This is a genomic window from Colwellia sp. BRX9-1 (genome assembly GCF_014077195.1).
GTDB lineage: Bacteria > Pseudomonadota > Gammaproteobacteria > Enterobacterales > Alteromonadaceae > Colwellia_A.
In genome coordinates this window covers 1-115,343 of the sequence record NZ_JACGVM010000004.1, presented here as the reverse complement: position 1 = coordinate 115,343, position 115,343 = coordinate 1, and the positions used below count along the sequence as shown (strand labels likewise).

98 protein-coding genes, 4 tRNA genes and 1 pseudogene are annotated in these 115,343 nt (G+C 37.6%); 57 read left to right on the top strand and 46 right to left on the bottom strand.

Annotated features, from left to right (window positions below):
• Nucleotides 1–233: 233 nt before the first annotated feature.
• The gene (locus H4J76_RS06125; RefSeq protein ID WP_182216676.1) at nt 234–800 is read right to left on the bottom strand and encodes a bacteriohemerythrin; all 567 of its coding nucleotides are present in this window, start codon (nt 798–800) and stop codon (nt 234–236) included.
• A 427-nt stretch (nt 801–1,227) separates the two neighbouring features.
• Between H4J76_RS06125 and H4J76_RS06120 the strand changes: the two genes are divergently transcribed.
• From H4J76_RS06120 to H4J76_RS19865, 3 genes and pseudogenes are all read left to right on the top strand, one after another.
• The gene (locus tag H4J76_RS06120) at nt 1,228–2,856 is read left to right on the top strand and encodes a cytochrome D1 domain-containing protein (RefSeq protein WP_182216678.1); all 1,629 of its coding nucleotides are present in this window, start codon (nt 1,228–1,230) and stop codon (nt 2,854–2,856) included.
• Nucleotides 2,857–2,943: 87 nt separating this feature from the next.
• Nucleotides 2,944–3,495: pseudogene (locus H4J76_RS19870) on the top strand (NapC/NirT family cytochrome c); the annotation flags it as partial.
• A gap of 81 nt (nt 3,496–3,576) precedes the next feature.
• Nucleotides 3,577–4,740 (top strand): ethylbenzene dehydrogenase-related protein, encoded by a 1,164-nt coding sequence (locus H4J76_RS19865; RefSeq protein ID WP_259377122.1) that lies wholly within the window; start codon nt 3,577–3,579, stop codon nt 4,738–4,740.
• Between the two features lie 185 nt (nt 4,741–4,925).
• Here H4J76_RS19865 and H4J76_RS06110 read toward each other — a convergent pair whose 3' ends face one another.
• Complete coding sequence (locus H4J76_RS06110) at nt 4,926–5,150, bottom strand: hypothetical protein (RefSeq protein ID WP_182230263.1); 225 nt, start codon at nt 5,148–5,150, stop codon at nt 4,926–4,928.
• A 361-nt stretch (nt 5,151–5,511) separates the two neighbouring features.
• A complete protein-coding gene (locus H4J76_RS06105) occupies nt 5,512–6,186 on the bottom strand; it encodes an alpha/beta hydrolase (protein ID WP_182230262.1) in 675 nt (224 codons plus the stop codon).
• A gap of 450 nt (nt 6,187–6,636) precedes the next feature.
• Between H4J76_RS06105 and H4J76_RS06100 the strand changes: the two genes are divergently transcribed.
• The 8 genes from H4J76_RS06100 to H4J76_RS06065 all read left to right on the top strand — a co-directional run bounded on the left by H4J76_RS06100 (nt 6,637) and on the right by H4J76_RS06065 (nt 12,887).
• The gene (locus H4J76_RS06100) at nt 6,637–6,951 is read left to right on the top strand and encodes a plastocyanin/azurin family copper-binding protein (protein WP_259367744.1); all 315 of its coding nucleotides are present in this window, start codon (nt 6,637–6,639) and stop codon (nt 6,949–6,951) included.
• Nucleotides 6,952–7,384: 433 nt separating this feature from the next.
• Nucleotides 7,385–8,641, top strand: a complete 1,257-nt coding sequence (locus H4J76_RS06095) for a hypothetical protein (RefSeq protein ID WP_182230260.1) — start codon at nt 7,385–7,387, stop codon at nt 8,639–8,641.
• Between the two features lie 115 nt (nt 8,642–8,756).
• The gene (locus H4J76_RS06090; protein ID WP_182230259.1) at nt 8,757–9,572 is read left to right on the top strand and encodes a CbbQ/NirQ/NorQ/GpvN family protein; all 816 of its coding nucleotides are present in this window, start codon (nt 8,757–8,759) and stop codon (nt 9,570–9,572) included.
• On the top strand, nt 9,565–10,182 hold the full coding sequence (locus H4J76_RS06085; protein ID WP_259366341.1) for a cytochrome c oxidase subunit 3 family protein: 618 nt from the start codon (nt 9,565–9,567) through the stop codon (nt 10,180–10,182). Before H4J76_RS06090 ends, H4J76_RS06085 begins: the two co-directional genes overlap by 8 nt.
• An 18-nt stretch (nt 10,183–10,200) precedes the next feature.
• Nucleotides 10,201–10,455, top strand: a complete 255-nt coding sequence (locus H4J76_RS20275; protein WP_182216457.1) for a cytochrome C oxidase subunit IV family protein — start codon at nt 10,201–10,203, stop codon at nt 10,453–10,455.
• An 82-nt stretch (nt 10,456–10,537) separates the two neighbouring features.
• Nucleotides 10,538–10,918, top strand: a complete 381-nt coding sequence (locus H4J76_RS06075) for a hypothetical protein (RefSeq protein ID WP_182216459.1) — start codon at nt 10,538–10,540, stop codon at nt 10,916–10,918.
• A 135-nt stretch (nt 10,919–11,053) separates the two neighbouring features.
• Nucleotides 11,054–11,494: a cytochrome c gene (locus H4J76_RS06070; RefSeq protein ID WP_146796219.1), complete on the top strand. Its 441-nt coding sequence runs from the start codon at nt 11,054–11,056 to the stop codon at nt 11,492–11,494.
• Nucleotides 11,495–11,498: 4 nt separating this feature from the next.
• A complete protein-coding gene (locus tag H4J76_RS06065) occupies nt 11,499–12,887 on the top strand; it encodes a cbb3-type cytochrome c oxidase subunit I (RefSeq protein ID WP_182216461.1) in 1,389 nt (462 codons plus the stop codon).
• A 453-nt stretch (nt 12,888–13,340) separates the two neighbouring features.
• On the opposite strand, the gene H4J76_RS06060 is transcribed toward H4J76_RS06065, so the two are convergent.
• The 9 genes from H4J76_RS06060 to H4J76_RS06020 form a co-directional block, all read right to left on the bottom strand.
• The gene (locus tag H4J76_RS06060; protein WP_182216463.1) at nt 13,341–13,601 is read right to left on the bottom strand and encodes an LPP leucine zipper domain-containing protein; all 261 of its coding nucleotides are present in this window, start codon (nt 13,599–13,601) and stop codon (nt 13,341–13,343) included.
• Nucleotides 13,602–13,679: 78 nt separating this feature from the next.
• Entirely contained in the window at nt 13,680–14,156 is a 477-nt protein-coding gene (locus H4J76_RS06055) for a potassium channel family protein (RefSeq protein ID WP_182221850.1), read from the bottom strand.
• A 25-nt stretch (nt 14,157–14,181) separates the two neighbouring features.
• Nucleotides 14,182–14,511, bottom strand: a complete 330-nt coding sequence (locus H4J76_RS06050) for a hypothetical protein (RefSeq protein ID WP_182216467.1) — start codon at nt 14,509–14,511, stop codon at nt 14,182–14,184.
• A 3-nt stretch (nt 14,512–14,514) separates the two neighbouring features.
• Nucleotides 14,515–15,153: a hypothetical protein gene (locus H4J76_RS06045; RefSeq protein ID WP_182216468.1), complete on the bottom strand. Its 639-nt coding sequence runs from the start codon at nt 15,151–15,153 to the stop codon at nt 14,515–14,517.
• Nucleotides 15,154–15,249: 96 nt separating this feature from the next.
• Entirely contained in the window at nt 15,250–15,939 is a 690-nt protein-coding gene (locus tag H4J76_RS06040; protein WP_182216470.1) for a PspA/IM30 family protein, read from the bottom strand.
• A gap of 23 nt (nt 15,940–15,962) precedes the next feature.
• On the bottom strand, nt 15,963–16,376 hold the full coding sequence (locus tag H4J76_RS06035; protein ID WP_070375922.1) for a YjfI family protein: 414 nt from the start codon (nt 16,374–16,376) through the stop codon (nt 15,963–15,965).
• Nucleotides 16,377–16,511: 135 nt separating this feature from the next.
• Complete coding sequence (locus tag H4J76_RS06030; RefSeq protein WP_182230258.1) at nt 16,512–18,218, bottom strand: polyamine aminopropyltransferase; 1,707 nt, start codon at nt 18,216–18,218, stop codon at nt 16,512–16,514.
• 117 nt (nt 18,219–18,335) lie between these two features.
• Entirely contained in the window at nt 18,336–19,238 is a 903-nt protein-coding gene (locus H4J76_RS06025) for a DUF350 domain-containing protein (RefSeq protein WP_182216473.1), read from the bottom strand.
• A gap of 22 nt (nt 19,239–19,260) precedes the next feature.
• Nucleotides 19,261–20,226, bottom strand: coding sequence for a hypothetical protein (locus H4J76_RS06020; protein WP_070375925.1), 966 nt, complete (start codon nt 20,224–20,226; stop codon nt 19,261–19,263).
• 185 nt (nt 20,227–20,411) lie between these two features.
• On the opposite strand from H4J76_RS06020, the gene glnE reads away from it, so the two are divergent.
• Entirely contained in the window at nt 20,412–23,285 is a 2,874-nt protein-coding gene (gene glnE, locus H4J76_RS06015) for a bifunctional [glutamate--ammonia ligase]-adenylyl-L-tyrosine phosphorylase/[glutamate--ammonia-ligase] adenylyltransferase (protein ID WP_182230257.1), read from the top strand.
• 31 nt (nt 23,286–23,316) lie between these two features.
• Here glnE and H4J76_RS06010 read toward each other — a convergent pair whose 3' ends face one another.
• Together H4J76_RS06010 and lpxL are read right to left on the bottom strand one after the other, a co-directional pair.
• Complete coding sequence (locus H4J76_RS06010; RefSeq protein WP_182216477.1) at nt 23,317–23,997, bottom strand: TcpQ domain-containing protein; 681 nt, start codon at nt 23,995–23,997, stop codon at nt 23,317–23,319.
• Between the two features lie 116 nt (nt 23,998–24,113).
• A complete protein-coding gene (gene lpxL / locus H4J76_RS06005; protein ID WP_182216478.1) occupies nt 24,114–25,052 on the bottom strand; it encodes an LpxL/LpxP family Kdo(2)-lipid IV(A) lauroyl/palmitoleoyl acyltransferase in 939 nt (312 codons plus the stop codon).
• An 84-nt stretch (nt 25,053–25,136) separates the two neighbouring features.
• Here lpxL and hldE point away from each other — a divergent pair, with 84 nt between their 5' ends.
• Nucleotides 25,137–26,561 (top strand): bifunctional D-glycero-beta-D-manno-heptose-7-phosphate kinase/D-glycero-beta-D-manno-heptose 1-phosphate adenylyltransferase HldE, encoded by a 1,425-nt coding sequence (hldE, locus tag H4J76_RS06000; protein ID WP_182216480.1) that lies wholly within the window; start codon nt 25,137–25,139, stop codon nt 26,559–26,561.
• A gap of 118 nt (nt 26,562–26,679) precedes the next feature.
• On the opposite strand, the gene rdgC is transcribed toward hldE, so the two are convergent.
• Both rdgC and H4J76_RS05990 read right to left on the bottom strand, forming a co-directional pair.
• On the bottom strand, nt 26,680–27,600 hold the full coding sequence (gene rdgC, locus H4J76_RS05995) for a recombination-associated protein RdgC (RefSeq protein ID WP_070375929.1): 921 nt from the start codon (nt 27,598–27,600) through the stop codon (nt 26,680–26,682).
• 135 nt (nt 27,601–27,735) lie between these two features.
• Entirely contained in the window at nt 27,736–29,481 is a 1,746-nt protein-coding gene (locus tag H4J76_RS05990) for a HAMP domain-containing sensor histidine kinase (protein WP_182216481.1), read from the bottom strand.
• A 318-nt stretch (nt 29,482–29,799) separates the two neighbouring features.
• Here H4J76_RS05990 and H4J76_RS05985 point away from each other — a divergent pair, with 318 nt between their 5' ends.
• The 4 genes from H4J76_RS05985 to H4J76_RS05970 all read left to right on the top strand — a co-directional run bounded on the left by H4J76_RS05985 (nt 29,800) and on the right by H4J76_RS05970 (nt 34,399).
• Nucleotides 29,800–30,726, top strand: coding sequence for a porin (locus H4J76_RS05985; protein WP_182216483.1), 927 nt, complete (start codon nt 29,800–29,802; stop codon nt 30,724–30,726).
• A 197-nt stretch (nt 30,727–30,923) separates the two neighbouring features.
• Complete coding sequence (gene phoB, locus H4J76_RS05980; protein ID WP_146796261.1) at nt 30,924–31,625, top strand: phosphate regulon transcriptional regulator PhoB; 702 nt, start codon at nt 30,924–30,926, stop codon at nt 31,623–31,625.
• A 48-nt stretch (nt 31,626–31,673) separates the two neighbouring features.
• The gene (gene phoR / locus H4J76_RS05975) at nt 31,674–32,969 is read left to right on the top strand and encodes a phosphate regulon sensor histidine kinase PhoR (RefSeq protein ID WP_182230256.1); all 1,296 of its coding nucleotides are present in this window, start codon (nt 31,674–31,676) and stop codon (nt 32,967–32,969) included.
• A 464-nt stretch (nt 32,970–33,433) separates the two neighbouring features.
• A complete protein-coding gene (locus tag H4J76_RS05970; RefSeq protein ID WP_182216486.1) occupies nt 33,434–34,399 on the top strand; it encodes a PstS family phosphate ABC transporter substrate-binding protein in 966 nt (321 codons plus the stop codon).
• Nucleotides 34,400–34,740: 341 nt separating this feature from the next.
• On the opposite strand, the gene H4J76_RS05965 is transcribed toward H4J76_RS05970, so the two are convergent.
• The 4 genes from H4J76_RS05965 to H4J76_RS05950 form a co-directional block, all read right to left on the bottom strand.
• The gene (locus tag H4J76_RS05965) at nt 34,741–35,238 is read right to left on the bottom strand and encodes a glycine cleavage system protein R (RefSeq protein WP_182221844.1); all 498 of its coding nucleotides are present in this window, start codon (nt 35,236–35,238) and stop codon (nt 34,741–34,743) included.
• Nucleotides 35,239–35,274: 36 nt separating this feature from the next.
• The gene (locus H4J76_RS05960) at nt 35,275–35,655 is read right to left on the bottom strand and encodes a PilZ domain-containing protein (protein ID WP_070375936.1); all 381 of its coding nucleotides are present in this window, start codon (nt 35,653–35,655) and stop codon (nt 35,275–35,277) included.
• A gap of 157 nt (nt 35,656–35,812) precedes the next feature.
• Nucleotides 35,813–37,492, bottom strand: a complete 1,680-nt coding sequence (gene ettA, locus H4J76_RS05955) for an energy-dependent translational throttle protein EttA (protein ID WP_070375937.1) — start codon at nt 37,490–37,492, stop codon at nt 35,813–35,815.
• A 209-nt stretch (nt 37,493–37,701) separates the two neighbouring features.
• Nucleotides 37,702–39,018 carry a leucine-rich repeat-containing protein kinase family protein gene (locus tag H4J76_RS05950; RefSeq protein WP_182230255.1) on the bottom strand — a complete coding sequence of 439 codons (1,317 nt, stop codon included), beginning with the start codon at nt 39,016–39,018 and terminating at the stop codon, nt 37,702–37,704.
• A 272-nt stretch (nt 39,019–39,290) separates the two neighbouring features.
• On the opposite strand from H4J76_RS05950, the gene H4J76_RS05945 reads away from it, so the two are divergent.
• Nucleotides 39,291–39,746, top strand: coding sequence for a hypothetical protein (locus H4J76_RS05945; RefSeq protein WP_182230254.1), 456 nt, complete (start codon nt 39,291–39,293; stop codon nt 39,744–39,746).
• 154 nt (nt 39,747–39,900) lie between these two features.
• Nucleotides 39,901–41,502, top strand: a complete 1,602-nt coding sequence (locus H4J76_RS05940) for a YdiU family protein (protein ID WP_182230253.1) — start codon at nt 39,901–39,903, stop codon at nt 41,500–41,502.
• 128 nt (nt 41,503–41,630) lie between these two features.
• On the opposite strand, the gene H4J76_RS05935 is transcribed toward H4J76_RS05940, so the two are convergent.
• The 3 genes from H4J76_RS05935 to H4J76_RS05925 form a co-directional block, all read right to left on the bottom strand.
• Nucleotides 41,631–42,812: a chorismate mutase gene (locus H4J76_RS05935; RefSeq protein ID WP_146796287.1), complete on the bottom strand. Its 1,182-nt coding sequence runs from the start codon at nt 42,810–42,812 to the stop codon at nt 41,631–41,633.
• Between the two features lie 200 nt (nt 42,813–43,012).
• Nucleotides 43,013–43,405 carry an MAPEG family protein gene (locus H4J76_RS05930; protein ID WP_070375942.1) on the bottom strand — a complete coding sequence of 131 codons (393 nt, stop codon included), beginning with the start codon at nt 43,403–43,405 and terminating at the stop codon, nt 43,013–43,015.
• 52 nt (nt 43,406–43,457) lie between these two features.
• Complete coding sequence (locus H4J76_RS05925; protein ID WP_182230252.1) at nt 43,458–45,869, bottom strand: penicillin acylase family protein; 2,412 nt, start codon at nt 45,867–45,869, stop codon at nt 43,458–43,460.
• Nucleotides 45,870–46,051: 182 nt separating this feature from the next.
• Between H4J76_RS05925 and H4J76_RS05920 the strand changes: the two genes are divergently transcribed.
• The 4 genes from H4J76_RS05920 (at nt 46,052) to msrQ (ending at nt 48,884) form a co-directional block, all read left to right on the top strand.
• Complete coding sequence (locus H4J76_RS05920; protein ID WP_182216498.1) at nt 46,052–46,603, top strand: DUF2058 domain-containing protein; 552 nt, start codon at nt 46,052–46,054, stop codon at nt 46,601–46,603.
• A gap of 121 nt (nt 46,604–46,724) precedes the next feature.
• Nucleotides 46,725–47,087 (top strand): glutaredoxin, encoded by a 363-nt coding sequence (locus H4J76_RS05915; protein ID WP_182216499.1) that lies wholly within the window; start codon nt 46,725–46,727, stop codon nt 47,085–47,087.
• Nucleotides 47,088–47,189: 102 nt separating this feature from the next.
• Nucleotides 47,190–48,209: a protein-methionine-sulfoxide reductase catalytic subunit MsrP gene (msrP, locus tag H4J76_RS05910; protein ID WP_182230251.1), complete on the top strand. Its 1,020-nt coding sequence runs from the start codon at nt 47,190–47,192 to the stop codon at nt 48,207–48,209.
• Nucleotides 48,210–48,290: 81 nt separating this feature from the next.
• Nucleotides 48,291–48,884 carry a protein-methionine-sulfoxide reductase heme-binding subunit MsrQ gene (msrQ, locus tag H4J76_RS05905; protein WP_182221838.1) on the top strand — a complete coding sequence of 198 codons (594 nt, stop codon included), beginning with the start codon at nt 48,291–48,293 and terminating at the stop codon, nt 48,882–48,884.
• Between the two features lie 61 nt (nt 48,885–48,945).
• Here msrQ and H4J76_RS05900 read toward each other — a convergent pair whose 3' ends face one another.
• The 3 genes from H4J76_RS05900 to H4J76_RS05890 all read right to left on the bottom strand — a co-directional run bounded on the left by H4J76_RS05900 (nt 48,946) and on the right by H4J76_RS05890 (nt 52,196).
• On the bottom strand, nt 48,946–51,174 hold the full coding sequence (locus H4J76_RS05900) for a M4 family metallopeptidase (RefSeq protein WP_182230250.1): 2,229 nt from the start codon (nt 51,172–51,174) through the stop codon (nt 48,946–48,948).
• Between the two features lie 343 nt (nt 51,175–51,517).
• Nucleotides 51,518–51,877: a hypothetical protein gene (locus tag H4J76_RS05895; RefSeq protein WP_182230249.1), complete on the bottom strand. Its 360-nt coding sequence runs from the start codon at nt 51,875–51,877 to the stop codon at nt 51,518–51,520.
• A gap of 40 nt (nt 51,878–51,917) precedes the next feature.
• Nucleotides 51,918–52,196 carry a peptidylprolyl isomerase gene (locus H4J76_RS05890; protein ID WP_070375959.1) on the bottom strand — a complete coding sequence of 93 codons (279 nt, stop codon included), beginning with the start codon at nt 52,194–52,196 and terminating at the stop codon, nt 51,918–51,920.
• 247 nt (nt 52,197–52,443) lie between these two features.
• On the opposite strand from H4J76_RS05890, the gene H4J76_RS05885 reads away from it, so the two are divergent.
• Together H4J76_RS05885 and H4J76_RS05880 are read left to right on the top strand one after the other, a co-directional pair.
• Complete coding sequence (locus tag H4J76_RS05885; RefSeq protein ID WP_182230248.1) at nt 52,444–53,337, top strand: hydrogen peroxide-inducible genes activator; 894 nt, start codon at nt 52,444–52,446, stop codon at nt 53,335–53,337.
• 174 nt (nt 53,338–53,511) lie between these two features.
• The gene (locus H4J76_RS05880) at nt 53,512–53,880 is read left to right on the top strand and encodes a hypothetical protein (RefSeq protein ID WP_182230247.1); all 369 of its coding nucleotides are present in this window, start codon (nt 53,512–53,514) and stop codon (nt 53,878–53,880) included.
• 30 nt (nt 53,881–53,910) lie between these two features.
• Here H4J76_RS05880 and H4J76_RS05875 read toward each other — a convergent pair whose 3' ends face one another.
• Genes H4J76_RS05875 through H4J76_RS05860 form a run of 4 tightly spaced genes read right to left on the bottom strand, consistent with a single transcriptional unit; the run spans nt 53,911 to nt 56,261 of the window.
• Nucleotides 53,911–54,306, bottom strand: a complete 396-nt coding sequence (locus H4J76_RS05875) for a CBS domain-containing protein (RefSeq protein WP_182221833.1) — start codon at nt 54,304–54,306, stop codon at nt 53,911–53,913.
• Nucleotides 54,303–54,653: a P-II family nitrogen regulator gene (locus H4J76_RS05870; protein ID WP_070375962.1), complete on the bottom strand. Its 351-nt coding sequence runs from the start codon at nt 54,651–54,653 to the stop codon at nt 54,303–54,305. Before H4J76_RS05870 ends, H4J76_RS05875 begins: the two co-directional genes overlap by 4 nt.
• A 4-nt stretch (nt 54,654–54,657) precedes the next feature.
• A complete protein-coding gene (locus H4J76_RS05865) occupies nt 54,658–55,524 on the bottom strand; it encodes a DUF1538 domain-containing protein (protein ID WP_182216510.1) in 867 nt (288 codons plus the stop codon).
• A complete protein-coding gene (locus H4J76_RS05860; RefSeq protein WP_182216512.1) occupies nt 55,524–56,261 on the bottom strand; it encodes a DUF1538 domain-containing protein in 738 nt (245 codons plus the stop codon). Before H4J76_RS05860 ends, H4J76_RS05865 begins: the two co-directional genes overlap by 1 nt.
• A gap of 282 nt (nt 56,262–56,543) precedes the next feature.
• Between H4J76_RS05860 and H4J76_RS05855 the strand changes: the two genes are divergently transcribed.
• Together H4J76_RS05855 and H4J76_RS05850 are read left to right on the top strand one after the other, a co-directional pair.
• Entirely contained in the window at nt 56,544–56,921 is a 378-nt protein-coding gene (locus H4J76_RS05855) for a PA2779 family protein (protein WP_182230246.1), read from the top strand.
• A gap of 40 nt (nt 56,922–56,961) precedes the next feature.
• On the top strand, nt 56,962–57,906 hold the full coding sequence (locus tag H4J76_RS05850; RefSeq protein WP_220465996.1) for a PA2778 family cysteine peptidase: 945 nt from the start codon (nt 56,962–56,964) through the stop codon (nt 57,904–57,906).
• A 143-nt stretch (nt 57,907–58,049) separates the two neighbouring features.
• Here the strand turns inward: H4J76_RS05850 and H4J76_RS05845 are convergent, their stop codons facing one another.
• The 3 genes from H4J76_RS05845 to H4J76_RS05835 form a co-directional block, all read right to left on the bottom strand.
• A complete protein-coding gene (locus H4J76_RS05845) occupies nt 58,050–58,514 on the bottom strand; it encodes a hypothetical protein (RefSeq protein WP_182230244.1) in 465 nt (154 codons plus the stop codon).
• A gap of 2 nt (nt 58,515–58,516) precedes the next feature.
• Nucleotides 58,517–59,329 carry a PEP-CTERM sorting domain-containing protein gene (locus H4J76_RS05840; RefSeq protein WP_182230243.1) on the bottom strand — a complete coding sequence of 271 codons (813 nt, stop codon included), beginning with the start codon at nt 59,327–59,329 and terminating at the stop codon, nt 58,517–58,519.
• A gap of 317 nt (nt 59,330–59,646) precedes the next feature.
• A complete protein-coding gene (locus H4J76_RS05835; protein ID WP_182216521.1) occupies nt 59,647–59,784 on the bottom strand; it encodes a hypothetical protein in 138 nt (45 codons plus the stop codon).
• A 403-nt stretch (nt 59,785–60,187) separates the two neighbouring features.
• Here H4J76_RS05835 and H4J76_RS05830 point away from each other — a divergent pair, with 403 nt between their 5' ends.
• From H4J76_RS05830 to H4J76_RS05815, 4 genes are all read left to right on the top strand, one after another.
• Nucleotides 60,188–60,856 (top strand): GntR family transcriptional regulator, encoded by a 669-nt coding sequence (locus H4J76_RS05830; protein WP_070375969.1) that lies wholly within the window; start codon nt 60,188–60,190, stop codon nt 60,854–60,856.
• A 379-nt stretch (nt 60,857–61,235) separates the two neighbouring features.
• Entirely contained in the window at nt 61,236–62,246 is a 1,011-nt protein-coding gene (gene galE, locus H4J76_RS05825; protein ID WP_182230242.1) for a UDP-glucose 4-epimerase GalE, read from the top strand.
• Nucleotides 62,247–62,362: 116 nt separating this feature from the next.
• Nucleotides 62,363–63,124, top strand: a complete 762-nt coding sequence (locus H4J76_RS05820) for a tRNA-uridine aminocarboxypropyltransferase (RefSeq protein WP_182221828.1) — start codon at nt 62,363–62,365, stop codon at nt 63,122–63,124.
• Nucleotides 63,125–63,207: 83 nt separating this feature from the next.
• Nucleotides 63,208–63,645 (top strand): DUF3010 family protein, encoded by a 438-nt coding sequence (locus tag H4J76_RS05815; protein WP_070375975.1) that lies wholly within the window; start codon nt 63,208–63,210, stop codon nt 63,643–63,645.
• Nucleotides 63,646–63,793: 148 nt separating this feature from the next.
• Here the strand turns inward: H4J76_RS05815 and H4J76_RS05810 are convergent, their stop codons facing one another.
• From H4J76_RS05810 to H4J76_RS05800, 3 genes are all read right to left on the bottom strand, one after another.
• The gene (locus tag H4J76_RS05810; protein WP_182230241.1) at nt 63,794–67,849 is read right to left on the bottom strand and encodes a hybrid sensor histidine kinase/response regulator; all 4,056 of its coding nucleotides are present in this window, start codon (nt 67,847–67,849) and stop codon (nt 63,794–63,796) included.
• Nucleotides 67,850–68,205: 356 nt separating this feature from the next.
• Nucleotides 68,206–70,365, bottom strand: a complete 2,160-nt coding sequence (locus H4J76_RS05805) for a M3 family metallopeptidase (protein ID WP_182221826.1) — start codon at nt 70,363–70,365, stop codon at nt 68,206–68,208.
• 275 nt (nt 70,366–70,640) lie between these two features.
• Nucleotides 70,641–74,162, bottom strand: a complete 3,522-nt coding sequence (locus tag H4J76_RS05800; RefSeq protein ID WP_182230240.1) for a BACON domain-containing protein — start codon at nt 74,160–74,162, stop codon at nt 70,641–70,643.
• Nucleotides 74,163–74,353: 191 nt separating this feature from the next.
• Between H4J76_RS05800 and H4J76_RS05795 the strand changes: the two genes are divergently transcribed.
• The 7 genes from H4J76_RS05795 (at nt 74,354) to H4J76_RS05765 (ending at nt 79,119) form a co-directional block, all read left to right on the top strand.
• Entirely contained in the window at nt 74,354–74,800 is a 447-nt protein-coding gene (locus H4J76_RS05795) for a regulatory protein RecX (RefSeq protein WP_182221824.1), read from the top strand.
• A 44-nt stretch (nt 74,801–74,844) separates the two neighbouring features.
• Nucleotides 74,845–77,469 carry an alanine--tRNA ligase gene (gene alaS / locus H4J76_RS05790; RefSeq protein WP_182221823.1) on the top strand — a complete coding sequence of 875 codons (2,625 nt, stop codon included), beginning with the start codon at nt 74,845–74,847 and terminating at the stop codon, nt 77,467–77,469.
• Between the two features lie 412 nt (nt 77,470–77,881).
• Complete coding sequence (gene csrA / locus H4J76_RS05785) at nt 77,882–78,091, top strand: carbon storage regulator CsrA (protein ID WP_070375981.1); 210 nt, start codon at nt 77,882–77,884, stop codon at nt 78,089–78,091.
• 343 nt (nt 78,092–78,434) lie between these two features.
• Nucleotides 78,435–78,526, top strand: a tRNA-Ser gene (locus H4J76_RS05780).
• Between the two features lie 90 nt (nt 78,527–78,616).
• Nucleotides 78,617–78,693 (top strand) — tRNA-Arg (locus tag H4J76_RS05775).
• 94 nt (nt 78,694–78,787) lie between these two features.
• Nucleotides 78,788–78,864, top strand: a tRNA-Arg gene (locus tag H4J76_RS05770).
• Nucleotides 78,865–79,042: 178 nt separating this feature from the next.
• Nucleotides 79,043–79,119: transfer RNA gene (locus H4J76_RS05765), tRNA-Arg, on the top strand.
• Between the two features lie 469 nt (nt 79,120–79,588).
• Here H4J76_RS05765 and H4J76_RS05760 read toward each other — a convergent pair.
• Nucleotides 79,589–82,405 carry a diguanylate cyclase domain-containing protein gene (locus H4J76_RS05760; RefSeq protein ID WP_182230239.1) on the bottom strand — a complete coding sequence of 939 codons (2,817 nt, stop codon included), beginning with the start codon at nt 82,403–82,405 and terminating at the stop codon, nt 79,589–79,591.
• Between the two features lie 237 nt (nt 82,406–82,642).
• On the bottom strand, nt 82,643–83,311 hold the full coding sequence (gene mutH / locus H4J76_RS05755; protein ID WP_310733524.1) for a DNA mismatch repair endonuclease MutH: 669 nt from the start codon (nt 83,309–83,311) through the stop codon (nt 82,643–82,645).
• Nucleotides 83,312–83,473: 162 nt separating this feature from the next.
• Between mutH and rppH the strand changes: the two genes are divergently transcribed.
• The 4 genes from rppH (at nt 83,474) to H4J76_RS05735 (ending at nt 88,110) form a co-directional block, all read left to right on the top strand.
• Complete coding sequence (gene rppH / locus H4J76_RS05750) at nt 83,474–83,980, top strand: RNA pyrophosphohydrolase (protein WP_182216909.1); 507 nt, start codon at nt 83,474–83,476, stop codon at nt 83,978–83,980.
• Between the two features lie 113 nt (nt 83,981–84,093).
• On the top strand, nt 84,094–86,370 hold the full coding sequence (gene ptsP / locus H4J76_RS05745; protein ID WP_182216907.1) for a phosphoenolpyruvate--protein phosphotransferase: 2,277 nt from the start codon (nt 84,094–84,096) through the stop codon (nt 86,368–86,370).
• Between the two features lie 36 nt (nt 86,371–86,406).
• Nucleotides 86,407–87,228 carry a sulfite exporter TauE/SafE family protein gene (locus H4J76_RS05740; protein ID WP_070375985.1) on the top strand — a complete coding sequence of 274 codons (822 nt, stop codon included), beginning with the start codon at nt 86,407–86,409 and terminating at the stop codon, nt 87,226–87,228.
• Nucleotides 87,229–87,276: 48 nt separating this feature from the next.
• Nucleotides 87,277–88,110, top strand: coding sequence for a thymidylate synthase (locus H4J76_RS05735; protein ID WP_182216905.1), 834 nt, complete (start codon nt 87,277–87,279; stop codon nt 88,108–88,110).
• Nucleotides 88,111–88,168: 58 nt separating this feature from the next.
• On the opposite strand, the gene H4J76_RS05730 is transcribed toward H4J76_RS05735, so the two are convergent.
• A complete protein-coding gene (locus H4J76_RS05730; RefSeq protein ID WP_182216903.1) occupies nt 88,169–88,414 on the bottom strand; it encodes a YfhL family 4Fe-4S dicluster ferredoxin in 246 nt (81 codons plus the stop codon).
• Between the two features lie 7 nt (nt 88,415–88,421).
• The gene (yegQ, locus tag H4J76_RS05725) at nt 88,422–89,822 is read right to left on the bottom strand and encodes a tRNA 5-hydroxyuridine modification protein YegQ (RefSeq protein ID WP_182230238.1); all 1,401 of its coding nucleotides are present in this window, start codon (nt 89,820–89,822) and stop codon (nt 88,422–88,424) included.
• Between the two features lie 271 nt (nt 89,823–90,093).
• Between yegQ and H4J76_RS05720 the strand changes: the two genes are divergently transcribed.
• Nucleotides 90,094–90,936, top strand: coding sequence for an HDOD domain-containing protein (locus H4J76_RS05720; RefSeq protein ID WP_182230237.1), 843 nt, complete (start codon nt 90,094–90,096; stop codon nt 90,934–90,936).
• A gap of 105 nt (nt 90,937–91,041) precedes the next feature.
• Here the strand turns inward: H4J76_RS05720 and tolC are convergent, their stop codons facing one another.
• Nucleotides 91,042–92,403 (bottom strand): outer membrane channel protein TolC, encoded by a 1,362-nt coding sequence (gene tolC, locus H4J76_RS05715; RefSeq protein ID WP_182216898.1) that lies wholly within the window; start codon nt 92,401–92,403, stop codon nt 91,042–91,044.
• A gap of 195 nt (nt 92,404–92,598) precedes the next feature.
• Here tolC and H4J76_RS05710 point away from each other — a divergent pair, with 195 nt between their 5' ends.
• The 8 genes from H4J76_RS05710 to arsJ all read left to right on the top strand — a co-directional run bounded on the left by H4J76_RS05710 (nt 92,599) and on the right by arsJ (nt 100,036).
• Nucleotides 92,599–93,237 (top strand): NUDIX domain-containing protein, encoded by a 639-nt coding sequence (locus tag H4J76_RS05710; protein WP_182216896.1) that lies wholly within the window; start codon nt 92,599–92,601, stop codon nt 93,235–93,237.
• Nucleotides 93,238–93,732 (top strand): DUF1249 domain-containing protein, encoded by a 495-nt coding sequence (locus H4J76_RS05705; RefSeq protein WP_182221820.1) that lies wholly within the window; start codon nt 93,238–93,240, stop codon nt 93,730–93,732.
• 5 nt (nt 93,733–93,737) lie between these two features.
• On the top strand, nt 93,738–94,499 hold the full coding sequence (locus tag H4J76_RS05700; protein ID WP_220465937.1) for a metallophosphoesterase: 762 nt from the start codon (nt 93,738–93,740) through the stop codon (nt 94,497–94,499).
• Between the two features lies 1 nt (nt 94,500).
• A complete protein-coding gene (locus H4J76_RS05695) occupies nt 94,501–95,100 on the top strand; it encodes a YqiA/YcfP family alpha/beta fold hydrolase (protein WP_182216893.1) in 600 nt (199 codons plus the stop codon).
• Between the two features lie 57 nt (nt 95,101–95,157).
• Nucleotides 95,158–97,044, top strand: coding sequence for a DNA topoisomerase IV subunit B (gene parE, locus H4J76_RS05690; protein WP_182175801.1), 1,887 nt, complete (start codon nt 95,158–95,160; stop codon nt 97,042–97,044).
• A gap of 215 nt (nt 97,045–97,259) precedes the next feature.
• The gene (locus H4J76_RS05685) at nt 97,260–97,616 is read left to right on the top strand and encodes a metalloregulator ArsR/SmtB family transcription factor (RefSeq protein WP_182216891.1); all 357 of its coding nucleotides are present in this window, start codon (nt 97,260–97,262) and stop codon (nt 97,614–97,616) included.
• Nucleotides 97,617–97,638: 22 nt separating this feature from the next.
• The gene (locus tag H4J76_RS05680) at nt 97,639–98,664 is read left to right on the top strand and encodes an ArsJ-associated glyceraldehyde-3-phosphate dehydrogenase (protein WP_182216890.1); all 1,026 of its coding nucleotides are present in this window, start codon (nt 97,639–97,641) and stop codon (nt 98,662–98,664) included.
• Nucleotides 98,665–98,794: 130 nt separating this feature from the next.
• A complete protein-coding gene (arsJ, locus tag H4J76_RS05675) occupies nt 98,795–100,036 on the top strand; it encodes an organoarsenical effux MFS transporter ArsJ (RefSeq protein WP_182216888.1) in 1,242 nt (413 codons plus the stop codon).
• Nucleotides 100,037–100,106: 70 nt separating this feature from the next.
• Here arsJ and H4J76_RS05670 read toward each other — a convergent pair whose 3' ends face one another.
• Nucleotides 100,107–101,270: a flagella assembly protein FlgT gene (locus H4J76_RS05670; RefSeq protein WP_182216887.1), complete on the bottom strand. Its 1,164-nt coding sequence runs from the start codon at nt 101,268–101,270 to the stop codon at nt 100,107–100,109.
• A 195-nt stretch (nt 101,271–101,465) separates the two neighbouring features.
• Between H4J76_RS05670 and H4J76_RS05665 the strand changes: the two genes are divergently transcribed.
• A complete protein-coding gene (locus H4J76_RS05665) occupies nt 101,466–102,122 on the top strand; it encodes a FlgO family outer membrane protein (RefSeq protein ID WP_070375998.1) in 657 nt (218 codons plus the stop codon).
• Nucleotides 102,123–102,158: 36 nt separating this feature from the next.
• Complete coding sequence (locus H4J76_RS05660) at nt 102,159–102,629, top strand: LPP20 family lipoprotein (protein ID WP_259368898.1); 471 nt, start codon at nt 102,159–102,161, stop codon at nt 102,627–102,629.
• Between the two features lie 17 nt (nt 102,630–102,646).
• Here H4J76_RS05660 and H4J76_RS05655 read toward each other — a convergent pair whose 3' ends face one another.
• The 4 genes from H4J76_RS05655 to fldB all read right to left on the bottom strand — a co-directional run bounded on the left by H4J76_RS05655 (nt 102,647) and on the right by fldB (nt 108,769).
• On the bottom strand, nt 102,647–105,535 hold the full coding sequence (locus H4J76_RS05655; RefSeq protein ID WP_259364959.1) for a TonB-dependent receptor: 2,889 nt from the start codon (nt 105,533–105,535) through the stop codon (nt 102,647–102,649).
• Between the two features lie 107 nt (nt 105,536–105,642).
• On the bottom strand, nt 105,643–106,704 hold the full coding sequence (locus tag H4J76_RS05650; RefSeq protein ID WP_182216884.1) for a FecR family protein: 1,062 nt from the start codon (nt 106,702–106,704) through the stop codon (nt 105,643–105,645).
• 184 nt (nt 106,705–106,888) lie between these two features.
• Nucleotides 106,889–108,130, bottom strand: a complete 1,242-nt coding sequence (gene srmB / locus H4J76_RS05645) for an ATP-dependent RNA helicase SrmB (RefSeq protein ID WP_070376001.1) — start codon at nt 108,128–108,130, stop codon at nt 106,889–106,891.
• 90 nt (nt 108,131–108,220) lie between these two features.
• Nucleotides 108,221–108,769, bottom strand: a complete 549-nt coding sequence (gene fldB, locus H4J76_RS05640; RefSeq protein ID WP_182216882.1) for a flavodoxin FldB — start codon at nt 108,767–108,769, stop codon at nt 108,221–108,223.
• A gap of 296 nt (nt 108,770–109,065) precedes the next feature.
• Between fldB and dsbC the strand changes: the two genes are divergently transcribed.
• The 4 genes from dsbC (at nt 109,066) to lysS (ending at nt 114,585) form a co-directional block, all read left to right on the top strand.
• On the top strand, nt 109,066–109,875 hold the full coding sequence (gene dsbC / locus H4J76_RS05635; RefSeq protein WP_259364958.1) for a bifunctional protein-disulfide isomerase/oxidoreductase DsbC: 810 nt from the start codon (nt 109,066–109,068) through the stop codon (nt 109,873–109,875).
• Nucleotides 109,876–109,975: 100 nt separating this feature from the next.
• Nucleotides 109,976–111,721 (top strand): single-stranded-DNA-specific exonuclease RecJ, encoded by a 1,746-nt coding sequence (recJ, locus tag H4J76_RS05630; RefSeq protein WP_182216881.1) that lies wholly within the window; start codon nt 109,976–109,978, stop codon nt 111,719–111,721.
• A 151-nt stretch (nt 111,722–111,872) separates the two neighbouring features.
• Nucleotides 111,873–112,971 (top strand): peptide chain release factor 2 gene (prfB, locus tag H4J76_RS05625; RefSeq protein ID WP_182216879.1). Its coding sequence is split into 2 segments (ribosomal slippage): nt 111,873–111,947 and nt 111,949–112,971, totalling 1,098 coding nucleotides; the frame shifts between segments, so codons are not numbered across the junction.
• A gap of 63 nt (nt 112,972–113,034) precedes the next feature.
• Nucleotides 113,035–114,585: a lysine--tRNA ligase gene (gene lysS / locus H4J76_RS05620; protein ID WP_070377186.1), complete on the top strand. Its 1,551-nt coding sequence runs from the start codon at nt 113,035–113,037 to the stop codon at nt 114,583–114,585.
• The last annotated feature ends 758 nt before the right edge of the window (nt 114,586–115,343 follow it).

Here is a 115,343-nt window from a genome sequence, read left to right as displayed (position 1 = left end):
AAATAAGGCAATACTCAGGTTATGTGTGTTGAGTTTTATTCGTCAATACATTGAGTGAGAATAATCCTTACCCTGGTGTAAAATCAACAAGGCTTAAATTGAACCTTTATTGCTTTTACTCTGAAACACTATTCTTTAGGTGATAAACAAACAAACGTAATAAAGCGGCCGATCACTAGCAATAATTTCTACAATAATAGAGATTTCTTTTGAGTAATATTTTTGGATACTTCTTACTTTACGCCATGTGCTGTTAAGCACTGGGTATATTCTTTGTCGGTGCCATTGATATGATTAATTAACCATTCTTTTAAGAAACTACTGACTTCAGATAGTGCGTCATGACCTTTTTCATCATACAAGCTAACGAATGATTCAACTTGAGCTATCATCACCTTATGTTGTTTTTTATGGGCTTCAACATCAATAAAATTATGCTCAACAAGTAAATTTTCTTCTCGTTCAAAATGATATTTTGTGTAAGCAATTAAATTACTCAATGCTTGACGTTCAAAATCTTCACTCATCGCATAGTCATAGGCAGTAGTGAACTGATTAAGTAAGTTAATCAGTTTTTTATGATCATTATCTAAACTTTCAATGCCGACGCTATATTCTTCTTGCCACTCCAGCTGATTGCTTTGATTTGTTTTCTTATAAATCAAAGGTACCAGTGCTAGCACAACAATTAATACCCAAGAAACTGGATTGGCCATGCTTGATAAAAAGCCTAAAAAAATAGCAACAATAATCAAACCAATAGTGGCGGCATATAGTAAAGACTTAGTGCGGTTATTCATAAATAATACCCCTAAAATTAATGTGGTTAAGTAGTTGGTTTCTGTGGTGATTCTAATACGAAAATAGCTTAAGTCTTCTAAAAACGCCTGATTTATTGACCTTGATCAAGTTGCAAATTCATTGATGACTAAAACTTTTAAAACTTGATCTGAATCAGGTTATTTATTCCTGAAGTAATGAATAGTTACATTTGTTTACTGGACTAACACTTTTTCTTGTAATTGATTTTAAGTTGCTTTCAATAATAAAGCGCGTAGACCAGAACGTTAACAACGACGAATTTGTTTATTGGTGTTTCAGTTTCGACTTTTATTAAAGCGAAATAACCGAAATTCTAATAAAAATAAAAATAAAATTAGAGTAGAACACTGAAAAAATAAGAATTATCCAAAACATTAAGCTCGTAAAAATATCTGGAGAATGACGATGAAAATAATTAAATATGGCTTGTCAGCACTTGGTTTAGCAATAGGAATGGCCGTTACTGGTATTAGTCTGTCTGTATCAGCAACAGAGCCGACTTTGTCTGAGGCTGACTTTGATAAAGCGAAATTACAATACTTTCAACGCTGTGCTGGTTGTCATGGTACTTTGCGTAAAGGCGCAACAGGCAAAAATTTAGAGCCTGAAAATACTTTAAAAAAAGGCCAGCAACGTTTAGAGAAGATTATTTCTTTAGGTACTGAAGGTGGTATGAATAACTTTGACGATTTATTCAGTAAAGAAGAAATAGCTAATTTAGCGACCTTCATTCAGATGGAACCACCTATTCCTCCAGAAATGTCTTTAGCGCAAATGCGCTCTTACACCAAAGAATATGTAGCACCGAAAGATTATCCAACTAAACCAATGCATGGTTTAAATTGGAAAAACTTCTTTGTTGTTATCGAACGTGACGCAGGTACTGCCGCCATTATTGATGGTGATACTAAGAAAATTATTGCTCACCTCGATACGGGTTACGCAGTACATGTCATTAAAGGTACAGAACATCATAAAGTTGACCATGCAAAAGATATTGGACGTTTTTGGTACACCATTGGTCGTGACGGTAAAGTAAATAAAATTGATTTATGGCAAACGCCTGACAAAATGTTAGTTGCTGAAACTAAAATGGCTTATGACGCTCGTGATATCGCAGTTTCTGGCGATGGAAAATACGTAATTGCTGGAGGTTACTGGCCTGCGCATTTCGTTATTATGGATGCAGTAACATTAAACCCACTTAAAGTTGTATCTACTCGTGGTTACAATACTAAAGGTGAATTCATCAATGAAGCACGTGTAGCTGCTATTTACACTTCGCCTTTAACGTCTTCATTTATCGTGGCAGTTAAAGAAACTGGTCAAATGCTACAAGTTGATTATACCGACTTAGATAACTTAACCATTACTAGTATTGCTTCAGCAGAATTTTTGCATGATGGTTTCTTTGATCCCTCTGGTCGTTACTTCCAAATTGCGGCTAATGCTTCAAATAAAATGGTTGTGATTGATACTATTGAACGTAAGTTAGAAGCGATGATTGAAGTTGATGCATTACCGCATCCTGGTCCTGGCGCTAACTGGATTGATAAAGAATGTGGTCCTGTTGGTGGCACAACTCACTTAGGTGTTGGCCTAGTATCAGTATGGGGCAATGATCCTATGGGTCATCCTGATAAAGCTTGGAAACTTTGCTATGAAGTTGAAACAGATGGTGCTGGTGCATTTATCCGTACCCATGAAACTTCACAATATGTTTGGGCTGATCAGTTGAAACATCCTGAGCCAGAAGTTCAACAATCAGTACAAGTATTTGATAAAGATACTCACCAAATCGTTAAAACTATCCGTGTAACAACAGAGCCAGGTAAAGCGGCACTGCATATGGAGTTTAATGATGACGGTACTGAAGTTTGGGTATCTGTTTGGAATCGTAAAGATGCTAGAAACCCTACGGGTGAGATTGTAATTTACGATGCAAAAACGCTTAAAGAGTTACATCGTATCAAGGGTTTAACAACGCCTACTGGTAAGTTTAACGTTCATAATCGTATGAACCACAAAACTTAATTAGTCATTTGACTAATAATGCGAGTGCAACAGCCGTTGTACTCGCACTCTTTGTTTAATTTTTCGCTTTATTCCTACGAGTTAATTATGGTAAATAACACAATAACTAAACCTAGCTTTTGGTCTCGTCGACTCCTGCTGGGTACAACAGTAGCCGGAGCTGTGCTCTTTTTTGTTGTCGGTATTGTTTTTTGGGGTGGCTTTAACACCGCGATGGAAGCAACAAACACCACAGAGTTTTGTATCGGCTGTCACGAAATGGAAGACAATGTTTATCAGGAATATAAACCCACCATACATTTTTCAAATAGAACTGGCGTAAGAGCGGGTTGTCCTGATTGTCACGTACCTAGACCTTGGATCCACAAAGTGGTGCGTAAAATACAAGCCTCTAAAGAAGTATTCTCTTGGTTAACGGGTAAATTAGATACCAAAGAAAAATTTAATGAACATCGTTTTGAACTTGCTCAGAGTGTTTGGAAAGCGATGAAAAATACTGATTCACGAGAATGTCGGAATTGTCATAATTTTGAGTCTATGAATCCAGAATATCAAAAACCTCGGGCCCGCAAGCAGCATTTAAATGCATTTGAAACAGGGCAAACCTGTATTGATTGTCATAAAGGTATTGCTCACCATGGTGTGAGAGATCAATTGTCAGATGAAGCACTTGAAGCTCTTGAAGCACCAAACCCTGAATTTATTCGCGAAGTACCGCAAATGTACCTTGATGGTTTAGCGCGAGTAGAAGCAAAAGAATCCAAAGATGCTGCAGATATCAAGGAAGCAGAGCTTGCTGAGAAAGCGAAGATAGATGAAAAAATTGAACAAGCAGTTCAAGCAGCATTAACCAATGCAGGTACTAATTCAACCGCTAATAAAGCAATAACTGATAATGCTTTAGCGACGAGTTCTAGCAGCACGATTAATGTTGATTGGTCAAAAGCAAAATCCACAGATATTAGCGTTTTTTATCCGGGAACTGCATCGTTAGAATGGATATTAGGCCGGTCTCATGGTGGTAAACGTGCTTTTAGTAAAGGTGACCGTTGTATTGAATGTCATGGTAAAGAAATTGCTGATATTGGTGAAAATATTGTTTCAGGTAAAAGTGAGAAGGAACTTGAGCCAAACATAATACCGGGTAAGCGAGGAAGTTTCCCCGTAACAATTGATGCTAGCCATGATGATGAAAGCTTATATTTGAGGTTTAGTTGGGCTGACGGTGATCATGCGCCAGTTCCGTTTGTTGAAGGGGGTAAAATGGATCCTGATAACCCAATGAAGTTAGCCTTTATGTTAGCAACGGACGATGTTGAATATGCTGACCGTGCTGGGTGTTGGGCAACCTGCCATGCTGACGCTAACTCTATGCCTTATGCGCCGATAAAAGAGGAGCTCATCGGCTCAGATATCGCTACACGCTTAAATTTAAATTCAGGTGTTACTAAGTACTTGAAAGAGTCGCGTACTGAATTAGAAATAAAAGGCCGTGGTGATAAAGCATTGGGTGGTTGGGATAAATTGAAAGGTCAGAGTGATATTGATGCTGCGCAAGCTGAAAATAAATACATGGATATTGTTCGCTATAAATCTGGCAGCAAAGAAGTTGAAGATGGTCAAATATTAGCTGAACGTAATATGCATGGAGGTCAAGGCGCGGAAGTTGAAGCGTCATTGAAAAATGGTACTTGGTCTGTGGTCATTAAACGTAAGCTTAAATCTGACAAAGTGGGTGATGTCAGTATTGCCGCAGGTGCAGTATATAACTTTGGCTTCGCGATACATGATGATTATTCAAGCGCTCGTTACCATCATGTATCATTTGGCTATAAGTTAGCACTTGATAACGATAACGCAGAAATTAACGCCGTTAAACTTTAACACCGCTATAAACATTATTATCAATGGGTTATTTACTGAGCTCCAAAGTGCAACTTTGGAGCTTTTTTATATTCAGGATGGCTGTTCATTGACATTCTTGTTACACGGCATTAGGGCATCAGGGCGCTATGGCAATGAGCGATTTTATTATAGCTTTGAATGACAGAACACTGACTTTTTAGCTTTTAGCCGGTATAAAGAACCATTTTATGAAAGCGATTATGGGGGTAAGTTATTTGTTCAAAGGGAGTAACCCAATAATATCCAAAGTTGTTGGTTAAAGGTAAGTCGAGTGCAGGTAAAAACTCTACTTTATCAAGCTGATTTCGAATAAGAAACTTAGAGAGCAAAGCTATGCCTAACTCTGCAGTTGCGGCTTTAGCAATGATAGATACTAGTTCAAACAGCATGCCTTGTTTTGTTGGCGTTTAAGCATTAGGTTGTAAAAACCAATCTTGCCAAGCTTAAAGACGTGTTGCTAAATGTAATAGCAGTAGTCACTTTAAATCATCGATGTTATTTAAATTATGCTTTGTTAAAAATTTGGCTGAAATAACGCGCATAAATTATTCACCCATTAAAAAATCACTTTGAGTTTTGGCCAATCTGGATAGCCACTGTGAATGGTAAAGAGAGTTTTAGATATGAAAGTCAAGGGGTTAATGTCGGAGGTTGGTCGTTCATAACTAACGTGTTATTTCTTATCTGACCTAAATGAATAAAGCCGACAATATGCCGACTTTATTTTTATTGAGTTAATTTATAGCTTAATTACTTTAACAGGGTATTCACCAACCAAGCTGAAATATCGCTAAGTTGTTCCGGTAATACGCTGTGAGGCATACGATAAGATTGCCATTTTGTATTATATCCAGCATCAATCAATAGTTGATTGGCCATTTTTCCCGAGCTCATTGGTACTACGTCATCTTGCTCACCATGGTTTTGCAAAATAGGAGTTTGCTTATTGGCGATGTGACAGTTGTCGGGCAATTTATCTGCGGTTGGTAGGTAACATGACAAAGCCATAATGCCCGCTAAGGCTTTTGGGTACCTAAGACCGGTAAATAAGCTAATAACGCCACCTTGGCTAAAACCTGCTAGTACTATTTTATTGGCAGCAATACCAGAATCTATCTGCTGTTGAATAAGCGCGTGAATGGCTTGTTCAGACTCAAGTACGCCAGCCATATCAGCTCGATTATGCAAGTCCATACTTTTTATATCGTACCAAGAACGCATCACATAGCCTTGGTTAATTGTTACCGCTTGCTCAGGAGCATGCGGAAAAATAAAACGAATACCGTGAGCCTTGGGTAAATTTAATACCGGAACAATGGGAGCGAATCCATCACCCGAATCTCCAAGCCCATGTAGCCAAATAACACATGAAGTTGCTGGAGAACTAGGATCTATAGTGACGCGTGCTAAAGGTTTTATCGGCATGTAGTTTACTTATATTAAGGATATTTAATTGTCTGATATAATAACAGCCTCTGACCCTTTCCTGTAGTGGTTACTGGAATAAGGTTTTAATTATTTTTTTACTTTTTCTTTATTGCTATCTTTAAAATCTATGATTAAGCCGCTTACGACAATATTATTAATTTCATCGATTCTGTTAAAATAGCGCTATTGTCAGAATAAATAAAATTTTCCTGCGGCAATATTAATAATATATGTTGTGCTCATTACTGCGCCATCATCATAAGAAAGTTATAATATATTTAACCTCAGCGCTTCTTTATTACTCGTTATTAGTATGATTTTGTGAATAAAATTAATGAATAAATAAAGGTAATAAACTTGAGATAGAACAGGGTTAGGCATAAATATAAAATGTAATATCTGCACTGTTAAATGATTTTTTATAAATTTAAAAGTGAGGATATGCTAATGAAAAAGTTATTGGTGATTATGTTAATACTATTTATTCAATTTTCAGTTTATGCAAAAGAAGTGGTTGTAGAAATATATAAGAAAAACTTTATTCCCGCCCATATTACCATTAATGTCGGTGATACCGTGATTTGGAAGAATATTGAAAAACGTCAGTATCATAACGTATGGTTTAAACAGTTAACCCAAGAAGAGCCTGATTACATTTTTCCTGGTGAACGCTATCAGCGACGTTTTTCACTTGTGGGAGAGTTTCCTTATGAGTGTGGACCTCATCCGAAAATGCAAGGTGTAGTTACTGTTATTGAATAACGTATGGTTTAAACAGTTAGCCCAAGAAGAGCCTGATTACATTTTTCCTGGTGAACGCTATCAGCGATGTCCTGCCACGGGATAACTTAACTACCAAGAGCTCTGTACTTAAATTAACAGAATAATAACTTATAATAAAGTGTTGTTGAAAACTAATCATTACACGTCAATTTTAACGTTCCGTTTAACTACACGCTATGCTTTATCGATGCTAATTATAAGTTGGGTGGTGTAGATGCATAAAGATTAAAGTTGGCTAGCGTTTTTTTTCGCAGATTAAATCAACAAAACACTCCTCATTTGCTATAATCGATACACTTAATTGCAATACCTAATAAAAACGTGGATTTTTCACGCTTTTTTTATATTATTTCTAATCTATGCTTAACCGTATTATTAGTGATAATTCCTTATACGGAGTTTATATAGTTTCATGAGAAAGTTGTTATCTTCACCTGTTAATATGCCCTTGTCTGATGCTGAAAATCAGGTTTATCAAAATGCCCTTAAATATGTCACGCCATTGAGCCTAAATTTAATGGCGGTTAAAGTGACACATCGTCCAGATGATTTTCTGGGCTGGTGTGGCGAGTTGGCCCGACTATGTCGTGAAGAACTTAATAAGGATCTTTTAGAAGATGAGCAACTTTTACCGCTTAAGAAGCTACAAGATATTCTCGAAGCTGGCTTTACGCTTAGTCAGTTTAAAATGGCTAGAATTGCTCCTTGGCCTATATTTGCCAGTTTTATTGAACAACAAAGCACGATTCATGCTTTAGATGAACGTTTACGTTTATTGAATTATCTTGACGAAATTCGCCAACAACCTTTAGCAGACTTAATTGTTGAAGACCGTTTAGCTTTTTCTGGTAAGCACACAACTCAGCATGACTACAGCATTTATAATTTTGATGTTGAATGGTTTGCGGGCACTAAAGGTGCAAAAGTTTTTCATACCTTGCTTGAGCAGTCGCCAGAAAAGTTTGATGCAGCATTAGCGCACATTCCTTTAACTGGAGAAGTAAGTCATGCAAACTACCAAAGTTTTGTTAACGACTTCCAACAAATTTTTAAAGAATATACGCAAACAAAAGCCCAAGGCGAAAAAGCGCCTTTAGCGGTAGCTACACGTCTATTAGCGATGCGCAGACCGGATCAATTTATTGCATTAAATAACAATAAAATTGATATTCTTTGCCAAGGCTTATCGATTGCTAAACTAAAAAACACAGATTTTTCATCTTACTGGCATGACATGATTGGTACTATGCGTACTTTTGCATGGTGGCATCAAGCACAACCAGAGATAGTTGAAGTAAACAGTGATGTAAGTGAGGGCGAAGAAAGCGCTCAAGATGAAGCTACTAGCAACAAAGAAAATCGTGAACTTATCCTTTGGAAAAATCGTGCGGTATTAATTGATTTATTTTTATTTGCTGATGCTGATTTAGCACCAAATTCAAACTACATTAAATTACGTGAAAAAATGCTTAATAAAGCGAAATCGAAGTCAAAGGCGACGCCTAAAAAACGTAGTAAAGAGTCAGCTGAAATATTAGTGGACAAAGCGCTTACCTCAGAAGATCTTCCAGCGTACTTGCAGGGTAAACGTGACTCAATTATTATTCAGGTTAAAAATGGTAAAAGTGTTGAACAAGCTATCGGTTTAATGCGCGCAATTTTTGGCTAATTAATCGCTATTTTCATGCTCAATTGATCGGAATCAACTAAGGTCCATTCAAATTTGCAGCTAACTCATTTAGGGCGTATTTTAACGTTAAGTTAAATTACGCCTTTGAGTTTTTATGAACACCGTTAATCTTAAACCTTCGACCAAAACTGACGGTTCTTTATATTATAAAGAACAAAAGAATGAAGTCTCCTTATTTGAATATGCCTATCACCATCAATTACCCGTATTAATTAAAGGGCCAACAGGTTGTGGTAAAACGCGTTTCATTGCCCATATGGCAGAAAAACTCAATAAACCCCTTTATACTGTTTCTTGTCACGATGACTTAACCGCTGCTGATTTAGTAGGTCGCCATTTAATTGGTCCCAACGGCACCTATTGGCAAGATGGTCCGTTAACAAAGGCTGTTCGTGAAGGCGGCATTTGTTATTTAGATGAAGTCGTTGAAGCACGCAAAGATACAACCGTTGTATTGCATCCATTAGCTGATGACCGTCGCGTATTACCCCTTGAACGCACCGGTGAGTTAATAGAAGCCGCCCCCGGTTTTATGCTGGTTGTTTCTTATAATCCCGGATACCAAAATCTATTGAAAGGTATGAAGCCAAGTACACGTCAGCGTTTTGTGGCACTGCGCTTTGAATACCCTACTGCGGAATTAGAACAAGAAATTTTAATTAAAGAAGCAGGGGTTGATCCCCATTTAGCTTTTAAATTAGTTGAACTTGCCCAAGCTTTACGTCGTTTAGAAAAAAACGATCTCGATGAAGTTGCTTCAACACGTTTGTTAATCTATGCAGCGAAAATGATTTCAAGTGGTATGAATCCTATCGAAGTTTGTCGTTGTTGTTTAGCCGAACCATTATCAGATGATATTGATACGGTTAATGCTTTAATGGATGTTGCTAGAATCTACTTTGATGAGTAACAGCGTTATTACTTCAAAAACTTCAGAACTTCGCGAGGTTAAAGTAGCTGACAATATGGTTAATAAAAGACTGCCGGGTGATTTAGCCATGTGGTTTTTTATTCTTGCTGAACTTACTGTCTTTGCTATATTTTTTATTGGCTTTGCTATTACTGAGCAATTACATAGTGATATGTTCATTGCGAGTAAAGCTAAGCTTCACCCGATTGCGGGTTTAATTAATACGATTGCCTTAATCACCAGCAGCTTATTTGTTGCTTTATCTGTTCGAGCTATTCATCTTCATCAAGTTAAACAATCAATTAACTTACTCGTCATTTCACAAGTTATTGCCTGTATTTATTTAGCAGTAAAAATTTGGGAATATCAGTTTCTCTTCAATATAGGCATTGATATAGAGACAAATACTTTTTTTACTTTGTATTTTCTTATTACCTTCTTCCATTTTATGCATGTACTTTTAGGTATGGTTATTCTGCTTATTATTGGCGTAAATGCTAAGAAAGGTGCTTATCAAGAGGACGTCTCTGGCTTTGAATCGGGTGCAAGTTATTGGCATATGGTTGATATGTTATGGATTATTTTGTTTCCACTTATCTATGTTATTTAAAGAGGCGGTAATGACACTATGATCACTTTGAAACAAACAATTATAAGTTGGCTACTTTTAATTATATTGACCTTTAGTTCAGTTTATATCGGACAGGTTATAAAATCCCCAGAGTACTTAATTGCTTTTGTATTATTAATTGTTTTCCTTAAAGGGCAGCAAATTACCGATGTTTTCATGGAACTTCGCACAGCGCCTAAAATGTGGCGGATATTATTACTTGGCTATGTATTTATAATTCCTGCTGTTATTTGTGTAATTTATCTTTTGTAGTGATGTTTAAGGCGTTGGGCGGTCTATTCAGATTAATCATTGACCTAAACAATAGTGTTACTTTTAGTTAAGAGAGGTTTATATGAAAAATTCAGTTGAGCAGTCATCGAACCAACACCATTCAGCCAAAGATGGCCGAGATGCTATTATTTATCAATCGTTATTTTTGATGAATTTATTACTTATACCTGGCCTGTCTTTTTTAATTTTAATATGGTTATTTATTAAAAAAAAGCACCAGAAAGGCTGGCAATGTATTCATCTATACCGCTCCATTCAATTGTCTATTTTAGCCGGCTTTTTTATTATCGTAATTCCGCTTGTTGTCTTACTAACAACTGATGCTTTTGAAGTGTCTTTAATGGTGATGATCATTTACTTTGTTACTATGCATGCCGCTTTTGTTTTGCTGGGAATGCTAAATGTTTCTAGGGCAATGGCGAAAAAACTTCCACTTTTTTGATATAACGCATACTTACCTTTTTTTTAGTCACAAATTATTACACATTCTTTAAAACTTGATAGAAATCAAGTCTCCTTATTTAAGAGCGGTTTATTATCCTCAAGCTTTATTATCGTTTTTACTAAGGAAAACACCATGTCAGAGCGTTTTACTAAAGGCATGGCTCGGAATATTTATTATGGAGGAAGCGTATTCTTCTTCTTAATATTTCTAGCTTTGACCTACCACACCACCAAAGTGATGCCTGAAAGGGATCACCGTGAAAATATTACCGAAGCTGTTGCTCACGGTAAAGAACTTTGGGAAGAGAATAACTGTATCGGTTGCCATTCATTAATAGGTGAGGGGGCTTATTTTGCACCTGAACTCGGTAATGTTTATAAACGCCGTGGCGGTGAAGCGGGCTTTAAAGCCTTTTTAAATGGTTGGATGAAAGCTCAGCCGTTAAATATCCCTGGCCGTCGTCAAATGCCAAACTTTCATCTTAGCGATAAAGAAATTGATGACTTAGCAGAATTTTTGAAGTGGACGTCAGAGTTAGATACTAATGACTGGCCACCGAATATTGAAGGATAATGCGATGAACACTTTAAAATATCAATCTCAAGCGGTCGCAAAACCTTATTTCATTTTTGCATTAATACTCTTTGTTGGCCAAATTCTATTTGGCTTAGTTATGGGGTTACAATATGTTGTTGGTGACTTTCTTGCTGGCGCAATTCCTTTTAACGTAGCACGTATGGTGCATACCAATCTACTAATAGTCTGGCTATTATTTGGGTTTATGGGCGCTGCTTATTATATGGTTCCAGAAGAATCTGAAACTGAACTTTATAGTCCTAAATTAGCTATTATCTTGTTCTGGATATTTGCCGCCGCAGGTGTTGCAACTATCTTAGGATACCTATTAGTCCCTTATTCAACTTTAGCTCACTATACGTTAAATGAATTATGGCCAACGATGGGACGTGAGTTCCTTGAACAGCCTACTATCACAAAAATTGGTATTGTTATTGTTTGTTTAGGCTTTTTGTTTAACTTAGGTATGACTATTTTAAAAGGCCGTAAAACAGCTATTAACATGGTGTTGATGACAGGTTTAATTGGTTTAGCCGTATTCTTCTTATTCGCATTCTATAATCCAACTAACTTAGCACTTGATAAGTACTTTTGGTGGTTTGTTGTTCATTTATGGGTAGAAGGTGTATGGGAATTAATCATGGGCGCAATTTTAGCTTATGTGTTGATCAAAATAACAGGTGTTGACCGAGAAGTTATTGAAAAATGGTTGTATGTCATTATTGCAATGGCGTTAATCTCAGGTATTTTAGGTACAGGTCATCATTTCTACTGGTTAACTACTCCAGAATATTGGCAGTGGGTGGGCTCTGTATTCTCAGCAATAGAACCTTTACCATTCTTTGCGATGGTATTGTATGCCTTTAACATGGTTAATCGCCGTCGCCGTGAGCACCCTAATAAGGCTGCGACACTCTGGGCATTAGGCACGTCAGTAATGGCATTCTTAGGTGCAGGTGTTTGGGGCTTCTTACATACATTAGCACCAGTAAACTACTATACCCATGGTTCACAAATTACTGCTGCTCATGGTCACATGGCTTTTTATGGTGCTTATGCGATGATCGTAATGACAATTATTTCATATGCTATGCCTAAGTTACGTGGTATCGGTGAAGCTAATTGTAATCGTGCCCAAGTACGTGAAATGTGGGGATTTTGGTTGATGACTGTTGCTATGGTTTTCATCACATTATTCTTAACAGGTGCTGGTGTATTACAAGTGTGGTTACAGCGTATACCAGAAAGTGGTGAAGCGTTAAGTTTTATGGTAACTCAAGATAAACTTTCAATATTTTATTGGCTACGTGAAATTGCCGGCGTGTTTTTCTTAATTGGTTTAATTTCCTTTATCTCCAGTTTTTGGGTGAAAGAAAAAGTAGCTAGCTAAGTACTAGTATATGTTGGTATTAATCAACAGAAAATGAAAGCCGGTTACTGAAAAGTAACTGGCTTTTTATGTTCAGGATGGTCTTTCTCATACATCCTGTTTTTCTAGGCATTAGTGTATCTCTGTACGTCTACGTTATGTCGTGATGCTGTGACTGCATGGATGCAATAAGTAGAGTAACGCAGGAGCAGTAACCGAGATGGCAAGGAACGACGATGTTCACAACGGTATGGCCATTTCTAGGCATTCATATAGTCACATGGTCTTGATACTCCTTGATGTCGATGTAAGAGTCGATAATGGTATTTCTTAGACAGGCTGTCCTTCAAGGCGTTTGTCCATCATTGCACGCCAATAGTCATAGTTTGTTGATACGAAAATAGCAGGCATAAAAAAACACGAGGCTGATATAATCAATCTCGTGTTTTATTTAATAGACCTATGGTCTAACCGTTATTTTTTGTAGCTAGAAGCAATGTTATCCATGCGTTCATTAGCATTAGCAACAGATGTTTTAACACCTTCTATTGTTTCTGTATTCATTGTTTGCTGACTTTTTACATCGGCAACTTCATCCGTTAAGGCATTAACTTTATTAGTTAGTGTATCAACCTTTTGGTTTAGGCTACTTACACTTGCTTCTAAAGCGTCAGTGTTAGCACAGCCTGTTGCCGTCATGATAAGTGCTGCTAGAGCAATAGTTTTAATTAACATAGTGTTTTCCCTTTTATTATATTTAAAAGACAAGTATGGCATAATATAATAAATTTATTACACATTATTTATTAATATTTACTTGGTTGATTTGTGAATAACTTCTTCAATTTTATTGGCTAATAAATCAATTTTCACTTCGAGTTGCTTATTATGATCAAGTATTTCTTTATTTTGTCGGCGCAATTCTCTATTTTTAACGTCTGTGTTAGAAAATCCAAAAAAACGATTAATAAACTGCGCGCCAATAAAACTCATTAATCCAACACCAATATAGAACATACACATAACAACGACCCTGCCACCTGTAGTTACAGGATAGTAATCACCATAACCTATGGTACTAGAGCTCACTTGTAGCGCCCAGAAAGCATCATTATATGTTTTTATATTGGCCGTAGGTGCGGGTAATTCGAAATGCAGTAACAGTTTCGCTGCTCCAGCCATAATCAAATAGAGTGTCAATATTGTTAAGATTAATATATATCGAGATTTATAATTCTTAATACCAAATTCATCGATAGTGTAATGTTTAAGTCTATGGCGCATCATCATAATGTTTATAATTTCATTTTTGCAGTTAACTATTATTGTTTTGCGTAACATGTAGAATTAAATCATCCATTAATTTACGCTTTATTTCAAGTTGTTGTTCAGGAGAAAGGCCGTATTTTAAGGCTAATATTTGGTAATCATCTTGTCCTAAACTTACGGTTAAACGAGGTCGTTTAGGTCTTTTATTCGTTGGTAGGCCAAGAATATCACGAATTTGGTCTGATGGACTCAGACCGGCATGTAATGCTTGAGTACGAATTGCTAATTGAATTTTTTCATCCATATCAAAAGCAACTTGCACCGCCTTGACTGCTTGAATTGAAGATTGCCATTTTTCAGGTAATTTTCTGCTCACAAATTAGCTCCCCGGGAAAATATCGATAATATCAGAAGTTGGACGGTATAACGTAATAAATAAGTCGGTATCACCATCTTGCCATACTTCAATATCAATACCGCGCGATTGCTCTTCATCAAGTAAGCTATAAAGTTCAAATTGCTCGCCTGCTTCATTTCCTTCATAGGCGCTTAAACTTTCACTACGATTATCTCTGCGGTGAAAATAACCTACTTTTGCAAAAACTTGTTGCTGGTATTGTGGACTACTCCAGCCTGATGTTAATAAAGAATCTGACTTTCTCTCTAGAAAGGCTTCACCAGGTTCATCAAATACTGTGGCAAACTCATCTAAATCGAACAGTGATTCGATATCTTGGTGCTGAATTTTAAGAGCAAATTTAAGGTAAGTTTTATCATCACTTTCGATGGTTAAGTAAAGCTCAAGGTTGTTCGCACCTTGTAAAACCCATTCAGTTTGTGTGTTACTTTCAAATTCGTAGCAGTTAATGGCTGATACTTGAAACTGTTGTTTACGTAAGGACTCAGGTAAGGCGAAACTGTCGGTCAGCACAATAATATCTTTAATCTTTAACTCTTCAGCTGAGTTAACTTGGCGTTCGTCTTCTTTCTTTTTAAATAGTCGCTTTAGAAAACTCATATTCAGATCCCAAAAATCCGCCTAGTTGTTGGGAGGAAAACAGCTAGGCGGTTAAAACGGTATTCGTTAGTCAATAATGGCTAACGAGCATGTGTGTTACTTTTGTTTAGCTTTTAAACGGTCTAATACTGAATTCGCACTATTATCTGTGCCACCAATACCGGCTTGCTTAAGTTGAGCAGCTAATGAATTATCTGAGTTTTCAGATTCTAACACTTCTGCCGCTTTCATTTGATCATCAAATTTCTGCTGTTTAGCTTTAATGCGTTCTAAAGAATCTTTAGCATTTAACAGCTTAGAATTACTTGATGAAAAGTTATCTGTGATTGCCGATGTTGCTTTTTGAACACTTTCTGTCGTTTTAACCATAGAAAGTTGACGCTTATATTCACCTACTTGGCGCTCACTTTTCTTCACTAGTTCTTTTAAACGATTAGCACTACCTGAAAAACTATCAAGTGCTTGTTGTTGAGATGCTAGATCATTTTCCAAGTTAGAAATTTTTTCAGCAACAGCTAATGCTAACGTTTCATCACCTTTTTCAAGGGCTTGTACTGCATAGCCTTCGTGCTCAGTGACTTCGCGCTTTAAACGGTCAACTTCACGGCTTGATGACATTTGTTGAGCCATAACACCAGTAAGGTCACGTTTAGCTTTAGTTAAGTGATTTTCTGAATCACGAATCTCTTGTTCAAAAATACGGGTAGCGTTTGAATCAACAATTGATTCTCCAACTTCTGAAGCGCCACCTCGAATTGCGGTCATTATCTTTTTAAAAATACTCATAGTTTTTTCCTTAGGGTGGTTAATTAAATTAGGTACTCGCCCATATCATCTATAATTTCCATCGCGTTATTACTTAAAACGCCTAATTCGTGTTCAATATCATGAAAAGACGAATTAATAGATAGGGCACCAAAAATTACGTATTTATCACCAATTTTTGAAAATGATGATAAAGGCATCGGAATATTCATTTCTAACATGCTTACGTGCATGTCTTGAAGGTATTCAGGTTTTACTTCTTCTACGCCCCATAAGTAGGTGATACATAGTATTTGATCATCGGTTACAGAAACAAAAATTGGTAATTCTTCACGGTCGATAACAGTAATTTGTAAAACGTCCACTTCGCCTGAAATAGGCTGACAATCAAAAACCATCCCGGTTTCAGAATTGTCCGCTAAGCTATTTAAGTGATCAGCAATTTTATGAATGTTCATGTGATTCCTTAGTCTGTATTTTTCGTTAATAAATCTAAAAGTAAATATCTCTCAGACATATTATGTCGTTGAGGTAAATTTAGCACTTTGACATAATATGTCAAGAGCCGATTTGCATTATTTGTTATTTATTTGTCATTCTTGTAAATAAGCATTGTTCAAACCTTGTTGATCGCGCCATGCTTTTTGATGTAATTGATAAATATTATGGCTACCTAAATAGTTAATAGGAACATCTGCTTGGTTCTTATAAAAGCTTTTCGAAAACTCGAATGAATTAATCACCATAGGTAGTGTTAGCCAATGATGTTCAACTGGTAATTTTTCTAAAGACTGTAAACGGTTAAGGGGGCTAGCACCACGTTTTGACGCTATCGTCCAACCCCATTCGCCAAAGCTTGGCACATTATCGTGATATTGCTGAACATGAGCGAATTTAGCCGCTTTTACTGTTTTTCCAATCGCAATAAAAGCATCTTTGGCATGATATGGACTTGCCGATTGTATGCCAATTAAGCCGTCACCCGCGAGCAACTGATGTAAGCGCGCATAAAAATTAACAGAATAAAGTTTATTTAAATCAGGGTGGCTAGGATCAGGTAGGTCAACAATGATGCTATCAAAGGTTTGTTGTTGTTTTAACAAGTTATCAATCGCTAAAAAGGCATCTTCATTAATAATTTTTACCCTAGGGTCTTGTAAACTTTTCTGCGTTAACTGATTAAGCTGAGCCGCCAACGATGGTGATAACTTTTCGGTAGGATCCAAAAATATTTGCATTAATTCGGCGTCTAAATCAATTAAGGTGACTTTTTTGGGCGACCACTGCAAGACATCACGAAATGCTAATCCATCACCACCGCCAATGATTAATATATTGTCATGTCTAGCAGAACCAGCCATAACAGGACTGACTAAATAACTGTGATAAATAAACTCATCAGCAGACGAAAACTGTAAACGGCCATTAAGATAAAAATTAATCACACTTGGCTGCTCTGCTCCCATATGTCGTTGGGTAAAGTTGAGTTGTTGATAGCGGGTCTTATCGGTATAAACAACTTTATCTAAATAGAGCAAGTTACTCATTTGATTTAACCAGCTATTACCAGACTGATAAATAACGCCAATGGCGATCAATAATAAAATATGAAGTGAAACTAAGGTTTTACGCCAGGTGAGTTTATCCCAAAAATGAAAGATAAAAATACCACCGACAATTAAGTTTAAGGCAGCAGTTAACGCACTGGCTTTACTGATATCAATGGATAATAAAAAAATAACCCAAATTGCAGCACCAATACCCGCGCCAACATAATCGGCGCCATAAATAGTGCCTAGGTTATTTTTTAAATGTTTTTGGTGAATTGATTCTCTAATACGTGCGATAAGGGGAATTTCCATACCAATGAAAAAACCTAAGATGAAACCAAAAAAATAGGGACTATTAAAAGCGAGCTGCGATAGTTGTTTTAAAAATCCACCCTGGGGCATAGAGTCGGGTGGCAAATTAAAGGTGTCTGCTAATACCTGTGGAAACGTTTGAGTGAGTGCTATTAAGCCACCAATAATTAAAATTGAGCTGCAACCTAAAAACGCTATGGTAAGCTCTAACCAAACAAAACCTTTGAATGCACAGGTGATCTTGCGTGCGGCAAAAGCACCTAAACCCATGGCGACAATCATCAAGCCTATCATGGCATAAATAGTACTTTCCATCGCGCCTAAGACACGACCAGCATAATGGGATAAAAGGTATTCATAGATTAAACCACAACCAGCTAAAACGGCCATGGTTAAAATAAGCAGTGTATCGTTCCAAAATAATTGTTTTTTATTCATAGTTATAAAGTACCTAGCACCATCAAATAAGGTCAATGGCTAATACTGTTCTTCCTGAAGATAAAAAAGCTTTAAGTGCTTATGCCCTTAAAGCTTTTTTGGTAAAAGAGGGGAAGGTTATGACATCAATGCGGTTAAAATGAGGGCAATTGAAATACTCGTTGCCATTTCAACACAAGCAACGCCTATATTTTGTTGTTGATCAACTTCTTCAACTAAATTAATTCCCCACAGTACAATACGTTTGGCAATGGCTGTTAATATTGCGACTAATAGAGTCATCACGACCGCAAATACAAACCAAGAGATTAAATTGTAAAATAAAGTTTCAGGTGAGTACGTAAGAAAGTGACTCGCTGCGGTAACGGCTAAAGCGGTACTAATTAATTGGCCAGCATAACGTATAGCAATTGCGGTTTGTCCACGTGTAAATGCTTCTTGTAAGCAATCACCTTGATTATTTTTTGCGTATTGGCGCTCTTTTAAGCGGGTAACTAATAATAAAATAGCTTGAGAGATAATAAAGCCGGCAATGATGGCAATAAAGGTATCAACGTCTAAACCATGCACCCAAAGTAAAACCGCGCGAATGATGATAGCCGTCGCAATGGCACCTGCAGCATCAACAATACCTATGGTTAAATTTTCATTGAGAATTTCTTGTGTTTTATTGATGTGTTGCAGTGATAATTTATCATGGATAACACGTCCAATTTTTATCAGTATCAAGCCTAATGTGCCATAAGCGAACATGCCAACAAATTCCATCCAGTAGCTTGGCGCATTTTCACCACTGATTGCACCTGTAAGAACAATACCTAAGGCGGCAACACTCCCTGCGACACTGATGCCAAAAGCAAAGTTATCTTTTTGTGCTAACTCTTGCGTAGAGTTAACTTTAGCCGATAAACCTGAAATAAAACGCATTGCACCTAATAAAACAATCGCAATAGAAATATCAATAACTAAGTAAATTAATAAATCTTGATTTAGGGCAGTAATTTCAAAAAATGTATTCATGTTAATTCCTATATCCTACTCGTTATTTGCCGCGTCTAAAGCTGCGAGATGTGGTGCTTTTGCTGTTTCTAAAGCTGGAGCTTTTTGAGTAGCTAGACTTCTTTGCGTATGAACTATTGGTACTAAATCGCTTTGCACTGGTTTGTGCCGTACTACTTTGTTTAGAAAGGCTAGATGACCCCGTCCGACTTTTACTGTAAGTACTGTTATATTTTTGACCGCGGCTTTGAAATGATTTTTTTGTACGGGTATCTAAATCATTTTGTTTTTTTAATTGGCTTGGTGAACTATAGCGAGTTCGGCCGTAATCATTATAATAACTGTAGTTTCTTGAACGACCCCAATCATTATATGAAGTGCGGCGAGAACCAAATACATCACCCATCATTGAATACATGCCATACCATGCCCAAAAAGACATACCATTGCTTCCTTGCGTCCAACTACCATAACTTGGATTGCCAATTAACTGTTCTCCGGTACCAAAGTCCTGAGCATTATTGGCTTGTTTACTTTGTGCTTTTGATAACGAGTTAACGCGCGGCAAAACCCCATCAGACATGTCAGCAAGCACATTGAGTGGATCGCTTAATGCGTCAGAGTAAAGTACTGGGTCAGCGGCAAGATAAATGTTAACCAGTTCATTGAAGATATCTTCTTTACTGGCAAACATACTTGGTTGATTTTTAATGGTTGCTAAACGGTCAAGTAGCGACAAATACATTGGACCTTTTGTCGTCGCATCTTTGTTAAATTCGTTAATTAATTGCGTAAGATGAGGTTTTTGCTGTTGAAGTTTTTCAGCATATTGATGAATTAAACTGGCATTACGTACCTGACCATCCGTTAAGGCGTCAGCTAATTGTTGAATACGAAGCTCAGTGATTGGCGTTTGTTGTTTAATTTTTTCTTCGAAGGGATCAGAGCAACCGACTAAGAAAATAATCAAGCTTAAAAAAGCGTATTTGATGTGTTGCATTCCTGCCATAGTGTCCTCAAAAATGCTATTATTAACATATACTCAGGTTATTTGAGTACGAATTTGCTATCTATATGTGTAATATATATAACACGTTATTAATAGCATCATAGACATAATATGTCTATTAATTCGTGATTTCATTTGAAATTCTTCTTCCTTGTCTTTTGCATAGTTAACAAATGGGTCATTAAATGAATAAATCAACTCAGCTACCAAATATACTCTCCCTGCAACAGCAAAAAAGCACGCAATTGTTTAATCATCAATACCCCGAAGCAACCGCTAATTTGTCCAAGCAACAACTCGCTGATTTTCATCAAGCATTAATGGCAAGTGACTTTATATTAAACAGTGCATTGCAGTGCCCTGACATTGTGGTGTCTTTATTTTCAAGTGAACGTGTTTACCAAACTGACTGTCCCAATTATCAGCAAATGCTTACTGAGCTGATTGCCCCTTGTGAAAGTGAAGAGCAATTACATAAAATCTTACGGCAGTTTCGTTTACAAGAGATGGTTAATATTGCCGTTGCTGACTTGTTGTTTGATCTTGAATTAACCTTGTCGTTAGAGCGTTTATCCGAACTCGCTGACCAGCTTATTTTAGCCGCATTAAACTGGTTAACATTACTCTGCCAAGAAAAATGGGGCATACCCAACAGCAAAAATGGTGAGGTTCAACAACTGTTAGTTTATGGGATGGGCAAGCTAGGTGGACGTGAATTAAATTTTTCTTCTGATATCGATCTTATTTTTACCTACCCAGAAATGGGAGAAACACAAGGTGCTAGGCGTAGTCTTGATAATCAGCAATTTTTTATTCGTTTGGCACAAAAATTAATTACTGCCTTACATCAAAAAACGGCCGATGGTTTTGTTTATCGCGTTGATATGCGTTTACGTCCTTTTGGTGAAAGTGGTCCGCTTGTTTTAACCTTTAATGCCATGGAAGATTATTATCAAGAGCAAGGGCGTGACTGGGAGCGCTATGCGATGCTCAAAGCGCGTCTTATTGGTCAGGGCAAATATCATGACCAACTTTCAACCATACTCAGACCTTTTGTTTATCGTCGCTATATTGATTTTAGTGTTATCGATAGCTTACGCCGTATGAAAATGATGATCGCCCAAGAAGTGCGTCGTAAACAATTAAATAACAACATAAAACTGGGTGCAGGCGGTATTAGAGAAGTTGAATTTATAGTGCAAGTGTTTCAGCTTATTCGTGGCGGGCGGATAAAAGAATTGCAACACCGCCGCTTATTAACGGTGTTACCTATTTTGGTCGAGAAAGAAGTTATTACCGCTGAGAATGAAGCCGTGCTGACCGATGCTTATTGTTTTTTACGGCGAGTAGAAAATATTATTCAAGCGTTAAATGATCAACAGACTCAGACCTTGCCAGATAATACCTTGGATCAAATGCGTTTATTATGGGCACTTAATCATAAACAATGTCAAACATGGCCAGACTTTCTTGAGTTTTTAGCGTTGAAAATGAACAGCGTTCATCAGGAGTTTTGTGCACTTATTGGCGAAGAGAGTCCAAATCATCAAGCGAAAGATCAGCATTGGACAGCATTGTGGGACAGTAAATGGTCAGATGAGGAGAGTGTTGCTTGGATCGAACAGGTCAGCTTCTTCGTTGATGCTAAAAAAATATGGAGTTTGCTCGCTGAATTTAGAGCTGAGATGGAAAAGCGCAGTATCGGTAATCGAGGGCGTGGCGTACTTGATAAATTAGTACCCGTTTTAATGTGGCACATACAGCAAGAGCATAGTGGTCACTTTACGCTAGAGCGGGTCTTAATTATTTTTAATAAGATATCAACGCGTACCGCCTATATTGAATTATTATTTGAAAATGAAGGCGCATTGAAGCACCTCATTAAACTGTGCCATCAAAGTAGCTGGATCGCAGAGCATATTGCCAAGTATCCGATATTATTAGATGAATTAATCGATCCTAAATTGTTACACAATCCGCCAGAGCTGAGTAGTTATTCTGCTGACTTAAGACAAGCAATGTTGCGGATACCTGAAGATGATCAGGAGGCACAAATGGACATGTTAAGACAATTTAAGCAAGCACAACACTTGCGAATTGCGACCGGTGATATTTGTGGGATCTTACCAGTAACTAAAGTTAGCGATCATTTAACCGCTCTTGCCGAAGCCATTATTGAAGAAGTTATTCATTTAGCTTGGCAACAAATGGCTCAGCGTTTTGGCGTGCCAGAGTCGACAGTTGGCGAAAACCATAAAGGCTTTTCTGCGATTGGCTATGGAAAAATGGGCGGTATAGAATTAAGTTATAGTTCCGATTTAGATTTAGTTTTTGTTCATAATAGTCAAAGTAATGAGGTTACTAACGGTTTAAAGCAGATCCCCGCTTCGCAATTTTACATGAAACTAGCACAGCGTATTATGCACATTTTTAATACACGTATGGCCAGTGGTATTTTATATGAATTAGATATGCGGCTACGTCCTTCTGGTAACTCTGGTTTGTTGGTCGTTCATGTTGATACTTTCGCACAATATCAGCGAGAAGAAGCATGGACATGGGAACATCAAGCGTTAGTCAGAGCTCGTACTGTATTTGGTAACCTTGAATTAGCTAATAAGTTTTCAGCCATAAGACAAGAAATACTGACTTGCGTCCGTGAACGAGCAAATGTCAGTGCCGATGTTTTAAAAATGCGTGCAAAAATGCGTGCGCATTTAGATAAATCAACATCGGCTGACACTGACATCAAGCAAGGCGAGGGTGGGTTAGTTGATATCGAATTTTTAGTCCAATTCCTTGTACTTAGCGAAAGTGCAAAGCACCCAGAGCTTTGCAAATATTCCGATAACTTGCATTTACTTAAAGGGCTACAGCACTGCGGAGTAATAAGTTCAGAGCAACAAAAGCAGCTAACGACTAGTTATTGCACGTTACGTGATTTTGGTCACCACGCGACCTTAAAAAATCAGCAGCAGTTATTGACTAAGGTGGACTTTGAAGTAATAGCTGAAAACGTTGCTGCTATTTGCCTGTCACTGTATGAAAAATCTTTATAGAAATGTCTGATAACTACAAAGACGTTATTATTTAGCGTCTTTGAGATTTTTGCGGTAATAAAATACACTCTTCATCTAGGTAGGGTATATCCAAATCAATCAGTACAATGGCTCGTTGCTGATGACAAAAATAGACCTTAATACCTTCGCGAAAGTGTCCTTCAACCGCTTTACCAACTTGGTAAGCTGTTTTGATGATTTCTTTATTAATACGAAAAGGGTCTTTGACCAAAAAATCTCTATTTAACCACCAAATAACTTCTAAACCCTCACTATTTGCATATTCTGAAAGTTTTTGAAAGAGTGTTTCACCTAAGCGAAATGGGTGGTTTTCATTGGTGCCACGCCAATTTTTTCGTAAGGGACGTGTGACCATGCGCCGAGCTTCTAGCAGTTTGACAATGTCACCCGTTGGCTCTTGCAAGTAAACTATATTATTGCGAATTTTTGGACCTGAACTGCCATCGTCACCATGTAAGTTGGCGTAAAAGCGAGATAAACCATCTGCCGCCGCATTGTTACTTTTTATTTTTGAAGTCGATGACTCTGATGCCAGAACGGCTTTATCTGCTGGTTTAATTGGCGCAACTTCTGCTGTTGCCTGGGTATCATCCGACAAAGAAGAAAATAGCTCTTCTTGGTTATCAAATAATAAAAAAGCTAAAGCAATTAGAATTGAACCAAAAATAATGTTGCGTAACCAAAAGTTCATATAAGGCTGTCTTAGTTATGAGGCCATATGGAAAATTCCAGTATGGTGTACTTATAATAAATACTACCATACTGAAAAGTTGTTATTTATACAATGCTGATGATTTCAACCATGACTTATTTGTAAAGTGAAGGGTCACCTTCATTAGGTCTTGTTTTAAAACGTCGATGTAACCACATATATTGTTCAGGCTTAAACATAATGGCTTTCTCTAGCTCTTGGTTGATGCGAATAACGTCAGCCTCGTCATTATCGGTAGGGAAATTCTCCATCATTGGCTTTATTTCTAAAGTGTATCCGCTGCCATCATCATTTCTGGTCGGTATGAGTATGTGACTTTGTACGTTTTTCTGGCGAGCAAAAATTAATGTACCCGTGGTTGTTGCTGCATCAGGTACAGCAAAAAAAGGCACAAATAAACTGCGATTTCGACCATAATCTTGATCGGGCAAATAAATACAAACTTCCTTATCACGTAGTGCCTTCATTAAGCCCTTAACGTCGCGCTTACCCAGCATGTATTTATTGGAGCGGCCACGACCTCTAAACTGAAAAAATTCCATTAGTTGATTATTGTGGGGGCGATAAAAAACCACCGTAGGGTGTCCAGTACCCATGCCACGACAGTTAATTTCTACACTTAAGTAGTGCATGGTTAAGAGTAAAACACCTTTACCTTCTCGATGGGCTTTTTCTAGGTGCTCAAGGCCAACAATCTTTGTTTTTCGTCTAACTCGCCAATCTGGCCACCACCAGCCCATGCCGGTTTCAAATAAGGCGATGCCGGTATTTTCAAAGTTTTTCTTTAAAATACGGGTACGTTCTTGTGCCGACATTTCTGGAAAACACAGTTGCAAGTTTTTCATCGCAACCGTTTTGCGACTTGAGCCTATTTTATACAGTAAGCGCCCGAGCATCCTGCCGAGCATTAATTGTAATTTATAAGGCAACCATGAAATGGTATAGAGAACAATTACCCCAAACCAAGTTAACCAATACTTAGGTAATAGGAAGGATATTTTAAAATCAGGTTGTAAAACTTTATTTTTACTCACGGGATGATGTCAACTCATTGAAATTCATGTGATACAATATTAACCATTATATCTGTATATCCATAAAGAGTTAAGAGGCATAGGATGAAAGTAGACATTCCCGCTTTTGAGCAAGCAAGTGTGTTGGTTGTTGGTGATATTATGTTAGATCGATATTGGTACGGTCCAACACATCGTATATCTCCAGAAGCCCCCGTTCCTGTTGTTAAAATTAATCAAGATGAACATCGCCCCGGCGGTGCGGCAAATGTTGCATTAAACATAGCTTCTATTGGTGGCAGAGCGACTCTTGTTGGCATTACTGGCGATGATGAAGCCGCTCAGCATTTGAAAAAAAAGCTATCAGCATTAAATATTAATTGTGAATTTGATCAACAAGCTAATATTCCCACGATCACTAAATTACGTGTAATGAGCCGAAATCAGCAGTTGATCCGCTTAGATTTTGAAGAGTCTCTTAGCGAAGTAAATAAAAAAGTACTTGAAGAAAAAGTAGCTGCTCAATTGGTTAATCATGACTTACTCTTGTTGTCTGATTATAGCAAAGGTACGTTATCTGAGGTTCAAAATTTAATTGCTATAGCTAAAAAGCAAGGGAAAGCTGTTTTAGTTGATCCCAAAGGTACCGACTTTGAACGCTATCGTGGTGCAACATTACTAACGCCCAATCTATCCGAATTTGAAGCTGTGGTTGGCGCATGTAAAACAGAAAATGATATTGTCACTAAAGGTCAGGCACTGTTAGTGCACCTTGATTTAGAAGCAATGTTAGTGACGCGCAGTGAACAAGGAATGACCTTGCTCCGTCGAGATCATGACGAATTCCATTTACCGACTAGAGCGCGTGAGGTCTATGATGTAACCGGTGCCGGTGATACGGTTATTGCGACACTTGCTTTGGCTATTGCAGCAAAAGCTGAATATACCCAAGCGAGTGCTTTAGCCAATATTGCTGCCGGTATTGTTGTTGGTAAATTGGGGACATCAACCGTGAGCGAGACCGAATTATTAGCTGAAATATCGACAGGGCAAGAAAGTGGTTTTGGTGTTGTCAGCGAAGAGCAATTAAAAATTGCGGTTAAATTAGCAAAAGCTCGTGGTGAAAATATTGTCATGACCAATGGCTGTTTTGATATTTTACATGCAGGCCATGTTTCGTATTTAGCCCATGCCGGTACTTTAGGCACTCGTTTGATTGTTGCTGTTAATGACGATGCTTCTGTAAAAAGATTAAAAGGCAGTGGACGACCGGTTAACCCTACCGACAGACGAATGGCAGTTTTAGCTGGTTTAGGCGCTGTTGACTGGGTAGTGAGTTTTTCAGAAGACACCCCTCAACGTATTATAAGCAACATTCTCCCCGATATATTAGTTAAAGGGGGGGATTATAAAGTTGAAGATATTGCTGGCGGTAAAGAAGTGATGGCCAATGGCGGCACAGTTAAAGTACTTAACTTTGAAGAAGGTATTTCCACGACCGATATCATCAACTCTATTCGTTTGAAGTAGTCTACCTATTTTACCGGTATTATTAACTCGATTGATACTGAAGTAATAAAGTGAAGTAATGAAAAAGCAGCTATATTAGCTGCTTTTTTCTTTAGAGACATCAGTAACCTAAAGCGTATTAGCTCTCTAAGTAGTCTGTCGCTTTAACATTGAATTCAGCCAGTAAGTCATTAATCAAACGATTAATTTCTCCAGCCATTAAGGCAAAGTCTGCATCAAGTTTTGCTATAACGTCGTCACTATCGATATCGTCATTTTGTTCTTGTAAGACATCAAAAAACTTTAAACGCTTAATCGCTAGATCGTCACAAAGAATAAACGACATTGCTTCATCCCATTCAAGCGCTAATTTCACTACGTATTTATCAGCGTCTAAATGCGTTTTAATTTCATCGCTATCAAGATCTTGATTTTTAACGCGAACTACCGCACCATCATCGCCTAAGGCATGAAACTCTGCTTCCATACCTAAAGTAAAGTTGTCGCCAATACTTTTCTCGTTTAACCAGTCAGTCATCAATTCATCAGGCGCTTTTTCTGGTGAAACACTTGTTACGGGTAAAGTACCAATAACTTTGCGCAACAAGGCTAATAAATCTTCAGCTTTACCGCGGCTACCTGAATTTACAACAATAAGGTTATGCTCAGCATTAATGTAAGCATGGGTATCGGTAACACGAGAAAACGCCCGAGGAAGTAGTTCAAAAATGATATCTTCTTTAAACTGTTCTCTTTCTTTTTTAGTTGCGCTGCGCGCTTGTTCAACTTCAAGTTGCGCAACTTTTGCTTCAATCATATCTTTTACAACAGGAGCAGGAAGAATTTTCTCTTCTTTTCTTGCGCAAACTAAAAGGTTACCGTTAGCGGCATGAACCGTTGAATGGCCATGTTTACCCAAAGCATTTACCCAACCAAAATGCGATTGCTCTGTTGACCCACAAGGGGTGAATAAATGTTCAGCTAAGTGTTTTTCTAATTGATCTTCTGATAATGCAAAAGGGCGAGTAAATGTGAAAAAGTATAGGTTTTTGAACCACATAGAAGTTTCCTGCGCCGCTGGAACACTAAGTGCACCGGCTGATAAATTTTAAAAGAGCAATATAGTAACTTAAATATCAGCTATTAGCACTCACTTGCAGAGTCTTACCGTTAAGATATCGCAATGAAGAATTTTTTAACGCATATCATTAAATTCAATATCATAGCTAAGACCTTGTCCAACCTCAGAATGTGCGACTATTGTGCCATTCAATGTATCAGTAACTAATTCGTTAATGATATGAGTGCCTAAGCCTGTGCCTCCAGTACCACTTTTGGTGGTATAAAAAGGGTCAAATATTTGTGGCAATTTATTTTGAGGAACACCAACACCATTATCTTGGTAATGCAGATGTAGCCGTTCACCTTTTAGTTTTGCACTTATGGTAATCATGCCATTCTCTATACCATCAAAGCCATGGATAATAGAATTAATTATTAGGTTAGTAAATATTTGTGATATTGCCCCCGCATGGCAATAAATATCAATATTATCAACACAGTTTACGTTAACCGTATGTTTGGTTTTCTTTAATTTTGGCTGCAAAGATTGAATAATTTCATTTAGGTATTGTGCAACGTTAATCTTGCGTGTTTTATTACTTGTTTGATCAACAGCAACTTGTTTATAACTGGTGATCAAATCAGATGCGCGATTAAGATTGTTAAAGAGTAAATGTAAACTTTGGTCAGCATTTTTAGTGAAGTCATCTAATGAACGTTTGGTTAATTTTTGGTTGTCGACATCATTTTTTAATGAATTTAATAAATCTGATAAATAACTGGTTGAGGTAATACTGACACCAATAGGGGTATTAATTTCATGGGATATTTCAGCGGATAATTTTCCTAAAATAGCCATTTTTTCTGCATCAAGTAAACGTTCTTGCGCTTTTTTGAGTTCTAGAATCGAGTTTTTTAATTCTTGATTGGTCTTTGTTAAGGTTTGTTCTGTTTGGCTGCGGCGAATATTTTCTGCTTTTAACTGTTTTTGTTGCTCGATAAGTTCACGCTGTTGTTTATTCATTTCAAGCATGGTGGTACTTAGCGATGACGTTTTTTTAGCGACTTCTTGTTCTAATATTAAATTTTGATCGTCAAGTTTATGATTTGCCATTAATATCTCTTGCTTGGCGGTACTCAGTCGATTTTGATATTGCACCAGCTCATCGAGCAGATTGTTGTAAGCTCTTTGTAAAATGTTCAGCTCGTTATTTTCATAATTCATGGTATGAAGCTTTGATGCTTCGGGATCATCTATATCAAAATGGTTGATTTGTTCAGTAAGTTCATTAAGCGGATTTGTTAATAAGCTGGAAAAGGCGAGAGAAAATAAAATAACTAACGCGGCTGTTTTTACCATCGCATTACCGATTAAAAAATATATACCAACTTCAATACGATCGAAAATCACTTCATTACTTGATAAGAGAACGACGGTCCCCACTTTTGTTGTTCGACCAGAAAACTCAAAGATGAGTTGAAACGAATGGCCAAATAATCCTTCAGAAAAAGAGCTAATGGCAGTAGATTCACTATTTAAGGTTACTTTATCGGGTTGATTAAAAAGTTCACCCTCAGAAAACTCACCTAATTGTGCAATGATTTGGTCATTTTCATCGGTAACAACAATGCCTTTTATCATAGGAATGGCGACTAATCCCACAGCAATATCAACAGCTTGCTGTGTATTTAACTCCCAAACAGCACGTGTTAAACTGCTGCTAAATGTTTTTTCTAAGGTCAGTAACTCACTGTTTATGTGGCTCTTAGTGTTAATGTACTCAGCACCAATTTGCACGCAGGTGACAATAAAGGTTAAAACAAAATAAACCGAGAGCACTCGGGTCAATAGTTTTCGAGAAATGCTTGTTACCTTCATTTTATCTTCTTTATTATGATACCTAGCTTAATTCTAGACATTTTACGGTAGGTTAAAAGTATTTTCTGCTATAAGAATGATTTTTATTCAATATAAGGTGTTTTATCTCTTTTTAAAGGAAATAATTTTTTATTTAAAATTGCTGTGGCTTATACGAAGTCTTTCTTAGCTAAATTTATCAAATTGTCATAAACTTTTAAAAAATAATTCATAATGTCACAAAAATGTCATATAAATTAGGCAGAATATGCGGCAAATAATTAGTTAATTTAAATCGTTCTTAATATAAAAGACTCTGTCACCCAATAAGGTATATATATGAAAATTTCTTACAGCACTCTTGCAGCGGCATTATTATCAACTCTTTCTGTATCAGCGTTTGCTGGTGATGTTGATATCTATGGTAAAGCCAATGTTACAGTTCAGTCATCAGATGACGGTACTGGTACTTACTCTGAAGTTAAAAGTAACGCTTCACGTATAGGTTTTAAAGGTGGTCAAGATTTGGGTAATGGCCTTGAAGTTATTTTTAAAGCAGAGTTTCAAGTCGACCTTGATGGTGATAGTGACAAGGGTGATAGCATTACTGACCGTAATCAATACATTGGCTTGAAAGGTAATTTTGGTGAAGTATTGTTAGGTATTAACGATACCGTATTAAAGCAGTCACAAGGCAAGGTTGACTTATTCAGTGATTTAAACGCAGATATTAAACAGCTCTGGAAAGGTGAGAACCGCATGAGCGACACGGTTACTTATAAATCACCTAAGGTTAACGGTTTTCAACTGGGTGTTACTTATATTGCAGAAGATGAGGTTGATGGACAAGATGGCACCTCAATGGCCCTTTTTTATGGTGATAAAGCGCTTAAAAAATCTAAGATTTATGCTGCTATCGCGGTAGACTCAGAAGTTAAAGGTTATGATGCGGCCCGTTTAACCGTGCAGGGTAAACTCGCTGGCTTTACCTTAGGTGCTATTGTTCACAGACAAGAAAAAGTTTCTGATGGCAGTGATGTCGAAGGTTTCTTGTTTTCAGCAAAATATGGCTTTGATAAAATTACAGTTAAAGGACAAGTACAAACGGCTAATTATGATGGCGGCGATCACCGTTCAGGTATGACCGTTGGCGCGGATTACGCCTTAGCGAAAAGTACTAAACTTTTTGCTTTTTACACGAGTTTTGATCTCGACAATGAAGCTGATCAAGATTACTTAGCGGCAGGCATAGAATACAAGTTTTAATTAATTACCGTATTGTAAAAATAAAAAAAGCGACTTTTGGTCGCTTTTTTTATAACTAGCGATGTAGATGAAGATCAATAAATTAAGCTTTTGGCATAAAGATAAATGAATTAAACTTGTTGTGTGTAATATAAATGTCATAAAAAGTTATCACAATGGTCAATAAGTAAAGTGTAGTTAGACAACGGGAAGTTTACATGAATAGACAAATATTGGTTGTTGAAGATGAAGCGCCGATCAGGGAAATGATTACTTTTGTATTAGAGCAAAATGGTTTTAATGCTATTGAAGCTGAAGATTACGAACAGGCAAAAGCAAAGATTGTTGAGCCTTATCCTGATTTGATTTTATTGGATTGGATGTTGCCAGGAGGCACAGGTGTTAAGCTTGCTAAATCATTAAAACAAAATGAATATACGCGGTCTATTCCTATTATAATGTTAACTGCCCGTGCCGATGAAGACGACAAGGTTAAAGGTTTTGATGCAGGTGTTGATGACTATGTTACTAAGCCATTTTCGCCAAAAGAGCTTATAGCACGTATCAAAGCTGTTATTCGCCGAGTTTCTCCTACCGCGCTAGAAGAAGCCATTGAATTTCATGGAATGAAACTTGACCCCATCGCCCACCGGGTTTCAATTAATGATCGGTCACTTGAGCTTGGACCAACGGAGTTTCGTTTATTACACTTTTTTATGACTCATACCGAGCGAGTCTATAGCCGTGAACAATTACTTGATAATGTTTGGGGGACGAATGTTTATGTGGAAGACCGAACGGTAGATGTTCATATTAGACGATTACGTAAAGCGATTACTGGCGAAGGGCATGAAGATTTTATTCAAACCGTTCGAGGCTCTGGCTACCGATTCTCCGGAAAGCTTAAAACGAGTGTGTAATACATAAGTATGCATTTTATTATTATATATAGGTAAAAACGACTCACTATGTATTTTCGTTTATCCGTAAAAAGTATTATCACGCGTTTACTGACTATATTGTCGGTAAGCGCGTTCTTTGGTTTTTTAATTGGCCAAACTCTCCTCGTACTCTGTATCAGTACCTTGGTTATTTTATGTTGGCATTATCACCATTTATTTAAACTTATTAAGTGGCTGTGGCTAAGTAAGTCACTCTCTCCTCCACAATCTGAAGGTATCTGGGGGAAAATATATGATGGCCTGTACCGACAAATTAGACAGCACCGCCACAAACAAAGACAGTTAAACGAAAGAATTAGAAAATTCAGGGATGGTGCTGAAGCATTACCTGATGCTGCCTTAGTCTTATCTGATGAACTGACTATTTTGTGGGGTAATAAAAAAGCTCAGCGCATTTTAGGCATTCGTTGGCCCAGTGATGTTGGTCAACGTATTGACAACCTCATCCGTTTTCCTGAATTCTCTAAATACCTAGAACTCGGTAATTTTGAACAACCCTGTCATATTATTTCACCCATTAACAGCGAATTACAGTTAGAGCTGCGCTTAATGGCTTATGGAAGTGACCAAGTACTCTTTCTTGCCCGAGACGTCAGTAAAATTAAAAGATTAGAAGAAATGCGGCGTGACTTTGTTGCCAATGTTTCTCATGAGCTCAAAACACCGCTTACCGTGGTGCGTGGTTATGTGGAAATGATACTGACCACTGAACATGCGCTCGAGCCTCATTGGCAAAAAGCTTTTTGCACTATTGAAACTCAAGTATCACGTATGGACCGCTTAGTAGAGCAGTTATTAGTTTTATCGCGTGTAGAAAATCATGCCGATGAAGAAAATAAACAATTTGTTGATATGCCTAAACTAATTAAAACATTGGTCGACGATGCCACTTGGCTCAACCAAGATAAACAACACAAAATTACTGCTGATCTTAATGATGACTTATGGATTGAAGGCATAGATACTGAATTGAAAAGTGCGTGTGTTAACTTAATATCTAATGCTATTGCTTACACGCCTGCCCATGGTTCTGTTCACATTTTATGGCAACGAAGTGGTAATAAGGCTAAGTTTTCCGTTAAAGATAATGGTCCTGGTATTCGTCCTGAACACGTTAACCGGATCACAGAACGATTCTTTAGAGTAGACAAGTCACGTTCTCGTGACACCGGTGGTTCAGGGTTAGGTCTATCAATTGTTAAACATGTTTTACATCACCATAATGCCGAATTAGCCATTGAAAGCGAGTGGGGTAAGGGTAGTGAGTTTATTATTTACTTTGAAGCATTAAATAAAAAATAATCTTCTGAACAGCACCTTATCTACTAGTGAATAAGGTGCTGATAGCGCTTTATTTGCTAAACGTGGCTTATTTACCAAGGTTAACTAACTTCAACACACGCTAAATTTTTATCATTATAATAATTATTGCCGCGGTATTTTTATCCTAATCTTTTATCTGAACATTCACGGCTTTAATGATGAACGCTATTATTTGATGTGTTAATTCTTATTTCGCCGTAAGTTCCAGTAATACTGCTCGTTATAAAGTCGTAGCTAGGGTCTAACTATTCCCCTTTATCTTTGAACGAAGGAGAGAAATTGATTAAATGTTGTTTATATACCCATATATTGATCACTGTAATATAAGTGTCATAAACCTTAAATATAATTGTCACATAAACTTTATATAGTGTTCATAAATTAATTAGCCCCAAACAAATTAATAATAATTTAATGGGACATCACTCTCAGTGGAGAATAACATGGGTTTTAAACGTGCTTTAGGCGTTATAGGTTTAGCAAGCTTGGTGAGTTTCTCATCATTAGCAATGGATAAAGATTTACCTGAATATAAAAAAGTCAGTGGTATTTCAGGTAACTTATCTTCAGTGGGTTCAGATACCTTAGCAAACATGATGACATTCTGGGCTGAAGAGTTTAAGCGCACTTACCCAAATGTGAATATACAAATTCAAGCCGCTGGTTCATCTACTGCGCCACCAGCATTAACAGAGGCCACTTCAAACTTAGGCCCTATGAGCCGTAAGATGAAGTCGCGTGAAATAGAAGCATTCGAAAAGCGTTACGGCTATAAGCCAATGGCTGTTCGTGTTGCTATTGACGCATTAGCGGTATTTGTTCATAAAGATAACCCTATTAAAGGATTACGTATTGATCAAGTTGATGCTATTTTCTCAAATAACCGAAAATGTGGTGCTGATAAAGATGCAGACCGTTGGGGCGACTTAGGTTTAACAGGTGACTGGGAAGCAAAAGACATTCAACTTTATGGTCGTAACTCAGTTTCTGGTACTTACGGTTACTTTAAAAAGAAAGCCCTTTGTAAAGGTGATTTTAAAAACACAGTTAATGAACAACCAGGCTCAGCTTCAGTTGTTCAATCAGTATCTTCTTCACTAAACGGTATTGGATATTCTGGTATCGGTTATACAACTTCAGGTGTTCGTGCTTTAGCTTTGTCTAAAAAAGGTGACAACTATGTTGAAGCTAATATGGCGAATGCTATATCGAAAAAATACCCACTATCTCGTTTCCTATACGTTTATGTAAATAAGCATCCAAACAAGCCATTAGCGCCAATGGATGCTGAATTTTTAACTATGGTACTTTCTAAGTCGGGTCAAAAGATTGTTGAGAAAGATGGTTATATTCCATTACCGAACTCAGTTGTTCAAAAAGAATTGAAAAAATTAGGTATTAAGCTTTAAGAAAAAGCACCAGTACCACTTTGAAAAGGCCTGGCTTATGTCGGGCCTTTTTGTTTCTATTGCACTGGTAAATCCCTAAAGGTTCATCAAAATCATTAGGTGAGGTAAGGCCATTTTCAGTTAATACTTATTTTTAGTTTTTTAGTTTAGTAGCTAGGAGTTAACAGTAATTTTACGTGAGCATTATTGAAGGGGAAAGAGGGGGAATCTTGTTTACTCGATCCTTTTTAACATTAGGGTTAAGCCAGTCTATGAATAAAATATCACGGGATTATCAAGCCCAAAGAAGTATTGATAAGTGGGCTAATAATACCGTGTAGATTAAGTTACTATTCAACAGATTAACGAGAAATATCAATCATTAAATCGTCAGCAAGATCTTCTAATGCATTTATTAAGCTTGGTGTTTGTTCTTTATTAACCGCTAAGGTTATTTTTGCTTTAAATAGTGGCTGGCCAGTATGTGGCGCATTATCTTGCTCGCTGACAAGCTTTATCATGTTACCGCCTTGATGGTGAATAACCGCAGATATTTCTTCTACAATACCTTCTCGATCGTTTGCTGTTAGCTCTAAAACTACCGGTGACTCATCGTTAATTTGGCTAGGGGTAGTCTTTTCGATAATGACTTTAAAACCGTCCAGTGTCGTAATTGCACGAGTTAGGGCTTCACATTGAGCTTGCGCTACCGCTATTTCAAGTACACCAGCAAAACAGCCGGACAAATGATGCAAACTACTGGTTTGCCAGTTACCTTGGTGTTGTTTAATGACTTTGGATAAGGTTTCGACTAAACCAGGACGGTCTTTGGTAATAAATGAAATAACTAAGTGATTCATAATGTTCCTCTATAAAGCAAGGCGATTGCCATCATATTAAGCAAGGCGTGATAATTGTGAAAGTTCTTTATGTAACTGGCTTTCATCACCTAAATTTAATTCAACTAACCGTCTTAAATGGGTCACACTGTCAATATCGATAGCATTACATTGCAAGCCTACTTCACACTGTAAGCCTAGCTTGTCATTTTCTTCATGAACGACAGCAATATGCATTTCAACGATCGATTCGCCATTAACTAAGTCAAAATGTAATAAGCCTAACTTACCTTTTAATGACTTTTCAGCTTTAGGCATAGTGACCAAAGCGCCATTAAGTGAAATGTCGTGGATAGTAACTGGATAATTCTGCTGTTCAACCTCTAATATCGCATTGATTGAAAACAAAACTCGCGTGAATTGACGTCTATTTTCCATTGCTTAAGTTCAAATTATAAATGGGTATCTTTAGCATAGCTCCCTTTTAGCAAAAAGGCACTTTATTCGTGTGGATTTTTATAAAACCACAAAAATAAAGTGCCGATAACTATTTAATAACTAATAGGTAATTTAAAAATTATCTATTAACTTTAGCTTAGCCAATTTTTTTGTATCTAATTCTGTGAGGCTCAGTAGCTGCAGGGCCCAATGTTTTCTTTAACCAAGCTTCATAGTCAGTAAAATTACCTTCATAGAAGTTAATTTTACCTTCATCACGGTAATCTAAAATGTGAGTTGCAATGCGATCAAGGAACCAACGGTCATGCGAGATAACCATGGCACAACCGGGGAACTCTAACAACGCTTCTTCAAGCGCACGTAAGGTTTCAACATCAAGATCGTTGGTTGGTTCATCAAGAAGTAATACGTTACCGCCGGTTTGCACTAGTTTAGCTAAATGAACTCGGTTACGTTCACCACCCGACAACTCACCGATGATCTTTTGTTGATCGTTACCTTTAAAGTTAAAACGGCTGACATAAGCACGGCTTGGAATTTCAAAATTACCAATTTGTAATATCTCATGGCCTTGAGATATTTCTTGGTAGACGGTTTTACTATTGTCCATGTCATCACGGAACTGATCTACACTGGCAAGTTTAACCGTATCACCTAGCTCTACATTACCCGAGTCTGGTTTTTCTGCGCCTGACATTATTTTAAACAATGTTGACTTACCTGCGCCGTTTGGTCCGATAATGCCAACAATAGCACCTTTTGGCACACTAAAACTTAAGTCATCAATGAGCACTCTGTCACCAAAAGATTTTGTTAAGTTATTAACATCTAAAACCTTATCCCCTAGACGAGGTCCAGGTGGAATGTAAAGTTCGTTGGTTTCATTACGTTTTTGATGATCTTGACTATTAAGCTCTTCAAAGCGCGCCATACGGGCTTTACTTTTTGATTGACGAGCTTTTGGATTTGAACGCACCCATTCAAGTTCTTGCTTAATGGTTTTTTGTAGTGCACTTTCACCTTTACTTTCTTGTGCAAGACGTGCGTCTTTTTGTTCTAGCCATGAAGAATAGTTACCTTCATAAGGAATACCGTGCCCTCTATCAAGCTCTAGAATCCAACCCGCTACATTATCAAGGAAGTATCTATCATGGGTAATTGCTACCACAGTGCCTGGGTAATCGTGTAAGAATCGCTCTAACCAAGCAACAGACTCAGCATCTAAATGGTTAGTTGGTTCATCAAGTAATAACATGTCTGGTTTTTCGAGCAATAAACGACAAAGCGCGACACGACGGCGTTCACCACCACTTAGTACCGCGATTTTTTGATCCCATTCAGGTAAGCGTAAAGCATCAGCCGCACGTTCTAAAACGTTATCAAGATTATGACCATCTTGCGCATTAATAATATCTTCTAAATCGCCTTGTTCTTTGGCTAAGGCATCAAAATCAGCGCCTTCTTCTGCATATTCGTTATAGACTTGGTCTAAACGAGCCATAGCATTTTTAACTTCAGCAACCCCTTCTTCAACAGCTTCACGCACTGTTTGGCTTTCATCAAGTTGAGGCTCTTGCGGTAAGTAACCAATTTTTGTACCGGCTAAAGACGTTGCTTCACCTTCAAAATCTTTATCAACACCTGCCATAATTCGAAGCAGCGTTGATTTACCTGAACCGTTTAAACCTAAAACACCAATTTTAACGCCAGGGAAAAATGAAAGACTAATATCTTTAAGTATTGTTCTTTTAGGTGGAACCACTTTTGATACGCGGTTCATCGACATGATAAATTTATCTGGTAATGGTTGTGCCATGAAAAACCTTATTATTTGAAGGAAAAATTAACTTGTCGATATTTTAGGTTAAAGGGGCTGGGCAAGCAAATGTGTTTGAATCGTTTTAGCGCTGGTGTTTAAAAAAAAAGCGGTTTGTAGATGATAAACTGGTTTTAAAAGAGAGCTTCTAAAACCAGTTATTCGATCTCACCGGTTATACACTTAATAATATGAATTAAAAAATCAGGTTAAACATGTACTTTTAATTGCTCAACGATAGCGATAAAGGTGGGTCTTTTAAACGTATCGGCTTGCATACAACGCTCTTTTATTATCAACAGCGCTTGGTATTGCGCAGTGTTTTCTAAATGAACAGACAAAGGCAATAAATCATCTAATAAACAGCCTAAAGCTCTCACTTCTATCGCTTGCATTGCTTTTTGTTGTGTTGCAGGCAAAACCTTTAAGTTAGAAGCGGCGCCAAAATCACCAAACAGCATATTTGCGTTTTCATCGACCATAGTATTATGAGCATAGATATCACCATGGCTGACTTTATTTTCATGTAAATGACGTAAAGTATCAGCCATGCTAAGGACTATTTTTATTATCTGACTTGTTGTTAATGTGGCAGACTTAGGAAAAGTATCACGAGTACAGCTTGTTAACGAAGGGGGTAAACCTAAGTTATAAAAACGCTGAGGAATTAACTCCATAATTAAAGCAAGTTGCTCTTTCGACATGATTTTAGCAATGACTTTGATTAAGTTTTTATGTTCACCGGCTTGCAAGCAATTATTTAGTTCATCAATAGGGTAACCATCACTGGTTATTTCACCTTTAAAAATCTTTACTGCTATATCGTCATCTGAATCAATGGTGATAGGTTTAGTTAACCATGTTGCTTGATGAATTATCCCTGATGCGCCTTCACCTAATTTTTGTTTTAGTTGAAAGTCTTGCTGTGAAACACTTGTCATCTGATCAATCACTGGTTGAACACTGCGCGTTAACTTATTACCCGAAAAAGCTAGCCACGCCAATTTAGGTAGTTGAAAGAGCCAATCGGGAAGTGTGACTAATTGATTAGCCGAAAGACGTATTAATTCTAAATTTTTACAGTTCTGCATACTATCGGGCAGTTGCTGTAATTGATTGCCAGCCAATGCTAATTTTTGTAAACGGCTTAGCTTGCCGACTGAATGGGGTAGTGCTGATATTTTATTATCAGTTAATATCAACCAACGTGTTCCTGTTGGCAGCACGTCTTCATCTACTCGGCTTAATTGATTACCCTTGAAACTGATCATTTCTAGTTGTGGGCAAGCCGCTAAGACTTCAGGAATACTTTTAAAGTTATTATTAGTTAAAAATAATATCTTTAACTTCTTCATTGAAGAAAACTCACAGGGTAAAGCCGTTAATTTGTTATTTGCTAAGTCTAATACTTCAAGAGAGTTTGCTAATGAAAAGATTTTTTGCGGAAATTCAGTTAAATTCTCACTGAGGGTTAAATGCGTTATATCTGAATATTTACCTGAATTGAGCTGGGCTAATGTTTGCAAGATAAAGCCTAATAGGGCGCTAAAATTTGCCGCTATTTTACCGTTAAACTGAACTAAGCTAAAGTGCTTTAATATTTTTGGCGCTAAAATTTGCCGTTAAACTGAAATAAGCTAAAGCGCTTTAATATTTTTGGCGTAAATTGGCTGTCCTTATGCGAGTATGAATGATTGTTTCCTGTTTGGTTAACGTTAAAGCGATTATTGTCATAATGACTTAACTCCTTTATTAACCTTAGTTTACTCATTTACCTTTCGATAAAATAAGAGTCGCCATGTATAAAATACAAAAAACAATGATTATTACCAGTGTCGTGATAGCTTTTTTCGTTGGTGTTTCAGCGAACGCACAGCATTACCAACAAGATATCGATAAAAATAGTATTGTAACGTTTAAACAGGTTATGCAGGCATTGTTATCTGACACCAAGATGATCACACAAGGAATTATTTTAGAAGACTTTAGCCTTGTTGAAAGTGCAGCACAGGGGATTATTAATCACCCAAAACCGGCAATGTCGCAACGGAAAAAATTGATGAGAGCCTTAGGATCAAAAGTCGCTACATTTAAAGGTTTTGACAAAGTTGTTCATGGTGGCGCTATCAAAATTAAGCAAGCGGCCAAAGAAAAAAATATGGTTGTTATTGTCGCTGAATATCAAAAATTAATACTGGGTTGTCAATCTTGCCATAGCACTTTTAAAGCTTCACTGACGATAGCTTTGCAATAGTGAGTGCTAGCTTTTACCTGAGTAGATATTACTTTTTAATGATATTTATAAGTGAATAACCTAAATCAGCTTTTTGTTTGAAATGAATATTGCAATATAGAAACTGACAGTCAATAATTCCCTTTCAATTCTATTTTTCAATTAGTCGCTTATTTTGTCTTACTTAGATTTCAATATTGATAATAGCTTTTCTTCACAGTTACCTGAAGATTTAGAAGAGTCTATTTTTCCGCACCAAGTTCATGCCGCTGCTTTTTCTTGGGTATCGCCTAAAAGAACGTCAAATCCACAGTTGGTTACGACTAGTCGTGATGTTGCCTCAATATTAGGGTTAAGCGAAGAGCAGCTTAAAAGTGATGAATTTTTACAGTTGTTCACGGGGAATGTCGTGCCTGAAGAATTTGCCCCTTATGCGATGTGTTATGGCGGACACCAGTTTGGCCATTGGGCTGGACAATTAGGTGATGGCCGCGCCATTAACTTAGCTGAAGTAAACACCCCCTTAGATGGCCATAAAGTTCTCCAGCTAAAAGGTGCAGGACCAACACCGTTTTCACGAACGGCTGACGGCTTAGCGGTATTACGTTCATCGGTACGAGAGTTCTTATGTTCAGAAGCGATGTTTCATTTAGGTATTCCTACCACCCGAGCACTGAGTTTATCGTTAACCGGTGACAGTGTCGTTCGGGATATGTTTTATAACGGTAATGCGAAAGCTGAATTAGGCGCTGTTGTCTGTCGAGTGTCATCGTCATTTATGCGTTTTGGAAGTATTGAGCTACCGGCTTACCGTAAAGATAAGGCTTTGTTAAAGCAGCTCGTTGATTATTCGATAAAACGAGATTTTCCGCATTTATTAAATGACCACGAAAATGACTCGGTACAAGGTTACTTAGCTTGGTTTGATGAAATTGCCCAACGCACTTGTCGATTGATGGTGCATTGGATGCGGGTTGGTTTTGTTCATGGCGTAATGAATACCGACAATATGTCATTAATCGGTGAAACGATTGATTATGGTCCTTATGGTTGGATTGATAATTTTGATTTGTCTTGGACACCAAATACCACAGATGCCCAAGGTAAGCGTTACAGCTTCGGCAAACAGGGTGAAATTTCACAATGGAATTTATTTCAATTAGCGAACGCTATCTATCCATTGATAGAAGAATCTAAGCCACTAGAGGTGATATTAAATAATTACAGTAAAACGTATCAACAACAGTGGCATGAAATGATGTCGAATAAACTGGGTATTACGGCTGAAGATATAAACCATAAAGCGGACACAGCATTGTTTTTAGCACTTGAAACCTTGTTGGGTGATATAGAAACAGACATGACTATTTTTTATCGTTTACTGGCTGATTTTAGTTACGACAAAAAAGTTAAAGCAAATAACGTCAATCATTTTGCCGATTGTTTCTATCTAGACGAGCAGTTAACGCCACAGCATCAAGCACGTTTTTCTTCTTGGCTAGAAAGCTACGCTAATCGAATTCAGCACGACGAAAAAACAGCAGCACAAAGAAAAGCGGCGATGAATAAGGTGAACCCTAAATATGTATTGCGTAATTATTTAGCACAACAAGCCATTGAGCTTGCAGAGCAAGGTGATTTTAGTAAATTACATGAATTACAAAAGGTTCTGGAAAAACCTTATGATGAACAAGTTGAGTTTCATCATTACAGTGAGAAACGTCCTGAATGGGCGAGAAATAAGGCGGGTTGTTCGATGTTATCGTGCAGCTCTTAAAGCGTTGTTGAATAACGCTTAAAACTAAAACCTTACCGACCTGTGTTTTTCACGAGGTCGAGTAAGGTCAATATTGCTGGCGTAGAGACTTTATCAAAGCCATTAACTTAAAAGTTAAGCGACAACGGCTAAGCGTTTATCGCGCTACTTGGTACACTGGTTGGGCTAATATGTTCAATAGGATAACAGCCTAATATTTTAATGAAATTGGTAATTGAGGTTATTTCATTAATTGCCTCTTGCAGTACAGCACTCTTCAAATTGGCTTCAACATCAATATAAAACATTTCTTCCCATGGTCTCCCTTGAATAGGTCTAGATTCAAGTTTACACATGTTGATACCTTTTGCTTTTAAAATAATAAGACAATCAACTAAGGCACCTGCTTTTTGTCCTGTTGCCAAAATCAATGCCGTTTTAGCCGGGATTTGTTCAGCGACATCAATAGGTTTACGAGCGACTAAAATAAAGCGACTGTGATTTTCTGCTTGGTTAGCAATCGACTTTTCTAAAGCATGAAGCTTGTAGAGATGACCACCTTCTTCACTGCCAATAACGGCGACTGTAGGGTCTTGCAACTCATACGCTTGGGCCATTGCATCAGCGGTACTGTCACAATATTCGATGCGAATGTTTTTTTGTTTGTCGAGAAAATTACTGCACTGAGTAAAGGGTTGTCCGTGCGCGTAAATCGTTTTTATTTTGCTGAGTTGGGTATTTACTGCGGTTAATAAGCAGTGCTCAATAGGCTGAGTTATCTCACCAACAATTGACAAGTTAGTGTGTTGCAGGGCGTCATAAACTTCGTTAATACTACCTGAACTGGTATTTTCAATGGGCAGCATACCGTAATCTACATGGCCAGATTCGACTTGTTGCATAATTTCTTTGAAACTTTGGCAACCGTATTCATTGATTTTTGCTGCACGGCGTGAAAAATATCTATGACTGGCTAAATAGCTATAAGAGCCCTTATTACCTAGAAAAGCGACGCTAACCGTAGGCACTTGGATATTGGGGTTGGCCAATGTTTGTAAGTAGGCTTGTTGATTTAATACTGAATCTTCAATAATTGTTTGATAAACGCTGGTAACATAGTGAGCGTCTAAACCAAGCACTTTACCTTGGTTAATTAAACGTATTAATAATTCTTGCTCGCGTTGTTGATCGCGAACGGGGCGTATCTGATGCGCTTTACTTTTTGCAACACTGAGAGTGAGAGAACGGCGTTGAGCAAATAACTCTAATAATTGCTGGTCAAGTTTGGTTATTTTTTCACGAATTTTATTCAGATCTAAATCTTCACTCACAGTACTTCCACCCTATATATTATTTTCGAAAATGGTTAAAAAGAAAGAATCCTGATGTTTTAGTAAAGGAAAGTCATGAAGGCGACTAAAACAAGCTATTAGCTAGGATATATAGCATTACTTTAGCGAGGGCGAAGAAATTGTTCAAGCCTTTATTGCTAAAGGCTTGTATTAAAAAAATCTATAATAGAAATAGATTTTTAGCTTTGCGGAAAACATTGCCAAATAATGGCAAAAGAAGACACGGTTGCTACTCCCCAGACAATTGAGCGCAGTAGTCCAATATTGAATAAATATAATAAGTTGTAAGCCACTCGAGCGACAACGTGGGTAATTGCTAAGAAGGTTACACTGTCGGTTATTGTATTTGTGGTTATTGCGAGTAAAACCGCAGGGACAAAAATAATCAGTGATTCAAAAGCATTTTGGTGAGCGGCGAGTGCACGGGCTCCAAAGCCAGTTAGTTTTGCTTGTTGCGCACGCGGGTGGTTATTGTCATAACCATCGAGTTTACTCATAGCTATTGCGACAGGGGCTTTAGCTAAATAAGGCAATAGAGTGGCTGCAAATAAACACCAGATAAGAATCGTCATACTTTTCCTCTTTTTATATTGTAGATATTAATTTTAATGTTGAAAATTTAGCTTAATAGCTCAGTAATGTCAGTGTATATTTTGTCTCACCCGGTAAGAAAGGTGAGGGCTTTCCTTGTACCCAATCATCATGACCTAAACCATAATAAGGGCTCCACGGGTGGCCAGACTGGCTGGTTGGCATATGTAATATTCCTGAGGCCTCATGACCCGGTGAAACCACCATACGCTGAGAGGCACCAAAAGACTTTCCTTGGACACGAGGCATATAGCTATCGCCAGCAAGAGGTATTGGCAGCATATCTAACCAACGACCAATAAAGGGTATAGCGTTACTAAGTGGGTGTTGTATTTTACTGGTGTTTTGTTGCCCCCAAGTCGCTTTAGCCAATGGTTGGTCTTGGGTCATATCCGTTAAGGTGGTAGAGAGTGCTCGCTCAAAAACTTTTTGCCAGTTATCTTCGGGCAACCATAAAAAGTTGCTTGGTTGTTCATTAATCATTTGCCAAAGCGGTGTTTCTACTTGGTGGCGAATGGTGTGAAAAGAGTAGCCATTATCTAAGTGAGTTAAGTTTTCGTTGAGTAGGCTAAAAACATCATTACGCACATTCAAGCGAAAATTATTAACAAGGCGATAAGCAACCGAGTCTGTGCATGCACATAAATTATCAGTATTAAGGGTTTCTTTCACTGCTTGCCAACGCGGATGATTGATAATTGCGTCTGGTGTTAGTACTTTATCAATTAAAAATTTCTGCCAGCGTTTTAAAAAAATGGCGCGGTCATCCAGCGCAATATCAAGTAAGTTTTGTTCTGAAAATATCTCTTTTGCAAGCAATCCCTCTCTGATTTGTTGTGCCCTTGCACCAAGTGCATAACCGCCGTTGCCTAATTTTTCTAACATTTCCCCGCCAACCACACGAGCATTTGCGGTCCATAAACGATTATTTTGCGGATTTTTAATTTTAGGATACAGATCCGCTTTTAAATATCCCTGCCAATGATTGATACCGTCACCCCAATGTGTAGGCGTTTCGCCAAACGAGGAAGACTTTTTTGGAATAGGCCCCATGATTGTCCAGCCAATATTTCCCGCTTTATCTCCGACAACTAGATTTTGTGCCGGAATACCTGCATGGTTAGCAATGTTAAATGCCTCATCAACGCTAGTGGCTAATTCGAGTTGAGTTTGGTGCAGATTTACGGCTTGTACATCATGAGCAACCCAGCGATAAGCTAATAATTGTTGGCTGTTGTTCGTTCCTATAACTGGCCCCCAAATTGTTTCTTTGACTATGATTTCCTGCGCGTCTTGACCTTTTACCGCAATAACATGTTTATGCTCAGTAAAGTCTTGATAGCCTGCAGGTGTTAAGTATTGGCTCTTATCTGCATTGGTATCTAAAATAATTATATCGCTCCAATCGCCGTAACTATTAGTAAACCCCCATGCAATATTACCGTTACTGCCAGCAATGATATTAGGTGTTCCCGGGAGGGTCAGTCCTGTTACTTTGATGGCTTTATTGTTATCGCTTTGATATTCAAAGGTTGCCCGAAACCAAGTGTTTGGTACGCGTATTCCTAAATGCATATCGTTAGCAACAATAGCACTTCCTGTTTTACTTATTTCCCCCGATACCGCCCAGTTGTTTGAACCTGGGAACTCCTCACCTTGATACCTTTGCTCAGGTACATCTGTTACTAAATTTTGCACCGTATTAGCAGCTAAAGCATCTTGTTCAGATGAGGCTGAAGGCCATGCACGTGTTGGCATTTTACTTGATGGATATTGACTACCATCAATGGCTGCATCCCAGATACTGCCTTTAGGATTCAAAAATTTAAAGACATCTTCACCTAAGGTGTTTTTTATATTTCCTAAGGTTCTTTCACGGTCACCTGCCGCATATTGCAAGTCCATGTACATACTTAATACGGTTAATATGGTGTCTTCTTCTTGCCAAGAAACGGGAGCTTGTTGAAGTAATAAATATTCAAAAGGAGGTGAACTTAAATTATTTATGCCCTGATTCACACCACGGGTATAGGCTTTTAATAAGGCTAAATCTTTTTCAGGAAGTTGTGCAACTATGGCTCTAGCACGCTCACGAAAACGATGACGGCGGATCTCTTTATCATGTGGCAAGGCTTTTTCGCCAAATAAGCTGGCGAGTTCACCTGCTGAATTACGGCGCAGTAAGTCCATCTGAAAAAAACGTTCTTGGGCATGTATAAACCCTGTGGCGACTGCAACATCGTTACGTTTCTTCGCTTTTATGGTGACAATACCCTGACTATCGCGCTCAACAATGGCCGTATCACTCAAGCCAAGTAATGTTCGCTTTCCTTCAAGTACCGGTAACGCGCTATCAATTTGGCTGTAAATCCAAGTACCTAAACTTGTAACAACTAAAAATAAGATCAGCAAGAAACCAATTAATATATGTTTAAATCTATTCATAATGTGGTGTATTTAGGATATTTAGACGTGCTAGATTACCTTATTATTTATAAAGTTAACATTTAATGATAGAAGATTATTATCGGTTTATGTACAAAGAAAAGCCGAGCTACTTTTTTATTGCTATTTTTCCCGATAGAATAGCAACAATTACTATTGATAAACCTAATTAAGGAGTTTGTATGGCATCTTTACAAGATCAGCTATTAAAAGCAGGCTTAACGACTAAGCAAAAAGCGCGACAAGCAAATACAAGCCAGCGTAAATCAAATAAACAAAAACGCAGTGGCGTAGCAAAAGACGAAAGTTTACAAGAACAAGTAAAGCAAGACTTAGCTAAAGCTCAAAAAGAAAAATTGGCGAAAGACACCGCGCTCAATGAAGAAAAAAAGCAACAACTCGCCAACAAAGAAAAAATGCTACGCATCCAACAAATACTCGAACACCATCAAATAAAAAATGTTAGTGGTGAAACAGAATATAATTACACCTTTAACAGTAAAATTAAAAAGTTATTTGTTAACGCGGTTACCCATAGAGCTTTAGTTAATGGACGATTAGCGGTTTGTGGGTTAACCGAACAGAGTTATTTAGTGACAGCTGAAACCGCAGCAAAAGTAGCGACTTTAGATGCTAGTGTTATTTTAGTACAAAATGATAAAGTGGAAAGTGATTTAGTTGAAGCTGACGATCCTTATGCCGATTATCAAATTCCTGACGATATGATGTGGTAGATAGCCATTTGCGCGAAATGAAAGCAGTGTTAACCAAGTAGTTATGTTAAACTCGCGCAAAATTAGGGTGGCTGTTTTTAGACAGTCTAGTGTTTTTTTTTAAATAAAGAGAAGTTGATTTATGTTTATTGTTCGCTGGATTATTGGTCGTATTATCTTATTGTTAAATTTTGTTTTTTCACCGAGCGGCCCAAAAAGAACAACTCAATTGCAAGCTGAAATAGATACAAGCACACAACACTTGAGCTTATATCAATTACCCGCTTGTCCTTTTTGTGTGAAAGTTCGTCGTTCTATAAAACGCGATGGTTTAAATATCGAATTACGTAATATTAATCAAAATGAGAATTATCGTGAAGAGTTAATCAAAGAAGGTGGAAAACGTACGGTACCTTGTTTGAAAATCACTGATGAAAACCAAAAGGTTACTTGGTTATATGAATCTTCTGCTGTGGTTGATTATTTACATCAATTTGCCCGTTAATTGATAGAACAGTAATATTATTTTATAAATAATGAAGTATTTCTCTATTTCTCGGGTCTATTGGTTTATCGTTAGTTAATTAATAACCTGAGAAGTCGCTTTATGTTAATTAAATCTCTTGGAAAATCTGCACTAAAAGAACATCAAGTTACCAACGAAAGTGTTTACTTAAAGCGTAGGCAGCTTATTAAGCAAATGGGTTTCTTCGGTGCCGGTACTTTATTATCTTCAACTATATCTAGTACTGTAAACGCCCAAGGTTTAGATTTTTTTTCATCAGAACCAGAAAACACCTTTCAACGTTATCCTTTAAAGTTCACGGCTGACGCTACTAATAATACTGAAGTGCTGACACCTGAAGCTAAGGTAACCAGCCATAATAATTTTTATGAATTTGGTATAGGTAAAAACGATCCCGTTAATAATGCGCAAAACTTCAATATTAAACCTTGGCAGCTCACGATAAGTGGTGAGTGTGATAAGCCTTATACTTTAGATTTAGATGATTTAACGAAAAGTTTTGCCCTTGAAGAGCGTATTTATCGGCTGCGATGTGTAGAAGCTTGGTCAATGGTTATCCCATGGGTTGGCTTTGAATTATCAAAACTATTAAAAAAGGCACAGCCGAACTCTCGGGCTAAGTATATTGCTTTTGAAACCTTACACGACCCAGAACAAATGCCAGGACAAGCAAGTAGACGGATGGGCGGCGGTATTGATTACCCTTATGTGGAAGGGTTACGTATTGATGAGGCGATGAACCCACTTACCTTAATGAGTGTCGGTCTCTATGGCAAAACATTACCAGCACAAAATGGTGCGCCAATCCGTTTAGTGGTGCCATGGAAATATGGTTTTAAAAGTATTAAATCGATTGTTGCAATAAAATTTGTTGAACATCCTCCTGCGTCAACATGGAATATTTTAGCCCCTAACGAATACGGCTTTTATGCCAATGTTAATCCTGACGTTGACCATCCAAGGTGGAGTCAAGCCAGTGAACGAAGATTAACTTCTGGCGGATTGTTTGCGCGTAACCGTATCGATACTTTGCCTTTTAATGGCTACGGTGAGGAAGTTGCCGATCTATATAGAAACCTTGATTTACGGAAAAACTTTTAAAAATAGCGACAGGGTAAAATCGTGAGTAGGGGCTTTATTGCCCCACTAATCTGTAGTAATAACTTGAGTCGTATCATCTCTATGAAGTATAAAGTTATTTTGTTTAAAGTTTTTGTCCACCTCGCGGCTTTTTTACCGCTAGCCAATGCTTATTATCTGGCTTTTACTGATCAACTAGGCGCTGATCCAGTTGAGGCCATTATTCATTTTACCGGTATTGGTGCGTTTAATTTATTGTTGTTAAGTTTAATGATAACGCCTTTAAGTAAGCGTTTTAAAATATCAATATTATTAAAAGTTCGCCGTTTAGTAGGCTTATATAGCTTTACTTATGCTTTCCTACATTTAACCAATTTCCTAGTGTTTGAAGTGCAGTTTGATTGGTCACTATTTGTGAGTGAAATACTTGAACGACCTTATATTACTATTGGTATGGCGGGGTTATTGATTTTGTTAACGCTTGCGATAACATCAATTTCGTTATTAAGAAAAAAAATGGGTAAAAATTGGCAAAAGCTCCATAATTGGGTTTACTTAGCTGTTGTTCTTGTTGGGATTCATTTTTATTGGTCGGTAAAGTCTGAAATCATAGAACCGAGTATTTATCTTTTTATTACTTTTCTTCTTTTAGCACTTCGTTTTAAAAAACTAAATAAGTGGATAAAAAAAGACTAGCCAAAAGCACCGGCTAGTCTTAACTTATTTATTATTTATAAAGTAATGACTATAAGTAAGTTTATGGATTTGCTTGCAATGTTAACGTCATACCTGAAGCTGTACTATAGCCAAATATATCTATATACCATGTACCTGCAGCAGGGTTTGTAAAGCTACAGCTTTCATTGTTACCATTTTTATAAGGTCGACAATCATAGGCAGAAGCTGTTGATTGTGCTCCTCGGCGAATATATAAGTCAGCATCACCTGACCCTCCTGAAAGGCTAATAGTCAGATCGGCATAACCTGCAGGTAAAACTTGAGTAAAGCGCTTCCACTGTCCTTTTGATACAGCAACATTCGACTCTGAACCATTAAGCGCAGGATTTCCTGTAGCAGCTTCTGTAAAACTACCTGTTAAGCTAACTCCCGAAAATGCTGAATAGGCTTTGACTCGAACATAATATGTTCCACCCGTTGATGTACCTGCACAAGACTCTACATTTCCGCCTTTATAAGGACGACAGTCATAGCTTGAATCGGTAGGTGCTGAACCAAACTTAACATACATATCAGCATCACCAGAACCACCCGTTGTTAAAAAGCTGATATCTGTTGCGCCCGATGGAACTTCCATCGTGTAAACAACGTCTGCATTTGTTGACGCACTTAGGTTCGTGGCAGCAACACCATTGGTTAATACATTACCCGTTGGAGGTGTTCCTGTTGTCGGACAAGCACCAACACCTACAGCACACCAAGCCGTTTCTACTGCTGTTTTTTCGGTAGCACCATATAAATCTTGTGCGGCTTGAGCTGTTGCCGCTCTTGCACCCGCAAAATTAGTATTTTGATTCATGTAGGTAACAAGTGCACGATAGAAAATCTTTTCGGCCTTTGCCATACCTATACTGGGTACTTGTGCCGTTGATTTGTTGCGCGGATGAGTACCACCGTCTACCAACAAAACATAAGCTAAATTAGCAATACCTGAGTTACCGTGAACACCACCTTGGTCATTACTATTACTTGGGTTACTTACAAAAGGAATGCGCTCTGGGTACCAATCTTTTGAGTAATTATCTTGAGTTGGATTATCCATGTAACGTAAGGCCTGACCTTGAGTGTTATATAAACCATCTCCCAATAACCATGAAGAACTTGTTGTGCCATTACGGTAAGCTTCGGCTGAGATACCAAGAATATCTGACCAAGCTTCGTTTAAGGCGCCTGATGCATTGGCATAAATTAGGTTTGCCGTTTTATCTGTGACACCGTGTGTTAATTCATGACCTATGATATCAAAGTCACTGGTAAAGTCGTTCATGCCACTAGATGCTTGACCATACATCATTTGTGAGCCCGTCCAATAAGCGTTGACTACACCTAAATCAACACTAGATACGAGTGTCATTCCATTGTTATCAAGGCTGTCGCGACCAAATTTACTTTGATAATAGTCATATACTTTTGACGCGCCATCATGTGCACGTTGTGCTGCGGCGTTACTGCCACAACTTTGTGTGTTAGTACATAACAAAGTACCTGGAGCCGAGTTTGCCGAACCGCCATTAAGCGTGTATGTCCGCCAATTTTTAGCAGAATGTACTTGTGGCTCTCTCGCTAAGATTTCAGAAGTATTCACATCAAAGTATATAAAATCACGACCAAAGTCTTCACCGCCATTATCCCATGATACTTCTAGTCTATAAGCGAGTTTAGTTTCTTCTGAAAGTGGTAGGTACACGTAAGCAAGCTCAGGAATATTTAACACGTCTCCAACACTTTCAGCAGCAACCAGTGCTTGTGCAGAGTCATTGCTTAATGCACTAGCGTTGTTCATTACTGAAAACGAAGGTAATGAATTAGTGGCTAATTTACCCGTAACTTTATAAACGCTACTTGCACTGTTACTTGCGTTAAAAGTATTTATTGGCGAATTAGTATGCATAATCATACTTGTACCATAAACTTTAATACCGTTAATCGTTTGATCAAAGTGAGTATGGCTTTTACCTAATTCATCAGTCCATTGGCGTCGAACTTTAAATTTTTCATTACCAACTGAGCCGTATGAGCTTTGATTTGAAATGATGTTTTGAAAGGCTTGTTCTGCAGGGTTTTTGATTACCAGTGGGTAATTTCCAAGCACTGGACTTGGGCTTGTTGGTGCCATAACCGGTGTTCCGGTGTTTGTTTCTTGTTGCAGTGAACTGGCGCTCATTTCAACAGCTGTTGCGTTCATTGTTGCAGCGGTAAGTGCTGCGCCAATAAGGAATGAAAGTTGAGAAATCTTATTATTTTGCATTAAGTGTTCCTAATTTTACTTAATTTATACTTGCATTAAAAGCCAAGTGATATTTTTATTTTCCTCCCTCATTCCTTTGATTAATTTGTCCTCCAATGGCCTTGAGGATTTTTTAGCCAGTCTTTGCTGACAAATCAACCGTAACATTGATTTAACATCTTTAGCAACAAATTGATCTATTATTAATATTTGATTAACAACTATATCAATAAATTATTGTTTAAAAAAATTTATGCGAAGTGATATTTGTGAAATAGGCAATGATTTATATAAGGAAAAATAAATAAAGATTCGAGAAAATAATAAAAGTATCTAACAAATTAATAAGGTATTAACGCGTTCGTTAATTAATAAAGGTTAGCGTGTTGGGTAGGCTATTGTTTAACGTTACAAAGGTAACCTTAGGTTGTTCTTGGTTATTAGGTACTATGCCTTCAACAAGCGCGACAATGGTTGTTGATGGTGCATTAGCACTTCTAGACGTTACGACGACAGAAACGAGTTTTCGCCACTGGCAACCAACAAATCCACAAATATCACCAAGCTCGAGTTGCTGGTAAGTTATTTGAAAGTTAGTGATAGATTTATCAGCAAGGTAATGAATTATTTTTTTATCTGCTTTTACCGCGTCAATTGCAATAGAATTAGCTTGGCAGTGATTTGAAATCGATAAAAGAAGCATCAATATTATAATTTTTGCCATTGATAACCTTTCCTTTATCGATTTTTGAGCAAACTGACTATTAAGAGCGAGCCGTTACTTCTAATAAATGATAACCAAATTGCGTTTTTACTGGTCCTTGAACTGTGTTTAAATCAGCAGTGAAAACCACTTCATCAAATTCTGGTACCATTTGACCACGGCCAAATGATCCTAAATCTCCACCTTGCATTTTTGAAGGACAGTTTGAGTGCTCCTGCGCTACAACCGCAAAATCTGCTCCATCTTCGATTTGTGCTTTAAGCGTTAAACATTGCTCTTCTGTATCTACTAATAAATGACGTGCTGATGCTTGTGACATGTTGCTTCCTATATGATGGTGTAAATTAATCCTCTAACTTTACCGTATCTTTAGAAAAAATTAAAGAAATCGATGGATTGAATTAATATTCATCAACTTTATACTCGATTTATTGATTAAAATGACAAGTTAACAATAAATTTATACTTTTGTCCTAGGGTCCTTATTCGGTGTTTGTTAAATCATAATCGTTTTATTTAATTGTGATGTGATAAATTAATCGTCATTACCCTTTGGACTTTGCCTTATGTTTTTACCGAATCTTAAACATTTACGCTATTTAATTGCGCTTTACCAAGAACAAAATTTTCATCGAGCAGCTAGTGCATGCTTTGTTAGTCAGTCAACCTTAAGCAGCGCTATTCTAAAATTAGAAGAACAGCTAAATTGTCAATTAATTGAACGTGACAACAAATCTTTTTTATTTACTACTCAGGGCATTGAAGTTGTTGAAAAATCCCGACAGTTATTAGTCTCGGCCAACGAATTAGTCAACTTTGCAAAACAACAAGGTAGTGAGTATACCGGCACCGTACGTATTGGTTGTATTCCAACGATTGCGCCATTCCTATTAACCGATTTTGTACGCGCCTGCCAAAGTAAACTTCCTGATTTAGCCTTGTTTTTACGTGAAGATACTACTGAAAACTTAATGAAGATGCTTAATAATGGTGAAATAGATGTGTTGATTCTAGCGTTGCCAATAGCAGTAAACAACTTTCATTGTCGATTAGTAGGTAAAGACAGGTTTTTTATGGCAGGTAATAAAAGGCTAGTAGAGACCTTTCAAAAAACAGACAGTTATAAACATTTACCAGAACAGAGTATTTTCTTATTATCATCAGAACATTGCCTTACTGAGCATGCCTTGTCGGCATGTAAACTTGCTGATAAATCGCGTATTCATTCTTTTTCTGCGTCAAGCTTGTCAACATTGGTACAGATGACCGCTTTTCATCAAGGTTTTACTTTTTTGCCTGAAATGGCGGTAAAGAAAAATATTGGGGAAAATGAGGGGTTAACCATTGCACCATTAGATCAAGATTATTATCGAGAAATTGGTGTGTTATGGCGAAAAACGTCAATGAGAAATGTTTTATATAATCAATTGTCAGCTGTGATAACTGACTTATTAATTTAATTAATCAAACTAACTAATCGATAACTCAGCTCACGGTAACGATTTATTGAACAATAGCTAAAGCATTATTTGCTAGTTAATTATAGTTAAGTGGTCTTTGTTTGTTCTAGCATAAGTTAATTTTTATACTGCTTGTTATTATAATTGGGTTATCGTTATTTTAGGAAGTTGTAGATGTTATTTTTGTATTTATATATTGGCTATTGTTTGGTTAAACTTTACTCAGTTATTAATGTTCTATCACAGCAAAGTCTTGCTTTGTCAGCCATTATATTTTCAATAGTGGTCTTCTTTATTTGGTCTTTTATACCTGTGTTAGGCTATTTGTTGGCCAAACTTATCGGAGCAAAAGGGCAGTCTAGTGGCTATATTTTATTTATTATCGGTGTGGGTGTTGGCTTATTAGAGAATGCTTTATTTTATTTAAATGTTATTACACCTTATCAGGGAGACACCGGCACATTAATCGTTATGGGCGTATTTTTTATCACCGCTTATTTTTCTTTTAAAACGCCAAGATGTTTTACTCATAATAAAGCCTAAAGCATCACCTTAGACTTTATAACAGGGGTGCTATTCTATCTGGCTAAAAACCATATTAATGTAATCAACCATGCCAACAATTTCATTGTCTGCAACAACGGGGGCTAAGTGAATGCTAAAGCGTTCAAATAACCGAGCGCAATATCTTACATCCATATTTGGGTTAACACTTAAGATAGGTTTTGCCATTATTTCATATAAGTTTACCCGGTCGGGCGAACGGTCTTTTGCTAAGACCTCTTTCGCAATATCAGCAAGCATCACTAAACCGTATTCATCTTGAGGATTACGCTTATTGATAATTAAGGCATTAACATTATGCTTTTTTGCTAATTTAATACCTTCAGCAACAGTCATCATGCCATCAGCAAATTGATAGTTATCAGTGGTCATTGCATCTTTAACTTGTACTAATTTATGGATCATAGTTCTTCCTCAACTTTGCCTTTTAAGCGTTCTACTTGATGAGCTACGCCAACAGCATCTTCGACATTTAGTTGAATCGCAATACCTTTACCCGGATCTTGGTCAAACCCTGCGATTTTACTGATCCGTTCTAGAATTTTTCTTGATAAATGTTCTTCAACGACAAAAAGTAATACGTCTCTTTGTGTCTCAAGTTGCATACCAAAAAAGGTTCTTTGGCGTTTAATACCTTCACCTCTAGCATTATTTATTATCGTTGCGCCAGTGGCTCCAGCCATTCTGGCGCCTTTCATAACTTCGTCTGTTACACCGTCGTCAACAAATGCGACAATTAGTTTGAATTGCATGTGATCACCTGTTTAATTTATCTTGTCTTGAGCTTTTTGAGGGCTCTTGTTTTTTTCTTAAGCTGCGTTTATTAATATTAATTCGTTTTCTGTTTTCACTTTTTCGTTCGATTTGTTGGGCTTTTGCTTGGGTTAATTGTGCATAAGCCATTACAGCAATAATAGGAAATAAACTGGCAAAAGCGATTAAGCCAAAACCATCAATCAGTGGACTACGTCCCGGAATGGTACTGGCTAAACCTAAGCCTAAAGCGGCAACTAAAGGGACTGTGACTGTTGATGTGGTTACACCGCCAGAGTCGTAAGCCAGAGGCACAATTAGCTTAGGACAAAAAAAAGTTTGAATGACGACAACGATATAACCAGAGATAATATAGTAATGAATAGGATGACCAACCACGATTCGATAACTACCAAGGGCGATACCGATAGCAACACCAATCGCCACAGATATTCGTAAACTATTGGCCTTTATGGCTCCACCAGAAACTTCTTCTGCCTTTATTGCTACAGCAATCAATGACGGCTCAGCAATTGTAGTGCTAAAACCTATTGCAGCTGCAAAAATATATACCCAGAAGTAATCTGACCAATGAATACGAGTTAATACCTGTTCGCCAGTATGGATAAATTCTGGCGCTGTTAATTGTGTTGCCATCATTTTACCCAATGGAAATAAGGCTTTTTCTAGACCCAGTAAAAATAAAGCTAAACCAATTAATACATAAATAAAACCAAAGCCGACTTGTTTAATATGTGGAATGGGTTTGCGGATCACTAATAGTTGGAAACCTAAAATAATTGACAGTATTGGCAGTACGTCAATAATGGTGTTTTTTAAGGTAATTAAAAACTCAAAAAGTAAAGCCATTAATTGATCACCATGCCGTAAATCATCACAAAAACCATCGGGGTTAATGAAGCTAAAGCGATTAAGCCAAAACCATCGGTCATCGGGTTTCTACCTTTGATTGCAGAAGCTAAACCAACGCCCAGTGCAGTGACTAAGGGAACGGTAATGGTTGATGTAGTCACGCCACCTGAATCGTAAGCAATACCGATTATCCAACTTGGAGCAATCATTGTCATCATCACTACAAGTACATAGCCTCCCAAGATGAGGTATTGAATTGGCCAGCCACGTATAATACGTAATACACCAATCACAATGGCAAGCCCTACGGCAAATGCAACAGTAAAACGCAGTCCATTTGCATAGGAAATTTGTGCGGCTAAAGTATCTTTTATAATGCCACCAGAGGCGGCCACACTTGCTGCTTCTTTGGCTACAGCAATTAATGAAGGCTCGGCAACGGTGGTGCCAAAGCCCAGGCAAAAAGCGAAGGTAAGTAACCAACTAATGCTGCCTTTTTTTGCAAAGGCTTGTGCCATAGATTCGCCAATGGGAAATAGTCCCATTTCTAGGCCATAAATAAAAAAAGTCAGGCCGAGCACAACTAATGCTAAACCTACTAAAATATCACCAATATTTGGCATGGGTTGTTGGAGAACAGCAAATTGAAAAAAAGCGATCACTAAAATTATTGGCAGTAAGTCTTTGCAACTACCGAGTAATGCTTTTAAAAAAACGATAAGCTGTTGATTCATAAGAATAGTGTTTTAGTGGGTTTAGGGTATTATATAAAATGTGAAAAGTATTACTTTGTGCTGAATCAAACTAATTGTTTTATTTAAATTTAAGCTAAGCACAACGGATTAACCTTATATAAAATCAAGATGTCGCCTAACATTGTTAGGGTTTTCAATTATCTGTGCTAGAGTCATACTTTGATATATAACGGTTTGTGACTGGCTAAAGTAATTAACGCTTAGTCGTTAGCCTTATTTTATTTTACAAGTATCACTATTAATCATTAAGCGAGCAATAACATGAAAAAAATATCAATAGTATCCTGTGCAATATTTACTGTGTTGTTTAGCATCTCAAATGCTTTTGGCGCAGTTGTCCCTTCAAGCAATGTTATTCAACAGCAGCAAAGTTTGTATAACACCCAACAAGTTTTAAGCTTACTTGATGGTGCAGAAGTTCAAGAAAAGTTAGTTTCTTTGGGGGTTAATGTTGCCGATGCTCGAACTCGAGTGGCTAATATGACACAACAAGAACTCAATACTTTTAATTCAACCCTAAACGATATGCCTGCTGCTAGCGGAGTCGTTGGTACTATAGTCACTGTGCTAGTGGTTTTAGCTGTTTTGGATGTAATGGGTATAACTGATGTTTATTCATTCATTAGACCCATAAATTAAATTATAGGTGTTAAATTATACCTTTTGTAAAGCTGGCCTATTGTTCAGCTTTTTGTTTTTAGCTAATGGCTGTGCAACGCCACCGCAAAGCAAGGCACTCTTGGCTTCACCGCCTGACATTACGGCTAAACATCAAATTAACAACGTACCTTTCTTCCCCCAGCAAGATTTTTTTTGTGGTCCTGCAACGCTGTCTGAAGTTTTTAATTATTATGGGGTGGAAAAAGATCAACAAAGCTTAGCGGCTGAGTTATTTGTTCCAAAGTTAAAAGGTAGCTTTCAAATTGAGATGGTTGCTGCTGCTCGTCAAGCTGGTTTTGTTGCTTACGCACAAGAAGGTAATTTGGCTCAGTTATTGTCGTTAGTTAGCGAAGATATACCTGTTGTTGTTTTGCAAAATGTCTCAACGCCTTGGTATCCGATGTGGCATTATGCTGTGGTTACCGGTTATGACTTAAAAAAACAACTTATTACCCTGCATTCGGGTGACCTTGCTAATAGAGTTGCTGAGTTTAGTGTTTTTGAAAGAACATGGGCTAGAGGTAAATATTGGCTTTTAGCTGCGCTCCCCCCGACTAAAGCCAGTCAGTATTTGAAGCCATTCATTTATACGCGCGCAGCCCAAGATTTAATTTCAGTAGGGAAAAGCTCAGCGGGCATAACAGCGCTTACCCAAGCAACCAAGCAATGGCCAGATTATTGGCTACCTTATTTTTTATTGGGTAATTACTTTTTAAGCCACGATGTAAAACAAGCAAATTTTTGGTATCAACAAGGCTATAAATTAGCAACACAAGAGTCTGCTTACCTCAATAATTATGCTTATGCATTAAATGCGATAGGCTGTAACCAATTGGCAAAACAAACGATTGAACAAGCCTTAAGACTCGCACCGAAAGACGCTAACATTATTGATAGCCAACAAGCTATTTATCAAAGTAAAGAAACTGCACAATGTTCGATGTCATCTGTTTCACTGCATTAATGAGTTTAGCTTTTTCATGAACCTTTTAAAATTAATACTATGCGGTCAAGGAGACCTATTAATAACAAGTTCCCCCTTAGTGTTAGTACCGCTCAGTATTAGTTCACGCTAGTGCCAATCTAAGTAGGGGGTACTAATGGGGGTCACTTAAATAGTATGGTTGCTTTTTCTTTTGGTAATAAGGCGTCTGGCCGTTCTACTCGATAAAGACCATTAGTGTGCTTTTTTAATAACCAGAGACCCTCATTACCTATTTCTAAAACAACATCAGTACTCTTTAACATTCCATTAGCTGTGAAAGGTGGGAGTTCTATTAAAAGACTCTGTTGACTCGGTGATAGCCCTTTAAATACCTGTTCGATATAAATAGCACCCACACGAATAACTTGTTTGTTTGTAAGTGTTATATTTTGTTTATGTATTAGCTTTCCTGTTACAGCAACATCAGAAGCTTTAACAAGCGCTTGCGAGCTTAAAAATATTTGATCGCCATGAGCGACAAACGAATTTAGTAGCATAAATAAAAAAAGTAAACACGTACGTAGCTTAGTACAAAAGACTATTTTTTTTTGTACTATAGAACTATTTTTTAATAAAATAAAAGTCACCACTAATATTTTTTTCTTTTTACAATAAGCATAAGTAAGGCACTTAACAATAACAAAATAGTACTTGGCTCTGGAATAGCGGCGATTTGAGCATCTCGAAGACCTACTCTCGTTATTAAAGTATCGAAATTTCTATTAGAGAAGGCACGGTCTAGTACTCGTTGCTCGTTTGGCATAGACGGTTGTGAAGCACCTGTTGCCATCAAACCATAATCCGACTCACCGGGGTTAAGTTCTTTTCCCCCTGGATGTGATAAGAAAAGAGAATGGCCAATTTCATGTGATGCTGTACCAGCTATCAGGTTAATCAGTTCCTTATTATTAGTGGCATAGCGGGCTAAGTCTGTTGCTATATTATTGGTGAAAATTGAACCAATAACCTTCCCTTGCCAATACGATGTTAAAGCACATCCTGAGCAGGCATGGCCTAAATGTGACTCTCCACTGGTTACGTTACCGAATTGAAAATACGAGAACTCATTATCGCCATTACTTGGGCCTGAACCTATTGTGCCAACTTCGAAATTAATATTTAGCTCTTTACCAGCCGATAAACCAGCATAGCTATAGCCAAAGAAGTCATTGCTGATCGCCGACGATATATTGTTAATAACGTCATTTAATCCCATGTTACTAAAGCCATAGATAGATTCATCAAAAGCATTAGTCTTAGCGCCATACATATCAGTAGAGTCGATAGTCGTGAAGTCTAAAATGATCGTGGTTGCTGCAGATTTTGGCATAAATACTGCCATTGCAGTAACCAATAACAGTAAAGTGAATATTCTTTTTTTTATTATTTGGTGGTTTTGCATGGTAAGCCTTTGTGTTTGCCAAGTTATATATGAAAAAAATTACTCTATGGAGCTTAAAATCAATTAAAAAAGGATTGTAGTTCGTTGTATAATACGACCAAGTTGTGGTTATCGCTATCTTATTGGTGATGTTATTATTTAATATAATATTGCGTTATTTTAACGCATAAAAATGCCAAGTCCCAGTTTTGTATTGTAATCTCCATCGTTTTTTTCGTCATAAAAGGGTGTTGATGTTAATAACTTTATACGTCGATTAATGCCCTGTAATAGTTGTGTTACTTAAAGAATTTTTAACTAGCTGGCTAGTCTTTATTTTATTTGTCATTAAAAGGGGGATGGGTAAATTGACACATAATAGTGCTAGCTGAGCTCTTTTCAAAGACAAGTAAATGGCTTTTAAAATGGGTGATTTCAGCAAGTGCTACTTTAAAGAGCTGATAATAATAATTCATAGAATTTATCCCTAATTAGAGGCCAACTTAAAGGCCAATCTTGTTGCAAGTGAAATACTTTAATATCGCGTAAAAATGATTTAGCGATTGTCTATGAAATCATCATTTAATTGACAATAAGGTACCAACAGAAGTTGAAGTGTATTCATAAAAAAAACAAGGTAAGCCATACGTTTAGCGCTAATTAAATGATCGTAATCACTGTTGGGAATGCAAATCAACTCCTCCCCCAATCATTGGTTATTAAAATCAGCCCTATGAGTCACTAACTAGATTATTAAGTCGGTAGGTTTGAAGTTATAACTTTCATTGATAACAACAATAAGCGGCTAATATTTGTTAGTCGCTTTTTTTTAGCTAATAAACCCTTATAATGTCAGCACACTTGCAAGAGAAGTACTTTATGACCATTGTTTATAAAACCCGAACTCAGTTAGTTGTTGAAACCCTTAGAGAGAAGATCCTCAGTGGCGAAATTCAAGCAGGACAACCTTTACGGCAAGCGGCATTAGCCGAAGAGTTAAATGTTAGTCGAATTCCGGTACGTGAAGCGTTACTACAATTAGAAGCTGAAGGTTTAGTTGCTTTTGAACCGCATAAAGGCGCTACAGCTACCGAGCTAAATGCTAGTCAAGTTGATGAATTATTTGAACTGCGTGCTATGTTGGAAGCTGACTTGTTGGCGTCATCAATCCCTCGTCTTACGGTTGAAAAACTTGACGAAGCGACAGAACTTCTTGGGAAATTAGACAAAGCGCTTGGTAAAGAAAATGCGGCTAATACCTGGAGCGAATTGAACTCTGATTACCATAACTGTTTATACTCAGGGGCAAATCGTCCGCAAACACAAGACTTAGTTAACACTTTGAATAAAAATGCAGACCGTTATATTCGCATGCATTTATTATGGGCAGGGGGTATTTCAAAAGCAGAATCTGAACACAATGAATTACTCGCTCTATGTAAAGCAGGTAATATTGAAAAGTCTGTTGCTTTGTTAAAACAGCATATTTTGGGTTCTCGTGATGAAATAAAAGCGTTCCTTTGTGCAAGAGAGCTCGCAGAAGGATAATGTTAATTCAGCCAAACCAATAAAGTAGCGGTAAAGTCTTGTCTGTACTTTATATTGTTGGATAGTAAAACATAACGGCTACTATGTTTATTTGGGATGTATTAAATCACTTATAATATTTTTGCGTAGAATTTAGCCTGATAATATTGAGCATTGAGCATTGAGCATTGAGCATTGAGGCTAAGGTTAACAGTCGAGAAGACACGGTAGACATTTAATTATCCAAAAAATCCTTAGTAAGTTTATCGCGACAGTGTCAGAATATCACTCATAACACAGTGATTAAATAAAGTATCACTTTCCCATCGTCATCCTGAATGAATTTCAGTATCAATATGACGGCTTTAAGATCTCGGATCTATTTAAACAAGGACTAAAAATGAGTTTATTAATCACCGGCGGTACTGGATATATCGGTAGTCATACCGTGGTAGAGTTACTTAAATTAGATAAAGATATTGTTATCGTTGATAACTTATCAAATTCATCTACCTTAGTCCTTGATCGCGTTAAAGCGATTACCGGGAAAACAGTAACCTTTATTAAAGCTGATATTTGCGATGAAGCAGCGCTCGATGCTGTTTTTGAGCAATATAATATCGAAGCAGTTGTGCACTTTGCTGGCTTAAAAGCGGTTGGTGAATCAAACGAAATTCCACTGAGTTATTATCAAAATAATGTCTCAGGCTCTGTTACTTTATTTCAGGTGATGGCTAAACATGGCGTTAAAAATTTAGTTTTTAGCTCATCTGCAACTGTCTACGGTGAGAATAACCCATCACCATTAGATGAAACTATGCCAACTTCTGCGACTAACCCATATGGGCAAACTAAATTAATGGTTGAGCATGTGCTGTTTGATTTAGCGAAAAGTGATAGCGAATGGTCAATCGCATGTCTGCGTTATTTTAACCCGATTGGCGCACATGAATCAGGGACTATTGGTGAAAATCCTAATGGTATTCCTAATAATTTATTACCTTATGTTGCCCAAGTAGCTGTAGGACGTTTACCTCAACTACAAGTCTTTGGAGATGATTACGACACGCCAGACGGCACCGGTGTTCGTGATTACATTCATGTGGTAGATTTAGCGATTGGTCATGTTAAAGCGTTAGAGAGTTTAACAAAAATACAAGGCTGTAAAGCCATTAATATCGGTACGGGAAATGGTACATCGGTATTAGAAATAGTGAATACTTTTGAACAAATTAGTGGTCAAAACATCGCTTATAAAGTTGTACCGCGCCGCGCGGGTGATATTGGCACTGTTTACGCTAATGCATCATTAGCAAACAGCCTATTAGGCTGGCAAGCAACACGTAATTTAAATACTATGATTGTTGATACTTGGCGCTGGCAGTCACAAAACCCTAATGGGTTTGAGTAAGTTAATTTATTCAGTAAACCGCAATTTTAAGCATTGCACATTAAACTAAAAATCACTAAAGTAGCGGCCTTAATTGCCGCTATTTTTTTATGTTGGAATTGGTCTTAATTACACTTATGCACGCTGTACATAAACTTCATCATTATCGTATGAGTCTGAGCACGACGACTTACAAGTCTCGTGGGCAACGTGTTGTACGTTGTGACTTATGTCGTCTAGCAAAACCTCATTGTATTTGTTCATATTCGCCAAAATCTACCAGTAATGCCGGTTTTTTATTATTGATGTATGACACAGAAGTACTAAAACCAAGTAATACAGGCAAGTTAATTGCTGATGTCGTGCCAGATACCTTTGCATTTCTTTGGTCAAGAACTAAAGAAAATAAAGAAATGTTAGCCATTTTAAACGACGAGCAATGGCAACCTTATGTTGTTTTTCCTCAACAGTATGCACAGGCTGAACGTGAGGTTTTTTGTAATGAAATGACCATACCTTCAGGTAAAAGACCACTCTTTGTTATGTTGGATGGTTGCTGGCGTGAAGCGAAAAAAATGTTTCGTAAAAGTCCTTACTTGAACCAATTTCCCATTGCTGCTTTTGACCCACATTTACTTGACGAAGCGGCTAATACCTCTCGCTATCAAATACGCATTGCCGAAGAAAACTATCAATTTGCTACCGCAGAAGTCGCGGCAAAAATGTTAACAATGGCAAAAGAACCGGTCAATGGACAATTATTGGATCAATGGTTTGATATGTTTAGTTATCAATATCAAAAAAGTGTTTGCCAGAAAAATAAAGGTAACCCCAAAGCCTTAGAAGATTATCTTGATTTTACTAAGCAAAAGGGGATTAAATTAAAAGCAACACTATAGGGTAATACAACTAATGTCATTAACTGTTTCGGTATTCACTGTTTCGGTATATAATGCGACCGCGAATTTAATGAGGGTAAGTTATGAGAATATGTGGTGTTGAATTAAAAGGTAACGATGCAATTATTTGTATTATGTCACGTGAAAACGGTTTGTATGATATTCCGCAAACACGCGTGCAAAAAATATCTTTAGTAGATGCAGGTGATTCCGAAGCAGTACAACACTTCCAATTTACCTTTGCTAAATTGATGGAAGACTATCACGTTGATAAAGTTGTTATCCGTGGTCGTGCTTTAAAAGGTAAATTTTCTGGTGGACCGATCGGCTTTAAATTAGAAGCGTGTATTCAACTTATAAAAGAACTACAAGTAGAAATTATTGCGGGTAGTTTTGTTAAGAAAACCCTGGTAAGAAGTCAAATAGATATTGATTTTCGTGATACCGGCTTGAAGCAATATCAAGAACCTGCCTTTGATACCGTCTTTGCTTTTTTTGAAAGTGATCCTTACATGAAGTAAGTATTTCTTTTAGTTGAAGCTGATAAAAACCCCAGTAAGTTTGCACTTACTGGGGTTTTTACGTTTACGACGAACAGTAGGATGTGGTGCTAACCGCCTGATTAATATGCTTCAAATGTGCTAACAGATAAAATGATGAGAAACGTTATCAGTCACTTTTGTTAATAACCGTTAATAACGCCGCAATAAGCTCATGGGTGCTAGATTTAATATCGGCAGAATTTTTTTTCTTAATATTGGACTCTAAGCTCATTGCGACTCGTGTTATGTTGTTATAACCAAACATTTGTGCGGCTCCAGCTAGTTTATGTGCTTGCTTAGCAAGTGCATCATTATCATTCGTTTGGTTCAACAATATGAAGTTTTTATGTTCTGCAATTAAACCCACTTCAAATTTAGCAACCAAATCAGATATATCAATGTTGCTATTAGTTAGCGAGCTATTGTCTTCGTAGTTGGTTTTGATAGGCTGTTCAAAATACTTAGCGATGGTATTGATAAAGTTTTGTCGCTCAAAAGGCTTAGCTTGAAATCCATTAAACCCTAGCGCTAAATATTGTTCTAGATCTTTGGCTAAGGTATTTGCCGTTAATGCAATAATCGGTACTTCACAAGATCTAGCTCTTAGAATTTTTATCGCTTCTATACCATCCATTTTTGGCATCTGAATATCAAGTAAGATTAAATCAGGTTTATTTTTAAAGTAAGACGCTATTACTTCGTAGCCGTTTGTCGCAGTATAAACCTCAAAACCTAGTCCTGTCAGTAGCCTGCTCATTAAATGCCTATTATCATCATGGTCTTCAGCCAATAAAATAGCGCCACTGAAGGTCTTCTTTGTTACTTCGAATTCTTTTACAATCTCAGTTGAACTGGTGGGAGTGAACGGTAATATCAAGGTAAAAATACTGCCTTGACCTATCTCACTTTCAACATCGATTATTCCCCCCATGAAGTCTGCTAATTTTTCAGATAAATTTAACCCTAAACCTGAGCCACCAAAGCGCCGACTAATGCTGGTATCTGCTTGTGTAAAGGCGTCAAACACTCTTCTTAATTGTTCATCACTGATACCTATGCCTGTATCACGTATTTTGAAGGTTAATTCGTTGATATGATTATAATGTTGCGCGTATATTTCAATAGCAACATCCCCTTTTTCAGTAAACTTAATGGCATTTGAACAAAGGTTAATAAGAATTTGCTTTAAACGAAAGCCATCAATATTGATCATAAAAGGGGAGGGCAAAGTATGGTATATGGTAAAATTTAAGCCCTTAGATTTAGCTTGTTCTGAGAAAATATTTTTAATGTCGACAAGTATTTGTATCAGATCTAAGGCCGTTATTTCTAATTCAAATTTATTTGCCTCTATTTTGCTTAAATCTAGGGTGTCATTCAATAAGCTCAGTAAGTGCAAGCTATTATTATATATAACTTTTATGCTGTCAGCACTGTTATCAATATCACCATGTAATATCGCTTCAGTTTGGCCAATAATAGAGGTTAAAGGTGTTCTTATCTCATGGCTCATATTCGCTAAGAATTGAGATTTAACTTCATTCGCTTTAATTACCTTTTTCGATTCTTGTTTGATTGAAGCCGTTTGTGTGGAAACTTGATGCTCTAATTGCTTAATAAGGTCACGTTCAAAAATTGCTTTTTTTTGATGAGCCCTAATAAAAAAGACTAATATGAGCAAAGATGAGATGAAATATAAGGTATATGCCCACCAAGAGTTCCAGAACGGTGGTTGCACGGTTATTTTAAGTGAAACACCTTCTTCATTCCAAATACCATCAGGGTTGCTTGCTTTTACTCTTAGTAAGTATTCACCACCAGATAGATTTGTGTACGTTGCTCGGCGATTTTTATAATCGGTCATTATCCAATGGTCATCAAAACCTTCAAGCTTGTATGCATATTGATTTTTTTTGGGGGCAGAAAAATGTAAAGCACTAAACTCAAACGCCACTAAATTTTCTTTGTGGGTTAAAATGATTGCTGATGTTGCATGGATCCCTTGCTCCAAAAAAAATGTACCATCTTCAGGTTTTGCCTTATTTTTATCGTGTTCTTTATTGGCATCGATAGCGACTGATTGATTCAACAATAGCATTTCGGTGAAAACGACCACAGGTTTATTGTTATCCTGAATTAGCTTATTAGGAAAAAATCGATTAAAACCATTAATACCGCCAAAAAACAATTCGCCACTGTCACTCTTATAAGAAGCGCCAGCATTAAATTCATTACTTTGTAAGCCATCGGCAACATCATAATTTTTAAACGTTTTAGACTTGGGGTTAAATTGAGATAAGCCTTGATTGGTACTTATCCATAAATAACCTTGATCATCAATCTCTATTGCATAAATGGTGCTATCAGGTAATCCATCCTCTTCGGTAAAACGTACAAACTCCCCCGACTTCATATCCATAAGGTTTAAGCCATTCATGGTGCCTACCCAAAGGTTACCCTCGTCATCTAAAGCTATTGAGCTAATATAATTATGACTTAAACTGTTTGGTTGAGTCATATCATGACGATAATGAGTAAATACTTCAGTCTTAGGATTGAAATAATTAAGGCCCTCAACAGTAGCCACCCAAAGATTTTTTTGGTTATCTTCAGTTATTGCTAAAACATGGTTATGGCTCAAACTGTTTAAATTAACTTCACTATGCTGATAGGTCCTGAATTTTGCAGTTTTAGGGAGAAAATAATCTAGGCCATTAGCAGTACCTACCCAAAGGTTATTTTGGCTGTCTTCAGTTATCGCTTGGATACCTCTGCTACCTAAACTGTCTGAATCATCCAAGTTATGCCGATAAGTACTGAATACTTCCGTTTTGAGGGTGAATTTATTTAATGCACTCCTAGTGCTAAACCAAATGTTGCCTTGGTGATCTTTAGTTATTGCGTTAACCCAGTTATTACTTATATTTTCTGGGTTAGTTTTATTTATACTATAATGCTCAAACTGCTGAGTTTTTTTATTAAAGCGATTAATACCTTCTGAATCAACCCCCACCCAAAGATCGCCTTGCTGGTCTTCAACGATCGCAGCAACCCAGTTACTACTTAAGCTCCCGGGGGTAAAGGCATCTCGTCGGTAATGACCAAACTGCTCTATTTTTGGATTGAAGCGGCTAAGACCCGCTTTGTTAGTCCCTGACCAAATATTACCTTCTCTGTCCTCTAAAATAGCCATAACATTACCTGAGCCTAGGCTGTTTATATTAGCCTCTTCATGACGGTAATAGGTGAAAGCCTCAGTTTCAAGGTTCAGTCTATTCAATCCCATATTTGTCCCAATCCAAAGGTTGCCGTTTTTATCAGCTGCTAACGTTAAAACTACTCCATCACTTAAACTATTAGCATTATTAGCCTCATGGCGGTAATGAGTAAATTGCTCAGTCTGCAGACTAAATCGATTTAAGCCGTCTTCAGTAATCATCCAAAGATTATCTTGCTTATCGGTAATTATTGACCAAACTGTTCCTTGAGTTACGCTATTGGGGTCGTTAGCATTGTGAAAGTAATGAGTAAATTGCTCGGTTTTTGTATTAAAGCGACTAAGACCAGCATGAGTGCCAACCCAAATTTCGCCGTTATTATCCTCTAATATTGCCCAGACATTATTATGGCTTAAACTCTTTGGATTATTTATATTATGTTTATAATGAGTAAACTGCCCTGTTTTTGGATCAAAACGATTAAGTCCGCCCCGAGTACCAATCCAAATATTGCCTGAGCGGTCTTGAGTTATTGCATTGACAACATCATGGCTTAAGCTATTTGGATTATTAGCATTGTGACGAAAGTGACTAAACTGTTCAGTTCTCGGATTAAAGTGATTAAGTCCAACTTCTGTACCTATCCAGAGGTTAGCACTTTTATCTTCAAATATAGTTCGAATCACATTGCCTGTTAGTGAGTTCTGATTTTTACCACTATGTTTAAATACTTTAAACGTATAGCCGTCATAACGCGCTAACCCGTTGGAAGTCCCTACCCATATAAAGCCTTGTCTGTCTTGTAGTATTTGAGTTACATCACTTTGTGGTAGGCCATCTTCAATAGATAGACGCTCAAACCGAGTCGATTGCACTGCAGCGAATGAAACGGAGGAAGGGAAAAGTATCAGCAAAAATAAAAACAGCGAAGGCTTTATTTTACGGTTGTTGAAAATAATACTCATTTTTATAAAACCTTTCAATATGAGTAATACAGCAGATTTTAACTTCATAATTGGGGGTTAACTTTAGTGAGCTATATGGCGATGAAAGAATATTATTATTACATTATTAGGTTATAAACAATACAAATAAACTTTTATTAAAAATTTTTAAAGCTGGACGTTATTCCGCTGAAAAGGACTTTATTGGATATAAAATCAGCATGTAAATATAAGCACTTAGCTTTTTTAGCAACCATAAAGCGCTATGTCAGTTAATATCTTTTTCAGCTCTAAATCGTCATGCTGAGACTCATATAAATCTACTATCAGCATGACGGAGTCTTAAATAACGGATATTAATAATATTAGGGTTAACGTTATTTAGTTGTCGTTAAACCACGACGGTCAAGCAAAGGTTGAACTTTAGGGTCTTGACCTCTAAAGCGACGGTACATTATAGTGGGATCTTCACTACCACCGGGCTCTAAGATATGCTTACGGTATAAATCTGCAGTTTTCTCATCGAATATGCCATTTTCTTTAAACGCTAACCAAGTATCTGCATCATAGATATTTGACCAAATGTAGCCGTAATAACCTGATGAATAACCGCCAGAGAATATATGAGAAAAGTAACCTGTTCTATAACGAGGTGATATCTCTTTGATTAAGCCAATTTCTGATAAGACCTTTTTCTCAAATACGGCAGCATCTTGCAGCTCTGCTGTTTCTAAAGAATGCCAACTCATGTCAAGTAAAGCTGCACCAAGGTATTCAGTGGTACCAAAACCTTGATTAAATTTACCTGAAGCTTGAATTTTATCAACTAATGCCATTGGAATAACTTCACCGGTTTTATAGTGCTTAGCAAAGTTTGCTAATACTTCTGGTTCAGTCATCCAATTTTCCATGACTTGTGAAGGATATTCAACATAGTCACGTGGTAAAGCAGTACCTGTTTGTGAGCGGTAATAACCGTTAGACAACAAGCCCTGAATTGCATGACCGAATTCATGAAATAAAGTTGACGCTTGATCAAAAGTTAATAATGTTGGCGTATCACCGACCGGGCGTGGATAATTTAATACGTTGTAGATAATAGGGGTAACTTCTTCACCATACATACGATGTTGTTTACGGAAGCTGCTCATCCAAGCACCACCACGTTTACTTTCGCGCACGTAATGGTCAGTCATATAAATACCAACATAGCTGCCGTCTTTATCAAAGACTTCAAAGGTACGTACATCTTCATGGTATTTAGGTAAGTCGTTGCGTTCTTTGAAGGTTACGCCCCATAATTTCTCTGCGGTGAAAAATATTCCCTGTAAAGTACCTTCTAGCGAGAAATATGGCTTAGTTTCTGCTGCATCTATATCGTAGCGAGCTTTACGAATTTTCTCAGCGTAGTACCACCAATCCCAGGCTTCTATTTCAATTTTAGTGCCTTGTGAGTTAGCCAGCTTTTGCATATCAGCTGACTCTTCTTTTGCTCTCGCTAAAGCAGCTGGCCATACTTGATTTAATAAACCAAATACGTTTTCAGGTGTTTTAGCCGTCGCATTTTCAAGGACAAAATGTGCGTGAGTTTTATAACCTAATAATTGTGCCTTTTGGTAACGTAAGCTGGCTGTTTCTGCAGCAATACTCTTGTTATCAAACTCATCATCATTGTTACCGCGCATGGTGTAACCTTTATATAAGGTTTCCCGTAATTTACGATTAGTTGCATAGGTTAGAAAGGGGTTTTTGCTAGGACGATGAGTGGTGAATACCCATTTACCCTCATGGCCTCTATCGCTTGCCGTAACAGCGGCGGCGGCAATAATATCATCAGGTAAACCGTTTAGATCAGCCTTGTTATCAATAACCATTTCAAAGCTGTTCGTTTCGTGTAATAAATTTTCGCCAAATTTTAAGCTTAATTCACTCAATTGCGTATTAAATTGGCGTAATTTTACTTTGTCAGCATCTGATAAATTAGCACCACCACGGACAAAACCTTTGTAGGTTTTCTCAAGTAAGGTTAATTCGTTTACTTGTAAATTCAGTTGATCTTTTTTGTCATAAACCGTTTTTACCCGAGCAAATAATTTTGCATTAAGATTAATGTCGTCATTTAGCGCTGATAATTGTGGTGATACTGCTTTGGCAATATTACGCATTTCTTCGTCAGACATTGAACCGGTTAAACCGTAAAATACATTACTGACGCGGTTAAGAAAGTCACCTGACTTTTCCATCGCTTCAATGGTATTTGCAAATGTTGCTGTGTTAGTGGCATTGGCAATAGTGGAAATTTCTATTTTATTTTCACTAATAGCTTGCTCAAATGCGGGTAAGTAATCACTTTTTTTAATTTGATCAAAAGGGGGGATGCCGTGTGGCGTAGTAAATGCACTGAACAATGGATTTATATGTTCAGCTTTTTTAATTTTTTGCTGACTTTCTTTGGTTTGATTCTTGTTATCGTCGTACGACTGACAACCGGCTAATGCGATAGCAATAGCAAGCGGGGCGAGTAAGCGCTTTTTCATAAATGACCTTTATTAAATGTTAGACAATTAAATGACTTTGTTAATATCGTATAGACAAAGCTAATGAATTTATTCTATGTTGCACTCGGCCAAGCTACAAGATGCAGCACGTTTAAAAACGGTGAGTAACCGGTTAAAAAAGCTGAATTGTTAAGTTGTCAGCTTTTACCTTGATTATTTTTGTAAAATACAGAATAAGATAAATAAGTAGGCTTTAGTGGAAATAAAAATCCCGTGCGAGCACGGGATTATATAAGTGCAATATGTAGCTGAGCTTAATCAGGAATATAATCAAGTACTAAGCTATTTGCAGTTGAATTGTAGTGAATAATTCGCTGGTAGTTTGGCGATATATAACTGTCAACAGAACCAGCTGTATATCCGACGGTAAATAAAGCTTGTTGGTTTTCATCATATTTACTAAGAATAAAAACGCCACTACTATCGAAACGATAGAAATAACTATTATTAGCCGAGTCAATGGCTACGTTAACCGTTCGTATACTCGCTCGTAAAACGCCTTGGTCAGTAAAACTTGTACCATCAAAAGTTGTCCACTCTGAAGTGGTGCTCGCTGTATAAAGGTCTGCACCACGACTACTGGTGACTATATTTGATAAAACGCCACTATAAGCGCTGTTAATATTTTCATCACTGGCAATTTGTTGAACACTTTCAGCAGTAAAGGCATTGTACGCTAAGGTATATTGTAGCAATGCTGAGGTGTTAGCGTTATAAGCAATAACATGATTGCTTGCAGGTACGTCATAGATAATGGGTGAGTTGAAAGTATTTTCTCTATCCCAGAACTGCACCGCTAAGGCTAAGTTTGCATATTCTAACGCTTGGCTGATAACAATGGCTTTACCGGCGACCATAGCGATAGTTTTAGGCCTAAATTGTAGATCTATGTCAGCAGCTGGCAGTAAGTTAATACTGAAATCGTTAAGGTTTATTTGATAATGATTAATACGCGTTTGTGGCTGCCCATTTTCATCGTTGTAGTTTTCACTATTTGAAGCTAACAAGAGTGAGCCATCTGGGTGAATAACCAAGTCGGTTAAATCAGCACCGCCAAGTGGTGAATTAATCGTTGTTATTGCAGCGCCAGTAATAATATTAAACACTTTTATCACATCACCTTGGCCGATATAAATATTAGGACGCAGTGGGTCTAATACGACAGCTGAGGTATTAGGTGTAATATCAGTGATAACAATTTCACTGATGCTTGTTGTGTCAAAATCGCCTTTTTCAAAGCTGACTTTTATTGTACCCTTGACGCTTTCAGAACTATTGACCGGTGCTAAGGTGATTTCGCCATAGTACAAACCATTAGTCGTTATTTTACTTGGATCGGCGTCGATCGCTAGGGTATTATTAACGGTATCAGCCGTTAACGTTAACCAATTAACATTACTTTGTGCTTGCCAAGCTACCGCACTGGATTTATTGGTGACAATATCTACCGTATGACTGAGCGTTGACTTGTCCGCTTGTGAAGTAAAGGTTAGTGCTGAAGCGTTACTGAATAACCTTATTTCATCAACCGCTAACTCAACCACTACTTGTACATTGATGCCCGTCTCTGGGTCGGTAAGAGTAATGATACCGGTAAATAACCCCCAACCGATGATCTCATTTGAATCAATGGAAATAACAAGCGTTTTACTCTCTTGCGTTGTTGTTTGAGTCAAAGATAACCATGAAACATCTGTTGTTGCTTGCCATGAATCACTCACGCCTGAAATAGTCAATTCCTGGCTAGCAACGCTGGCATTGCCTAAGGTAGTATTAAAGGACAACTGAGATGCCGACACATCAAACTGCGCTAAAGTTACCATTTCTATTTGAGTACTATTTACCGCGTTCACTAACAAGCGTTTATTATCAGATGAAATATCAATGCTGGTGGGCTGTTGTCCCTGAGTTTCAATGGTAGCAGTCAGTGCTGATGCTTGGTTGTAAACATTCACAACGAAGCCGCTAGCGGGAACAAAACGAAGATAATGGGCAAAATTGTTATTCGACTTTTCAACAAATAACGTCGTTGCACCGTCTGCTTGGTTGAGTAATCCCATATCGGTAAAAGCGTTGCCATCAAAGCTAATGTGTTCACTTGTTGGGCTAATAAGATAAAGCGCCGTTTCGTTATCATTAACGACAAAGCTTGAAATACTATCGGCTTCAGCTAACCGTTCTGGTTTATATTCATGGGTTAAGCTCGTAATGATTTTATCTTGACTGAAGTCATTAATTTTTGCGTTATAGCGATTTAAGGTTGCTGTTTGAAAGTCTAATGCATATAAAGCTTCTGTTTCACTGGCTTGGTCAATGGTTTCCGTGAAAAAGATATTTTCACGATCCCAAAATAAGCGTTGTAACTCTTCATTTGCGTATTCAAGTGTTTGCGTGACAAGAAAGTATCGGCCAGAAAATTGTACGTAACGGCTAGGTTCAAACTCTATGGTTGGTGATGAAATTTCAGTAAAACTATAATCGCTTAAATTGATATTATAACGATGAACAACTTCAGTGGTGGTCTCGTCTTCATTGATAACAACTTCAAGCGCTTTTGCTAGTAATTTACTACCGTCAGGATGAACAATAAATTGCTCAAGTAGGGTGTTATCAGGAGCGATAGCGATGGTTGCAATTAATTCACCACTATATTGTTGATAAACAAGTAAGTTGTTTTCTGAGCCAACATAAAAGTAGGGCATGTTAGGTGCTGCTATCACGGTATCGATATTTGCGGCTATGTCCGTGATGACTTTAGTTTCTGTTTGCTCAGTACTTTGAAATAATGATACCGGTAGAACATGCCCAATAACAACTTCATTTTCAATGGCATTGAGGGTTATTTCAGTTTGACTTATCGCCGCTACCGGCATGGCATTAACATCAACAGCAACTTTAAGAAAATCATTGTCGAGTTTTGTTAAGGTTAACCAGGTTGAGGCGGAACTTGCTTGCCAATTTATTTCAGCGCTGCTGTTGGTACTGACTTTGATGGTTTGCTCAAGCACTGAAATATTCGCGGTTGACGTAAAAGCCAAGCTGGCTTGGTTGGCATACAAATATTGATTATCTAAACCAACTTCTACAGGGATAAGCTTAGTATCACCCGTTGTTGTTTCGGTGAGTATAATATTTCCGCTTGCTAACTGCGCGGCAGTAAAACTGCTAATATTCGGGGTAACGGTGACCGTTGCATCACCTGAGCCCGAAGATATGTCAAAAGTTATCCAGTCAATATCACTGCTTAACTGCCAGTTATTACTCTCACTGGTGATAGCGATTGTTTGGCTAGGAATGCTGACATCACCAAAGGTGCCACGAAAACTGACCAGCTCAGTATCTATATTTGCTTGCCAAATAAGTAATGAAACGTTGATGTCATGATGCACTAAGGTTGCGCCATTATCAGAGAGTTCGCCCGTTGAAAAACGCAGCTTTGTGACGTATTCACCTAAATTAATTTGGTCTGCTTGGGTTAAATCAATATGAACAGTAGCAGAATTACTGGTTAGGTTTTCAGTTCTAAAGGCTAGCCAGCCCACGGGTTGGGAGTCAGGGGCATAACCCACTAATAAACCGTCGCCAGCAAAAGTAACATTAACGGTTATTGAATCGTCAAACTCAGTAATTATCTCATTGCTAAAGCTAATCGTTGAAACATCAGCGTTGATGGCGTAATTTTTTGATTTATCATTAGAACCACCACAGGCAGAAAGCAATAATGTTATACAAAAAATGGTGAACATTTGACTGAGGTTCTTAAAACATACCTTCATACAGATCCCTGTTTTATTTTGCTGTTTATCTGCAAACTTTACGCTTACTTTTATAACAACTTATTCTGCGTGATTATTCACTCAAAGTAAAAACTTATTATTTATCTAAAATTTAAATAATTGAACACTATAATTATCCGTTAATTTAAAGGTAAAATAAGCGGTAAAACGTCTTTAAAGGTGATGAATCATTGAACAAAGCTATCTTACATTGTTCGGTAGGTATCCTCTCTCGTCGCGAGCATTCTTATGAAGAGTTAATGCAAAAGCTCAAATTTCGTCAACACAGTGAAGATGAAATTACGCCAGTCCTTGAATTTCTAATTAAAAAAAACTATTTGAGTGACCAACGTTTTGCCGAATCTTTGTTTGGTAGCCGCCTTAATAAAGGTTATGGTTGGCTTTATATTAGCAATGAATTGGAACAAAAAGGTGTTTGCGATACTATTATAGTTGAACTGAGTAAAAATCAGCAAATTGATTGGTATCTTCAAGCCGAGCTTGCGTATAATAAACGCTTTGGCGAAAGTACAATTAAAGACCAAAAAGATAAATTAAAACGCATTCGATTTATGCAGTCTCGAGGTTTCTCTTCGGATGAAATCATGATATTGATTAAATATACTCATAGCGATTAAACGAATAAATTCAAGAATTAACTTTTCAGAGAGTGAACATTCCCATGATTAAAACTAGTGCACAATTACGACAGACTTTTTTAGACTTTTATGCTTCGAAGCAACATCAAATTGTTCCAAGTAGTTCATTAGTTCCAGGTAATGACGCGACGTTATTATTTACCAATGCTGGTATGGTTCCTTTTAAGGACGTTTTTTTAGGGGCAGAGAGCAGAAGTTATACCCGTGCAACCTCGTCGCAACGTTGTGTTCGTGCGGGTGGTAAACATAACGATCTAGAGAACGTTGGCTACACGGCGCGCCATCATACTTTCTTTGAAATGTTAGGTAACTTTAGTTTTGGTGATTACTTTAAAGAAGACGCTATACGTTTTGCCTGGGAATTTTTAACTGTCAAATTAGCCTTACCTAAAGAAAAGCTATTAGTGACTGTTTATGACAGTGACGAAGAAGCCTTCGCTTTTTGGCGTGACGAAATAGGTATTCCGGTAGATAAAATTATTCGTATCGGTGATAAGTCACCCAGTAAAAAGTACGAGTCAGACAACTTTTGGTCAATGGGTGATACGGGGCCATGTGGACCTTGTTCTGAAATATTCTATGATCATGGTGAAAATATTTTTGGTGGACCTCCAGGCTCACCAGATGAAGATGGTGATCGTTTTATTGAAATTTGGAACTTAGTCTTCATGCAGTACAACCGTCATGCTGACGGTACTATGGAAAACTTGCCAAAGCCTTCTGTTGATACAGGTATGGGCTTAGAACGTATTTCAGCGATAATGCAAGGCGTGCATAGCAATTATGAAATTGATATTTTTCAAGGATTAATTAAAGATACTGCTGAGTTATTACAGTGCAATGATTTAGAACATAAGTCTTTGCGTGTAATTGCCGATCATATTCGCTCATGTAGCTTCTTAATAGCAGATGGTGTTATGCCTTCAAACGAAGGTCGTGGCTATGTATTACGTCGTATTATTCGACGTGCCGTACGCCACGGTCATAAATTAGAAGCAAAATCACACTTCTTTCATCGACTAGTTGTTTCATTAGGTAAGCAAATGGGTGAAGCCTACCCTGAGCTTATTAGCCAACAAGCGGTTATTGAAAAAATATTACGTATCGAAGAAGAGCAATTTGGCCGCACCCTAGATCGTGGCATGATCTTACTTGAAGATATTTTAGCGAATCTTAAAGGCGACACTATTTCAGGTGACGATACCTTTAAACTTTATGACACCTATGGTTTTCCTGCCGATTTAACGGCAGATATTGCCCGAGAACGTCAATTAAAAGTCGACCACAATGGTTTTGACATTGCTATGGGACTTCAACGCGAACGTGCTCAGCAAGCAAGTCAGTTTGGTTCTAACTATAACGACCAGCTTAAATCTGATCACAACACGCAGTTTAAAGGTTATACCCGTAATGAATTCTCCGCAACTATTGTTGAATTATTCAATAACGAAGCGTCGGTTGCTGAATTAAAAGCAGGCGAGCAGGGCATTGTTATTTTGGACAAAACACCTTTTTATGCGGAGTCGGGTGGCCAAGCAGGAGACCAAGGCCTTCTTCATATTGATGACGGTATATTTGAAGTACATGACACCACTAAAATGGGTAACGCCTTTGCTCATAAAGGAATTGCTCGCGTAAATATTGGCTTAAATCGCCTAGTAAAAGCAGAAATAAATACTGAGCGACGCGCAGCTATCGTTAAAAACCACACGGCTACTCACCTTCTTCATGCCGCTTTACGTAGCGTCTTGGGTGAACATGTTACGCAAAAAGGTTCGTTATGTGATGCTGAAAAGTTACGCTTTGACTTCTCTCACTTTGAAGGGGTTACCGCGCAAGAGTTGCAAACTGTTGAACGTCTAGTTAACCAAGAAATACGTAATAACTTGTCTCGTGAAACCAACTTAATGCAGATAGACGAAGCTAAAGAAAAAGGCGCTATGGCTTTATTTGGTGAGAAATACGACGATGAAGTACGAGTGGTTACTTTAGGTGGTTTTTCTACCGAGCTTTGTGGTGGTGTTCATGTTGAGCGTACTGGCGATATTGGCTTTGTTAAAATAGTGTCAGAATCAGGTATAGCTGCAGGTGTTCGTCGTATAGAAGCTGTTTCCGGTGAGTGTGCACTTGCTTTTACTGAGCAGCAAGGTTCAAATCTAAGCTTAGTTGCCTCAATGGTTAAATCTGATGTGGCGAGTATGCCAGGAAAAGTTGAGCAATTAATTAGTCGTGGTAAGCAACTCGAAAAAGAAATTCAAATCCTAAAACAGCAAGTGGCGGCTCAAGCCGGTTCTGATTTAATCAGTGAGGCTGTAGATGTTAATGGTGTGAAAGTACTTATTGCAGATTTAGCAGGTACCGAGTCTAAAGCGCTTCGTGGCATGATGGATGAACTCAAGAATAAAATAGGCTCAGGGATCATTTTATTAGGCACAGCATCAGACGGAAAAGTAGGTTTGATCGCTGGTGTAACTAAAGATCTCACTGGACAGGTAAAAGCCGGTGATTTAGTTAATGCCGCAGCACAGCATGTCGGTGGCAAAGGAGGTGGGCGTCCAGATATGGCACAAGCTGGTGGCAACAAGCCAGAGAATTTACCTATGGCATTAGACACAGCGAAAGCATGGCTAATTGACCAGTTATCGTAATATTATAGTAAGCTAATATATTTCATTAAGGAGCGTTTTAGCTCCTTTTTTGTGGGTAAATCTTTTAAATAGTAAGTTAGGTTACTTAGCGGTTAATGCAGAGTTAACATACGTCAACTACAATATTAATAATAACAAATAGTTATAATTATTTCCAAAAAATAACTTTATTGCTTGAATAAGCTTGCTAGAATGCCAATATTGGTTATAAGTGCAAAGTTAATAACTGATTATCACTCGTGGTAATAAAATCTTTGTAAATAGTGGTAAAACTGGGTCTTAGTGAACTTAAGTAACTATTTTTTACAAAGTTTTTAATTTTTATTATGTACTTTTACCAAAATTAAACTAAATTTATTACTAGCTTATAATTTTTTAGTGGACTGGCTTTTAAACATAAAGGATATTTAGGATGTTAATTTTAACTCGTAGGGTTGGTGAAACGTTAATGATTGGTGACGAAGTTACCGTCACAGTTTTAGGTGTAAAGGGTAATCAGGTTCGTATTGGCGTAAATGCGCCAAAAGAAATATCTGTTCACCGTGAAGAAATTTACATGCGCATACAAGCAGAAAAAACAGGAAGTGACAGTAGCGAAGCCGAAACAGGTAATAAATTTTAGCTTTGTTGAACACCTTCATTAAAAAAAGTCGGCAATTGCCGACTTTTTTAATGACTAATATTAATTTTTTTCAGCATTAATTTAGTGACAATAATCTTTTTGAGCTTGAAAAATAGCCTTGTTGGTTGAAATCTCGGCAAACAGATTTAAAAGTACAGAAAAATAGAAAATATTGTTGACTTATTTTCTCGATCCATTAGTATTCGCACCCACTGGAGATGTGACCGATTGGTTGAAGACGCTCACCTGTTAAAGGAGTATCTGGCTACTAGCCTGATAGAGAGTTTTTTCTAAGATGTATTTCAAAGTACGTATTAGAACTCAACAGTAAAGAAGTAAAAATGGAGAGCTGTCCGAGTGGCCGAAGGAGCTCCCCTGCTAAGGGAGTAACGGCTTTAAATCCGTTCGAGAGTTCGAATCTCTCGCTCTCCGCCATTACTTTTATTAAAGGTAACTGCGGTAAAAGTAATAAATGCAAAGCAATTTGCTATCTTTAGACTAAGATATAAAAAATAGTTCATGTGAGGGCGCGTAGCTCAGCTGGATAGAGTACCTGGCTACGAACCAGGCGGTCGCAGGTTCGACTCCTGCCGCGCCCACCACTTTTCTTTATTGAAATGTGGACTAAGCAAATATCATCGCTTATAAAATTAATAGATATTATCTTCAAACGAGATATTAAATAAGGTTTAATGTGGGCGCGTAGCTCAGCTGGATAGAGTACCTGGCTACGAACCAGGCGGTCGCAGGTTCGACTCCTGCCGCGCCCACCACATTTGCTGTAAAGCTGGAATAAACCAATCTTCGGATTGGTTTTTTTTCTTCTGTAATATAGCAGTTAAAAACTCAAGTATCATCCTTAGGAGGTATTTTGAGTTGTTAAGCAAATACCAAGGCTTATAAAAATAATGGGTGTTATCTTTGAACAAGATAGTAAATAAAGTTTAATGTGGGCGCGTAGCTCAGCTGGATAGAGTACCTGGCTACGAACCAGGCGGTCGCAGGTTCGACTCCTGCCGCGCCCACCACATTTGCTGAAAAGCAGAAATAAACCAATCTTCGGATTGGTTTTTTTTCGTCTAAAGTAAAGTGATAGTGTATCGAACCTGCTGGAGAGACCGAGCATATAATAGCAGCTACGAAACTAACCGCTTCCGATCGCAGGTTCGACTCCTGCCGCGCCCACCACATTTGCTGAAAAGCAGAAATAGACCAACTTTCGAGTTGGTTTTTTTTCGTCTAGATTTTGCCTAGGATAAAGTGATAGTTTATCTAACCTGCTGGAGAGATCGATTATATAAGAGTCGCTACGAAACTAACCGCTTCCGGTCGCAGGTTCAACCCTGCCGCGCCCACCACATTTGCTGAAAAGCAGAAATAAACCAACTTTCGAGTTGGTTTTATTTGCCTGGAATTTGGTTTGTTCCGTCTGTAAAAAGTTAAAGTCGCTTTGGAGGAAAGCTTGCTAGATAAACAGGGTTTTTTAATATAGCTATTTTAAACGGATCTATTTCTGCCTTGCTTTTTGGCTAAGTATAAATTTTCATCGGCTTGGCCAATAAGCTTTGTTATGAACGTTATACGTTCAGACCTATTTTTCAGGGGCTCTACAAGTGAATTTACTACGCCTACGCTAATAGTAATATTTGATGATACCGCAGAGTGTTCATGGTTTATGCCTAATGTATTAATGGATTTTATGCAAAGGTCGGCAAAATTTTTAGCTTGTTGTTGGTCAATTTCTGGTAATGCAATAATAAATTCTTCCCCGCCGTATCTAGCCAAAATGTCACCGCTACGGTGCAAGCAAGATAAAAGATTTTGTGCAACCAGCTTTAAGCATAAATCACCAGCTAAGTGACCATAATTATCGTTATACTGCTTAAAATAATCTATATCTATCATTAGAATACTAAAGTGATACTTATTTCGGCTGGCTCTTTTTATTTCTTCATCCACGAAATTTTGAAAGGCCCTACGGTTATTTATTCCAGTTAATTGATCTTTGTTTGACAGTAGCTCTAATGATAGATTCATCTCCTGCAGTTTTTGATTGGCAATTGACAAATCTGCCGTTCTTTTTTCGACAATCCTCTCTAGTTCTAAATGACTTTCATATAGTTTCCAAAAATTTTTGCGCTGTTTAATTTTTATGATACTGGTTGCTATGGCTTTTTTTATCCATGTTAAAAGCTTAAAAATAGTCCCTTTCCTGATCACTTTTATTAAAAGTAGTTTGATCTTTTGATTTGACTGGGCTAAACCGCACTTAACCTGAACTTCTAGTAAATATTCTCCAGAAGGAAGGGCTGAGTACATTATTGGTTCGTGTTTGGTTTTTCGCCAATTATCGTGAAATCCAACCAGTCGATAGTGATAACTAATGCTTTTTTCTTTCCACAACCAATAAGAACAAAGCATAATGTCGAGGTTCCAACTACCTTCTTCTATGGTTAATATATTGCCATCAAGCAGGAATTGGCTACTGCTCGAAACAGATTTTATCTCAGGTATTGGTGCTTGTACGGTATCAATTAATCTGGGTATTTCAATGACGTTTAAGCTTTCATTGAGACCACACCAGTAACTATCTTCACCTTTCCTCAATAGGCTACGGCTGGTTGTAAACTCCCAAAACTGACGTTCGGGAACATTATTAATAACGTACTTTGGTTGCCGACAATTGATGTTAAACAACTGCAGACCTTGCGACGTACCAATGAGTATTTCATCTTTATTGTGCCATCGGCAGGTCCAGGCTGCGATAGAATCGCTAGACTCGAAAATTTCGGTGACTTGTGAGTCAATCATCAATAATAGTTTATTGTCAGCTGCTATCGCGTATGCACCCTCTTTATTAACGTTGATATCGTAGATGTTAAGGTATTTATTCTTTAATTCGACAGAAATGAGCGTGTTGTCATCGGTGTTATAGATCCACAGTCCTCGACCAAGTGTTGTAACAAAATAGTTATTTGTATCTTTCGGGACTATTGTGTAGATATAACTTAAGGTTTTTCCTAATGAATCATTGATAGGTTCAAACTTTTTACTGCTTGGATAAAATATGAATAAACCGTAAACACTGCCATATAGATAATTTTCTCCAATATTCTGAATACAACGTCCAGCACCAATGTTTTTGTCAGTAAAAAGTTGTACAGAAGAATTATCTGTCATTTCACAGATGGCTAGCCCTTCATTACAGGCAGCAAAGATTTTTAGCTGTTTGTCTTGATAAATATCCCAACAAGTTAAGTTTTTTAAGCTGCTTATTTCACTCTGTATCGCATCATTTTGCGATGAAAGTGAATAACTATGGCCTGTGCCTCCAATAAGAATGTCTTGTCCATTTTGAGCCAGTCGAAGCGTTAGTATTGATGTAGCTTTTTTAGGTACAAACGTTCGAATATAGTCATTCAAAGCTGGATACTTAATTAATCCACTGAAGTCGGTAGTAGCCCAAAGATTGTTGAATGAATCGTAACAAAGATCGGTGATTTTTGCGGTGGTAAATAGCGTCTTTCCTTTTTTCCAAATGTAATCGTGCTTTATTAGTTCGTATACACAGGTTTTCTCTGCAATGATCATATGATTTGAATGAGGAAACAATATACGGACAATCATTGACTCTATATCAGGGAGTTGGATATGCTCTTTAAGTTTTAAATCAAAATCTAAAATGATGATGCTCTTGTTATTAGCAATGAGAAAGCCTTGCGTCGATGCACTAATATGGTTCGCCGAGTTAAAGCTCTTGGTGTATTGATTAATAAGAGGTCGAATCATTTCATTTTGGTACACCCAAATGCCTGACTGTGACATTTGAATAAGAATAGTTTGATCTTTGCTTTTAACAATACTGAGTACGCCTTCGCCGGAAACGTCAAGGCTTACTTTGTTCAATTCATCTGACTTGCTATTCCATCGATATAGCCCTTTGGCGCATCCTAATAAATAGTCGTTGTTATCAATAGATATCGCGCATTGGCACCAACCAAGGCCAAGGTCAACTGTATTAAGATCAACGATGGATTGATGGGTTTCAGCGTTTATAATTGAAATGCCTAAATCTGAGCAGGCTAAAATAGTATCTCTATTTGAAGTAACTGAACGTTGACCGTGAGTTAAAAGTCCTGAATGTTGATTAAGAATTTCAACGTGTTCACCATCATATATAGCTAATCCATTAGGTGTGCTTAGCCAAAATTTTCGGTGAGAATAACACAGACTATGTATTTGTTGTGATGGCAGTCCTTCAAGGCGGGAGATATTCTCGATTATTAAAGAAGGCTTAAGGGGGTGACTATTCATAGAATGACCATAGTATATTTCAGATAAGCCTTATAACGTATTCTTTCAAAACCAGTAACAACGAAGTGAATCAACGAGTAATAAGATCAGTACCTGTAACAATAGTTTAAATTTTACTTTTTAGCATAGATAAGTTCATAAATTCAGTAGTTAAAGTAAATCAGTCAATTAATAATTACCTGATGGTTTGTGTATTTAAGATAAGTTTCAATTGAAATATGAATACCGCAGATATCGTTAATCAATACGCAAATGATTACGTAATAACATGTGTGTAAAAGATGTTTTTAAATAAAAGCCACGAGGCAGTGTTCGAAAGGGCTCGCCGTGTTTATTAAAGGCTTGTGTTTTAGCTTGGCTATTGGCCGCTTTGGGGCGAAGTTGTAACACTTGGCCATGTTTTCCTGAGATGTTTTCTACTTCACCTAATACAATCATATCGGTAAGCTCTTGCCAGTCTAGGGCGAGTAATTGTTCTTCTTCATAAGACGGGGACCAAATAAAAGGGGTGCCAACTATACGCTCGCCTATTGGTATATGTCGTTCAGAAATTACCGGTACCCATAAAACACGTGCCATTTTGTTGCGTATATGGCTGGTTTTCCAACTAGCCCCTACTAAGCCAGTCAAAGGTGCAACACATACAAATGTTGTCTCTAAAGGTTTGCCTTGCATGCTAATGGGTAACGATTTTAATTCAATACCTAAATGTGGAAAGTCAGGTTCAGGTTTTGACCCCGCACTAGCGCCAAGAACCTGCTCAAGTAAAAGACCTATCCAACCTTTTTCTCTCGTTAAATTCTCAGGGACTACTACGCCTGCTTGTTCAGCTATTTCAGCTAAATTAAGTCCAGCAAGCGCTTGCGCTCTTTTTAGTAAATCATCTTCGTTAGTAGGGATATTAATTTTAATGAGTAAACTCTTTAGTCGTGACTTTTCTTTACTCAGTATAAAGATTCATAACTTTTGACGCTATGGTCTAGATAAAATAAAAAATTAATTAATTGCCCGCAAGCCCATATTATGGAAGAATCAAGATATATTTTATGAAAGTTATTGGGAATTCCTTTGATAGATGCCGAAGGCTATAGAGCTAATGTCGGCATAGTCATAATCAATGATAGAGGACAAGTATTTTGGGCTAGGCGTTATGGTCAACACTCGTGGCAATATCCACAAGGGGGGGTTGATGAGGGAGAAACAGCAGAAGAAACCATGTACCGAGAATTACACGAAGAAGTGGGATTAAAACCGGAACATGTCAGTATTGTTGCTTCGACTAAACACTGGTTGAGATATAAATTACCAAAACGTTTAATTAGGCATGAAAGTAAACCTGTTTGTATTGGGCAAAAACAGAAATGGTTTTTACTTAAGCTAACTTCAGAAGAGTCTGCGGTTGATTTACTTCACTCTGATCATCCAGAGTTTGATGATTGGCGTTGGGTAAGTTACTGGTACCCAGTGCGTCAGGTAGTGTCTTTTAAACGTGAAGTTTACCGTAAAGTGATGAAGGAATTTGCTCAGGCGTCTATGCCTTCTTATCGCCATCAAAACCGTAAACGTCGTAGTTGATTATTATTATGTAGCAGTTTTATACGACAAAACAAAAATGTATAATATACCCGTATCACTTAAAGATGACCCTATATCTTAAAGTGAACGGGCATTTTTATTTAAGGAGCCGTATGTTAACTATCCTACGGAGAATTGTTCTAGAATTTAGCCAAAACGCTGAACTCGACAGTGCATTACATCGTATGGTGGAACAAATAAAAGAAACGATGAATACTGACTGTTGTTCAATTTATCTTGCTGACCACCTCAAACAACATTTTTTATTGGTTGCCTCTGACGGTTTGGCAGAAGGTTCATTAGGTCAAACAACCATCGGTTTTACTGAAGGCTTAGTCGGTTTAGTGGGCCAGCGAGAAGAACCACTTAACATTGCTAATGCGCAAAACCATCCTCAATTTATTCATGCCCCTGAAGTTGAGGAAGACGAATTAAATGCCTTTCTGGGGACCCCCATTATTCATCGACGAAAAGTGCTGGGCATACTGGCGATTCAACAAAAAGAGGCTAGGCATTTTACTGAAAATGAAGAAGCATTCTTAGTTACCTTATCAGCCCAACTAGCTACTTCATTGGCCAATGCTGAAGCTAATGTGTTAATCACAGAGCAAGATGCTAATAGTCATTGGACTAAAGCATTACAGGGTGTTGCTGGCTCCTCAGGGGTAATGATTGGTGAAATGTTTGTTGTGTATCCAGCGGTAAGTTTAGCTTCTGTTTCTTTACAACGAACTAAAACCCCAACGCTAGAGTTACAATTTTTTGAAGAAGCCGTGGCGAAAACACGCATAGATTTTGATTTCATGGCCAGTAAGTTACAAGGGATTATTGCGGAGAGTACTTTAGATATTTTCGATATGTATAAGCAATTATTAAATAATGCAAATATTACTAAAGAAGTTACCCAGAAAATAATATCAGGTTGGACTGCTGAAAGTGCTTTAAAACAAATCATTGATAGCTATATTATTCAGTTTGAAGCCTTAGATGACCGTTATTTGCGTGAAAGGGCCAGTGATATACGCGATTTAGGTAATCGATTATTACTTAACTTAAAAAAACTAAATATAAAAGAGCAACAACTTCCACGAGAATTTATACTAGTTGCTGAAGAAGTAACGGCAGCTATGCTTGCACAATACCAGCACCAAGGCTTAAAAGGTGTAGTCTCGCTTCAGGGCTCCAATAATTCTCATGCTGCTATTTTAGCAAGAGCACTAGGTGTGCCAGCGGTAATGGGTATTGAGAAAATTTCGCTTAGTCGATTACACCAGAAGAACTGTATTGTAGATGGCTTTAGTGGTGAGCTTTTTGTTCAGCCTAATGAAGCCTTACAACGTGAATATCAACACTTAATCACTCAAGAGATATTACTCGCCGATAAGGTTAAAAAAGTAGCGCAATTGCCTGCTATTACCAAAGATGGTCAAACCATTGAGTTGCAACTTAATGCTGGGCTTTCATCAGGGTTTGAATATTCAAAAAATTCAGGTGCTGTAGGGATCGGTTTGTATCGTACTGAAATTCCTTTTATGAACCGCAGCTGCTTTCCCTCTGAGTCAGAGCAAACTGAACTTTATCGTCAAGTATTAAGTGCTTTTCCTGATCAACCTGTAACTATGCGTACCTTAGATGTTGGTGGTGACAAGTCGTTACCCTATTTTCCGATAAATGAAGATAATCCATTTCTTGGTTGGCGTGGTATTCGCATTACACTTGATCATCCTGAAATTTTTCTCTTACAAGTACGAGCAATGTTGCGAGCGAATGTTGGCTTAAATAATTTAGAAATTATGTTGCCGATGATTTCAAGTACTTTAGAGGTAGACGAAGCAACTCGTTTAATCAATCAAGCTTATTATGAACTGTCTGGTGAACTTGATTTTATCGGTGAAGAAAAGCTCACTCGTCCAAAAGTTGGTATAATGATCGAAGTGCCAGGTATTATTTATCAATTGCCTGAATTAGCCAGTAAAGTTGATTTCTTTTCGGTGGGCAGTAATGATTTAACTCAATATTTATTAGCAGTTGACCGAAATAATGCCCGCGTATCAGCGTTATATAATTCATATCATCCAGCTGTTTTAAGAGCGCTTAACCATATTGCAGAACAATCAGCTCGCTCATTGGTACCCTTGAGCCTATGTGGCGAGCTAGCCAGTGAACCAGCAGGCGCTTTATTATTATTAGCGATGGGATATGACAAATTGAGTATGAACGCGCATAATATCGCAAAAATTAAATGGGTGATCCGCCATGTTGATTTTCATCAAGTAAAAATGATGTTGGCACATGTGTTAACCCTTTCAACATCCAAACAAGTACACAGTTATTTAAATGAACAACTTGAACAATTCGGTTTAAGTAGTTTCGTACGTGCCGGTAGGTAATGTATCCGGTTAATTTAACTTAAAAAGCAGTAAACAATGTTATTAAGTATCTTTTTAATTTGCGTGTTACTCGGCTCAGTGGTCGGTTTCTCTGCTGGTCTTTTAGGCATAGGTGGCGGGTTGATAATTGTACCCGCTTTGGTGTATTTATTACCGCAGCTAGGGATTGAACCGAACTTAGTTATGCCAATGGCGCTTGCGACCTCGTTAGCCACTATTGTTGTTACTTCACTTTCCGCGGCATTAGCTCATCACCGTAATAGCAATATACCTTGGCCACTTGCTAAGCAACTCATGATGGCGATTGCATTAGGATCGTTACTTGGCGGATTTATTGCTGATATGCTTTCTGTTGTTGCACTAAAAAATACTTTTGCTATTGCTGTTTTTTTACTTTCGTCTTATATGTTTATTGCTATAAACCGAGCGAAGAAAAATAAATTAATTAATCACAACGATGATGAAAAACTACCCAAAAATATCATTGTTAAAGGTATTGGCTTTTTTACTGGTATTTTAGCAAGTCTAATGGGCATTGCTGGTGGTGCTATTCTAGTCCCGATATTAAGTTACTTTAAAGTTCCTTTACGCCAATGTATTGGTGTTGCCACGGTCAGTGGTATGGTTGTGGCCATATTCGGTGTTAGCGGCTATGTGATTGCTGGTTGGGGAGAAGAGAACTTACCCAAATATAGCTTAGGCTATGTTTATTTACCTGCCTTGCTTGGTATCATTATTACGTCTTCTCTTTTTGCTCCAATAGGTGTTAAAGCGGCGAGTAAGTTACCGGTCGGTACTATCAAGAAAGCATTTGCGATATTTTTGATGCTAGTAGCAGTTAAAATGATATTAAGTTAGTACAATAGCGTTTGTTTAAAATTAAAATTTTTTAGAGAAGGAAAGACAGTGAAAGAATATTTAGATCTCATGCGACATGTTCGTGATAACGGCGTACAAAAATCAGACCGCACAGGTACAGGCACCAAAAGTATTTTTGGTTATCAAATGCGTTTTGACTTAGCAAAAGGCTTTCCACTGGTCACCACTAAAAAATGTCATCTAAAATCAATTATTCATGAATTATTATGGTTTATTAAAGGTGAGTCTAATATTGCTTACTTAAGTGAGAATGGCGTTAAAATTTGGGATGCTTGGGCAACAGAGTCGGGCGAACTAGGGCCTGTATATGGAGTACAGTGGCGTAATTGGCCATCAGCCAATGGCGAAACAATTGATCAACTTACACAATTGATTGATGATTTAAAAAATAACCCAGATTCACGACGTCATATTATTACCGCTTGGAATCCTGCATTATTACCTGATACATCTATAAGCCCTGCAGAGAATGCTGCACAGGGCAAGCAAGCATTACCCCCGTGCCATACGCTTTTTCAATTCTATGTACTCAATGGCAAGCTGTCGTGTCAATTATATCAACGCAGTGCCGACATCTTTCTAGGTGTACCCTTTAATATTGCAAGTTATGCACTATTTACCATGATGATCGCCCAAGTCTGTGATTTAGAGCTAGGTGATTTTGTTCATACTTTCGGAGATGCTCATTTATACTCAAACCATATGGAACAAGTTGATGAACAACTAAGTCGCACTCCGCTACCTTTGCCAACTATGAAAATTAATCCTGAGATAAAAAGTATTTTTGATTTTACTTTTGAAGACTTTGAATTAGTGAATTATCAATGCCACGCTCATATAAAAGCCGCTATATCTGTCTAAATACAAACTTAATCGACTGAGCAATTGCACGTTATTGTTTCAGTCGTAGTAGGTGCTGTTAACCATGCATAGCGATAAATTTAGCTAATAACGTTTGCTCATTTTCATTATGCTTTGGATCTTTTTTGATACAATCAATAGGACAAACGCTAATACAAGTTGGCTTGTCATAATGGCCAACACATTCAGTACATTTATCCACGTCAATTTCATAAATCATGCTACCCAATGCAATGGCCTCATTAGGACATTCTAGATCACACATATCACAGTTAATACATGCATCTTCTATAATCAGTGCCATGGCCCTATTACGCTACTTGATTTTGTGTAAACGGTTGGCGTGTTGTGCCACCTTCATTAAGGTAGCGCATAATAATACCAAAAGTTAAATCGTGCTCAGTTACTAACGAAATTGATACTTTATGACCGGACCCTTTTGCGTCAATAATAACTTCACCTTTGGCGTTCTCCATATGAGATAAAACAAAAGATGTATTACCTAGCGGTGTCATTAACTCTAAACGGTCACCGACTAGAAATTTATTTTTTACTTCTATTTCTACTAAACCTGTTATTTCGTTGCGGCCTAATATTTCACCAACAAATTGCTGAGTATCACTTTTTGAATAACCGTAATCAGAATTTTGTGTGTCACTATGGCGGTGACGTTTTAAGAAACCTTGGGTATAACCTCGGTGAGCAAGATGTTCTAAATCGGTATTTAAATTTTGATTAAAAGGTTTATTACTTAAAGCATCAGAAATAGCTTGGCCATAAATTTGTGCTGTTCGAGCACAGTAATAAAATGATTTAGTTCGACCTTCAATTTTTAATGAATGCACGCCTATTTTTATTAAACGTTCTACATGTTCAACGGCACGTAAATCCTTTGAATTCATTATATAAGTACCGTGCTCATCTTCAAATGCTGGCATATATTCACCGGGTCGACCTTGCTCTTGCAATAAAATAATATCCTCAATTGGTTGTTGCTCTGGAATAATGATTTTAGCTGAATCAGGGATAAATAGTTCTGGTTTTACTTTAGTGTCTGGCTGTACCGCTATTATATCACCGGTTTCGTTTTCTTTTGCTTGGTGGCTATCATATTTCCAACGACAAGCATTTGTACATGTTCCTTGATTTGGGTCGCGTTTATTAATGTAACCAGACAACAAGCAACGACCAGAATATGCCATGCATAAAGCACCATGAACAAAAACTTCTAATTCCATTTCAGGGCATCGAAAACGAATCTCTTCAATTTCATCAAGCGATAATTCACGTGATAAAATAACGCGCTCAACACCTTGTTGATACCAAAACTTTACGGTTGCCCAATTAACCGCATTAGCTTGCACAGATAGATGAATTGGCATATCAGGGAATTTTTCCCGTACCATCATGATAAGGCCGGGATCAGACATGATCAGGGCATCGGGCTGCATTGCTATAACGGGCGTAATATCTTTAATAAACGTTGTTAATTTACTGTTATGTGCAGCAATATTATTGACTAAGTAAAACTTTTTACCTAGGGAATGAGCTTCATTAATACCAATTTTAAGATTCTCTAAATTGAATTCATTATTTCTCACCCGTAAAGAGTAACGGGGTTGCCCTGCGTACACAGCATCAGCTCCGTAAGCAAAAGCATAACGCATATTTTTTAAGGTTCCAGCAGGCGATAATAATTCAGGTTTTAGCATAATGAACAACATAGATGATTTATATTAGCTGTATTATAAAAACATCGTTTGTCATAGGTAAACAGCTTATCAGGCGGTTCTTTGATGAAAATCATATTAAGTGATTAAAAACTAGAATTTTAAATATTTGAGCATTTGTCTAATAAAGATACAGTATTGAAAAATTTACTAATATTTGACCTAAAATAATAATATAAGCAAAAAACTGTGCTACTTTTTAATGTAATACAATTGATAATTGACAAATGATAATAATAATTAAGGTGAGACTATGGGAACTGAAAATGCCCTTTATACAATTTTAGTAGAAAAAATTAAACAAGATGCGCTTGTACTTCCAACCTTGCCAGAAGTAGCACTGAAAGTGCGCCAAGCGGCGGATGATCCAAACATTAACTTAAAACAAATGAGTGATATTATCGGTCATGACCCTGCTTTATCTTTGGGTATGTTGAAAGTAGCGAATAGCGTTATTTTAGGACGTTCTGTTAAAGTTGAAACAGTCAACCAGGCTGTAACTCGCATTGGTTTGCGCCAAATCAAAAGTATCGCAACAGCGATGGCGTTAGAGCAAGTATTTGTTTCAAAAAATGAAATAGTTTCAATGTATTTGAAAAAGTCATGGAAAAAAACCGTCGATGTAGCCGCAGTTGCCATCAGTTTAATGACTTTTTATATCCAAGACCATAAACACACATCATTAACGTTAGACACCTTAACATTGGCGGCACTGGTTCATAATATAGGTGTTTTACCCATTTTAACTGAAGCTGAAAATCATCCTGATGTTTTCGCTAACCCGACTTTTTTACAGCAAGCTATTGCTAAGTTAGCTGCGGATATTGGTGGAGAAGTGACTAAAGCGTGGGGATTCTCAGATGAATTTGTCACCTTAGTAACCAGTTGGAGTGATTTAACGGTATTACCTTCTGAAACCCATTATTTGGACTTCATTCGTGCAGGTGCTATTCACAACGGTATTTTCAAGAATGTATCAACCTGTGAAGTGTTATTAAAAAGCTATGTGAATAAAGGTATTTTACCTGACGTGGACTTTATGAAAAGTGAAAAATTTCAACAGATGGTTACTGATGTAAAAACTATGTTTAGTTAATAACAATAAAGTTGTAGACAATAAAAAACCCTGAAATATCAGGGTTTTTTATATCTATAACTTTTAAACCTACAATTAATACTTCACAAAGGAAGTTTAATAAGCTTACTTAGCGGCACTTAACCCTTGATTGATGTTGATTAAGTCTTGCTCACTGATTGTACCTGCCGCACGTTTTAACGATAAAATTGATTGTACATAATTATAGCGCGTTGATGATAAGTTACGTTTTGCGTTATATAAATTACGCGTGCTATCTAACACATCAACAATAGTACGAGTTCCTACTTCAAAACCAGCTTCCGTTGCTTTTAATGCACTATCAGCACTAACAACAGATTGCTCAAGGGCTTTGATTGCCGAAACAGCAGCAATAACGGTGTTGTAAGCATTACGTGTATTACGAACAACATTACGATAAGTTAACTCTAAATCTTGGCTGGCAGCAACATAGTTGCTCTGTGCTTCGCGAACAGCACTTGACGTAGCGCCACCAGAATAAATAGGTACGTTTAACGTTATGCCGATAGACTGACTATCTAAAGCAGGGTTTTCAAAAGTGGCATTGTTTACTTCGTTATCTTGATCTCTAGCACCATAACTGCCCGATAAACTTAATGTTGGATAATGACCAGATCTTGCGATATTAATATTTTCTTTAGCAACATCAACCGCTATTTTTTGGCTAATTAAATCTAAATTTTTTGCTTCTGCTGTTTGTTGCCATTCATTTGCACTGTCAGGTATAGGGCGTGAGGTACTGAAACGTTCAGTGTTTAAAACACTTAAGTCTCTTGGATACACATTGGTAATTACCCTTAACGCTTCTTCTGCAGTGTAAACACTGTTTTCAGCGCGAATTTCAGAAGTAACGGCATTATCGTATTGCGACTGTGCTTCATGCACGTCTGTTACTGCTTTTAGACCAACAGAGTAACGTTGTTTTGTCTGTTCTAATTGACGCTCAATAGCCGCTTTCTCAGCTTTAGCAAAATCTAAATCGTCTTTAGCACTTAAAACATCAAAATAAGCGGTCGTTACTCTAACAATCAATTCTTGTTTTGCTGCTTGATAAGAAACATCACTGCGGTGCGCGGCTTTTTTGGCATTATCTAATCTTAACCATGTACTATGATTGTATAATGACATACTTAAACTTAAGCCATAGCGCAAAGTATCAGATTTATTGGTCAATGTTCTATTTGATGATTGCCCATCATCCGATGTTGGAATAAATTGATCTTTACTCATTGTGTAGCTAGCTGAAGCACTGATCTCTGGTAATAAAACAGCTCTGGCTTGATCTATGCCTTCTTTTGATGCGTTAAATAAAGCCTTTGATCTCAATACGGTAGGATCATTTTTTTGTGCTTGTTGATAAACGCCCAATAAATCTTCAGCGTTAACTAACGTAGTATTAGTTACACAAACCAAACCAATGATCAGTGCCGTAATTGTTTTTTTCATGAGTGAGCTATTCCTTTGAGTGTGCCATGTACGCTATATTATTATGATACTATCGTATCTTGATTTTTGAATTAGCTAAATAAAATAAGTGTTTGCGAATGCATTCTAGTGTAACAAAATGTTTTATGCTAGTGCTCGCTTTATTATAGTATCTTCATTTATTTTAAATTTTTATATGGGAAATAAAGCCACTCAATGCCTAACAAAAATACAAAACCATCAAAGTTTTCAAATAAAGACGTCACCATTTATCAACAAAAAACCTGCTACCAAGGTGTGTTTAAAATGGATGAGTATCAACTTAGTCATCGATTATTTGATGGTGGCGAAAGTAAAGTATTAACGCGCGAAGTTTTTGAACGTGGTCATGCGGTAGTCGTTATTCCTTACGATGCGACCTATGATCGTGTTGTGTTAATCGAACAATTTCGAGTTGGCGCTATTGGTCAAGGAGACACGCCATGGCTATTAGAGTTTGTCGCCGGTATGTTTGGTCAAGATGAATCGCCTATTGATGTTGCTATTCGAGAAGCTAAAGAAGAAGCCGACTTAACGTTAAATGCTAATCAACTCGATAAAGTGCTGGAGTATTTTTCAAGTCCTGGTGGTATGAGCGAAGTTATACATTTATATGTTGCTAATATAGATAGCAAAAATGTCTCAGGGGTGCACGGTTTAGAAACTGAAAGTGAAGATATTTTGTTGCATGTCATGTCAAGAGAACAAGCCATGTCGTTGTTAGAAAATGGAAAAATCACCAATGCAGCAACAATAATTGGGTTACAATGGCTACAGAATAACTTTCATCAACTACAGCAGAAATGGTCTTCGTAAATGATACAGCAAAGTAAAAAATATCAGCCAAGATTATCAACCTTAATGAATCTTTGTGAAGTTAACTATATGTTTTTAGTTCGCTTATTGGCCAGTCATAACGATGAAGAAGCGGTTGGTGATGAGCGGTGTTTTTTTATTTCTGATTTTTTATCTTACAAGATAACAATACTCGAAATTACTCGCTACACCAGCTTGGTGAGTATTCGCCAAGAACTGCCTAAGACAAAAGCAGTCGTTACTGGAGAAGATAACAATAATAAAACGGTGTTTGACCACATTTTACGTCCCAAAATGATTATCCGTTTATATCATGATGCTCGAATGGCTGAGGTGATCAGTAATCAAGACATTAAACAAGTTCAACCTCGTTACGATTACCCCAATAGTAAAATGCATTTACCTGATGAAAAAGAGCAAATTAATCAGTTTCTTAAAGAATGGCTGCAACTTTGTTTAAAGTTAGGCCAAGTCAACTTATCACTTTTTGAGTAATCCTTTTGTCTTCTATTTTTAAAATTGCGCAAATAAGCGACTGCCATTTGTTTTCTCAAACAGATGGTTTGCATCATGGTGCTAATGTTTACCATAATTTAGTCAGTGTTTTAGACGACATTAAAAATCAGCATTTAGTCGATGCTATTGTATTCACCGGTGATATAACTCAAGACCATAGTGAAAAGTCTTATCAACTTTTTGTGCAAGCTGTTGTTGAAAGTGACATAGCGATACCTTTTTATTATTTGGCGGGGAATCATGATGAACTCGAGTTATTGGATAAATATTTATCTGTTCCTCCTTTCAATCGTGAAAAAGTCTTTAATGATAAATATTGGCAAATTGTTTTACTTAACAGTAAAAGTGAAACACCGAAAGGTCTGGTAACACCAAGCGATTTATCTGCATTTGAGTCAATCGTTGATGATAAAAAACATCAATTAGTGATGATGCATCATCACCCATTAGATGTTGGTTATTTTATTGATCAACACGGTTTAGAAAATCAAGCAGAGTTTTGGCAAACGATTAATAAGTTTTCGAGTATCAAAGCTATTACCTGTGGTCATGTGCATCAAGCATTAACCTTGTATTCAGACCAATCACCAGCCATTCCCTTATTTACTTGTCCCGCTACATCGATTCAATTTGACACCAATAAAAGCGCTGGTGCTTCAAATGGACAAGGGCCAGGCTATCGTGTTTTTTCGCTATTTACTGATGGAAAAATAAAGTCAGACAGCTACTTTTTAACAAAGGAATAAAATGTCTAAACAGGTTAATATTTTATATCTACATGGTTTTAATTCATCACCACAATCGATGAAAGCACAACTGACAAAGCATTACTTTAATGAACATTTTCCCGAAGTCTCATTTTTTAGCCCTCAGTTAGCTTCGTCACCAACGGCTGTTATCGAACAATTAACGACACTAATAGACTCAAAAAGCGATAAAGAAAACATTTGGTATTTTATTGGTTCATCACTAGGTGGCTATTTTTCAACGTATTTATCAGAGAAATATCAAGGCAAAGCCGTATTAATTAATCCGGCAGTAAAGCCCTTTGAATTATTAGTTGATTATTTAGGTGAACAAACTAATCCTTACACACAGGAAGTTTATTACATTGAAAAGCATTTTATTGAGTCATTAAAAAGCCTTGAACAACAATTTATTTCGAAAAATAATTACTTGGTCATGGTACAAACAGGCGATGAAGTGTTAGATTATCAAAAAGCTGTCGATAAATATTGTGACTGCCAAATAATTGTCCAGCAAGGCGGGGATCACAGCTTTATTGATTACTCGAAAGTGTTACCTAAAATTGCGATGTTTTTTAATTTATACCCAACGAGTCAATAAAGTAGACCGATAGGTATTAAAACATTTTTTAATCATAATCATTATTAGAATAGTTAAATGAGCGAACAATATAATTCAGACTCCATTGAAGTCCTCAGTGGTTTAGACCCAGTACGACATCGTCCAGGTATGTACACAGATACTTCTCGCCCTAATCATTTAGGCCAAGAAGTTATTGATAACTCGGTTGATGAGGCTTTGGCTGGGCATGCGCAAAATATCACCGTTGTGCTCGATAAAGACCAATCACTGGAAATTATTGATGATGGTCGAGGCATGCCAACCGATATTCATCCCGAAGAAGGTGTCTCAGGTGTTGAGCTTATTTTCTGTAAACTTCATGCCGGTGGTAAATTTTCTAATAAAAATTATCAATTTTCTGGTGGTTTGCATGGTGTTGGCATTTCTGTGGTTAACGCACTTTCTACCCGAGTTGATGTTTCAGTTCGCCGTGACAGTAAAGTGTATGAAATGGCTTTTGAGCATGGTGAAAAAGTTGAAGAGTTACATGAAACCGGTACGGTTGGCCGAAGAAATACCGGTTCACGCGTAAAGTTTTGGCCTGATCCTAAATATTTTGACTCAGCAAATTTTTCAGTGCGTCGCTTAGTACATTTATTAAAAGCGAAAGCTGTTTTATGTCCAGGCTTGACCATCAAGTTTCATGACAAGAATGAAGATAAAAAATATCAATGGTATTACGAAGATGGTTTAGTCGACTACCTGAAAGATTCTCTTAAAAGCTGTATTTGTTTACCTGAAGACCCTTTTGTTGGGACTTTTTCTTCTTCGCATGAAGCCGCTGATTGGGCCGTAACTTGGCTCTCTGAAGGTGGAGAGGGCATTGGAGAGAGTTATGTCAATTTAATTCCAACCATCCAAGGTGGTACACACGTCAATGGTTTACGCCAAGGCTTATTGGAGTCAATGCGCGAATTTTGTGAATTTAGAAACCTCATTCCTCGCGGTGTAAAATTAACGCCAGATGATATATGGGACAAATGTTCATATATTTTATCGGTGAAAATGCAAGAACCACAATTTGCAGGACAAACTAAAGAACGTTTATCTTCTCGACAATGCGCCGCTTTCGTTACCGGTGTGGTAAAAGATTCTTTTAGTTTATGGTTAAATGAACACACTGAAATCGCAGAAAACCTTGCTGAATTTTGTATTTCAAATGCTCAGCGACGCTTGCGTGCCAGTAAAAAAATTATTCGTAAAAAAATTACTCAAGGACCTGCTTTACCCGGGAAATTAACTGATTGTGGCAGTCAAGATATTGCCCGAACAGAATTGTTTTTAGTGGAAGGAGACTCGGCGGGAGGTAGTGCTAAACAAGCGAGAGACCGTGAGTTTCAAGCAATTATGCCGCTTAGAGGTAAAATTTTAAATACCTGGGAAGTCGATTCCGGACAAATACTGGCTTCACAAGAGGTCCATGATATTTCAGTGGCATTAGGCATAGATCCAGATAGTGATGATTTATCAGAATTACGCTACGGTAAAATTTGTATTCTTGCCGATGCCGATTCCGATGGTCTTCATATCGCAACGTTATTATGTGCTTTATTCATGCAACACTTTTTACCTTTAGTGCAACGTGGCCATGTTTATGTGGCTATGCCACCACTTTATCGTATCGATGTCGGTAAAGAAGTTTTCTATGCCTTAGATGAAGCCGAAAAAGACGGTGTTTTAGATCGAATAGAAGCTGAGAAAAAACGTGGTAAAGTTAATGTACAACGTTTTAAAGGTCTGGGTGAAATGAACCCTCTGCAACTACGCGAAACGACTATGGATCCAAATACACGTCGTTTAGTGCAATTAACGGTAGATGAGCACTCTGAAACGATGGAGTTAATGGATATGCTACTGTCAAAAAAACGTAGCCCAGATAGAAAAACATGGCTGCAAAGTAAAGGTGACATGGTCGAAATTTAACCATATTTAGTTTCTTAACACCAAAGCATGAGTTAACTCATGCTTTTTTTTGCGCTTTTATCTAACAACTGTTTTTATTTAAAAAGGTTATTTGCATACTCTCTCAATATGAAATAACATATGTTTTTCCATATATATGAAAAAACATATGTTAAATGTGTATTGTTATTTTATGTATGTTCCAAATAAGCTTTCGAATTAATGCGGTGCCAGTTATGAATAATGATAGGGTGGTTCAATTTTTTAAAAATTTAGCTGATGATACTCGGCTAAAAATAATTTTACTTATACAAATGGAAAAGGAACTGTGTGTCTGTGAATTAACGGCCGCTTTGTCTTTATCTCAACCTAAAATATCACGTCATATTGCCCAACTTAAATTACATCATATTCTCAGTGAACGAAAAGTAGGACGCTGGGTTTTTTATAGTCTCGTTGATGCAATGCCATTTTGGCAAAAAGAAGTCATCGAGTTATCAAGTCTTAACAATCAAGCATATTTAACCGCATGTGTAACAAACCTTATTGATATGGGCAATCGTCCGAGCAGACAGCAAACATGTTGCGAATAACCTTAATAAATAGGAATAAATCATGACAATTAAAGTAGGAATTAATGGCTTTGGCCGCATCGGACGTTTAGTTTTACGTGCGGCATGGCAATGGCCAGAAATAGAGTTTATTCAAATTAATGATCCCGCAGGTGATGCTAAAACATTAGCACACTTACTGAATTTTGACTCTATTCATGGTCGTTGGAAATTTGATGCACAAGTCGACAATAACCAAATGATCGTCTGTGATGAAGATGGTGAACATCACATTAATATTAGTCATAATTTAACCATAGCTGAAACTGACTGGTCACAATGTGATGTTGTTGTAGAAGCTTCTGGAGTGATGAAAACGACCAAACTATTAAGCGCTTATTTAGCACAAGGTGTTAAACGGGTTATGGTTACAGCACCCGTAAAAGAAGAGGGCGCCTTAAATATTGTCATGGGCGTTAATCATCACCTTTATAACAAAGCACAGCATAAAATTGTCACTGCTGCTTCTTGTACCACTAATTGTTTAGCGCCAGTGGTTAAAGTTCTCCAAGACAGTGTTGGCATAAAACACGGCAGTATGACGACTATCCATGATATTACCAATACGCAAACTATCCTTGATGCGCCTCATAAAGATTTACGTCGAGCGCGAGCTTGTGGCCAAAGTTTAATTCCAACGACTACCGGGTCTGCAACCGCTATTACCCATATTTTTCCTGAGCTAAAGGGAAAATTAAATGGTCATGCCGTGCGAGTTCCGTTAGCGAATGCCTCAATTACTGACTGTGTATTTGAGCTAAATAGAGCCGTAACAGTTGAAGAAATTAATCAATTGATGTCTACGGCGGCACAAGGAGACCTAAAAGATATACTTGGCTATGAAGAGCGTCCTTTGGTCTCTGTTGATTATAAAACGGATCCACGTTCATGTATTGTTGATGCGCTATCAACCATGGTTGTTAATGACACCCAATTGAAAATGTATTTGTGGTATGACAACGAATGGGGTTATGCCAATCGAGCTGCAGAGTTAATGTTGTTAGTTGGACGATCTGATATTAAGGACTAGTCTTTGAGAATATCGACATAGACTGCGTTTTTAAACGAATAATATCTTGGCGTTACGCTAATGTTTAATACTCTTGATTATTTATTAGCATACGCCAACATCAATCGAAAATACCATCATTGGTACCTTTATGTTAAACAGAATAACTGCACTGCCTAGTGCGGTAAAACAGTACCTATTAATTACCGCTAACTATTGGTTTTTCACCTTAACCGATGGTGCTTTGCGTATGCTGGTATTATTACATTTTCATCATCTAGGTTATTCCCCGCTTGCCATTGCGATGTTATTTCTATTTTATGAAGTTTTTGGCGTGATAACCAACCTAGTTGGCGGGTGGTTAGGAGCAAAAATTGGTTTGAATAAAACCATGAATATTGGTCTGTTCAGTCAAGTTTTTGCTTTATTAATGCTAACAGTTCCTGAACAATACTTAACCGTTATCTGGGTTATGTTGGCACAAGCGCTGTCGGGTATAGCCAAAGATCTTAATAAGATGAGCGCTAAAAGCAGTATTAAAACGTTGGTACCAACGAGCAATAACAACCAAGATCACGCTGTTCTTTTCCGTTGGGTTGCTTATCTTACAGGATCAAAAAACGCCTTAAAGGGTATCGGTTTTTTCCTAGGTGCCTGGTTACTAAGTACCGTGGGATTTTCAGTAGCCATGCTAATAATGGCGAGTGTGCTAGCGATTGTTTTTGTGCTTAGTCTGTTATTATTGCAAGGTGATTTAGGTAAGGCAAAGCACAAAGTTAAATTTAAAGAGATATTCTCAAATCACTCATCATTAAATTATTTGGCGGGCGCGCGCTTATTTTTATTTGCTGCTAGGGATATTTGGTTTGTTGTCGGATTACCGATATATTTGGTCAGTAATTTAGGTTGGCAACATACTAATGTTGGGATATTTATGGCGTTATGGATTATCGCTTATGGTATTGTTCAAGGCTCAACACCTAAATTTTTTATTAAAAATAACCAACATAATATCAAGGGTCATTTGTTATTTACTTGGGGGATGATTTTATCCGGTGTTACCTTGTTGTTAGCACTGTTGATGTTTTATGCGACCAAGCTCAACATCAGTACTGAAATCATTATTATTGCAGGCTTATTTATTTTTGGGGCTGTTTTTGCTATTAATTCTGCGCTACATAGCTATGTGATTGTAGCCATGGCGAAAGAAGATGGCGTTTCTATGGATGTTGGCTTTTATTATATGGCTAATGCCCTGGGAAGGTTATTAGGGACTGTTATGTCAGGTGTTATTTATCAATTTACTAACTTAATTACCTGTTTAATCATTTCCGCTTTGTTTGCTGGACTTTCAGCCTTATTGATTAAACGTATTAGTCTGTCAAACGAATAAGGCGCAAAACAGTGACAATGTTAACGTTAACAGCATGCTGGTAACGTTAACATTCTATATAGCGATGAAGTTAGTAACGCACCGCTAAATCATTTAATTGGATGTTACCCAATAATTGCCCGTCAGTAGTCATTGCCTGTGCGCTTTGCTGAGACACTTGGGTTATTTTTACTGTGTAAGGGCTAACGTTAAAACCTGCATAGGTTTTTCCTGAGTCAGTAATGATATTATTTAAGTGTAACAGAGAAAACTCATCACCAACTTTTACGCCATGCCTTTTACCTAAATTAATCGTTAACGAATTACCAGCTATTTGCACTACCTTGCCACGAGTAGGTTGACACATCATATTTTCGTCGATATCAATGATCATATCCCCTAACACTTTTTCAATGGCCATTCCGTATTGGCTTTGCCAGAATACTTCGCTATGAACATCAACTTGCTGACGTTTGCCAAATTCCCATGGGGCAGAACTACGGTACTGCTTAGTGAAGACAGATTCACCATTAGTACCGTTGTAAATATATAGGCTGACACTAAACTGACGGTTAAAAACATCTTCTTGCCAGAACTGCCAACCGTTGGTTGAGGCTTGTGCAAAGCTAATGTCATTAATTTCAGAATACATGACATACTGAGTATCGCTGATATTAGCTAACGACATGGTGAGATTTTTTATTGCTTCAACTTGTAAGCTGTTATTTAATCTTGAGAACTGAGACTTCTCTTTTAATAACAATCGGGTGTCTAGATAAATACCTTGGTTGTTAATTTTATAAGCAAGTTTAGCCATCAATTTATTATCAAGAGCATAAATTTTACCGATACTCGCTTGCTCTCTATGCATTAAGTTACTACGGGTAATTAATAAAGACTTTCGATAATCAGAAGAGAAGCACTGTTTACTTTGTGGGAAGATGTCAGCACGAATGGTTACGGTGACCAAATTGCCCTCATAATTTTCATCAACCAGCTCAAAAGAGTTTACGGTACCGCTGGCGCGAATATTTATTTCATTTTGTGTCAATAATCCGTTAACCGTTTTTTGCACACTCGATACGGAAGCTCCGGCAACGAGTAAGGCTTTTTTTAATGCATTCTCTATGGCTAATGTTTTTGCTCGTTCGGCATTGCCCTGCATTATTACTGACTTTCCCTGAGCTTCATACCACTGGGCATCAGCAGAATGAGTGATAAAAAATAAAAGTAGAGCTGATATAAATAAGCGCATATGAAGTCCGTCAGTAAAAAAGGTTTAATATCTACTGTCGAATATGCAGTTTCTATGCCCACTTATTTTAATACGCAAGTAACTTTATAGATTGGCGCGATTTGTGCTTTATTTATATTAGAAACTATTTGATGTCGTTTATCGATATTACTGCAAAACTGATTATTCGCTTTCAGAGCGATCAAGGGGAGCTCAATGAAAAAGTGGCTTATTCCATTATTTATTCCAACGTTGATGTCGTGTTCATCAATGAATATGATGAGTGATGAAGATAATTTTTATAAATCAAAGCAAGAAGTACGAGGTGAAATTGACAGTTTCAATCTACCTCGACATGCGATAGCAGATGTTGTTAAAGGGCTTACTTATCAGATGCTTGAAAGCAGCTCTTTTGTAAACCCTAAAACACCTATCGCGGTAGCTTCTTTTGTCGAATTAGAAAACCTTGAGTCAACTAATTGGCTGGGTAATCAAATATCAGAGAACTTTGTTCATGAATTACAGCGCCATGGTTTAGTTGTTATTGATTTTAAAACGACGGGACATATTCGTGTCACTGCTCAAGGTGATTATGTTTTTAGTCGCGACTGGAAAGAGCTGCCAGAGCGGCAGATTATTGACTATGTTGTAACCGGTACCATGATGGAACAAGAAAATGGTGTGATGATTAATGCTCGGATGATTGGTATGCAATCACGTGTTGTTGTTGCCACGGCACAATCTTTTATTCCAAGCTGGGTAATTGGTGAACAGATTAATCAAGATGAAAGTGTTCGGATAAAAGATGGATTAATCATTCGAAACAGCGTTATGTTAGCAGAAGACGAACGTTCAATTAAAATTGTTAATTAGTTTTTTATATTGATGTAGGACTAACTTTTGGTATTTATGATGAAAAAAATTATTCTTAATATATTAACCGCTGGTAGTTTAGCTTTGTTACTTGCCAGCTGTTCTAGTGTTTATGACAAACACGTACAATGGCAAAGTGTTAAGCCTGAAACCTTCCCTGTGTTACATGCTATTGGCCAAGCGCCGATAAGTTTGCAAAACTCACAACATGAAACGCAGCGTATGTTGATGGCGATTAATGCCTCAAAGCTTGCCGCTTATGCAGAACTTGCAGAACAAGTTTATGGGCAAAAGATAAATGGTGAAATGACCATGTCACAACTGATAATGGGTAAAAATGAAGTGTCAGCGTCAGTTCAAGGTGTCATCCGCGCAGCTAAAGTGATTAAAAGCTATCCTGTTGGCGACAGTTACACCACAGAGTTAAGTTTAGACTTTGAAGATGTTTATAATATTTATTTAGCTTCTTCACCCAAACGTGAAATTAAAGCGGTTACCTATTATTAAGTGTTAACAGCACACCCTTAAAAATCATACTGCAGACTTGCATAAAAATATGCGCCGTTAAAACCGAAAGGAGCTGATCGGCGTGAATATTTGAATACACCTGTGCTATCAACAATGATATTACCTTGTTGATCTTCAATCGTGCCTCCTCGAGAGTTTCCTATACGATTTTTGTCAGGCATAACATCAAATAAATTATGACTACCCACAGTGACCGCAAGATTTTTTGACATTTGATGGCTAACGCTAATATCAGTTAATAGCTCTGCGCCATAAGTTTGTTTACCACCATCGGTTATCGTATATTTACCATAGTGATTGAACAATATATTGATGGTCCAGTGCTGGTTTTTATAAAGGGTGTTTACACTTATTTTATTGCGTGGTTGCCACTCTTCAATGATAGAAATATCTTGCTGTGAAAAAATTTCTTCAACGCTAATGGTATGCAGTGTGCTGTGATCAGGTGTAAATAACTTGGTTACCTCAGTATTGGTAAAGTTTGCCGCCAAGGTGAAGTTAATATCTCCAGCAAAAGCTTGAGTCTGCCAAGTAGCAACAATATCTGTGCCTTGAGTTGCGGTATCAGCGCCATTTAAGAAAAACTGTCCTTTGGTAACAGACTCCTCAGTAAAAGCTTGGTCGAGTAGAGGTGATATTCCCATACCCAATTTACTACTAATGACAATACGATTATCAATATCAATCTGATAAAAATCAAAGCTAATATCTACATTTTCAGTAGGGCTGTAGATAAAGCCAACACTGAGGTTGTCAGATTCTTCTTCTTTTAAAGAAGGCACCCCGAGTCGAGTGGTCAAAGTACTATCATTTCTGAATGTTTCCACTTCCTCACTCAACAATGAGCCACTTTCGTCAACAATAAACTGTGTACTGATATTATTGAAATACATTTGCTGCATAGAAGGTGCACGAAAACCTGTGCTATAGGCTCCGCGCAAAATAAGTTGCTGGTGTGCTTGCCAATGCACCGCAAGTTTTGTATTGGTGCTGTTACCAAATATATCATAATCATCATAACGAATGGCCGCACTGAGCTCGATAAAGTCATTGATTTGGGTCACAGACTCCGCAAAAAGTGAAACAACATCACGGTTCTCGTTAACCGCAAGTTCAGGTGCAACCCCCGGAAAACCTTGAATACCACCAGCGGCATCTTGGTCAAACAATGCTTGATTATTGTCGGTATCATAATCCTGAAAGCTGTAGGGGTTACCTGGTATTATTTGGTATATTTCTTGGCGAAACTCTGCGCCTAACGCGAGTGAGTAATTTTCATAGTCTTGGCTAAAAAGTAAATTTACTGTCTCAAGTGACAAGGATAGCCCGTAAGCAAAAGCAGACTTTGGTAATTGAGCACGTAATTCATCTACTGTTAAGTCACTGGTTTGTAATAGATAGTTAGCGTAAGAAGCATTAAGTGAATCTTTAGTCGTATAGTCTATTTGGTTCTTGCCATAGGTATATGAAATATCAATGGCGCTGTCATTATCGAAAGCCACTTTATAGCCAAAATTGTATGACATATCTTTTATATCTGAATCTATTTTGGGTAAATAACCCTGAGGAATAGTTGCTTGACCATCACTTAATAATGGGTTTTCATTGTTATTCGCGCTGTGACGAAAAAATGCGGCAGATTGGTTTTCTCGATGTGAATAGGTTAAAAAGCCATAAAGTTGCCCGTTATTCAGTTCAAATGTACTGTTTGCGGCAAAAGAAAGTTGTTGATACGAAGGGTCGCCAATACGAAATGTTGCTCGGTTAGCGGATAACTCTCGAGGATCATCGGTTTGCCAATGACCATTGTCCAATTGAGTGCACTGGCCAAATTGGCAGGCACCATGTAAACCTGAGCGGTTGGTACTTTGATGGTCGACTAAACTTAATGTGGCATTGATAAAGCCATCATCACCCAGCGGTAAACCTTGCGTATAAGATAGCTGAAAATCTTGACCATCACCTTGCTGATAAGCACCAGCTGATGTTATTAAGGTCGCTTGCTCATTACTATCGTTTAGCACAATATTAATAACACCCGCTATGGCATCCGAGCCATATTGTGCGGCTGCACCATCACGTAAAATTTCAATACGTTTAATGGCTCTTACTGGAATGGCGTTCATATCTGTACCAGCTGTACCTCGGCCAACAGAGCTATTAATATGAATTAAACTCGCTTGATGACGACGCTTACCATTTAATAAAATCAGTGTCTGATCCGGTCCTAAACCACGCAATGTTGCTGGCTGTAATACGTCACTGCCATCACTTATTGCTGAACGAGAAAAATTAAAAGAAGGTACTAGTGCTTGCAATATTTGACCAAGGTTAGTCTGGCCACTATTACGCAGAGTGTCCGCAGATATAATATCAACAGGAACAGGTAACTCTTTTACGGTTCTGCCATTAATATGACTACCAACAATAACTATTTTTTCAATGGCTTTGACTTTTTCTGTGGTCTTAATTTCTTGTTTAGATTTGCTCTGCGCTGTAACGTTATTTTTCTGCTTTATCGACCATTGGCCTTTATTATTTATTTCTGCATGAAGCCCCGTGTTTTTAAGGAGCTTCCTCAAAGCCAAAGAAACTGAGTAATAACCCTCTATGGCATTACTGTTAAAACTTCGGGTTAAATCATAAGAAAATATAATGGTCTGATCGGCCTGCTGGGCAAGTTTAATTAATGCTTGATCAACGGATTGAGCGGCGACAGTAAAGTGCGTTATATTGGGTGCAATAGCTTGTACTTTAGCTTGAGTGGTTAAACTAAAAGATAATGGAAAAATAATAAAGAATGAACAAAAAAAATGTGTCAATAGTTTTGTTAAAACGGCACGGTGTTGCTGTTTTTTTCTTTCTTTAAATAAATAGTTTAGCAAGGTGTCAACTAGTGCTTTGATTGTGATCGTTGAATACAGAAAGCTCACCTTCTATTTATAATTTTTATTCATTGTACTTATCTATAGCCTATTTGAGGCGTTGACCATTAAATTATGGCGTCAGTTGCTTTGGTGATAACTACAGTGTTGTGACTTGTCTTGGTATATTTTAGGTCGAAATTATAGCTAATTGAATCTAATAAAGTACCAACATCGTCTGACTTAAAATAACCGGACACTTTCATTTGGGCAAGCGCTTTATCTTTAATGGTAAATTTAACATCGGTATAGCGACTAATTTCATCAAGTGCAGTGGCCAGTGATTCACCATCAAAAATAAGTATGCCTTTTTTCCAGGAAAGTTCCTGAGATAAAGTGAGTGATGAAATTTTATTTGTCGGTGATTGAATTTTGTTGATTATAGTCGATTTTTCACCTGCAACTATAATGCTATTTTTTTGCGGAAATTGAACCGTACTGGCTATTTTTTTCGTTAATGCCGGTAATGCTTCATTCGAATCAGCGATTAATACTCGCCCTTCGGTAACAATTAACTCTAACTGATTATTATCGCTTTTTTGTACATTAAAAATGGTGCCTAAAGCGGTAAATGATTGTTGCCCAGACGTGACACTAAAGGGGCGTAATTTATCTTTTGCGACTTCAAAAGAGGCTTCGCCTTTGATCAAATTTAATTGACGATGTTCTTCACTGAAGCTAATAGTGAGTAAACTATCAGTGTTTAACTCGACATTTGAACCATCGGGTAAGGTCACTTTTTTATGCTCGCCTATTTTTGTTGAAAATTGATCATAAATAACTTCAGATGACGTTGATTGAAAAAACGAAAATATTGGTTTATTTAAAAAAAACTCACTGGTAATGATACCAAAGAAAATAACACTGGCAGCCATTGATAATTGCATGAATAATTTTTTAGAGTGAGGAGAATGTTTTTTTTCTAAAGGAAATAAACCATTAAACTCGGCAAGTAACTTAGAAATTTTGGTCGAAGGTGAGTACTTATGAAGGGCTAAGTGATGATTGTTTTCTTGATTAACCCAAGCAACAAAAGCTTGTCGCTCTTGTTGCGATAATCCTTGTTCAATGCGAGATAGCCAATACTTGGCCTGCACTTCTATTTCATTATTATATTGTATTTTAGCCATAATAAATATTTTGTCTTCATTCAATTCACGCAAACATCGATATATTTATTCGACCATGCCGTGCATCCTAGCGTAATAGCAAACGGTTTTTTATTATCAAGTAAAACTTACTTTACCTAACAAATCAATATGATAATCAGGGCTTTCAAAACTAGAAAACCCTCCTATATTTTCTACTCTACCTTTATTTCTTTTTGTTTGCACGTTTTGCTTGTTTTTTCGCCTTAGCTTTTTTCTGTGATTTACTAATTTTGATCTTAGGTTTTTTCAAGGCAACTTTAGACTCTTTATATTGTGGTTTTAAGCCTTCAATATTTCGACGTGATAAACGCTCGTCCATGTAACGTTCAATCTTGGCAATGACAGGCATATCGTGTGCTTCAACTAAAGAGATAGCCGTACCTTTATTACCCGCTCTGCCTGTACGACCAATACGATGTAAATAAATATCTGCTTTGCGTGGCATATCAAAGTTAATAACATGAGTAATGTCATCAATATCTAAACCACGAGCAGCAACATCAGTAGCAACCAATACTTTTACCATACCTGAGCGTAAACGGTTAATGGCATGATTACGTTTGTCTTGTGGCATTTTACCTTCAAGCCAAGCACAGGGGATTTCTTCAGCGTAGAGTTTTCCTGACAAATGCTGGACCGTTTCACGTTTGTTGGCAAAAACAACCGTGCGTTCAAAGCCTTCTTGTTTTAACAAGTTGATTAATAATTTAAATTTATGTTCTTTGTCATCTGCTAAATGAAGCCATTGGTGAATTTTGGCTTTTTCTTTTCGTGATGGGTGAGACTCTAAAAATACTGGCTCGTTAAGTACTTCTTTTGAAAAACGTAAAACACCCGCACCTTCGAGGGTTGCTGAGAAAAGCATGGTTTGCTTACGCCAGCGAGCTTCACCAACAATACGGTTAATCGCATCAGAGAAACCCATATCAAGCATACGGTCAGCTTCATCAAGTACAAGAATTTCAATGTCGCGGGCTTCAAATTGTTCTGATTCAAGATATTCAAGTAGACGGCCTGGCGTAGCAACTAGAATATCGGTGTTCTTAGTTAAGACATCTTTATGGCTGTCATAACTAACACCACCAGTGATCAACCCAGTTTTAATATCAGTTAATTCAGTTAATTGTGTACATTGCTCACTGGTTTGAATAGCAAGCTCGCGCGTTGGTGACAAAATAAGTACCCGAGGAAAACCTGGGCTTTTACGCGGGTAATCTAGCAGATGTTGAGCGATAGGTAATATAAAAGCAGCTGTTTTACCTGTGCCCGTTGGCGCTGAAGCTAAAACATCTTTACCTGTCATGGCGACAGGTAAAACCAACTCTTGAATAGATGTTGGTTTTTTATAGCCAGCATTTGTAATGCCGCCTAGTAGTGCTGAATCTAGGTCAAATTGCTCAAACATAAAGTATAATTTCGGTCAGGATAATATTGCCGTGAATTATAAAGCGAAACAGGCTATTTAGCTAAAGCTAAAGCTATTTATTTTTAGTTTTTATTCACTTTCAATAATCTCAGCTATTTCTCTTTGAATTTGTTGACACCACAATGCAATACGTTCATCACTTTGTTCGTATTGATTGTCTTCATCTAATGCCAAACCGACAAATTGACTATTATCTTCGGTGAGCGCTTTAGAGGCTTCAAACTCATAACCTTGGTTGGGCCAAAAACCAATAACAAAACCATCTTGGGCGATGACTTGTTCATGCAACATGCCCAGCGCATCTTGAAACCACTCGGTATAACCAATTTGGTCACCCATGCCATAAAGGGCGATAATTTTTCCTGATAAATCTAAAGTCGCGATATCATCCCAGTGGCCCTCCCAATCTTCTTGAATTTGACCATAATCCCAAGTAGAAATACCCATGATAACCAGATCGAAATCGTCAATCTTACTTAGTGGTGTCTCTTTGATATTAAACAATTCAACGTCGAACTCTGTCTTGAACTTTGCTTTGTCAGCAAAATATTGTTGAATTTTCTCCGCCGCCATTTCAGTATAACAAGTGGTAGAACCGTAAAATAAACCAATTTTCATGAGGTAGCCTTTAGCATCTTTTTTGAGCTTAGAAGTAAGATATTGACCGATTAACATTAGGGTCACTATTTTTGCGAGAGTTTAACAGATAGTTTATATCAAGGCAGTAAAATATATATATCGTTATAAAGTGGCTGTTTACACTTATTAATAGAGTGATATGACTAGGTTTATTGCATTTTATTTCAATTCCCTGTAATTTTACCGACTAAGAAACGGTCATGTTATATAGCTCAATTAATCTTGTGTAATCACTGAGATTACCGATTGTTAGTTCTACTTTTAGGAAGTCATTAATGTTTAAGAAAATTTCCCTTGCCCTTACGGCGGTTTGTATCGGTGTTGCTGGTTTAGTGTTTGCTGTAGAGCAGCCGACTGTGGTTGCAAGTAGCGCCTCAACCACCACATCTACCATGAATAATCCTACCCAATTCGATGCGGTTCAATTAAAAGCAAAGCTTAGTTTAATGTTAGGCCTAGAAATTGATGCCGTTAAACCATCAGCTATGCCTGGTTTAGTTGAACTTATCACTAACCAAGGTTTATTCTATGCGAGTGCCGATGGTCAATTTTTCATTCAAGGTAAACTTTATGGTTTAGGCGGCAAGGTTGTCAATTATTCAGAAGCAAGTTTAGCGCAAGTTCGACTTGATGGTCTGGACAAGTTTGCTGATGCGATGATTGTCTATCCAGCAAAAAATGAAAAGCATGTTGTGACCGTATTCACCGATATCACTTGTGGCTACTGCCGTAAGATGCATGAACAAATGGATGAATATAATGAAAAAGGTATTACGGTACGTTATTTAGCTTACCCTCGTTCAGGTGTGAAAGACCGTTCGGGTCAATATTCTCAAGGCTTTAAAGATTTACGCTCTATTTGGTGTCATGAAAATCCAGCAGATGCGTTAACAAAAGCTAAAATGGGTTCAAATGTTGCACAACGTATATGTGATAAACCCATTGAAGATGAGTTTGATTTTGGCCGTCAAGTTGGGGTTAGTGGCACACCGGCTGTTATTTTAGAAAACGGTATGATGTTACCTGGCTATCAAGAACCGGATGCGCTTGTTGCTATAATTGAACAGATGAAAGCGGCAGGATAAATTATAATCGTTTGTTAATGATTTAACCTAAGTGGCAGGCCAAATAGCCTGCCATTTTGCTCTCTTAACCTCTTTGAATTAATCATCAGAAACTCTCCTTATGCAAAAGCAAATAGTACGCCGTGTCAAAGTTGAAGATAACCATCTTCCCAATCATCTTCATCCACTTATTAAGCAGATATATGCCAGCCGCGGTATTGATAAGGCAATTGAACTCGAACTTAATGTCAGCCAACTCTGTGCCATTGAAAGTTTAAAAGGGATTAATCAAGGCTGTGAGGTTTTATATGAAGGCTTAGTCGCGAATAAAAACATTGCCATTATTGGGGATTTTGATGCAGATGGTGCGACTAGCACTGCATTAATGATGGAAGCTTTACGTTTGTTTGGCTGTGATAATTATCAATTCCTAGTACCTAATCGATTTATATATGGTTATGGTTTAACACCTGAAATTGTCGAAATAGCTGCTAAGCAAGGCGCTGAGCTATTAATAACCGTTGATAATGGTATTAGTTGTGTTGCCGGCGTCGCTAAAGCCAAGTCTTTAGGATTAGGTGTTATTGTTACCGACCATCACTTACCGGGCATGACACTACCTGATGCCGACGCTATTATTAATCCAAACCAAGTTGGCTGTGACTTCGCCAGTAAAGCGCTGGCGGGTGTTGGTGTTGCTTTTTATTTTATGATGGCAATGCGTAAATATTTACGTGAGAAGAACTGGTTCGTTGACAAAAAAATAGCAGAGCCTAATATTGCTCAACTCCTTGACTTAGTTGCCTTGGGGACCGTAGCCGATGTTGTTTCTCTTGACAACAATAATCGAATTTTGGTTGAACAAGGCTTGAAAAGAATTCGTGCGGGAGTTACGCGCCCAGGCATTCAAGCATTGCTCGAAATAGCCGGTAAAGATCAGAAAAAGATAGTTGCTAGTGATTTTGGTTTTGCTTTGGGTCCAAGAATAAATGCCGCAGGGCGTTTAGACGATATGTCTTACGGTATTAATTGTTTGCTTGCCAAAGACCTTGCTTCTGCTCGAGTAATGGCTGCTGATCTTGATGATTTAAATAAGTCGCGCCGAGAAATCGAGCAGGGCATGCAGCAAGAAGCAGAACAAGTGCTGAAAAGCTTAAATTTTTCTGATGATAACTTACCGCACGCGATTTCTTTGTTTCAAAAAGATTGGCATCAGGGGGTTATCGGTATTGTTGCTGGTCGTTTAAAAGAAAAGTATCACCGACCCAGTATTGTTTTTGCTGGCACGAGTGATGACCTTTCTCTTGAGAAAACAGGAAAAACCAGTGAAATTAAAGGTTCCGCACGCTCTATTCCTGGTTTACATATTAGAGATTTACTGGAACATATTGACACGCAGCACCCAAATATCATTATTAAATTTGGTGGTCACGCCATGGCAGCTGGCTTATCAATAGCAGAAGAAAACTTTGAAGAATTTCAGCGCTTATTAAATCAATATGCCGAGCTTTGGTTAAGCAGTGACGATCTCAAAGGTACGCTCGCCTCCGATGGCGAACTACCCACCAATGAAATGACCTTATCTTTTGCTCAGCTATTACGTGATTCTGGCCCTTGGGGACAAAACTTTATCGAACCTTTATTTGACGATAAATTTAAGTTGGTTCAGCAACGCATTGTCGGCCAGAAACATCTGAAACTGGTTGTTGAAAAAGCGGGGCAAGTTTTTGATGCTATCGCTTTTAATGTTGACTTAAGCCGTTGGCCTGACCATCAAACTCAACAAGTCCACCTTGCTTACCGTCTCGATATTAATGAATTTCGTGGCAAGCAAAGTGTGCAATTTATTGTGGAATACCTTGAATAAAAGCCTGGCGATTCATTGCTTTATTTTCAGCCAGTTTAGTCAGTTAAATCGTTTATTTAGCGATGAAATTACGCTATAATGCGCGACTATTTTATTTTATTCTTTCGGGCGTGCATCTTGACGCCAAATTTGCGATGTAAAATTATAAACTATGATTGAAGCTAACCCGGTATTAAACAAGATTAAAGACATCCGCGAGCGTACAGATATGCTTCGGGGGTATCTTTGACTACGACCAAAGATCAGAACGTTTGGTTGAAGTGGTGCGTGAATTAGAGTCACCTGAAGTTTGGAATGATCCTGAACGAGCACAAGCACTCGGTAAAGAGCGCTCTTCTCTTGAAGCCATCGTTGAAACCATTGATGAAATGGATCGAGGCTGTGAAGACGTTGAAGGTTTAGTTGAACTTGCTCTAGAAGAAGACGACGAAGAAACCTTTAACGATGCGAGCGATGAAATTCAAGCGCTAGAAAAAAGTTTAGAAAAATTAGAATTTCGCCGGATGTTTTCTGGTGAACATGACGAAAATAGCTGTTATTTAGATATTCAATCGGGCTCTGGTGGCACTGAAGCACAAGACTGGGCTGAAATGTTAATGCGTATGTATTTGCGTTGGGGTGAAGCACACGGTTATAAAACAGAAGCGATTGAAGTGACTGACGGTGATGTTGCCGGTATTAAAGGGTGTACGATTAAGTATACCGGTGAATACGCTTATGGCTGGTTACGTACAGAAACAGGTGTTCATCGCTTAGTAAGAAAATCACCATTTGATTCCAGTGGTCGTCGTCATACCTCATTTGCTTCGGCATTTATTTATCCTGAGATTGACGATAATATTGAAATCGATATTAATCCTGCTGATTTACGTATTGATACCTTTCGTGCCTCGGGCGCTGGTGGTCAACATGTTAATAAAACTGATTCAGCTATTCGTATTACCCATGTTCCAACGGGCGCTGTTGTCGCTTGTCAAGCTGACCGCTCTCAACATAAGAACCGTGCAACGGCGATGAAGTTGTTAAAAGCTAAGCTCTTTGAAATGGAAATGCAAAAGAAAAATGAAGGCAAGCAAGAATTAGAAGATGGTAAATCTGACATTGGCTGGGGTAGTCAAATACGCTCATACGTTTTAGACGACAGCCGAATTAAAGATTTACGCACAGGCGTTGAAAATCGAAATACCCAAGCAGTTTTAGATGGCGATTTAGACAAATTTTTAGAAGCCAGCCTAAAATCTGGTTTATAAAGTAGAAGAGCCTTGCGTGGCAAGGTTCGACAATCAAAACTTAAAAAGTTAACGAGAAAAAAAATGACCGACCAAGCACAAGTAAATCAGCAAGATGAAAACAAATTAATCGCCGAACGTCGCGGTAAATTAGCGAAAATTCGTGAAAACTGTCCGGCTAATGGCCACCCAAACAAGTTTGACCGAAAACACTACGCTGCTGATTTACAAGCTGAGCATGGTGAGAAAGATAAAGAAACACTTGAAGCTGAAACAGCAACCTATAGTATTGCTGGTCGAGTTATGGCTAAGCGTGGGCCATTTTTGGTACTACAAGATATGTCTGGTCGCATCCAAGCTTATGCACATAAAACAGTGCAAAAAGATATTAAAGAGCGTTGGGGCACTTTAGATATCGGCGATATTATCGGTGTTACCGGCACTATGCATATGTCTGGTAAAGGCGATTTATATGTCAATATGGACGAATATCAATTACTCACTAAGTCATTGCGCCCGTTACCTGAAAAATTCCACGGTTTATCTGATGTTGAAACTAAGTATCGTCAACGCTATGTTGATTTAATCATCAATGAAGAAACGCGTAATACTTTCCTTATTCGTTCAAAAATTGTTGAAGGTATTCGTCAGTTTTTAACTGTTCGTGGTTTCATGGAAGTTGAAACGCCAATGTTACAAACTATTCCTGGTGGCGCAACGGCTAAACCTTTTGAAACTTTTCATAATGCCTTAGACATTCAAATGTATATGCGTATTGCCCCTGAGCTTTATTTAAAGCGCTTAGTCGTTGGTGGTTTTGAAAAAGTATTCGAAATTAACCGTAACTTCCGTAACGAAGGCTTATCTTCACGTCATAACCCAGAATTCACTATGATTGAATTCTATCAAGCTTATGCAGATTACATTGATTTAATGAATATCACTGAGGATATGTTACGTACTCTTGCTGAAAACGTACTAGGTAGCTCTGTTATTCGTAACACAGTTAAAAATAGTGATGGCGAAGTCGTTGAAGAGAAATTTTATGACTTTGGAAAATCGTTTACGCGCTTATCTATGGTTGATGCTATTTTATTATACGGTAACGACCTAGACGAAAACATTTTACGTAACCCAGAAGCAAACTTCGACGCACTTAAAGCTATGGCCAAAACTGTTGGTGTTAAAGAAACAGAAGCATCAAAAGTATGGGGCCCAGGTAAATACATTTGTGAAATATTTGAAGAAGTTGCTGAGCATATGCTTGATCAACCTACTTTCATTACAGAGTACCCTTGGGAAGTTTCACCATTAGCACGTCGTAATGATGACAACCCATTTATTACTGACCGTTTTGAATTTTTCGTTGGTGGCCGTGAATTAGCGAATGGCTTCTCTGAGCTTAATGACGCAGAAGACCAAGCAGCACGTTTCCGCAACCAAGTTGAAGGCAAAGATGCTGGTGACGATGAAGCGATGCATTATGATGAAGACTATATTCAAGCGCTTGAATATGGTTTACCGCCAACTGCGGGTGAAGGTATTGGTATTGACCGTTTAGTGATGCTGTTTACTGACTCACCAACGATCAAAGATGTTATTTTGTTCCCTCATATGCGTCCTTTAGCTGAGTAACCTTTATAAAGAACGCTTTTAGAAGCGTTCATTTTATTTTATAAAAGCCGGATAAGTTAATTACTTATCCGGCTTTTCTGTGTAGAAAGAACGAAGGTGTTATCAAAATGACTGAGCCTTATCCCTTTATCGTCATGCTGAATTTATTTCAGTATCTGATTTTTGTGTTGTCAACGACGAGATCCTGAAACAAGTTCAGGATGACGGAGGTGGTATCAGGATGATGAAGTTAGTATCAAAATAATAGCCTGGGTTCAGACTAACAGTGTCTAGTTATCCCTTTACCGTCATGCTGAATTTATTTCAGTATCTGCTTTTTGTGTTGTTAACGACGAGATCCTGAAACAAGTTCAGGATGACGGAGGTGGTATCAGGATGACGGAGGTGGTATCAGGATGATGAAGTTAGTATCAAAATAATAGCCTGGGTTCAGACTAACAGTGTCTAGTTATCCCTTTACCGTCATGCTGAATTTATTTCAGTATCTGCTTTATGTGTTGTTAACGACGAGATCCTGAAACAAGTTCAGGATGACGGAGGTGGTATCAGGATGACGACGGACGTGTTATCAGGATCAAGGAGGTGTTATCAGAATGACTGAGGCTTATCCCTTTACCGTCATACTGAATTTATTTCAGTATATGCTTTTGTGTTGTTAACGACGAGATCCTGAAACAAGTTCAGGATGACGGGTGTGGTATCAGGATGACGACGGATGTGGTATCAGGATGACGGATGTGGTATCAGGATGACGGATG

What these genes read in the sequence shown, in the direction of transcription:
- H4J76_RS06125 (WP_182216676.1), bottom strand. Translation starts at nt 800, where the DNA reads ATGAATAACCGCACTAAGTCTTTACTATATGCCGCCACTATTGGTTTG.
- H4J76_RS06120 (WP_182216678.1), top strand. Translation starts at nt 1,228, where the DNA reads ATGAAAATAATTAAATATGGCTTGTCAGCACTTGGTTTAGCAATAGGA.
- H4J76_RS19865 (WP_259377122.1), top strand. Translation starts at nt 3,577, where the DNA reads ATGTACCTTGATGGTTTAGCGCGAGTAGAAGCAAAAGAATCCAAAGAT.
- H4J76_RS06110 (WP_182230263.1), bottom strand. Translation starts at nt 5,150, where the DNA reads ATGCTGTTTGAACTAGTATCTATCATTGCTAAAGCCGCAACTGCAGAG.
- H4J76_RS06105 (WP_182230262.1), bottom strand. Translation starts at nt 6,186, where the DNA reads ATGCCGATAAAACCTTTAGCACGCGTCACTATAGATCCTAGTTCTCCA.
- H4J76_RS06100 (WP_259367744.1), top strand. Translation starts at nt 6,637, where the DNA reads ATGAAAAAGTTATTGGTGATTATGTTAATACTATTTATTCAATTTTCA.
- H4J76_RS06095 (WP_182230260.1), top strand. Translation starts at nt 7,385, where the DNA reads ATGAGAAAGTTGTTATCTTCACCTGTTAATATGCCCTTGTCTGATGCT.
- H4J76_RS06090 (WP_182230259.1), top strand. Translation starts at nt 8,757, where the DNA reads ATGAACACCGTTAATCTTAAACCTTCGACCAAAACTGACGGTTCTTTA.
- H4J76_RS06085 (WP_259366341.1), top strand. Translation starts at nt 9,565, where the DNA reads ATGAGTAACAGCGTTATTACTTCAAAAACTTCAGAACTTCGCGAGGTT.
- H4J76_RS20275 (WP_182216457.1), top strand. Translation starts at nt 10,201, where the DNA reads ATGATCACTTTGAAACAAACAATTATAAGTTGGCTACTTTTAATTATA.
- H4J76_RS06075 (WP_182216459.1), top strand. Translation starts at nt 10,538, where the DNA reads ATGAAAAATTCAGTTGAGCAGTCATCGAACCAACACCATTCAGCCAAA.
- H4J76_RS06070 (WP_146796219.1), top strand. Translation starts at nt 11,054, where the DNA reads ATGTCAGAGCGTTTTACTAAAGGCATGGCTCGGAATATTTATTATGGA.
- H4J76_RS06065 (WP_182216461.1), top strand. Translation starts at nt 11,499, where the DNA reads ATGAACACTTTAAAATATCAATCTCAAGCGGTCGCAAAACCTTATTTC.
- H4J76_RS06060 (WP_182216463.1), bottom strand. Translation starts at nt 13,601, where the DNA reads ATGTTAATTAAAACTATTGCTCTAGCAGCACTTATCATGACGGCAACA.
- H4J76_RS06055 (WP_182221850.1), bottom strand. Translation starts at nt 14,156, where the DNA reads ATGATGATGCGCCATAGACTTAAACATTACACTATCGATGAATTTGGT.
- H4J76_RS06045 (WP_182216468.1), bottom strand. Translation starts at nt 15,153, where the DNA reads ATGAGTTTTCTAAAGCGACTATTTAAAAAGAAAGAAGACGAACGCCAA.
- H4J76_RS06040 (WP_182216470.1), bottom strand. Translation starts at nt 15,939, where the DNA reads ATGAGTATTTTTAAAAAGATAATGACCGCAATTCGAGGTGGCGCTTCA.
- H4J76_RS06035 (WP_070375922.1), bottom strand. Translation starts at nt 16,376, where the DNA reads ATGAACATTCATAAAATTGCTGATCACTTAAATAGCTTAGCGGACAAT.
- H4J76_RS06030 (WP_182230258.1), bottom strand. Translation starts at nt 18,218, where the DNA reads ATGAATAAAAAACAATTATTTTGGAACGATACACTGCTTATTTTAACC.
- H4J76_RS06025 (WP_182216473.1), bottom strand. Translation starts at nt 19,238, where the DNA reads ATGAATACATTTTTTGAAATTACTGCCCTAAATCAAGATTTATTAATT.
- H4J76_RS06020 (WP_070375925.1), bottom strand. Translation starts at nt 20,226, where the DNA reads ATGGCAGGAATGCAACACATCAAATACGCTTTTTTAAGCTTGATTATT.
- glnE (WP_182230257.1), top strand. Translation starts at nt 20,412, where the DNA reads ATGAATAAATCAACTCAGCTACCAAATATACTCTCCCTGCAACAGCAA.
- H4J76_RS06010 (WP_182216477.1), bottom strand. Translation starts at nt 23,997, where the DNA reads ATGAACTTTTGGTTACGCAACATTATTTTTGGTTCAATTCTAATTGCT.
- hldE (WP_182216480.1), top strand. Translation starts at nt 25,137, where the DNA reads ATGAAAGTAGACATTCCCGCTTTTGAGCAAGCAAGTGTGTTGGTTGTT.
- rdgC (WP_070375929.1), bottom strand. Translation starts at nt 27,600, where the DNA reads ATGTGGTTCAAAAACCTATACTTTTTCACATTTACTCGCCCTTTTGCA.
- H4J76_RS05990 (WP_182216481.1), bottom strand. Translation starts at nt 29,481, where the DNA reads ATGAAGGTAACAAGCATTTCTCGAAAACTATTGACCCGAGTGCTCTCG.
- H4J76_RS05985 (WP_182216483.1), top strand. Translation starts at nt 29,800, where the DNA reads ATGAAAATTTCTTACAGCACTCTTGCAGCGGCATTATTATCAACTCTT.
- phoB (WP_146796261.1), top strand. Translation starts at nt 30,924, where the DNA reads ATGAATAGACAAATATTGGTTGTTGAAGATGAAGCGCCGATCAGGGAA.
- phoR (WP_182230256.1), top strand. Translation starts at nt 31,674, where the DNA reads ATGTATTTTCGTTTATCCGTAAAAAGTATTATCACGCGTTTACTGACT.
- H4J76_RS05970 (WP_182216486.1), top strand. Translation starts at nt 33,434, where the DNA reads ATGGGTTTTAAACGTGCTTTAGGCGTTATAGGTTTAGCAAGCTTGGTG.
- H4J76_RS05965 (WP_182221844.1), bottom strand. Translation starts at nt 35,238, where the DNA reads ATGAATCACTTAGTTATTTCATTTATTACCAAAGACCGTCCTGGTTTA.
- H4J76_RS05960 (WP_070375936.1), bottom strand. Translation starts at nt 35,655, where the DNA reads ATGGAAAATAGACGTCAATTCACGCGAGTTTTGTTTTCAATCAATGCG.
- ettA (WP_070375937.1), bottom strand. Translation starts at nt 37,492, where the DNA reads ATGGCACAACCATTACCAGATAAATTTATCATGTCGATGAACCGCGTA.
- H4J76_RS05945 (WP_182230254.1), top strand. Translation starts at nt 39,291, where the DNA reads ATGTATAAAATACAAAAAACAATGATTATTACCAGTGTCGTGATAGCT.
- H4J76_RS05930 (WP_070375942.1), bottom strand. Translation starts at nt 43,405, where the DNA reads ATGACGATTCTTATCTGGTGTTTATTTGCAGCCACTCTATTGCCTTAT.
- H4J76_RS05925 (WP_182230252.1), bottom strand. Translation starts at nt 45,869, where the DNA reads ATGAATAGATTTAAACATATATTAATTGGTTTCTTGCTGATCTTATTT.
- H4J76_RS05920 (WP_182216498.1), top strand. Translation starts at nt 46,052, where the DNA reads ATGGCATCTTTACAAGATCAGCTATTAAAAGCAGGCTTAACGACTAAG.
- H4J76_RS05915 (WP_182216499.1), top strand. Translation starts at nt 46,725, where the DNA reads ATGTTTATTGTTCGCTGGATTATTGGTCGTATTATCTTATTGTTAAAT.
- msrP (WP_182230251.1), top strand. Translation starts at nt 47,190, where the DNA reads ATGTTAATTAAATCTCTTGGAAAATCTGCACTAAAAGAACATCAAGTT.
- msrQ (WP_182221838.1), top strand. Translation starts at nt 48,291, where the DNA reads ATGAAGTATAAAGTTATTTTGTTTAAAGTTTTTGTCCACCTCGCGGCT.
- H4J76_RS05900 (WP_182230250.1), bottom strand. Translation starts at nt 51,174, where the DNA reads ATGCAAAATAATAAGATTTCTCAACTTTCATTCCTTATTGGCGCAGCA.
- H4J76_RS05895 (WP_182230249.1), bottom strand. Translation starts at nt 51,877, where the DNA reads ATGGCAAAAATTATAATATTGATGCTTCTTTTATCGATTTCAAATCAC.
- H4J76_RS05890 (WP_070375959.1), bottom strand. Translation starts at nt 52,196, where the DNA reads ATGTCACAAGCATCAGCACGTCATTTATTAGTAGATACAGAAGAGCAA.
- H4J76_RS05885 (WP_182230248.1), top strand. Translation starts at nt 52,444, where the DNA reads ATGTTTTTACCGAATCTTAAACATTTACGCTATTTAATTGCGCTTTAC.
- H4J76_RS05880 (WP_182230247.1), top strand. Translation starts at nt 53,512, where the DNA reads ATGTTATTTTTGTATTTATATATTGGCTATTGTTTGGTTAAACTTTAC.
- H4J76_RS05875 (WP_182221833.1), bottom strand. Translation starts at nt 54,306, where the DNA reads ATGATCCATAAATTAGTACAAGTTAAAGATGCAATGACCACTGATAAC.
- H4J76_RS05870 (WP_070375962.1), bottom strand. Translation starts at nt 54,653, where the DNA reads ATGCAATTCAAACTAATTGTCGCATTTGTTGACGACGGTGTAACAGAC.
- H4J76_RS05865 (WP_182216510.1), bottom strand. Translation starts at nt 55,524, where the DNA reads ATGGCTTTACTTTTTGAGTTTTTAATTACCTTAAAAAACACCATTATT.
- H4J76_RS05860 (WP_182216512.1), bottom strand. Translation starts at nt 56,261, where the DNA reads ATGAATCAACAGCTTATCGTTTTTTTAAAAGCATTACTCGGTAGTTGC.
- H4J76_RS05855 (WP_182230246.1), top strand. Translation starts at nt 56,544, where the DNA reads ATGAAAAAAATATCAATAGTATCCTGTGCAATATTTACTGTGTTGTTT.
- H4J76_RS05840 (WP_182230243.1), bottom strand. Translation starts at nt 59,329, where the DNA reads ATGCAAAACCACCAAATAATAAAAAAAAGAATATTCACTTTACTGTTA.
- H4J76_RS05835 (WP_182216521.1), bottom strand. Translation starts at nt 59,784, where the DNA reads ATGAATTATTATTATCAGCTCTTTAAAGTAGCACTTGCTGAAATCACC.
- H4J76_RS05830 (WP_070375969.1), top strand. Translation starts at nt 60,188, where the DNA reads ATGACCATTGTTTATAAAACCCGAACTCAGTTAGTTGTTGAAACCCTT.
- galE (WP_182230242.1), top strand. Translation starts at nt 61,236, where the DNA reads ATGAGTTTATTAATCACCGGCGGTACTGGATATATCGGTAGTCATACC.
- H4J76_RS05820 (WP_182221828.1), top strand. Translation starts at nt 62,363, where the DNA reads ATGCACGCTGTACATAAACTTCATCATTATCGTATGAGTCTGAGCACG.
- H4J76_RS05815 (WP_070375975.1), top strand. Translation starts at nt 63,208, where the DNA reads ATGAGAATATGTGGTGTTGAATTAAAAGGTAACGATGCAATTATTTGT.
- H4J76_RS05810 (WP_182230241.1), bottom strand. Translation starts at nt 67,849, where the DNA reads ATGAGTATTATTTTCAACAACCGTAAAATAAAGCCTTCGCTGTTTTTA.
- H4J76_RS05805 (WP_182221826.1), bottom strand. Translation starts at nt 70,365, where the DNA reads ATGAAAAAGCGCTTACTCGCCCCGCTTGCTATTGCTATCGCATTAGCC.
- H4J76_RS05800 (WP_182230240.1), bottom strand. Translation starts at nt 74,162, where the DNA reads ATGAAGGTATGTTTTAAGAACCTCAGTCAAATGTTCACCATTTTTTGT.
- alaS (WP_182221823.1), top strand. Translation starts at nt 74,845, where the DNA reads ATGATTAAAACTAGTGCACAATTACGACAGACTTTTTTAGACTTTTAT.
- csrA (WP_070375981.1), top strand. Translation starts at nt 77,882, where the DNA reads ATGTTAATTTTAACTCGTAGGGTTGGTGAAACGTTAATGATTGGTGAC.
- H4J76_RS05760 (WP_182230239.1), bottom strand. Translation starts at nt 82,405, where the DNA reads ATGAATAGTCACCCCCTTAAGCCTTCTTTAATAATCGAGAATATCTCC.
- ptsP (WP_182216907.1), top strand. Translation starts at nt 84,094, where the DNA reads ATGTTAACTATCCTACGGAGAATTGTTCTAGAATTTAGCCAAAACGCT.
- H4J76_RS05740 (WP_070375985.1), top strand. Translation starts at nt 86,407, where the DNA reads ATGTTATTAAGTATCTTTTTAATTTGCGTGTTACTCGGCTCAGTGGTC.
- H4J76_RS05730 (WP_182216903.1), bottom strand. Translation starts at nt 88,414, where the DNA reads ATGGCACTGATTATAGAAGATGCATGTATTAACTGTGATATGTGTGAT.
- yegQ (WP_182230238.1), bottom strand. Translation starts at nt 89,822, where the DNA reads ATGCTAAAACCTGAATTATTATCGCCTGCTGGAACCTTAAAAAATATG.
- H4J76_RS05720 (WP_182230237.1), top strand. Translation starts at nt 90,094, where the DNA reads ATGGGAACTGAAAATGCCCTTTATACAATTTTAGTAGAAAAAATTAAA.
- tolC (WP_182216898.1), bottom strand. Translation starts at nt 92,403, where the DNA reads ATGAAAAAAACAATTACGGCACTGATCATTGGTTTGGTTTGTGTAACT.
- H4J76_RS05710 (WP_182216896.1), top strand. Translation starts at nt 92,599, where the DNA reads ATGCCTAACAAAAATACAAAACCATCAAAGTTTTCAAATAAAGACGTC.
- H4J76_RS05705 (WP_182221820.1), top strand. Translation starts at nt 93,238, where the DNA reads ATGATACAGCAAAGTAAAAAATATCAGCCAAGATTATCAACCTTAATG.
- H4J76_RS05695 (WP_182216893.1), top strand. Translation starts at nt 94,501, where the DNA reads ATGTCTAAACAGGTTAATATTTTATATCTACATGGTTTTAATTCATCA.
- parE (WP_182175801.1), top strand. Translation starts at nt 95,158, where the DNA reads ATGAGCGAACAATATAATTCAGACTCCATTGAAGTCCTCAGTGGTTTA.
- H4J76_RS05685 (WP_182216891.1), top strand. Translation starts at nt 97,260, where the DNA reads ATGAATAATGATAGGGTGGTTCAATTTTTTAAAAATTTAGCTGATGAT.
- H4J76_RS05680 (WP_182216890.1), top strand. Translation starts at nt 97,639, where the DNA reads ATGACAATTAAAGTAGGAATTAATGGCTTTGGCCGCATCGGACGTTTA.
- arsJ (WP_182216888.1), top strand. Translation starts at nt 98,795, where the DNA reads ATGTTAAACAGAATAACTGCACTGCCTAGTGCGGTAAAACAGTACCTA.
- H4J76_RS05670 (WP_182216887.1), bottom strand. Translation starts at nt 101,270, where the DNA reads ATGCGCTTATTTATATCAGCTCTACTTTTATTTTTTATCACTCATTCT.
- H4J76_RS05665 (WP_070375998.1), top strand. Translation starts at nt 101,466, where the DNA reads ATGAAAAAGTGGCTTATTCCATTATTTATTCCAACGTTGATGTCGTGT.
- H4J76_RS05660 (WP_259368898.1), top strand. Translation starts at nt 102,159, where the DNA reads ATGATGAAAAAAATTATTCTTAATATATTAACCGCTGGTAGTTTAGCT.
- H4J76_RS05650 (WP_182216884.1), bottom strand. Translation starts at nt 106,704, where the DNA reads ATGGCTAAAATACAATATAATAATGAAATAGAAGTGCAGGCCAAGTAT.
- srmB (WP_070376001.1), bottom strand. Translation starts at nt 108,130, where the DNA reads ATGTTTGAGCAATTTGACCTAGATTCAGCACTACTAGGCGGCATTACA.
- fldB (WP_182216882.1), bottom strand. Translation starts at nt 108,769, where the DNA reads ATGAAAATTGGTTTATTTTACGGTTCTACCACTTGTTATACTGAAATG.
- dsbC (WP_259364958.1), top strand. Translation starts at nt 109,066, where the DNA reads ATGTTTAAGAAAATTTCCCTTGCCCTTACGGCGGTTTGTATCGGTGTT.
- recJ (WP_182216881.1), top strand. Translation starts at nt 109,976, where the DNA reads ATGCAAAAGCAAATAGTACGCCGTGTCAAAGTTGAAGATAACCATCTT.
- lysS (WP_070377186.1), top strand. Translation starts at nt 113,035, where the DNA reads ATGACCGACCAAGCACAAGTAAATCAGCAAGATGAAAACAAATTAATC.